Origin of the sequence: Pseudarthrobacter sp. O4 (assembly GCF_050157025.1) — a bacterium.
In the GTDB taxonomy this organism is placed as follows: domain Bacteria; phylum Actinomycetota; class Actinomycetes; order Actinomycetales; family Micrococcaceae; genus Arthrobacter.
Window position 1 is genome coordinate 2380304 of sequence record NZ_CP189591.1, and the last position, 115343, is coordinate 2495646.

At 65.4% G+C, this 115343-nt stretch carries 100 protein-coding genes, 3 tRNA genes and 3 pseudogenes (1 of these 106 cut by a window edge); 53 read left to right on the plus strand and 53 right to left on the minus strand.

Going from position 1 to position 115343, the window contains the following annotated elements; genetic code table 11:
• Nucleotides 1-114 precede the first annotated feature (114 nt).
• The 9 genes from ACQCSU_RS11015 to ACQCSU_RS11055 all read right to left on the minus strand — a co-directional run bounded on the left by ACQCSU_RS11015 (nt 115) and on the right by ACQCSU_RS11055 (nt 12608).
• Nucleotides 115-1611 carry a bifunctional phosphatase PAP2/diacylglycerol kinase family protein gene (locus ACQCSU_RS11015; protein WP_426975287.1) on the minus strand — a complete coding sequence of 499 codons (1497 nt, stop codon included), beginning with the start codon at nt 1609-1611 and terminating at the stop codon, nt 115-117.
• Nucleotides 1612-1627: 16 nt separating this feature from the next.
• Nucleotides 1628-2812: an MFS transporter gene (locus tag ACQCSU_RS11020; protein ID WP_426975288.1), complete on the minus strand. Its 1185-nt coding sequence runs from the start codon at nt 2810-2812 to the stop codon at nt 1628-1630.
• Nucleotides 2809-3579: a DeoR/GlpR family DNA-binding transcription regulator gene (locus ACQCSU_RS11025; protein WP_426975290.1), complete on the minus strand. Its 771-nt coding sequence runs from the start codon at nt 3577-3579 to the stop codon at nt 2809-2811. Before ACQCSU_RS11025 ends, ACQCSU_RS11020 begins: the two co-directional genes overlap by 4 nt.
• A gap of 146 nt (nt 3580-3725) precedes the next feature.
• The gene (locus ACQCSU_RS11030; RefSeq protein WP_426975291.1) at nt 3726-5408 is read right to left on the minus strand and encodes an ABC-F family ATP-binding cassette domain-containing protein; all 1683 of its coding nucleotides are present in this window, start codon (nt 5406-5408) and stop codon (nt 3726-3728) included.
• 46 nt (nt 5409-5454) lie between these two features.
• Nucleotides 5455-6894, minus strand: a complete 1440-nt coding sequence (locus ACQCSU_RS11035) for an amidase (protein WP_426975292.1) — start codon at nt 6892-6894, stop codon at nt 5455-5457.
• Nucleotides 6891-8156: a M20 family metallo-hydrolase gene (locus ACQCSU_RS11040; protein ID WP_426975293.1), complete on the minus strand. Its 1266-nt coding sequence runs from the start codon at nt 8154-8156 to the stop codon at nt 6891-6893. Before ACQCSU_RS11040 ends, ACQCSU_RS11035 begins: the two co-directional genes overlap by 4 nt.
• 45 nt (nt 8157-8201) lie before the next feature.
• Entirely contained in the window at nt 8202-9569 is a 1368-nt protein-coding gene (locus tag ACQCSU_RS11045; RefSeq protein ID WP_426975294.1) for an MFS transporter, read from the minus strand.
• A 379-nt stretch (nt 9570-9948) separates the two neighbouring features.
• A complete protein-coding gene (locus ACQCSU_RS11050; protein ID WP_426975295.1) occupies nt 9949-10866 on the minus strand; it encodes a LysR substrate-binding domain-containing protein in 918 nt (305 codons plus the stop codon).
• A gap of 35 nt (nt 10867-10901) precedes the next feature.
• Nucleotides 10902-12608 carry a PucR family transcriptional regulator gene (locus ACQCSU_RS11055; RefSeq protein ID WP_426975296.1) on the minus strand — a complete coding sequence of 569 codons (1707 nt, stop codon included), beginning with the start codon at nt 12606-12608 and terminating at the stop codon, nt 10902-10904.
• A gap of 124 nt (nt 12609-12732) precedes the next feature.
• On the opposite strand from ACQCSU_RS11055, the gene ACQCSU_RS11060 reads away from it, so the two are divergent.
• Nucleotides 12733-14220, plus strand: coding sequence for a CoA-acylating methylmalonate-semialdehyde dehydrogenase (locus tag ACQCSU_RS11060; RefSeq protein WP_426975298.1), 1488 nt, complete (start codon nt 12733-12735; stop codon nt 14218-14220).
• Between the two features lie 29 nt (nt 14221-14249).
• Nucleotides 14250-15626: an aspartate aminotransferase family protein gene (locus ACQCSU_RS11065; protein WP_426975299.1), complete on the plus strand. Its 1377-nt coding sequence runs from the start codon at nt 14250-14252 to the stop codon at nt 15624-15626.
• A gap of 85 nt (nt 15627-15711) precedes the next feature.
• Here the strand turns inward: ACQCSU_RS11065 and ACQCSU_RS11070 are convergent, their stop codons facing one another.
• Both ACQCSU_RS11070 and ACQCSU_RS11075 read right to left on the minus strand, forming a co-directional pair.
• Nucleotides 15712-17700 carry a penicillin-binding transpeptidase domain-containing protein gene (locus ACQCSU_RS11070; protein ID WP_426975300.1) on the minus strand — a complete coding sequence of 663 codons (1989 nt, stop codon included), beginning with the start codon at nt 17698-17700 and terminating at the stop codon, nt 15712-15714.
• Nucleotides 17701-17802: 102 nt separating this feature from the next.
• Nucleotides 17803-18489 (minus strand): FadR/GntR family transcriptional regulator, encoded by a 687-nt coding sequence (locus ACQCSU_RS11075; RefSeq protein ID WP_426975301.1) that lies wholly within the window; start codon nt 18487-18489, stop codon nt 17803-17805.
• 250 nt (nt 18490-18739) lie between these two features.
• Here ACQCSU_RS11075 and ACQCSU_RS11080 point away from each other — a divergent pair, with 250 nt between their 5' ends.
• From ACQCSU_RS11080 to ACQCSU_RS11095, 4 genes are all read left to right on the plus strand, one after another.
• Nucleotides 18740-19954, plus strand: coding sequence for an aminotransferase class V-fold PLP-dependent enzyme (locus tag ACQCSU_RS11080; RefSeq protein ID WP_426975302.1), 1215 nt, complete (start codon nt 18740-18742; stop codon nt 19952-19954).
• A gap of 73 nt (nt 19955-20027) precedes the next feature.
• Nucleotides 20028-21323 carry an ABC transporter substrate-binding protein gene (locus ACQCSU_RS11085; protein WP_426975303.1) on the plus strand — a complete coding sequence of 432 codons (1296 nt, stop codon included), beginning with the start codon at nt 20028-20030 and terminating at the stop codon, nt 21321-21323.
• A 6-nt stretch (nt 21324-21329) separates the two neighbouring features.
• Nucleotides 21330-22301 carry a carbohydrate ABC transporter permease gene (locus ACQCSU_RS11090; protein ID WP_426975304.1) on the plus strand — a complete coding sequence of 324 codons (972 nt, stop codon included), beginning with the start codon at nt 21330-21332 and terminating at the stop codon, nt 22299-22301.
• Nucleotides 22298-23134, plus strand: a complete 837-nt coding sequence (locus tag ACQCSU_RS11095) for a carbohydrate ABC transporter permease (RefSeq protein ID WP_426975306.1) — start codon at nt 22298-22300, stop codon at nt 23132-23134. Before ACQCSU_RS11090 ends, ACQCSU_RS11095 begins: the two co-directional genes overlap by 4 nt.
• A 41-nt stretch (nt 23135-23175) precedes the next feature.
• On the opposite strand, the gene ACQCSU_RS11100 is transcribed toward ACQCSU_RS11095, so the two are convergent.
• The 7 genes from ACQCSU_RS11100 to ACQCSU_RS11130 all read right to left on the minus strand — a co-directional run bounded on the left by ACQCSU_RS11100 (nt 23176) and on the right by ACQCSU_RS11130 (nt 31124).
• On the minus strand, nt 23176-23832 hold the full coding sequence (locus ACQCSU_RS11100; RefSeq protein WP_426975307.1) for a response regulator: 657 nt from the start codon (nt 23830-23832) through the stop codon (nt 23176-23178).
• Nucleotides 23829-25160, minus strand: a complete 1332-nt coding sequence (locus ACQCSU_RS11105; protein WP_426975308.1) for a histidine kinase — start codon at nt 25158-25160, stop codon at nt 23829-23831. The genes ACQCSU_RS11100 and ACQCSU_RS11105 overlap by 4 nt, the downstream gene beginning before the upstream one ends.
• 97 nt (nt 25161-25257) lie before the next feature.
• Nucleotides 25258-26697 carry a phytoene desaturase family protein gene (locus ACQCSU_RS11110; RefSeq protein WP_426975309.1) on the minus strand — a complete coding sequence of 480 codons (1440 nt, stop codon included), beginning with the start codon at nt 26695-26697 and terminating at the stop codon, nt 25258-25260.
• Nucleotides 26690-28159 (minus strand): glycosyltransferase family 87 protein, encoded by a 1470-nt coding sequence (locus ACQCSU_RS11115; protein WP_426975310.1) that lies wholly within the window; start codon nt 28157-28159, stop codon nt 26690-26692. Before ACQCSU_RS11115 ends, ACQCSU_RS11110 begins: the two co-directional genes overlap by 8 nt.
• Nucleotides 28160-28241: 82 nt before the next feature.
• A complete protein-coding gene (locus ACQCSU_RS11120; protein WP_426975311.1) occupies nt 28242-28382 on the minus strand; it encodes a hypothetical protein in 141 nt (46 codons plus the stop codon).
• Between the two features lie 660 nt (nt 28383-29042).
• Nucleotides 29043-29627, minus strand: coding sequence for a histidine phosphatase family protein (locus ACQCSU_RS11125; protein ID WP_426975312.1), 585 nt, complete (start codon nt 29625-29627; stop codon nt 29043-29045).
• The gene (locus ACQCSU_RS11130) at nt 29628-31124 is read right to left on the minus strand and encodes a CCA tRNA nucleotidyltransferase (RefSeq protein WP_426975313.1); all 1497 of its coding nucleotides are present in this window, start codon (nt 31122-31124) and stop codon (nt 29628-29630) included. It lies immediately after the preceding gene.
• A gap of 232 nt (nt 31125-31356) precedes the next feature.
• Between ACQCSU_RS11130 and ACQCSU_RS11135 the strand changes: the two genes are divergently transcribed.
• The 5 genes from ACQCSU_RS11135 (at nt 31357) to trxA (ending at nt 37289) form a co-directional block, all read left to right on the plus strand.
• A complete protein-coding gene (locus ACQCSU_RS11135; protein ID WP_426975314.1) occupies nt 31357-31857 on the plus strand; it encodes an NUDIX hydrolase in 501 nt (166 codons plus the stop codon).
• A 63-nt stretch (nt 31858-31920) separates the two neighbouring features.
• The gene (murJ, locus tag ACQCSU_RS11140; protein ID WP_426975315.1) at nt 31921-34008 is read left to right on the plus strand and encodes a murein biosynthesis integral membrane protein MurJ; all 2088 of its coding nucleotides are present in this window, start codon (nt 31921-31923) and stop codon (nt 34006-34008) included.
• A gap of 171 nt (nt 34009-34179) precedes the next feature.
• The gene (locus ACQCSU_RS11145; protein ID WP_426975316.1) at nt 34180-35790 is read left to right on the plus strand and encodes an ABC transporter substrate-binding protein; all 1611 of its coding nucleotides are present in this window, start codon (nt 34180-34182) and stop codon (nt 35788-35790) included.
• A 178-nt stretch (nt 35791-35968) separates the two neighbouring features.
• Entirely contained in the window at nt 35969-36925 is a 957-nt protein-coding gene (gene trxB / locus ACQCSU_RS11150; RefSeq protein ID WP_426975317.1) for a thioredoxin-disulfide reductase, read from the plus strand.
• Nucleotides 36926-36962: 37 nt separating this feature from the next.
• A complete protein-coding gene (trxA, locus tag ACQCSU_RS11155; RefSeq protein WP_426975318.1) occupies nt 36963-37289 on the plus strand; it encodes a thioredoxin in 327 nt (108 codons plus the stop codon).
• Nucleotides 37290-38149: 860 nt separating this feature from the next.
• On the opposite strand, the pseudogene ACQCSU_RS11160 reads toward trxA, so the two are convergent.
• Nucleotides 38150-39079 (minus strand): annotated as a pseudogene (locus tag ACQCSU_RS11160) (IS982 family transposase).
• A 2732-nt stretch (nt 39080-41811) separates the two neighbouring features.
• On the opposite strand from ACQCSU_RS11160, the gene ACQCSU_RS11165 reads away from it, so the two are divergent.
• Complete coding sequence (locus tag ACQCSU_RS11165; RefSeq protein ID WP_426975319.1) at nt 41812-42471, plus strand: transposase; 660 nt, start codon at nt 41812-41814, stop codon at nt 42469-42471.
• An 8-nt stretch (nt 42472-42479) separates the two neighbouring features.
• Entirely contained in the window at nt 42480-42575 is a 96-nt protein-coding gene (locus tag ACQCSU_RS11170) for a transposase (protein WP_426979764.1), read from the plus strand.
• A 985-nt stretch (nt 42576-43560) separates the two neighbouring features.
• Here ACQCSU_RS11170 and ACQCSU_RS11175 read toward each other — a convergent pair.
• The 8 genes from ACQCSU_RS11175 to rpmH all read right to left on the minus strand — a co-directional run bounded on the left by ACQCSU_RS11175 (nt 43561) and on the right by rpmH (nt 49242).
• Nucleotides 43561-44787 (minus strand): ParB/RepB/Spo0J family partition protein, encoded by a 1227-nt coding sequence (locus tag ACQCSU_RS11175; protein ID WP_426975320.1) that lies wholly within the window; start codon nt 44785-44787, stop codon nt 43561-43563.
• A gap of 68 nt (nt 44788-44855) precedes the next feature.
• Nucleotides 44856-45923 carry a ParA family protein gene (locus ACQCSU_RS11180; RefSeq protein WP_426975321.1) on the minus strand — a complete coding sequence of 356 codons (1068 nt, stop codon included), beginning with the start codon at nt 45921-45923 and terminating at the stop codon, nt 44856-44858.
• Nucleotides 45924-46009: 86 nt separating this feature from the next.
• On the minus strand, nt 46010-46660 hold the full coding sequence (rsmG, locus tag ACQCSU_RS11185) for a 16S rRNA (guanine(527)-N(7))-methyltransferase RsmG (protein ID WP_426975322.1): 651 nt from the start codon (nt 46658-46660) through the stop codon (nt 46010-46012).
• A 17-nt stretch (nt 46661-46677) separates the two neighbouring features.
• Nucleotides 46678-47256, minus strand: a complete 579-nt coding sequence (locus ACQCSU_RS11190) for a protein jag (RefSeq protein WP_426975323.1) — start codon at nt 47254-47256, stop codon at nt 46678-46680.
• A complete protein-coding gene (gene yidC, locus ACQCSU_RS11195) occupies nt 47256-48236 on the minus strand; it encodes a membrane protein insertase YidC (protein ID WP_426975324.1) in 981 nt (326 codons plus the stop codon). The genes ACQCSU_RS11190 and yidC overlap by 1 nt, the downstream gene beginning before the upstream one ends.
• A gap of 16 nt (nt 48237-48252) precedes the next feature.
• Nucleotides 48253-48660 carry a membrane protein insertion efficiency factor YidD gene (gene yidD / locus ACQCSU_RS11200; RefSeq protein WP_426975325.1) on the minus strand — a complete coding sequence of 136 codons (408 nt, stop codon included), beginning with the start codon at nt 48658-48660 and terminating at the stop codon, nt 48253-48255.
• Nucleotides 48653-49063: a ribonuclease P protein component gene (gene rnpA, locus ACQCSU_RS11205; protein ID WP_426975326.1), complete on the minus strand. Its 411-nt coding sequence runs from the start codon at nt 49061-49063 to the stop codon at nt 48653-48655. Before rnpA ends, yidD begins: the two co-directional genes overlap by 8 nt.
• A gap of 41 nt (nt 49064-49104) precedes the next feature.
• Nucleotides 49105-49242 (minus strand): 50S ribosomal protein L34, encoded by a 138-nt coding sequence (gene rpmH, locus ACQCSU_RS11210; protein WP_003800212.1) that lies wholly within the window; start codon nt 49240-49242, stop codon nt 49105-49107.
• Between the two features lie 466 nt (nt 49243-49708).
• Here rpmH and dnaA point away from each other — a divergent pair, with 466 nt between their 5' ends.
• The 11 genes from dnaA to ACQCSU_RS11265 all read left to right on the plus strand — a co-directional run bounded on the left by dnaA (nt 49709) and on the right by ACQCSU_RS11265 (nt 61988).
• Complete coding sequence (dnaA, locus tag ACQCSU_RS11215; protein WP_426975327.1) at nt 49709-51130, plus strand: chromosomal replication initiator protein DnaA; 1422 nt, start codon at nt 49709-49711, stop codon at nt 51128-51130.
• Between the two features lie 583 nt (nt 51131-51713).
• Nucleotides 51714-52838: a DNA polymerase III subunit beta gene (dnaN, locus tag ACQCSU_RS11220; RefSeq protein WP_426975328.1), complete on the plus strand. Its 1125-nt coding sequence runs from the start codon at nt 51714-51716 to the stop codon at nt 52836-52838.
• A 98-nt stretch (nt 52839-52936) separates the two neighbouring features.
• Nucleotides 52937-53821, plus strand: coding sequence for a phosphogluconate dehydrogenase (NAD(+)-dependent, decarboxylating) (gene gnd / locus ACQCSU_RS11225; protein ID WP_426975329.1), 885 nt, complete (start codon nt 52937-52939; stop codon nt 53819-53821).
• 26 nt (nt 53822-53847) lie between these two features.
• On the plus strand, nt 53848-55062 hold the full coding sequence (recF, locus tag ACQCSU_RS11230; protein WP_426975330.1) for a DNA replication/repair protein RecF: 1215 nt from the start codon (nt 53848-53850) through the stop codon (nt 55060-55062).
• Complete coding sequence (locus tag ACQCSU_RS11235; RefSeq protein WP_426975331.1) at nt 55059-55622, plus strand: DUF721 domain-containing protein; 564 nt, start codon at nt 55059-55061, stop codon at nt 55620-55622. Before recF ends, ACQCSU_RS11235 begins: the two co-directional genes overlap by 4 nt.
• Before the next feature lie 411 nt (nt 55623-56033).
• Complete coding sequence (gene gyrB / locus ACQCSU_RS11240; RefSeq protein WP_426975332.1) at nt 56034-58118, plus strand: DNA topoisomerase (ATP-hydrolyzing) subunit B; 2085 nt, start codon at nt 56034-56036, stop codon at nt 58116-58118.
• A 60-nt stretch (nt 58119-58178) separates the two neighbouring features.
• On the plus strand, nt 58179-60869 hold the full coding sequence (gene gyrA, locus ACQCSU_RS11245; protein WP_426975333.1) for a DNA gyrase subunit A: 2691 nt from the start codon (nt 58179-58181) through the stop codon (nt 60867-60869).
• Entirely contained in the window at nt 60866-61480 is a 615-nt protein-coding gene (locus ACQCSU_RS11250) for a DUF3566 domain-containing protein (RefSeq protein ID WP_426975334.1), read from the plus strand. The genes gyrA and ACQCSU_RS11250 overlap by 4 nt, the downstream gene beginning before the upstream one ends.
• 98 nt (nt 61481-61578) lie before the next feature.
• Nucleotides 61579-61652, plus strand: a tRNA-Ile gene (locus tag ACQCSU_RS11255).
• 128 nt (nt 61653-61780) lie between these two features.
• A complete protein-coding gene (locus tag ACQCSU_RS11260; RefSeq protein ID WP_426979765.1) occupies nt 61781-61840 on the plus strand; it encodes a hypothetical protein in 60 nt (19 codons plus the stop codon).
• Nucleotides 61841-61912: 72 nt separating this feature from the next.
• Nucleotides 61913-61988: transfer RNA gene (locus tag ACQCSU_RS11265), tRNA-Ala, on the plus strand.
• An 82-nt stretch (nt 61989-62070) separates the two neighbouring features.
• Here the strand turns inward: ACQCSU_RS11265 and ACQCSU_RS11270 are convergent.
• Complete coding sequence (locus ACQCSU_RS11270; RefSeq protein ID WP_426975335.1) at nt 62071-62439, minus strand: cupin domain-containing protein; 369 nt, start codon at nt 62437-62439, stop codon at nt 62071-62073.
• 115 nt (nt 62440-62554) lie between these two features.
• Here ACQCSU_RS11270 and ACQCSU_RS11275 point away from each other — a divergent pair, with 115 nt between their 5' ends.
• The gene (locus tag ACQCSU_RS11275; RefSeq protein WP_426975336.1) at nt 62555-63469 is read left to right on the plus strand and encodes a DMT family transporter; all 915 of its coding nucleotides are present in this window, start codon (nt 62555-62557) and stop codon (nt 63467-63469) included.
• A 19-nt stretch (nt 63470-63488) separates the two neighbouring features.
• Here the strand turns inward: ACQCSU_RS11275 and ACQCSU_RS11280 are convergent, their stop codons facing one another.
• Both ACQCSU_RS11280 and ACQCSU_RS11285 read right to left on the minus strand, forming a co-directional pair.
• Nucleotides 63489-64364 carry a glycosyltransferase gene (locus tag ACQCSU_RS11280; RefSeq protein WP_426975338.1) on the minus strand — a complete coding sequence of 292 codons (876 nt, stop codon included), beginning with the start codon at nt 64362-64364 and terminating at the stop codon, nt 63489-63491.
• Nucleotides 64365-64498: 134 nt separating this feature from the next.
• Entirely contained in the window at nt 64499-65479 is a 981-nt protein-coding gene (locus ACQCSU_RS11285) for a hypothetical protein (protein ID WP_426975340.1), read from the minus strand.
• 154 nt (nt 65480-65633) lie between these two features.
• Between ACQCSU_RS11285 and ACQCSU_RS11290 the strand changes: the two genes are divergently transcribed.
• From ACQCSU_RS11290 to ACQCSU_RS11300, 3 genes are all read left to right on the plus strand, one after another.
• On the plus strand, nt 65634-66179 hold the full coding sequence (locus ACQCSU_RS11290) for a peptidylprolyl isomerase (protein ID WP_426975341.1): 546 nt from the start codon (nt 65634-65636) through the stop codon (nt 66177-66179).
• Between the two features lie 9 nt (nt 66180-66188).
• The gene (locus ACQCSU_RS11295) at nt 66189-67070 is read left to right on the plus strand and encodes a rhomboid family intramembrane serine protease (RefSeq protein ID WP_426975342.1); all 882 of its coding nucleotides are present in this window, start codon (nt 66189-66191) and stop codon (nt 67068-67070) included.
• Nucleotides 67071-68147: 1077 nt separating this feature from the next.
• Entirely contained in the window at nt 68148-68312 is a 165-nt protein-coding gene (locus ACQCSU_RS11300; protein WP_426975343.1) for a type II toxin-antitoxin system RelE family toxin, read from the plus strand.
• A gap of 66 nt (nt 68313-68378) precedes the next feature.
• Here the strand turns inward: ACQCSU_RS11300 and ACQCSU_RS11305 are convergent, their stop codons facing one another.
• Nucleotides 68379-68984: a DNA-3-methyladenine glycosylase I gene (locus ACQCSU_RS11305; RefSeq protein ID WP_426975344.1), complete on the minus strand. Its 606-nt coding sequence runs from the start codon at nt 68982-68984 to the stop codon at nt 68379-68381.
• A gap of 128 nt (nt 68985-69112) precedes the next feature.
• A complete protein-coding gene (locus ACQCSU_RS11310; protein ID WP_426975345.1) occupies nt 69113-69367 on the minus strand; it encodes a cell division protein CrgA in 255 nt (84 codons plus the stop codon).
• 177 nt (nt 69368-69544) lie between these two features.
• Between ACQCSU_RS11310 and ACQCSU_RS11315 the strand changes: the two genes are divergently transcribed.
• Both ACQCSU_RS11315 and ACQCSU_RS11320 read left to right on the plus strand, forming a co-directional pair.
• The gene (locus ACQCSU_RS11315; RefSeq protein ID WP_426975346.1) at nt 69545-70348 is read left to right on the plus strand and encodes a class E sortase; all 804 of its coding nucleotides are present in this window, start codon (nt 69545-69547) and stop codon (nt 70346-70348) included.
• Between the two features lie 170 nt (nt 70349-70518).
• Nucleotides 70519-71160, plus strand: coding sequence for an aminodeoxychorismate/anthranilate synthase component II (locus ACQCSU_RS11320; RefSeq protein ID WP_426975347.1), 642 nt, complete (start codon nt 70519-70521; stop codon nt 71158-71160).
• A 27-nt stretch (nt 71161-71187) separates the two neighbouring features.
• On the opposite strand, the gene pknB is transcribed toward ACQCSU_RS11320, so the two are convergent.
• From pknB to ACQCSU_RS11355, 7 genes are read right to left on the minus strand one after another with little or no spacing between them, the layout of a single operon-like run.
• Nucleotides 71188-73167 (minus strand): Stk1 family PASTA domain-containing Ser/Thr kinase, encoded by a 1980-nt coding sequence (gene pknB, locus ACQCSU_RS11325; RefSeq protein ID WP_426975348.1) that lies wholly within the window; start codon nt 73165-73167, stop codon nt 71188-71190.
• Between the two features lie 6 nt (nt 73168-73173).
• Nucleotides 73174-74997, minus strand: a complete 1824-nt coding sequence (locus ACQCSU_RS11330) for a protein kinase domain-containing protein (RefSeq protein ID WP_426975349.1) — start codon at nt 74995-74997, stop codon at nt 73174-73176.
• On the minus strand, nt 74994-76451 hold the full coding sequence (locus ACQCSU_RS11335; RefSeq protein ID WP_426975350.1) for a peptidoglycan D,D-transpeptidase FtsI family protein: 1458 nt from the start codon (nt 76449-76451) through the stop codon (nt 74994-74996). Before ACQCSU_RS11335 ends, ACQCSU_RS11330 begins: the two co-directional genes overlap by 4 nt.
• Complete coding sequence (locus ACQCSU_RS11340; protein WP_426975351.1) at nt 76448-77899, minus strand: FtsW/RodA/SpoVE family cell cycle protein; 1452 nt, start codon at nt 77897-77899, stop codon at nt 76448-76450. The genes ACQCSU_RS11335 and ACQCSU_RS11340 overlap by 4 nt, the downstream gene beginning before the upstream one ends.
• Nucleotides 77896-79641, minus strand: coding sequence for a PP2C family protein-serine/threonine phosphatase (locus tag ACQCSU_RS11345; RefSeq protein ID WP_426975353.1), 1746 nt, complete (start codon nt 79639-79641; stop codon nt 77896-77898). Before ACQCSU_RS11345 ends, ACQCSU_RS11340 begins: the two co-directional genes overlap by 4 nt.
• Nucleotides 79642-79643: 2 nt before the next feature.
• Nucleotides 79644-80126 carry an FHA domain-containing protein FhaB/FipA gene (locus ACQCSU_RS11350; protein WP_426975354.1) on the minus strand — a complete coding sequence of 161 codons (483 nt, stop codon included), beginning with the start codon at nt 80124-80126 and terminating at the stop codon, nt 79644-79646.
• Nucleotides 80123-80872, minus strand: coding sequence for an FhaA domain-containing protein (locus ACQCSU_RS11355; protein ID WP_426975355.1), 750 nt, complete (start codon nt 80870-80872; stop codon nt 80123-80125). The genes ACQCSU_RS11350 and ACQCSU_RS11355 overlap by 4 nt, the downstream gene beginning before the upstream one ends.
• 410 nt (nt 80873-81282) lie before the next feature.
• Between ACQCSU_RS11355 and ACQCSU_RS11360 the strand changes: the two genes are divergently transcribed.
• The 3 genes from ACQCSU_RS11360 (at nt 81283) to ACQCSU_RS11370 (ending at nt 83841) form a co-directional block, all read left to right on the plus strand.
• Nucleotides 81283-81365 (plus strand) — tRNA-Leu (locus tag ACQCSU_RS11360).
• Between the two features lie 776 nt (nt 81366-82141).
• On the plus strand, nt 82142-83335 hold the full coding sequence (locus ACQCSU_RS11365) for a hypothetical protein (RefSeq protein WP_426975356.1): 1194 nt from the start codon (nt 82142-82144) through the stop codon (nt 83333-83335).
• Nucleotides 83336-83568: 233 nt separating this feature from the next.
• Complete coding sequence (locus ACQCSU_RS11370) at nt 83569-83841, plus strand: hypothetical protein (protein ID WP_426975357.1); 273 nt, start codon at nt 83569-83571, stop codon at nt 83839-83841.
• A 79-nt stretch (nt 83842-83920) separates the two neighbouring features.
• Here the strand turns inward: ACQCSU_RS11370 and ACQCSU_RS11375 are convergent, their stop codons facing one another.
• Nucleotides 83921-84265 carry a hypothetical protein gene (locus ACQCSU_RS11375; protein WP_426975358.1) on the minus strand — a complete coding sequence of 115 codons (345 nt, stop codon included), beginning with the start codon at nt 84263-84265 and terminating at the stop codon, nt 83921-83923.
• Nucleotides 84266-84324: 59 nt separating this feature from the next.
• Here ACQCSU_RS11375 and ACQCSU_RS11380 point away from each other — a divergent pair.
• The 3 genes and pseudogenes from ACQCSU_RS11380 to ACQCSU_RS11390 form a co-directional block, all read left to right on the plus strand.
• Nucleotides 84325-84741: pseudogene (locus ACQCSU_RS11380) on the plus strand (3-hydroxyacyl-CoA dehydrogenase family protein); the annotation flags it as partial.
• A gap of 154 nt (nt 84742-84895) precedes the next feature.
• Nucleotides 84896-86275, plus strand: a complete 1380-nt coding sequence (locus tag ACQCSU_RS11385; RefSeq protein WP_426975359.1) for an MFS transporter — start codon at nt 84896-84898, stop codon at nt 86273-86275.
• A gap of 26 nt (nt 86276-86301) precedes the next feature.
• Nucleotides 86302-87078 (plus strand): SDR family NAD(P)-dependent oxidoreductase, encoded by a 777-nt coding sequence (locus tag ACQCSU_RS11390; protein WP_426975361.1) that lies wholly within the window; start codon nt 86302-86304, stop codon nt 87076-87078.
• Between the two features lie 63 nt (nt 87079-87141).
• On the opposite strand, the gene ACQCSU_RS11395 is transcribed toward ACQCSU_RS11390, so the two are convergent.
• On the minus strand, nt 87142-87831 hold the full coding sequence (locus ACQCSU_RS11395; protein ID WP_426975363.1) for a TetR/AcrR family transcriptional regulator: 690 nt from the start codon (nt 87829-87831) through the stop codon (nt 87142-87144).
• A gap of 198 nt (nt 87832-88029) precedes the next feature.
• Between ACQCSU_RS11395 and ACQCSU_RS11400 the strand changes: the two genes are divergently transcribed.
• Entirely contained in the window at nt 88030-89478 is a 1449-nt protein-coding gene (locus tag ACQCSU_RS11400) for a flavin monoamine oxidase family protein (RefSeq protein WP_426975364.1), read from the plus strand.
• 120 nt (nt 89479-89598) lie between these two features.
• Nucleotides 89599-91125, plus strand: a complete 1527-nt coding sequence (locus tag ACQCSU_RS11405) for an APC family permease (protein WP_426975365.1) — start codon at nt 89599-89601, stop codon at nt 91123-91125.
• 26 nt (nt 91126-91151) lie between these two features.
• On the opposite strand, the gene ACQCSU_RS11410 is transcribed toward ACQCSU_RS11405, so the two are convergent.
• Both ACQCSU_RS11410 and ACQCSU_RS11415 read right to left on the minus strand, forming a co-directional pair.
• Nucleotides 91152-91790 (minus strand): NADPH-dependent F420 reductase, encoded by a 639-nt coding sequence (locus ACQCSU_RS11410; RefSeq protein ID WP_426975366.1) that lies wholly within the window; start codon nt 91788-91790, stop codon nt 91152-91154.
• Entirely contained in the window at nt 91787-92437 is a 651-nt protein-coding gene (locus ACQCSU_RS11415; RefSeq protein WP_426975367.1) for a hypothetical protein, read from the minus strand. The genes ACQCSU_RS11410 and ACQCSU_RS11415 overlap by 4 nt, the downstream gene beginning before the upstream one ends.
• Nucleotides 92438-92584: 147 nt before the next feature.
• Between ACQCSU_RS11415 and ACQCSU_RS11420 the strand changes: the two genes are divergently transcribed.
• From ACQCSU_RS11420 to ACQCSU_RS11430, 3 genes and pseudogenes are all read left to right on the plus strand, one after another.
• Nucleotides 92585-92965 (plus strand): VOC family protein, encoded by a 381-nt coding sequence (locus ACQCSU_RS11420; RefSeq protein WP_426975368.1) that lies wholly within the window; start codon nt 92585-92587, stop codon nt 92963-92965.
• A gap of 133 nt (nt 92966-93098) precedes the next feature.
• Nucleotides 93099-93203, plus strand: coding sequence for a type I restriction-modification system subunit M N-terminal domain-containing protein (locus ACQCSU_RS11425; RefSeq protein WP_426979766.1), 105 nt, complete (start codon nt 93099-93101; stop codon nt 93201-93203).
• 33 nt (nt 93204-93236) lie between these two features.
• Nucleotides 93237-93347: pseudogene (locus tag ACQCSU_RS11430) on the plus strand (ISAzo13-like element transposase-related protein); the annotation flags it as partial.
• Between the two features lie 168 nt (nt 93348-93515).
• Here ACQCSU_RS11430 and ACQCSU_RS11435 read toward each other — a convergent pair.
• The gene (locus ACQCSU_RS11435) at nt 93516-94817 is read right to left on the minus strand and encodes a type II toxin-antitoxin system HipA family toxin (RefSeq protein WP_426975369.1); all 1302 of its coding nucleotides are present in this window, start codon (nt 94815-94817) and stop codon (nt 93516-93518) included.
• Complete coding sequence (locus ACQCSU_RS11440; protein ID WP_426975370.1) at nt 94810-95037, minus strand: helix-turn-helix domain-containing protein; 228 nt, start codon at nt 95035-95037, stop codon at nt 94810-94812. The genes ACQCSU_RS11435 and ACQCSU_RS11440 overlap by 8 nt, the downstream gene beginning before the upstream one ends.
• Nucleotides 95038-95268: 231 nt before the next feature.
• Between ACQCSU_RS11440 and ACQCSU_RS11445 the strand changes: the two genes are divergently transcribed.
• Together ACQCSU_RS11445 and ACQCSU_RS11450 are read left to right on the plus strand one after the other, a co-directional pair.
• Nucleotides 95269-95493, plus strand: coding sequence for a helix-turn-helix domain-containing protein (locus tag ACQCSU_RS11445; protein ID WP_426975371.1), 225 nt, complete (start codon nt 95269-95271; stop codon nt 95491-95493).
• Between the two features lie 26 nt (nt 95494-95519).
• The gene (locus tag ACQCSU_RS11450; protein WP_426979767.1) at nt 95520-96296 is read left to right on the plus strand and encodes a HipA N-terminal domain-containing protein; all 777 of its coding nucleotides are present in this window, start codon (nt 95520-95522) and stop codon (nt 96294-96296) included.
• Here ACQCSU_RS11450 and ACQCSU_RS11455 read toward each other — a convergent pair.
• Nucleotides 96293-96901 carry an NADPH-dependent FMN reductase gene (locus ACQCSU_RS11455; RefSeq protein ID WP_426975372.1) on the minus strand — a complete coding sequence of 203 codons (609 nt, stop codon included), beginning with the start codon at nt 96899-96901 and terminating at the stop codon, nt 96293-96295. The two genes, ACQCSU_RS11450 and ACQCSU_RS11455, sit on opposite strands and share 4 nt — an antisense overlap.
• Before the next feature lie 144 nt (nt 96902-97045).
• Nucleotides 97046-97450 (minus strand): DUF5997 family protein, encoded by a 405-nt coding sequence (locus tag ACQCSU_RS11460; protein ID WP_426975374.1) that lies wholly within the window; start codon nt 97448-97450, stop codon nt 97046-97048.
• Between the two features lie 80 nt (nt 97451-97530).
• Here ACQCSU_RS11460 and ACQCSU_RS11465 point away from each other — a divergent pair, with 80 nt between their 5' ends.
• The gene (locus ACQCSU_RS11465; protein WP_426975375.1) at nt 97531-98292 is read left to right on the plus strand and encodes a LysR family substrate-binding domain-containing protein; all 762 of its coding nucleotides are present in this window, start codon (nt 97531-97533) and stop codon (nt 98290-98292) included.
• A gap of 29 nt (nt 98293-98321) precedes the next feature.
• Here the strand turns inward: ACQCSU_RS11465 and ACQCSU_RS11470 are convergent, their stop codons facing one another.
• Nucleotides 98322-98657: a hypothetical protein gene (locus ACQCSU_RS11470; protein ID WP_426975376.1), complete on the minus strand. Its 336-nt coding sequence runs from the start codon at nt 98655-98657 to the stop codon at nt 98322-98324.
• A gap of 990 nt (nt 98658-99647) precedes the next feature.
• Between ACQCSU_RS11470 and ACQCSU_RS11475 the strand changes: the two genes are divergently transcribed.
• From ACQCSU_RS11475 to mmsB, 8 genes are all read left to right on the plus strand, one after another.
• Nucleotides 99648-100670, plus strand: coding sequence for a LacI family DNA-binding transcriptional regulator (locus tag ACQCSU_RS11475; protein ID WP_426975378.1), 1023 nt, complete (start codon nt 99648-99650; stop codon nt 100668-100670).
• Between the two features lie 111 nt (nt 100671-100781).
• Nucleotides 100782-102497: a ribulokinase gene (gene araB, locus ACQCSU_RS11480; protein ID WP_426975379.1), complete on the plus strand. Its 1716-nt coding sequence runs from the start codon at nt 100782-100784 to the stop codon at nt 102495-102497.
• The gene (locus ACQCSU_RS11485; RefSeq protein ID WP_426975381.1) at nt 102494-103204 is read left to right on the plus strand and encodes an L-ribulose-5-phosphate 4-epimerase; all 711 of its coding nucleotides are present in this window, start codon (nt 102494-102496) and stop codon (nt 103202-103204) included. The genes araB and ACQCSU_RS11485 overlap by 4 nt, the downstream gene beginning before the upstream one ends.
• A gap of 44 nt (nt 103205-103248) precedes the next feature.
• Nucleotides 103249-104769, plus strand: coding sequence for an L-arabinose isomerase (gene araA / locus ACQCSU_RS11490; protein WP_426975382.1), 1521 nt, complete (start codon nt 103249-103251; stop codon nt 104767-104769).
• A complete protein-coding gene (locus tag ACQCSU_RS11495; RefSeq protein WP_426975384.1) occupies nt 104766-105698 on the plus strand; it encodes an aldose 1-epimerase family protein in 933 nt (310 codons plus the stop codon). Before araA ends, ACQCSU_RS11495 begins: the two co-directional genes overlap by 4 nt.
• Nucleotides 105699-105952: 254 nt before the next feature.
• The gene (gene chvE / locus ACQCSU_RS11500) at nt 105953-107077 is read left to right on the plus strand and encodes a multiple monosaccharide ABC transporter substrate-binding protein (protein ID WP_426975385.1); all 1125 of its coding nucleotides are present in this window, start codon (nt 105953-105955) and stop codon (nt 107075-107077) included.
• 107 nt (nt 107078-107184) lie between these two features.
• Nucleotides 107185-108714 carry a multiple monosaccharide ABC transporter ATP-binding protein gene (mmsA, locus tag ACQCSU_RS11505; RefSeq protein WP_426975386.1) on the plus strand — a complete coding sequence of 510 codons (1530 nt, stop codon included), beginning with the start codon at nt 107185-107187 and terminating at the stop codon, nt 108712-108714.
• A 5-nt stretch (nt 108715-108719) separates the two neighbouring features.
• The gene (mmsB, locus tag ACQCSU_RS11510) at nt 108720-110009 is read left to right on the plus strand and encodes a multiple monosaccharide ABC transporter permease (protein ID WP_426975387.1); all 1290 of its coding nucleotides are present in this window, start codon (nt 108720-108722) and stop codon (nt 110007-110009) included.
• A 48-nt stretch (nt 110010-110057) separates the two neighbouring features.
• Here mmsB and ACQCSU_RS11515 read toward each other — a convergent pair whose 3' ends face one another.
• The 5 genes from ACQCSU_RS11515 to ACQCSU_RS11535 all read right to left on the minus strand — a co-directional run bounded on the left by ACQCSU_RS11515 (nt 110058) and on the right by ACQCSU_RS11535 (nt 114769).
• The gene (locus ACQCSU_RS11515) at nt 110058-111179 is read right to left on the minus strand and encodes an NAD(P)/FAD-dependent oxidoreductase (protein ID WP_426975388.1); all 1122 of its coding nucleotides are present in this window, start codon (nt 111177-111179) and stop codon (nt 110058-110060) included.
• A gap of 44 nt (nt 111180-111223) precedes the next feature.
• Entirely contained in the window at nt 111224-112267 is a 1044-nt protein-coding gene (locus ACQCSU_RS11520; protein ID WP_426975389.1) for a Gfo/Idh/MocA family protein, read from the minus strand.
• Nucleotides 112267-113043 (minus strand): amino acid ABC transporter ATP-binding protein, encoded by a 777-nt coding sequence (locus ACQCSU_RS11525; protein WP_426975391.1) that lies wholly within the window; start codon nt 113041-113043, stop codon nt 112267-112269. Before ACQCSU_RS11525 ends, ACQCSU_RS11520 begins: the two co-directional genes overlap by 1 nt.
• Nucleotides 113040-113828 carry an amino acid ABC transporter permease gene (locus ACQCSU_RS11530; protein WP_426975393.1) on the minus strand — a complete coding sequence of 263 codons (789 nt, stop codon included), beginning with the start codon at nt 113826-113828 and terminating at the stop codon, nt 113040-113042. Before ACQCSU_RS11530 ends, ACQCSU_RS11525 begins: the two co-directional genes overlap by 4 nt.
• A gap of 80 nt (nt 113829-113908) precedes the next feature.
• Nucleotides 113909-114769 carry an ABC transporter substrate-binding protein gene (locus ACQCSU_RS11535; RefSeq protein ID WP_426979768.1) on the minus strand — a complete coding sequence of 287 codons (861 nt, stop codon included), beginning with the start codon at nt 114767-114769 and terminating at the stop codon, nt 113909-113911.
• A 184-nt stretch (nt 114770-114953) separates the two neighbouring features.
• Here ACQCSU_RS11535 and ACQCSU_RS11540 point away from each other — a divergent pair, with 184 nt between their 5' ends.
• On the plus strand, nt 114954-115343 hold the beginning of the coding sequence (locus ACQCSU_RS11540; protein ID WP_426975394.1) for a LacI family DNA-binding transcriptional regulator. The gene runs 678 nt beyond the window's last position; the window shows 390 of its 1068 coding nt (coding positions 1-390); it begins with the start codon at nt 114954-114956; the stop codon falls past the right edge of the window.

Here is a 115343-nt window from a genome sequence, read left to right on the forward strand (position 1 = left end):
GGGTGCACACACCACGCTACCGACGAGGACACGGGATTTCGCCGGTCTCAGGGATGATTCAGGGTCGAATCAGGGTAGTCCGGGAGGATGACGGCGGCTCAGGGGGCATGCCGCTCAGGGCGCGGGCGAGTAGTACGTCAGCACGGCCGGCTGCACCGAGAATTCGACGGCACGGACGGCCGGCATGACTTCGCCGTCGACCGCCATTACCAAGTTCGTGTCCGCTGCTTCGACCCGGATCCGGCTGCTTTCGCTCAGATGCGTGATCCGGGACGAGGCCACGGTTCCCGTCAGCACCGCCCACAGCAGGCGCAGCCGCGCGAACGACTCGTCGGCGGTGATCATCCGCAGGTCGAAGACGCCGTCGTCCAGCACTGGCCGCACGATCGGGGCGTGGTCGCGGGGGTAGTACCGGCCGCGGCCGATGTAGAGGATCCAGAGCTTGTGCCGCACCCCGTCCACGATCAGCGTGGTCGGGGTCCCCGCGGCGAAGGTCCGGAACATGGCGACGACACCGGCGAGGGGCTTCCCCAGCGCCGGCTGCAGATGTTCCCGGCGGCGGACCAGGTTGGGGTAGAGCCCGATGCTGGCCGTGTTCAGCATGCTGAGCTGCAGCCGCTCTGGGCTGTCGGAAAGCCCGCGCTCAACGGCCACCTGGCCGACGTCGGCCGCTGCGGCCTCGCCCCGGGTGGCTGCTTTGACGGCGTCCTCCAGTGCCGGCGTACCGGCGTCCCGGGCAAAGTGATTGAGAGTTCCGCCAGGCAGTACCAGCAGCGGGAGGGAACGTTCGACGGCGACCGCGGCCGCCGTGCCGATCGTTCCGTCGCCGCCCCAGATGCCCAGCGCCACGATCCCGGGGCGGCTGGCCACCGCTGTGATTTCTGCGGCGACGTCCTCGTTCTGGCCGATTTCCTTTATGTACGCCTCCGGGAATACATTCTGGAGGGCGGCGGCGGTCTCCGTGGAATAGGAGCCCCCGAGCGTGTTCACGGCGATCCCGAGGCCACGCCCCTGGGGCAGTTCCGCGGCTTTCACCGGTGTGCGACGGGTCTCCGGGAAGGGTGGCCGGACCGGCCACCACTTCCTCGCGGCCAGGGCTGCTCCAGCGCCGATGGCCGAGCCGAAGAGGACATCCGATGGCCAGTGCGCTCCCGTGTGGACCCGGGAGTAAGCCACTCCGGCCGCGACGGGGGCCAGTGCGGCGCCGAGCGCCGGGCGGACCAGTCCCACACCGAGTGCGAAGGCCACGGCCGAGGCGGAGTGGCCCGAGGGCATGGAGGAACTGGTGGGCTGGGGGTGGACAAACCGGAACGCCGGAAGATGCTCGGGAAGCGGCCGGGCCCGCGGCAGAAGGGTCTTGAAGCCCAGGTTGGTGATGCCGGACGCCACGCCCTGCGCCAGCACGCCGTGAAGGGCGGCGCGCCGGGTCCTTCCGGGAAACAGCGCCATCACGGCGGCGATGCCGAACCACAGCTTTCCCTTGTTCGCCGCGGCGGACAACTGCCGGAAGAACTCGTCATGGCCACCTCCCGGGAGGGCTGACACAGCCCGCACCAGTTTACGGTCGAACCTCGCCAGCCGCCCCGGCGCTTTCCTCAGCATGCTTCGCATCTGACCACCCTACTGCTCACCTGGCGCGCAGGGGCTTCGCGGCGCCGGCGAGCAGAAGCGCACCCAGAATCGGGATCCCGATCGCCAGCAGGGCCATCCTGATGCCGGTCACGTCGCCCAGGTAGCCCAGCAACGGAGGTCCGGCGAGGAAGGCGATGTAGCCCAGGGTGGACACCACCGAGACCCGGGCGGCGGCGTGCTTGGGATCATCCGCAGCCGCGGACATTCCGACCGGGAACGCGAGGGCCGCCCCGGTGCCCCACAGCGCGGCGCCGGCCGTGGCGAGCCAGATATCGCCGGCAAACACGAAGAGTCCCAGCCCCAGGGCCGCCGCGGCCATGCTGGCCCGGAGCACGGCCACCCGGCCGTATGCATCGATGGCCCGGCCGCCGAAGAAGCGCATGGCGGTCATGGCCAGGACAAACGCGGCAAACAGCAGGGCGCCGGTGGACTCGGTGGCGCCGAGCCCGTCCACCGCGGCCTTGGCGATCCAGTCGTTGCCCGCGCCTTCGGTGAGCGTGGCGCCGAGGACCACGACGCCGATCAGCAGGGTGCGGCCATCCCGCCAGGCACTCGCGGCCCGGGGCTTGGCTTCCCCGGCCAGCGGTTCGGCCGCCGGAACATGCTCGAGGAAGTACTTCGGCGCCAGCAGGGTTGCCGCCGCCACGACGGCAACGATCACCAGCAGGTGAGCCGGAAGCCCGACGCCGATGTTGGACAGCCCCGCGCCGATCAGGGCGCCGACGAAGGCGCCGCCACTGAAGGCGGCGTGGAACTGCGGCATGATCGTGCGGCCCAGCTTGTGCTCGACGTCGGCCCCTTCAATGTTCTGCGATACATCCCACAGCCCGATGCCGATGCCGAAGAAAAACAGCGAGATCGCGGTCCCCGGGACGGCTTCGGCTGCCAGCGACAGCGCGATGCCGACTCCGGCGGCCGCGGCCAGGAGCCCTGCGGCGCGGACGGTGTTCGCCGTCCCGATCCTGCCGACCACGTGGCCGGCGGTGGGCAGGGCGATCAGCGAACCGACCGCCACGCACAGCAGCAGTGTCCCCATCTGCCCGGAGGTGATGTGCAGGATCTCCGTGACCGCGGGAATGCGGGCGGCCCAGCTGGCGAACACGAGTCCGTTGATGCCGAAAATCAGGAATGTGGCGGCGGCCGCGGCCTTGAGCTGCGGGCGGGTTGCGGTTTGGGTCATACGATCACTGCTTCCACCGAGTGTTGGGCAAGTCGGGCGAGTTCTTCGGGGCTGAACGCCTTGTCCGTGACAATGGCGTCCACGGCATCGAGCGGCGCGACGAGGGCCACGGCACTGGCGTTCCATTTGGAGCCGGCACAGGCGACGATCACCCGGGCCGCGGATTCAAGTCCGGCGCGCTTCACGGCGGCGTCGTCGAGATCGTGGGCCAGCAGCCCGTCCTGGAAGTTCACCGCGCAGGGGGTGACCACGGCCGTGTCGAAGCGCAGCGAGCGGATATTGGCTTCCGCCATGGGTCCGCGGAAGGACTGCTCGCCGGGCACCAGGCTTCCGCCCGGCAGCAACAGCTCGGGGCGGCGTCCGGCCGGGGAATCCGCGGTCAGCGCGCTGACCGCGCGCAAGGACATCGGCATGATCGTCATCTCGCGCTGCTGCAGCTGGCGGGCGATTTCCGTGGCCGTGGTGCCGCTGTCCAGCCAGACGTGGCCGCGGTCCTTGAGCAGTGCCGCAACCCCCGCGGCAATCCGCACCTTGACGGTGTGATCTTCCAGCTCGCGTTGTCCGTATTCCGGGTTCTCGCCGCCGAACAGCAGGCTCCTGGCTCCGCCGTGGACCCTCCGCAGCACGCCGTGCAGGGCCAGGACGTCGAGGTCGCGCCGGATGGTGGCGCCGGAGGCGCCGCAGGCGGCCATCAGTTCGTCCACCGTCACTTGCTCCCGGCTGCGCAGCAGTTCGCCGATCAGGCGGTGCCGCTCATCAGTACTCATGCTCAAATGCTAACGCTTTGTGATCATTTAATCATCTTGTGCGCAGGTCAAGGCAGGCCGGCTGCCGGTGCGGGCATTTCGACGGCGAATGGGTCAGCAGCTACGCCCGGACGGCACCGAGACGAAGCGCAGGACCTTCAGGTGACCTAGCGGGCGCGCTCGACGCGTTTTTCGTCCCAGACCGGTTCGGCTGACTCGTAGACCTTTCCGTCGGAGCCGAAGACCAGGAAGCGGTCGAAGGTCCGGGCGAACCACCGGTCGTGGGTGACGGCGAGGACAGTGCCCTCGAAGTGGTCGATCGCCCGTTCCAGCGCCTCGGCGGAGTGCAGGTCGAGGTTGTCCGTGGGTTCATCGAGCAGCAGCAGGGTGGCGCCGGAGAGCTGCAGCAGCAGAATCTGGAACCGCGCCTGCTGGCCGCCGGAGAGGGACTCGTACTTCTGCTCCGACTGCGCCGCCAGTCCATAGCCGTCCAGCGCCCCGGCGGCGGCTTCGCGGCCCATCCCGGAGCGGTGTTCGTCGCCCCTGTGCAGGATTTCCAGCAGGGTCTTGCCCAGCAGGTCGGGGCGGACGTGGGTCTGCGCGAAGAAGCCGGGCCGGATCCGGGCGCCGAGTTTCACGGTGCCCTCGTGCGGGACTTCGGCGATCTCGACGTCAGACACCGGCAGGTGCTCGCGTTCCGGGTCGGTGCCGCCGGTGGCAAGCAGGCGCAGGAAGTGGCTCTTGCCGGATCCGTTGGAGCCCAGGACGCCGACGCGGTCGCCGAACCACACCTCGGTGGAGAACGGCTGCATGAGCCCGGTCAGTTCCAGTTTTTCGGCCACGATGGCCCGCTTGGCGGTCCGCCCGCCTTTAAGCCGCATCTGCACGTTCTGCTCGATCGGCAGGGCCTCGGGCGGGCCGGCCTCGAGGAACTTCGCCAGCCGGGTCTGCGCGGCGTGGTAGCGGTTGGCCATGTCGGAGCGGAACGCGGCCTTGTTCTTGTACATGTTGACGAGTTCCTTGAGCTTCACGTGCTCCTCATCCCAGCGCTTGCGGAGCTCCTCGAAGCGGGCGTTCCGGTCCGCGCGGGCGTCCACGTAGGAGCCGAAACCGCCGCCGTGGACCCAGGCGCCGGCGCCGTTGATGCCCGGTTCAAGCGTCACGATCCGGCCCGCGGCGTTGTTGAGCAGCTCGCGGTCGTGGCTGATGAAAAACACGGTCTTTTTCGACTCGTTGAGCTTGGCCTCGAGCCAGCGCTTGCCTGGGACGTCGAGGTAGTTGTCCGGTTCGTCGAGGAGCAGCAGTTCGTCCGGGCCGGCGAAGAGCGCCTCGAGCACCAGCCGCTTCTGCTCGCCGCCGGAGAGGCTCGACGCCGGGCGGTGCTGCGCGCGGTCGAACGGGAGTCCCAGCGCGGCCATGCAGACCTCGTCCCACACAGTCTCGACGTCGTAGCCGCCGGCGTCGCCCCAGTCCACGATCGCCTGGGCGTACTTCATCTGGGTGGGCTCGTCGTCGTGCTCCATCATCGCCAGCTCGGCCTCATCCACCGTGCGGGCAGCGGCTGCCAGCGCTGGCGGCGCGGCCGAGACCAGCAGCTCGCGGACCGTGGAGTCGTCCCGGACCTGGCCCACGAACTGGCGCATGATTCCCATGTTTCCCGAGCGGCCGATCACGCCTTCGTCCGGGACGAGGTCGCCGGAGATGATCCGGAACAGCGTCGTCTTGCCGGTTCCATTGGGCCCGATCAGCGCCGTCTTGGTGCCGTCCGGGACCTTGAAGGTCACGCCGTTGAGCAGTTGCGTGCCGTCGGAAAGGAAGTAATCGATGTTGGAAACGTCAATATGAGCCACACTTCAATCCTCCCACGGCCCGCCACGCGGGCCGTGGGACGGGCGGCTAGCTGTTCACCAGGAGGTCCGGGCGGCGCCCTGACCAGGGCCGCACCGCCTCCACGGCGGCGCCCACGGTGAAGACTGTGGCGTCATCGAAGGGATGGCCGACGATCTGCACGCCCGTGGGGATGCCGCAGTCGGCCATGCCGCTCGGCACGGCAAGGACGGGGCAGCGGTTGTTGATGTTGAAGGGTGCCGTCATGTGCCCCTGCCAGTAGTGCTCGAGCCGCACGCCGCCGGCGTCGATGCCGTCGAGGTACATGCCGTCCGCATCCAGGGCGGCGACTGCCGAGGCCGGGCAGACCAGGGCGTCGAAGCCGGACATCGCCGCGGCAAGCCCGGCCTGGATGCGGGTTTCCGCCCGGACGCCGTCGATGAACCGGTTTTCCGCGGCGGCTTTCCGCGCGTCCGCCATGAACCGCCGCGTGTACGGGGCCAGCAGCTCGGGAGACTCTGCGGTCTCGTCCTCCATGGCCGGGCCGAGGAGGTACCCGAAGTGGGTGAACATTGTCCGGCTGATGTCCTCGGTGGTCCAGGGCAGCTCGATCTCCTCCACCACCGCTCCGGCGTCACGCAGGGCGGAGGCCACGGCTTGCGTGTTGGCCTCAATGTCGGCGGCGACGGGATAGTTCCCCAGCCGGATGCACAGTGCGATGCGCATGCCAGCCACTGCCGAGGCGGCGTCGGCACCCGGCGGGACGGACAGCGCCGGACCCCCGGCCAGGGAGGTGTGGTCGCCCGGATGACGGCCCGCCATGACGTTCGCCAGCAGGGCCGCGTCCGCCACAGTCCGTGCCATCGGACCGTCGCCGCGGTAGTGGTCCGCGGAGAGCGGGGCCAGGCCGGGAATCCTTCCGTAGGGTGCCTTATAGCCGACGGTTCCGGTGAACGACGCCGGCAGCCTGGTGGAGCCGGCGATGTCGGAGGCGGTGACGAGCGGCGCCAGCCCGGCGGCCAGTGCCGCCCCGGAACCGCCGGAGGAGCCGCCCGGGGAATACTGCCGGTTCCAGGGGTTGCGCGTGACTCCCCACAGAGGGCTGTGGGTGACGGTGGCGCAGCTGTATTCGGGCGTGGTGGTGCGGGCATGGATGATGCCGCCGGCGCGGCGGATCCGGTCGACGACGGGATGGTCCGCCTGCGCCAGCTCCCCCTTGCGGGCCACGAGCCCCTGCGAGAGCGTGCGGCCTTTGAGCCCGTGTTTTTCCTTTGCGGCTACCGGCAGCCCCAGCAAGGGTGTGAGGTCCCTGCCCCGCGCATACCTGGCGGCGGCCTGCCGGGCTGCCGGCATCGCTTCCTCGAACAGGGTTTCCGTCAGGGCGTTGATTCCCCCGTTGACGGCCTCGGTCCGGGTGATCACCGCGTCCATGAGCTCCACAGGCGAGAGCTCGCGGGAGCGGAAGAGCCGCAGCGCCGTGCCGGCGTCGAGGTAGTGCAGCTCGGTCATGCCACGGCCGCTGCCGGCAGGGAAGGAGCTTCGGCCAGGGCCCCGGCTACGAGCTCCCGGGCCACACCGGTGAGCATGTCCACCCCGGTGACCATGTCGGCGTCGGTGCTGAATTCGCGTTCGCAGTGCGAGACGCCGTCCACGCTGGGGATGAACAGCATGACGGACGGCGCCACGGTGTTCATGGCAACGGAATCGTGGCCGGCCATGGTCTGGATCCGCCGCGCGGAGAGGCCCAGGTCTGCTGCCACCTTGTCCGCGAGTTCCAGGCCGGCTTCGGGGAAGCGGCGGATCGGCCGGATGTCGAAGTCCTTCACGTTGACTTTGATGTCGTGCTCACGCGCCAGCACGTCGATGTCCTCGATGAGTTTGGCGCGGGCCGCCTTGACGATGTCCGGATCGCCGGAGCGGAGGTCCGCGACGAGGTGGACCCTTCGGGCCACCACGATGGGCGAGTTCGGTTCGAGTGTCAGCTGCCCCACGGAGGAGACGAGGGCCTCCTCGGCGAATTCCCTCGTGACGTCGTGCACCATAAGAATGATCTTGGACGCTGCCACCAGGGCATCGTGCCGGTCGGCCATGGCCGTCGCTCCGGTATGCGACTGTTCGCCCAGCACCTCAATGTCCAGCTTCTGGGTGTACCAGCTGCTGTCCACCAGGCCGATGGAGATGCCCTCGCGTTCCAGGATCCGGCCCTGCTCGATGTGGATCTCGGCATAACCGGCGGCCTCGGGACCCGCGGACGTGCCGAGGTACCCGATGCCTTCCAAGGCCTCGCGGACCGTGATGCCCTGCAGGTCCGCTACATCCAGCATCTGTTCCCGCTGCAGGAGTCCCGCAAACACCGAACTTCCCATGATGCTCGGAGCGAACCGGCCGCCCTCCTCGTTGAACCAATTCACCACCGCCAGGTTGAACCGCGGCGCGGCCCCGCCCTCCGCAACCTCGGCGTCCAGCCGCCGCGCCGCGTGCAGCGCGGCGATGACACCGTAGGCGCCGTCGAACCGGCCGCCGAGCGGCTGGCTGTCCAGGTGGGATCCGATCAGCACATATGGCGCCCCCGGCGTCCACTCCAGCAGCCCGAACATGTTGCCGATCCCGTCAACCCGGAGTTCCCATCCGGCGTCGCGCACCCACCCGGCGAACCAGTGGCGTGTCTGCGCATCCTCCGGGGTGGCTGCCTGGCGGTCGACGCCGTTGTCGGGCGTGGCGCCGATGGTGGCCACGTGGTGGAAGTCTTCGAGGAAAGCTGCTGAGTTCATGGGAAGTCCTTTGTATATTGCGGTGGTGAGGGTGGGGCGGCGGGCTTAGCCCATGCGGCCGCGCGTCTCGGGAACCTTGGTGAACAGCACCAGGAGGAGCACGACGGCGGCAGCCGCGGCCATGTAGAAGCCGGGCGCGTGGGGAACCCCGGTGCCGCCGACGAGGGCGGTGCCGATGAACGGTGCCGTCCCGCCGAAGAGCGCGTAGGCGCCGTTGTAGCTGATTGCCGCCGAGGTGAAGCGGGTGCGGGTGGTGAATATTTCAACGAAGAAGGTGTAGCAGCCTCCGCCGTAGATGCAGAGCGCCACCACGAAGAGGGACTGGCCCAGGAGGGCGAGGGGGAGGCTTCCGCTGGTCACCAGCATGAAGCTCGGCACCGAAAGCAGGGCCAGGGCGGCTGAACCCGCAATAAGCATCGGTTTGCGGCCGAAGCGGTCGCCCAGCCGGCCACCGAGGGGAAGCAGGACGGCGTAGAGGGCGAGGGCGGCGGCGTTGACCAGGAGGGACTGCTCACGGCTCAGGTGGCCGGTGGTCTGGACATAGGAGACGAAATAGGCCGAGAGGAAGTAGAAGCCCATTGCGGTGAGGCCCATGACGAAGATGACCTGAACCATGCGGAGCCTGTTTTCGCGGAAGGCTTCGCGGACCGGGCTGAATTCCTTGGTCCGGGACGCCTTGGCCTCGTTGAACGCGTCGCTTTCCACCGTCCGGCTGCGGATCCAGACGCCGAACAGTGCGAGCGGCAGTGCCAGCAGGAACGGCAGGCGCCAGCCCCACGCCATGAAGGTTTCGTTGGGCATTGACTGGCTCAGGATGAGGATCATCGAGCCGGCGACGACGGAGGGCAGCGCGGTGGCGGCGATGGTGATGTTGAGCCAGAACCCGCGGCTTTTGACGGGGGCGTGCTCGAAGACGAACGATGGCGCCCCCACGGATTCGCCGCCGGCGGAGAAGCCCTGGATCAGCCGGCAGAGGACCAGCAACACGGGTGCCCAGGCGCCGATCTGGCCGTAGGTCGGGAGCAGCCCCATCAGCGCGGTGGCGCCGCCGATGGCGATGAGCGTGATGGTGAGCACCCGGCGTCGGCCGATCCGGTCGCCGAGAGCTCCGAAGAACAGGCCGCCGATGGGGCGGACCACGAAGGCGACGCCGAAGGTGGCGAAAGTGGCAAGCATGGCCGTGGCGGGGTTGCTGCCCGGGAAGAACAGCTGCGAGAAGATGACGGCGGTGAGGCCGTAAAGGGTGAAGTCGTAGAACTCGATGAACTGGCCGATGCTGCCGCCGGCCAGGACCCGCTTCTGCATTTTGGTGATGCGGGGGGTTCCGGACCGCGAAGTGTCCTTGTCCAGGGCCGTGGTCGTCGGGGTGGTGCCGGGGACCGGTGACTGGTCCTTGAGGTCGTTGATCGTCATGACAGCCACGCTAGTTTCGCGGTGTTTCCGAAGTTCCCTGCCGTGTTACGGGCCCGGGAAATGAAATCTGCTGATGTTGCCGCGGTGTTGCCGGCAAGCCACGGTCCGGACATAAGTCGGACACTTTGGACGTGAATCGGAACCATTGAATCTCCTTTGATCAACATGTTTGTCGCGCTTCGGGACTCGACCAGGGGCCGTCATTGCGCGGGATTTGCCGTTGGACTCCCGCCGGCACCACCGCACTGCACCAACTGTGTGTGATCCGGTTCACATCTGTCCAATTGATTGTTTTGGGCGGACCGATAGATTTTATCGATGCCAAATATTCCGAAATTGCGAGTCGCAGTCGTCGATGGGCCAGGGGAGTCCCCCGCGGTTACTGCCGGGCGGCACCGTAGAGACGGATGCAGGTCTCCTCAAAGGCGAGTGCCCTGCGGGTGGGCCGGACTCCCTCGGGCCGGACCAGCATCACCTCGATCGGCGGGAAGTCATCCGTCAGGGTCAGGGCCACCACCCTGCCGCCGGAATACGTCAGGTCACTGTGGAGTCTCTGGTTGAGCATGGCGTAGCCGTGGCCCTTCGCCACAAACGAGCGCACCGTTTCATAGCCGGCGAAGCGGTGCCGGACGTTGGGCACCACCCCGGCGATGGCATAGAGCTGCTCGTAGTATTCCCGGCTGTGCGGAAGGTCCAGCACCACCGAGGGTTCGCCGTCGAGATCCTTCAGGGCGATGCTCCGCTCGGGCCGGGACGCCGCGGGGTGTTCAGCATGGACCAGCACATGAGGGGGCACGCGCTCGAGTACCGTGTGGGTGAAGCCCCGGCCCAGGCCGAGACCGTACATCAACGCGACATCGCACTGCCCCTCGAGAAGGGCCGCCTGCAGGCTCGCCAGATCGGACTCAAGAAAGGAGACCTCGACCCCCGGATGCTGGACTTCGAAGGTCTGCAGGATTGCCGGCAGCCGGAACGGCGCCAAAGGGGAAAAGACGCCCACCTTGAGCTCTCCGACCAGGCTGGTCGCCAGCCCCCGCGCCGACTCGTACAGCGAATCTGCGTGTTCCAGGAGGACCTTGATGTCCTGGGCAAGCTGCCGGCCGGACGGTGTCAGCCGCAGGCCGCGTGTCCTGAGCCGGACAAACAGCTGGGTCGCCAAGCTTGCTTCAAGCTGGGCCATTGCGGTGGACAGGGTGGACTGTGTCACGAGCAGTCTTTCGGCTGCCGCTGTCATGTTTTCGAGCTCGGCCACCACCGCGAAATACCGCAGCTGGGTCAAGGTAAAGGGCTTCGCCATTCGTCAATGCTCGCATTCTGCGCGGATCCGCGCGGTTACAGGCCCCGGAGCCGATGCAGGAGAAGGGCGACGTGGAGCGAGGTCCGGGATTCCGCGTCGTCGAGGTCCACGCCGAGGAGCTCTTCAAGGCGGGCCAGCCGCGCGTACAGCGTCGGCCGGCTGAGATAGCCGGTGCGGGCCAGCGCCGCTTTGTTGCCACCGGACTCGAGGTACTGGCCCAGCAGCTCCAGGTGCCCGCCGCCGTCCCGGGCGTCGGTTTGCAGGACACCCTCCAGTTCTGATTCCGCGAACTGCTGCACGCGCGGATCCTTGCGGAGCAGGGCGAGCAGCCCGCGAAGCCGGACGTCCGTCGCCCGGTAGAACGGCTTCCGATCGCCCCGCAGCGTCGCCGCGGTTTCGGCGACGTGGGTGGCTTCGTCAATGCCAGCCGCCGCTTCGAGCAGGGAACCCCTCAGGTGCCCCACGCCGATGCTCCATGACGCCCCCGGCGACCCGCCGGACACACCTCCGCCGAAGGGTGGGCCGGACACACCTCCGCCGAAGGGTGGGCCGGGTGGCATGTCGCTGCCCGCGAGGGCATCGGCGAGACGCTGCAGCGTCGGATCCTCCAGTTGCTTCGCGGGGATGGCCAGGATCATGCCGACCGACCCGGACCGGATGCTCGCGGTCAAGGCACTGCCTGACACGGATTTGAGGACCCGGGCGAGCTGCTCCAGCAGCGCCCGTTCCTCCTGTTGCCCGGCCAGTGGATCAGCGCCCGCCCCCGTTGCCTCTGCTGGGTTGCCATATGCTGTTGCGCGGCTCCGGAACACGATCGGCAGGTAGTACGGCGCCCGCCTGAGCCCCAAGGCAGCGGCCCTGGCCTGCGCCTCGTCCTCTCCCAGACCCCGGGGCTGACGCAGGGCATTGAGGAGCCCGGCTTGCGCCTGGTGGCTCAGCTCGCGCCGGTCCCGTTCCGCCAGCCGGTTGATAGCCAGTGTCTGCGCGGCGCGTTCCAGCACCATGGCCGCCGCATCGTCGTCGTCAAGCGGCACCGGAACCACCAGCCGGCCCCAGAGGTTCCGCTGGACGCCGACCGGCGTCTGCAGCCAGGCCTCGGGCCCCGCGCGGCCCGTCTCGGACGGCGCAGGCGTGGTCCGCGATCGGCGCTCCCAGTCGTCCAGCAGTTCGGTGGTCCGGAGCTGCCGCGCCGAGTAGGCGAGCACGAGGTGCTGCAGGTCCTCCAGGACCACGGGCGCGCCGATCATCGTGGCCGCCTGCTCCACCACCTGCTGGGTCCCGGCGCATTCCAGGCTCAGCACGGTGAAGGCCTCGTGGACGTCGCGGGCGCGCTCCACCCGTTCCAGCTGTTCGGCCACAATCATCCGGTGCACGATCTCCGTGATTTGGACGAACCGGACCCGGTGTTCCAGCACGATGACCGGCAGCGCGGAAGTCCGGGCCGCTGCCCGCAAGGCGTCGAGGCTGCGTTCCCGCCGGCCGACGAGTTCCACGATGAGGCCCGCCGCGCCTGCCTGCTCCAGCGAGCGGATGAACGACGCCGTGAGGCCGGGTTCCTTTTCCAGCTCCATTCCAGTGGTCAGCACGAGTTCGCCACCCGAGAGCAGGCCTGTCAGGTCCAGGATTTCGCTCACGTGCACCCAGCGCACGGGCGTGTCCAGGGCGTCGGCGCCGCCCAGGATCTGCGGCGCGGCGTCGCGGAGCAGCGCGAGATCAAGGATGGCGCGAAGAGTTGGCAGCATTTACACAGTGTAAATGCTGAAGCTGATTCTTTTACATACCGCACCTTATGGTGCGGGAACCGGGCGGACAGACTGGATCCAACACATCAGCAACCAACCCGTTTCGGAAAAATCAGGAGAAACTTTGAACACCATCGAGCACTGGATCAACGGCAGCTACGTCCCGGCAGGGGAGCGCACCGCCCCCGTGACCAACCCCGCCACGGGCAAGGTCACCGCACAGGTCGCCCTGGCCAGCGTCGAGGACAGCAACGCCGCCGTCGCCGCCGCCAAGGCCGCGTTCCCGGCCTGGCGCGACACCTCCCTCGCCCGCCGCACCCAGATCCTGTTCTCCTTCCGCGAGCTGCTGAACTCCCGCAAGGACGAGCTCGCCGCCATCATCACCTCGGAGCACGGCAAGGTTCTGGATGACGCCCTGGGCGAAGTCACCCGCGGCCAGGAAGTCGTGGAATTCGCCTGCGGCATCCCGCACCTCATCAAGGGCAGCTACACGGAAAACGCCTCCACCAAGGTGGACGTCCACTCCATCCGCCAGGCCCTCGGTCCGGTTGCCATCATCAGCCCGTTCAACTTCCCCGCCATGGTGCCGATGTGGTTCTTCCCGCTGGCCATCGCCGCCGGCAACACCGTGATCATCAAGCCGAGCGAGAAGGTCCCCACGGCCGCCAACTGGATGGCCGAGCTGTGGAAGGAAGCCGGCCTGCCCGACGGCGTCTTTAACGTCCTCCAGGGCGACAAGGTTGCCGTTGACACCCTGCTGACCCACCCGGACATCAAGGCCGTCTCGTTCGTGGGCTCCACGCCGATCGCCAAGTACGTCTATGAGACCGCCACCGCCAACGGCAAGCGCGTCCAGGCCCTCGGCGGCGCCAAGAACCACATGATCGTGCTGCCCGACGCCGATCTGGACCTTGCCGCCGACGCCGCCATCAACGCCGGCTTCGGTTCCGCCGGTGAGCGCTGCATGGCCATCTCCGCGCTGCTGGCCGTGGGCGACATCGCCGACGAGCTCGTGGCCAAGATCGCCGAGCGGGCCCGGGGGCTCCGGACCGGCGACGGCCTGCGCGGCTGCGACATGGGTCCGCTGGTCACCTCCCAGCACCGTGACAAGGTTGCCGGCTACGTCGACGCCGGTGAAGCGGCAGGTGCCACGCTCGTCGTCGACGGCCGCAACATCGCGCCCGACGCCGAGGGTGACGGCTTCTTCGTGGGCCCCACCCTGTTCGACCACGTCACCACCGACATGTCCATCTACCAGGACGAGATCTTCGGCCCGGTCCTCTCCGTCGTCCGGGTGGACAGCTATGACCAGGCGCTCGCCACCATCAACACCAACCCGTACGGCAACGGCACCGCCATCTTCACCAACGACGGCGGTGCGGCCCGCCGCTTCGAGAACGAGGTCGAGGTGGGCATGGTGGGCATCAACGTTCCCGTCCCGGTTCCGATGGCCTACTACTCCTTCGGTGGCTGGAAGAACTCGCTCTTTGGCGACACCCACGCGCACGGATCCGAAGGCGTCAGCTTCTTCACCCGCGGCAAGGCCGTCACCACGCGCTGGCTGGACCCGAGCCACGGCGGCATCAACCTCGGCTTCCCGCAGAACGCCTGATCCACGCCATCCGAACAGGAGACAGTGACATGACTTCCACGATTGAAAGCGGCACCCAGCCGCAGGCCGGCGTCCACACGGCCGCCGCCAAGCGGGCGTACCAGCTCGACCGCAAGCACGTCTTCCACTCCTGGTCCGCCCAGGACCTCCTGGATCCGATGGTCATCACGGCGGCCGAGGGATCGCACGTCTGGGACGGAGACGGCAACAAGTACCTCGATTTCTCCTCCCAGCTGGTCAACACGAACATCGGCCACCAGCACCCCGCCGTCGTTTCCGCCATCGCAGCCCAGGCCACCAAGCTCTGCACCATCGCGCCGAGCTACGTCAACGACGCCCGCTCGGAGGCCGCGCGCCTGATTGCCGAACGAACACCGGGTGAACTGGACAAGATCTTCTTCACCAACGGGGGCGCCGACGCCAACGAGCACGCCGTCCGCATGGCGCGGCTGCACACCGGCCGGCACAAGGTCCTCTCGGCCTACCGCTCCTACCATGGCGGGACGCAGTTGGCCGTCAACCTCACAGGCGACCCCCGCCGCTGGGCCAGCGACAACGGCAGCGCCGGAGCCGTCCGCTTCTTCCCCCCGTACCTTTACCGCACAGCCTTCCACTCCGCGACGCAGGAGGAGGAAAGCCAGCGGGCGCTCGAGCACCTGGAGCAGCTGATCAGTTTCGAGGGTCCGTCCACCATCGCGGCACTGATCCTGGAATCGATTCCCGGGACGGCCGGCATATACATGCCACCCCCGGGATATCTGCAGGGCGTGCGTGAACTGTGCACCCGGCACGGCATCGTCCTCATCGCCGACGAGGTGATGGCGGGCTTCGGCCGGACCGGCAAGTGGTTCGCCGTCGAGCACTTCGGCGTCGTCCCGGACCTGCTGACCTTTGCCAAAGGCGTGAACTCCGGATACGTCCCGCTGGGGGGCGTGGCCATCAGCCCCGAGATCGCGGCAACCTTCGGACAACGGGTCTACCCGGGCGGACTGACCTACTCCGGCCATCCGCTCGCGACGGCGGCGGCCGTGGCCACGATCAACGCCATGGCGGATGAGCAGATCGTGGAACATGCTGCGTTCCTCGGCGAGAACGTGATCGGCCCGGCCCTTGCCGGCTTCGCCGAAAACCACATCTCGGTCGGCGAAGTGCGCGGCACGGGCGTCTTCTGGGCCATCGAACTGGTCAAGGACCGCGCAACGCGCGAACCGTTGGCTCCCTATGGAAGCTCGAGTCCGGAAATGAACCAGCTCGTGGCGGCCTGCAAGTCGCGCGGCCTCCTGCCGTTCGCCAACTTCAACCGCATCCATGTGGTCCCGCCCTGCAACACCAGCGTGCAGGACACAAAGTCCGGCCTCGCCATTCTCGACGAAGTCCTGGACATCGCGGACGGCTTCTCCGCCTGAGACCCGCCTTCCGCGTGAGGATGGCGGACGCTCCTTCAGATCGGGGGAAGAAGCGTCCGCCATCCTCGGCCGGCAGTGCCCGGGATCAGCCCGCGGCGGTGAGGAACTCCTTCAGCAGCGGGCCCGAGGTGGTGGCGCCGAGGCCACCGTCCTCCACGAACACGGCCACAGCGAGGTCGCCGTGCACGGCCACGATCCAGGCGTGGGTCTTGGGCGGGTCGTCCTTGCCGAATTCGGCCGTGCCGGTCTTGGCGCCTACCGGTGCGCCGGGCACGGAGGCCAGGAAGCCGGCATGGCCGGACGTCACGACGGCGCGCATCATGTCCGCGAGCGAGGCCGCCTCCGCTGCTGTCACCGGTGTTCCGGAGGTCTTCGCGGGGGGCTCGGCGGACACCGTCGGCGTGGCCCCTGCCGCCGCCGGGGACGGTGCGGACGTGGCAGCCGGGTCGGCGCCGCCGGCATTCGGGTTCAGGACGAGCTGCGGGGAGACGGGGGCGCCCTTGGCGACCGAGCCGGCCATGACGGCGGCGGACAGCGGCGACAGGAGCACCTTGCCCTGGCCGATCATCGAGGCGGCATGCTCGGTGCCTTCGGCCTCGCCGGGGACGGAGCCCAGGAACGCCGCGGCCCCCAGCGCAGGGGCTTCGACGGCGACACCCAGTGATGTGGCGGCGCTTTCCAGCTGGGCCTGGCTCACGCCGTCCCGCGCGTTGATGAAGGCGGTGTTGCAGGAGTGGGCGAAGGCGTCCCGGAGTGTTACCGAGCCCAGCGAGGAAGCGGGATAGCCCTCGGCGTTCTTGAAGGTCCGGCCGTCCACGGTGAGCGTCGCGGGGCAATCAACCTTGGATTCCGGGGTCATTCCGTTGCGGATCATGGCCAGGGAGTCCACGATCTTGAAGATCGAGCCGGGGGCGTACTGGCCCAGCATTGCGGTGTTGTAGCCGTTGCTGCCGGGACCGGAGGCGGCCGCGAGGACGGCTCCGGTGGACGGGCGCAGTGCCACGATCGCCGATGCCGGCCCCACCTTGGCCAGGACGTCCTCGGCAAGCTGCTGAAGGTTCAAATCCAGGGTGGTCTGCAACGGCGTTCCCGGTTTCCCCTGGACTTGAAACAGGATCCGGCGCGGATCGGGGGACGCCGCTTTGAGTTCCTCGGCTGTGAGCCCTGCTTTCTGGGCCCGGATCACGGTCGAATCCGTGCCCCGCAACTGGGCATCGTACTGCTGCTGGAGGCCGCCCGTACCGATGGTGTCTCCGGGTTTCAGCGCTCCATCGGATTTTTCGATCTGCTCCGCGCTGGCAGCGGCGGCCGTGCCCAGCAGGGCACGCGCAAACGTGCGGGTGGGTGCCAGCGGCAGCGAGTCCGGGATGGCCCGGCCGCCGGGAATCGCGGCAATCTGCTCATCGGTGACGGTGCGGCCGTCCGCGCGCAGGGTGATGGCGGCAACGAACGCCTGGGGTCCGGATGCCTCCACCTGCTGCGCATAAGCGGCGGGGTCCACCCCCACGAGCTGGGCCATCCTGGTGGCCGCATCCGCGGCGTCGGCCGCGCCGAGCAGAGGCTTGTCGATGCCGACGTTCACCACCGGCCGGTAGCTCACCAGGGGGACGTCCCCGGCGCCGAGGATCGCACCACGCTGCGGCGATTCGGCCGACATGCTGAGGATTTCTCCGTCAGCCAGTTCAGGCACCAGGGTTGCCGGATTCCACACCGTGGGCCACTTGTCGCCGGACTTCTTGAACTGGGCGAAGGTGGTGTACTTCCACTCTTCGGAGCCGATTTTCCAGCTGTAGTTGAGCGGGACGGTGGCCGTGCCGGAGTCGAGGGTCAGCTCGCCTGACTGCACAGCCGGTTTGGCAGGCTCCAGTGCCTTGAACACCGCGTTTAGTTGCTCATTGGCTGCGCCGGATTCCTTGCCGTCGAACGGGACGGAGCCGACGTCGAGCGCGGCAACGGCGGACGCCAGCTGTTTCGCGGCATCCTGCGCGCCGGCCCGGCCGTCGTCGCAGCCCACCAGGGAGGCGCCAAGAATGAGACCGATAAGGACAAGTGAAAGTTTAGGTAAGTTCCCCACCGCGCCATTATGCCCCGAGCCCCGGACAATTCCCCTGTCACACGGCGTTTGCCGGGGTTATTGCGCTGCCCAGGGTCCGCTGACCCACGGAACCGGGACTAGCTAGAGCCGCGGGGCCGGCCTGAGCTTCTTGAGCCAGGACTCCGTCTGGGCAATATGCGCAGCTGCTGCGGTGGCGGCCATCGTCGGGTCACGGCTGGCTATCGCCTCCACGATGGCGCGGTGGCCAGCAGTGCTGCCTGCCCTCACAGCCGGGCCCTCCTCACCGTCGAAGATATGGAAGTGGCCGCCGCGGGACCGGAAGAGATCGACCAACGCCGCGAGTGTTGAATTGCCGCTCGCATGGCAGATTTCCTCATGGAACCGTGAGTCAAGATCGGAATACTCGGATGGACTATCCGTGGCCGCCATGCTGGCCACCAGCCCCTCCAGCTTGGCCAAAACCTCAGGCGTGGCATTCGCGGCCGCAGCGGCGGATGCGTGGGATTCCATCAGCCTGCGGATCTCAAGGAGTTCCAGCAAGCCGTCCAGCGGAAGCAAGTCCACCAGCAGGGCGAAATTTTGCAGGATGACCGTCGGTTCAAGCGAGGAGACATAGGTTCCCGATCCGTGCCGGGATTCCATCACGCCAAGGGCCGACATGGCCCGTACTGCTTCCCGCAGTGAACTGCGCGACACGCCAAGCTGGGCGGAAAGCTCCGCCTCGGGTGGGCACTTCTGCCCTGCCGCGAGCTCGCCCGAGGCAATCTTGCTCCTTAGGCCCTGCATCGCCGTCTCGACTGCACCCAATTCGCTGCCTCCTTCAACTCCCAGTGACACGCTACCGCACTCTCAGTGCGCCGATGCCAGTGGATCATGCTGTCATACTTTGATTAAAAGTCATCATATCTCTTTGCTGGAATTTCGGGCGTATCACCGGTTATTGGGGTACATTTCCTGAAGTCATCTCATGACTTATCAAGATTGTCTGTTGTCTTGGTGTTGGTTGTGATGTAACTTACAGACAATTCAGTCCACTCCCCTAACGAGAAGGCCACCAGTGTTCTCAACACCCCTGACGGCACCGCACCTGATGATGACCCCTGAGGGCCTGCCCTCGATGTCCGACTGGACCCTCACTCCGTCGAAGGTCCACCTCAACCACGGTTCCTACGGCTCCGTTCCGCGCGCCGCCCAGGACATGCAGCACCGACTCAAGGCGCGCATGGACGACAACCCCTGCCCCTGGTTCATGGGGCAGTTCGCCTTGGTGGCCACGGCCAGGGCAGAGATCGCAGACTTCCTCGGCGTCCGGGCCCTTGACCTGGCTCTCGTGCACAACGCCAGCGCGGGCGTCAGTACCGTCTACAACTCGCTGGCTTTTGCTCCCGGCGCGGAAATCGTGACCACCAACCACACCTACGGTGCCGTGCTGGAGGGTGCGCAGCGCGTTGCACGAAAGTGCGGGGGCCTAGTCCGCACCGCCGACATCCCGCTCGACGCCGATGCAGAGACCGTCTGCACCCTTGTCATGGCGGAGGTCACCAGCAGGACGGCTCTGATAGTGGTTGACCAGATCACCTCCGCCACAGCCCGAGCCTTCCCCGTCGAGGCGATCGCCAAGGCGGCTGCCGCCCACGGCGTGCCCGTCCTGGTGGACGGAGCCCACGCACCCGGCGTCCTGGAGTCCCCCGTGCCGGAGTTCGACGGGTTCTGGGTGGGAAACCTCCACAAGTTCGCATGCGCACCGAGGGGAACCGCGGCACTCGTGGCGCGCGGCGCTCTGGCTAACACCCTGGAACCCCTGATCGATTCGTGGGGCTTCCCGCACGCCTTTCCCGAGAATTTCGACCACGTCGGCACCCAGGACGTGACGTCGTGGATGGCGGCACGGACCGCATTCGATACCATCGAGGATCGTTACGGCTGGGCGAGGTTCCGCAGCTACGCCAGGGAGCTCGGCGACTACGGCCAGTCCCTGATTGAAGGGGCCTTTGCCGATGCCACCGGCGAAGACGCCACGGCCGACGTCGGCATGCCAGTTGGCCCGCTGCGCCTGGTCCGACTGCCGAAGGGTCTTGCCACCACGCATGAGGCCTCCCATGCCATCCGCGGCTACATTTCGGACCGGCTCGACATTGAAACAGCCATCACCACCTTTGGCGGCCACGGCTTCCTCAGAATCTCCGCCCATCTGTACAACTCGCCGCGGGACTACGAAATCTTCGCCGAAAAGGCCGTCCCGGAGCTGGTCCGGCTCGCTCGCACCAGCTAAGCACCACCGTCGCCGCCGCCCTGCCGGCCCGATGACCACGCACCCCAACAAGTCAGTCAATGGAGGAACCCCCGTGAAATCCAGATTCACCACGTCCGCCGCCGTAGGCCTCGCAGTCGTTCTTGCACTCGCCGGCTGTGGCAGCGCCGAACCGGCGGCCAATGGCAACGTCACGCTGAAGATGGTGGAAAGCCTCACCAACCCGACGCGGACGGACACCATCAAGAAGCTGGTTGCCGGCTTCGAGAAGGAAAACCCGAACATCAAGGTGGAGCTGATCTCGCCGCCCACGGACCAGGCCGACCAGAAGATCCAGCAGATGCTCCAGTCGGGCAAGGGGATCGACGTCGTCGAGGCCCGCGACATCACGGTGGGGTCCTTCGGCGCCAACAAGTGGCTCTACGACATGACCGAGGACCTCAAGGGCTGGGACGGCTGGAACAACCTGACGGAGAACGCCGTCAACTATTCCAAGCAGGACGGCAAGACGTACTACATTCCCTACGGCTTCTACGGCCTGTCGCTGTTCTACCGCACGGATACGGTCAAGGACGCCGGCTTCTCCGGTCCGCCGGCCAGCTGGTCCGACATGCTCAAGCAGGCCACCGCGCTCAACAAGCCCGCGGAGAACAAGTTTGGCTACGCATTCCGCGGCGGCGCCAACGCCAACTCCAACGCCGTCGCCATCATCGAGGCCCATGTGGCCGAAGAGATCGACAAAGAGAACGCCTTCAAGCTGGCCAGCGGCAAGACCATCTTCTCCTCGCCCAAGGCCCAGGAGGCCATGGACCTCTACATCGACCTGTTCAAGAAGGGCTCCCCGCCCTCCTCCGTGGCCTGGGGCTACCCCGAAATGGTGCAGGGCTTCACCAACGGGTCGACGTCGTTCCTGCTGCAGGATCCCGAGGTCATCGCCACCGTCCGTGAGTCCAAGTCCATCACCTCCGACCAGTGGAACGTGGCACCGTTGCTGGTCGGCCCCACGGGCAAGGCCATCCAGCCCGTCGCCTCCGCCGGCTGGGGTATTGCGGCCAGCTCCAAGGCCAAGCCCGAGGCAGTGAAACTCATCAAGTACCTCTCCCAGGGCGATGCGGCCACCACCTTCGACAAGGAGAACAGCCTGGTGCCGATCCTGAAGTCCGCCGCGAAGGACAGCTTCTACAGCACCGGCCCCTGGGCCGCCTACGTCACCATGACGGATAACCCGCAGACGTACATCTCCGCCGTCCAGCCGCGCGGCGTGTCCTGGTGGACCGAGTGGATCAAGAAGTCCGACGGCGAACTCCAGCGCGTCCTGACCGGGCAGATGACCACCAGAGAGCTGCTCGCCAGCTGGGACACGTACTGGTCCCAAAAGATGGCAGGCTAGCCAACAGTGGCTCTCGACACCGAGCGCGCGGTGGTGCGTCCCTCCGTACGGAGGGACGCACCGTCCGGGTCGCGCAACAGGAATGAGTCCAAGAAGCGCTTCAATTCCAGGACAGCCCTCACCCTGCTGGCCTTCCTGGCACCGGCGGCGGTGTTCGTCGGCATCTTCACCTACTATCCGATGATCGCCGGCAGCCAGATGGCGTTCCGCAACTGGAATCTGAACGACCTCTCCGACACCTCGTGGGTCGGGTTTGGCAACTTCAAGTCTCTGCTGGATGCACCGGAATTCTGGGGCATCGTCCGCAACACCGTGGTGTGGGTTGTTGGTTCCATCGTCCCTCAGGTGGTCATCGGCTTTGCCGTGGCGCTGTTCCTGAAGCGGCGGTTCAGGATGCGCGGGGCCTACCAGGCCATGATCTTCTTCCCCTGGGCCGTCTCCGGCTTCCTGATCGGCATGCTCTTCCGCTGGATGTTCAACGCCGAGTTTGGCGTGGTCAACGATCTGCTCATGAAGGCCGGGCTGATCGGCTCGCCCATCCCGTGGCTCGCTCAACCCGGCTTCGCCATGACCGCCATCATCATCGCCAACATCTGGTACGGCGTCACCTTCTTCGCCATCATGATCCTCGCGGCCCTGCAGTCCGTCTCGGAGGAGATGTACGAGGCCGCGGCGCTGGATGGTGCCGGCAAGGTGCGGACGTTTTTCCACATCACGCTGCCCAGCATTGCCACCACCTTGGCCCTGACCATCCTGCTGCGGGTGATTTGGATCTTTAACTTCCCGGACATCATCTTCGCCATGACCGGCGGCGGTCCGGCCGACCAGACGCACATCATCACCACCTACATGATCAAAATTACGCAGGAGGGCGACTACGGCAAGGCCTCGGCACTGGGCCTGATCGTCGTCGTCACCCTCATGCTTTTCGCCGCCTTCTACCTCATGGCGGTCCGCCTTCGAAAGGGAGACAAATGATCAACCGACAGAGTCTCGCTGGGCGGGTCGCGAAGATCGTCTTTCTGGGGCTGTGCCTCGTCGCCACGGTCTTTCCGCTGTACTGGATCATCATCACCTCCTTGAAGGAACCGGGCGCCATCTACGCACTGCCCCTGGACTACTGGCCGCGGAAGCTGTCCCTGGAAAACTACATCGGGCTTTTCACGAAGTCGGACTTCGGCCAGTACATGGTCAACAGCCTGGTCGTGGCCCTGGTGGCATCGTCCGTGGCCACCCTGATCTCGCTGCTCTCGGCCTATGTCCTGGCCCGGTTCCAGTTCGCCGGACGCGGCGCGGTGCTGGGGGCCTTCCTCATCACCCAGATGATTCCGGGATTCATTGCCCTGGGGCCGCTGTACCTCATGATGAGCAACTTTGGGCTGGTGGATTCCAAGACCGGGCTGATCCTGATCTACATTGCGATCTGCATCCCGTTTTGCACCATCATGCTGCGCGGATTCTTCGAAAACGTCCCCGATGCACTTGAGGAAGCCGCCATGATCGATGGCTGTTCCCGGCTGGGTGCGCTCTTCAGGGTCCTGGTTCCGGTCATGCTGCCGGGCGTGGCCGCAAGCTTCATCTTCAATTTTGTGAACTGCTGGAATGAGCTGTTCCTGTCGGTGACATTGATGAACAGCGATTCCAACAAGACAATTCCGACGGCGCTGGCAGGGTTTATCTCAAGTTTCAACATTGATTGGGGATCGATGTCTGCAGCCGCGGTTTTGACGGTTGTGCCGACGCTGGCCATCTTTGCCTTTGCCAGCAAGTTCATCGTCCAGGGGCTGACTGCCGGCTCCGTCAAGGGCTGAGCCCGGGGATCAGAGAAATGCTCCGGTTGTGTCGCGCTTAGCTAGAAGCGCCTGATGATCCTGCACTGGGTGGCCACCGCGATCGCGGCGGTGCGGTTGTCCACGCCGAGCTTGCCGTAGATGTGCACCAGGTGCGTCTTGACCGTCGCTTCAGAAATGAACAGCTGCTTGGCGATGCCCCTGTTGCCCAGGCCGGTGGCGAGCAGTTCGAGGAGCTGGATTTCGCGGCCGGACAGGGCCGGTGCCGGGTTCCGGATCCGGCCCATCAGCCGGGCTGCGACCTCGGGGGCCAGCGCCGTCTGCCCTGCTGCCGCCGAGAGCACGGCCTGGCGGATCTGCTCCGGCGGCGCGTCCTTGAGGATGTACCCGCTGGCGCCGGCCTCGACTGCCGCCAGGATGTCGGCGTCGGAGTCATAGGTGGTGAGGATGAGCACCGGCGGCGCCGGCTGCCCCGCCTCGCCCGCCTTGATCCTGCCGGTCGCCGTGACGCCATCGATCCCCGCGCCCATCTGCAGGTCCATGAGCACGACGTCCACCGGCTCACCCAGGGTGTTGAGCCGGGCCAGCGCCGCCAGCGCGGCACCCCCGTCGGAAGCTTCGGCGGCGACCGTGATGCCGTCGAAATCGCCCAGCATGGCTCTCAGCCCGGCCCGGACCACCGGGTGGTCGTCAACGAGCAGCACCCGGATGTCGCTCACGGCTGTTCCTTGTCCGCGTGTTCCTGGGCCGGTTGTTCCTTGTCCGCGTTCGCGCCGGTTGCGAGGGGGAGCCTGATGGCCACCACGGTCCCTTCGCCCGGTGTGGACTCGATGTCCAGGCTGCCGGACAGCGCGGCCACCCGTTCGCGCAGGGATCTCAGCCCGTAGCCGGAGCCGTCAGGGCGCCCGGCCGGGTCGCCCGGAGCGGCCGGATCGAAACCGACGCCGTCGTCGTAGACGTCCATCGCGACTTCGCTGCCCAGGAAGGACAGGGTCACGACGGCGGTGCCCGCCTTCGCATGGACCCACACGTTCGCGAGACTGGCCTGCGCAGCGCGGAGCAGGGTGGTCTGGTACGGGCTGGGGAGTTGCACGGGAGTCCCTTCCAGGTCGAAGCGGCAGCGGATCCCGGTTCCGCGGGCGGCGGCCTCGGTTTCGGTTTTTTCGCAGAGCCGGCGCAGGCTGTTCACGAGCGAGTTCTCCGCCAGGGCGGGGGACTGCAGCCCCCGGACGAAGTTGCGGGCCTCGGCCAGGTTGGCCGATGCGGTCTCCTGGACGGTGCGGAGCCGGTCCCGGACGGTGGCTGTGTCGCCGTTCTCGAGGGCTTTCTCGGCCGCGCGGCCCATCAGCAGAATGCTGGAGAAACCCTGGGCGAGCGTGTCGTGGATTTCGCGGGCCAGCCGGGAGCGCTCGGCGAGGGTTCCGGCGTCGTGCTGGCTCCGGGCGAGTTCGGCGCGGGTACGGCGCAGCTCTTCGGCGGCCAGCCGCTGGTTTTCGGCCTCCTGGTACAGCGCCCGGTAGGCGAGTCCCGTGACCACGGCAAACGCCGCTCCGAACACCGGCCCCAGCACCATCGGCAGCTCGAGTGCGTTCCCTTCCGGTCCCCGGTTGTGGAACCACAGCGCAGCGACCAGCAGGCCCGTGCTGAGGGCGATGGCCGGCAGCGCGAGCCGCCGCGGCAGAATGTGCAGCTGCAGGAAGAAGAGCGGGAACGCCAGCCAGACGAAGTCAGCGCTGGCCCAGATCAGGAGCAGCCAAAGGAGGGACACGGCGCCCAGCCACCACACGGCATACGGCTTCGGATCGAAGCGGGACGGGTCGGCGGAGCGGCGTTTCTCCAGCACCGTCCCGAGCAGGTAGACGGCGGCGAGGACCAGGGCGAGGCCCAGTGTGAGCCAGCCCGGCCCCCGCAGACCCGCGGCCAGCAGCCGGACCAGCGCCACGAGGAGCAACACGGCGAAGCCGACGTGGAGGCTCACCCGCAGGATCCGCAGAATCACGGCGGCCCCGGTGGACTCCGCATCCGCGCCCGTAAGTTTGCCGTCCATAGATTCAGCGTAGTGCCGGGCCGGGCCGATTCCGGCTGGAACCGGGGCTGCGCAGCCAGGATCACCCTTTTGGTTGATGCTGCCTGACAATTGGCGGCTAGGGGCGGAGTCCGGGGACGGGCAGGCCGAATATTTCCTTCAGGGCATATCTTGCGGCGTGGAACCCCGGCATGCCGGTCACTCCGGGGCCCGGAGGGGTCGAGGAGGAACAGAGGTACACCCCGCGGAGCGGGGTCCGCCACGGCACGGGACCCAGCACCGGACGCCGCACCAGGCCCCGGAGGTCCATCAGGCCGGCGCCGAAGTCGCCGCCGACGTAGTTCTCGTTGTACGCCGCCAGCCCGGCCGCAGTGGTCACCCGGTATTGGACCACCACGTCCCGGAATCCCGGGGCGAAGCGCTCCAGTTGGGCAATCACGGCCTCGCCCATGTCCACGTGGGAGCCGGCGGGAACATGGCAATAGCTCCACAGGACGTGCCGGCCCTCCGGTGCGCGTCCCGCGTCGAAGCGTGACGGCTGGGAGACCAGTACGTAGGGCTGCTCGGGATGCCGTCCCGCTGCGACGAGGTTCTCTGCCTCGGCCATTTGGGCCCGAGTGCCGCCCACGTGCACCGTACCGGCGTCGGCGAGCCCCGGGGCGGCCCAGGGCACCGGGCCGGAGAGGATGAAGTCGACCTTGCAGGCCCCGTTCCCGAACCGGAACGACTCGAGGGCGCGCCGGTACCTGTCGGGGAGCCTTCCATCCGCCAGCCGGATCAACCCGGGAGGCGCCACGTCCAGCAGGGTGGCCCGCACCGGAGGAAGGTCCGCCAGGGAGCCGATCCGCGCCTCCGTTTCCACAACTCCGCCGTGGGCCTCGAGGTCCGCCATCATGGCCTGGGCGATCGCCGCTGATCCGCCGAGCGGAACCGGCCAGCCGTCGGCATGCGCCAAAGCCCCCAGCAGGAGTCCCGCGCCCGCCGCGGCCAGGGCGGGCAGCGGTGAGACGGCGTGGGCCGCGACCCCGGTCAACAGGGCGGGCGCCAGCTCTTCCCGGAACCTGGCGCCCCACAGCCGGGAGCCTTGTTCCAGCGTGCGGAGGCCGAACAGTCCGGCAGCGACGGGGTCCCGCGGCACCCGCAGCAGCTGGTTCAGGGTGAGATCCGCTATGCCCTCCACCCGGTCCACGAGCGGGGACATCAGGCGGCGGAATGCTGCGCCGTCCCGCCCCAGCCCGGCGGCGGTCCGTTCGAGCGAGCGGTACGCCAAGGCCGCCCGGCCGCCGTCGAGCGGTGAACCGTACGAAACCTCCGGCATCTCAAGACGGATCCGCAGGGACAGCCCGAACTCGCGGAAAAAGGGGGAAGCCAGGGCCATCGGGTGCACCGCCGAACAGATGTCATGGAAGTGGCCCGGTTCCATCAGTTCGGCGGTGCGCAGGCCGCCACCTGGGGTGGGGGCCGCCTCGTAGACATGGACCTTGAGCCCGGCCCGGGCCAGCGTCACTGCGGCGGCGAGTCCGTTGGGGCCGGAGCCGACGACGGCGACGTCAGGCATCTGCCGCGGCTTTCCGCCAGGGCAGCAGGGACGCCGACGGCCGGGCCGGGTCAAGCCGCAGCCAGTCCGGTGCGTGTTCGAAGGGTCCGCCGTGCGGGTCGTCCATGTCGTGGCGCCGGATGACGTCATAGCCGGGGTCCCAAATATCCCAGGCCACCCGTGCCATCAGGTACGCAGTGGCCAGCATGTGGAACACTACGGCCAGGACGTAGTAGGGCATGTCGATGTTGTGTTGGGCCACTCCGCCGCTCGTCACCTGCCCAAGATACATCCAGATGGCGGCCCAGTGCAGGCCCTCGATGGTCTGCCAGATCAGGAAGTCCCGCCAGCGGGGCCGGGCGAGGGCCAGCACCGGAATGAGCCACAGTACGAACTGGGGCGAGTAGACCTTGTTGGTCAGGATGAAGGCTGCCACGATCAGGAAGGCGAGCTGCGCGAGTCTGGGCCGCCGCGGTGCGGCCAGGGCGAGTGCCGCGATCAGGGCGCAGGCCAGGACGAAGAGGTTCAGGGCCAGGGTGTTGATGGTGTCGGCCTGCAGGGGTATCCAGCCGAGGCGTCCGGCCACGAGGTTATAGGCAAACCATGGCGAGCTGTACCCGGCGGGCCGATCCTGGGTGAACTGGTAGAAGTACTTCCAGCCGTCCGGGTTGAGGGCGGCCACCGGCAGGTTGACGGCCAGCCAGGCCGCGGCGCCGGATCCGGCAGTGACCAGCAGCGGCCGGAAGCGGCCCGTGCGGAGGGCAAGCAGCAGAATGGCACCGAGGATCAGTAGAGGGTAGAGCTTGGTGGCCGTGCCGAGGCCAATGAAGATCCCCGCGAGCACCAGCTTGTTCCGCGAGAAGAAGTACATGCCCAGGGCCAGCAGAGCGACCGCCCACATGTCCCAGTTAATGGTTCCGGCCAGGACAATGCCGGGGGCGACGGCCACCATGGCGGCGTCCCAGGGGCGCCGTCGGGTCATCCGGGCCGTGGCCAGCACCGTCACGATCCATACGGCGGCGATCAGGGCGGCATTGACGTCGAAGTAGGCCAGAATGCGGTCGCTGCTGACGCCCTCGCCAGGCACCAGGAGTGCGGTGACGCCGGCGATCAGTCCCATCAGCACGGGGTACTCGAAGAATGTTTCCCTGGTTACGAACGGGAAAGCACCCTCGCCAAGGCCGCGGTTCCTGAATAGTTCGGGGAAGTCCGAGTAGCACGTGGCATAGAACTGCCCCGGCGTTTCCCAGCCGTTGCCGCGGCAGTAGGACTTGAGGAGAATCCCCGCCAAGGCTGCCAGCACGGTGAGCATGATGAGAACGCGTTCCACGGTAAAGAATCCGGGGGAGACGACCCCAGGGGCCGCACGGTGGCCCATGGGGCCCCCAATGAGCTCCGTGAAGTTCCTCAGCAACGGGTCGCTGCGGCTCGGGATGACCAGTCGGACCCGCTTGCGGTGCTCCGGCGGCTTTGTCTCCTGCATGCCCTTGAGCTTACCGGGGCAGCTGGTGCCCAAGCAGTCTCTGCCAATCCGGGGACGGGCGGGGGACCGAAGGTCTCTGGCGTCAGCGGAGGAGGCCAATCTGGTGCAGGGCGATGAATACGTCGTCACGCTTCTGGTCGAGGAGTGCTTCGTTGAACAGCGTCGTGTGCCTCGGTGCCGGCTTCCGGATGAAGAGCAGGACGGCCCGGAGTTTGTGCATCATGGTGGTCACCTCCCTTCCATGCCTGGGGTTGCGGCGGTCAGTGCTGCGGGGCCGGACAGGTGTGCTGGCGATAGTCACGGTGAACCTTTCGTGTGTTTGCCGTGGAGATGGAAAGAAATTTGGCATGTCAATTAAGGCCCCGGTAAATTGGGGATGAAAAGGCCTCATAACGCATGGAAATGCCCGGGGCAATTGTTTGATTTCGCAAAGCGACGAATGGCCCCCTGAACGCAAGAGCGCCACAGCCCCCAACAGGAAGCTCGGTTCCGAACTATGGGGATGCTGCGCAACCGCGTGGTTCCGCCTGGTCAGCCGGCTATCAGAGGGCTTCCGAGGAACGGGAGTCCTCTGTCTCCGCTGGGTGCTAGGTCAGGGACACTAGGCCGCGAGCGGAGGGGTCAGGAGACAGTCAGGCCGAAATTCGGGCGCGGATCAGCACTGGAGGCCGGGGTGGCGGTGACGGAATACATCCATCCGCTAGTCAAAGTAATCATTTTCCCAACCTCCTTTTCTGTCCTGCCGTGGCTCCGGCTGAATGGCCGGGCGACGCGCGCCGTGACCCCGGCAAATCGCCCTGGGGTCAAAATAAAAATACACCATGAATGCAGCAGTTGACCACTGAATTCATAAACTTTCCTGAAGTTCTTTTCTAAAACGTATCTATAGGCCCCAACGGACCACTGCGGGTGTCTTCTTATCCCAGCCCAGGGTGCAGACTTTCGCCGTGCCCAGCACGAAGTGCCGCCCTTCGCGGGGATCGAGTCCAAGCCACCGGGCCGTCAGTATCCGGGAGAAGTGGCCGTGGGCCACGATCAGCACATTGTCCAGGCCGGATTCCAGCACCCGCGCCACAATCTTGTCCGCCCGGGCTGCCACGTCGTCGAGTGATTCACCGTTCGGTACGCCGTGGGTCCAGATCAAGTACTCCGGGTTGTCCTTGCGGATGAGGTCAGAGCTGATGCCTTCGTACTCGCCGTAGTCCCACTCTACGGCGAGCGGCTCCAGCTGGGCGTTCGGGTAGCCCGCCAGTTCCGCCGTCCGGCGCGCCCGCCGGAGCGGCGAGGTCAGCACGAGGTCAAAGTCGACGGCGTCGAGCACCTTGCGCGCCTCGACCGCCTGCTGCTCGCCTTCCACGGTGAGGGGAAGGTCCGTGAGGCCCGTGTACTGCCCGCTCTTTGACCACTCGGTTTCGCCGTGCCGCAGGATCCACAGCTGCGGACGGGGGCCGTTGGTAGGTGCAATCACTTAGGACTCCTCAGTAGTGGACAGTTCGACGGCGGATCCGGTTCCGGCCTCTTCTGGAGCAGACTCCGGCTGCGCAGCCCACCACTCGCGCAGTTTGGCCTCGGCGACTTCGGCATCCAGCGGGCCGTATTCCATCCGTTCTTCGAGCAGGTACTTGTAGGCGCGGCCCACGACGGGGCCCGGCTTGAGCCCCAGCAGCGCCATGATCTGTCCGCCGTCCAAGTCGGGGCGGACCGCCTCAAGGGATTCCTGCTCCCGCAGGGCTGCAATCCTGGCTTCCAGGTCGTCATAAGCGAAGGATAGCCGCTCCGCCTTGCGCTGGTTGCGGGTTGTCACGTCGGAGCGGGTGAGCCGGTGCAGCCGCTCCAGGAGCGGCCCCGCGTCGGTGACGTAGCGGCGGACGGCGGAGTCGCTCCAGCCGGCGTCGCCGTAGCCATAGAACCGCATGTGCAGCTCCACGAGGCGTGCCGCCGCCTTGATCGTGTCGTTGTCGAAGCGGAGCGCCTTCATGCGTTTTGACGTCAGCTTGGAGCCCACCATGTCGTGGTGCCGGAAGCTCACTGCGCCGCCAGGCTCGAAGCGGCGCGTGGCCGGCTTTCCGACGTCGTGCATCAGGGCAGCGAACCGCAGCACAAAATCGGGGCCGGGAACGGGGCCGTCGGCACCTGTCTCCAGCGCGGCAGCCTGCTCCAGGACCTGGAGCGAATGCTGGTAGACGTCCTTGTGACGGTGGTGCTCATCCGACTCCAGGCGGAGGGCCGAGACCTCCGGTAATACGAACTCAGCCAGCCCGGTGTCGACCAGCAGATCAATCCCGGCCCGGGGATGGGCGGCGCAAATGAGCTTGACCAGTTCCTCCCGCACGCGTTCGGCGGAGATCATGGTGATCCGTTCGGCCATCCGGGTCATGGCCGCGCGGACGTCCTCGTGGACCGTCACGCCCAGCTGGGCTGCGAACCGGGCGGCGCGCATCATGCGCAGCGGGTCGTCGGAGAACGAGGTTTCCGGGGTTCCCGGAGTGGTGAGGACTGAGGCATGAAGATCACGGACGCCCCCGAACGGGTCGACCAGCTCCAGCGCCGGCAAGCGCAGGGCCATGGCGTTGATCGTGAAGTCCCGGCGCAGCAAGTCGTCGGTCAGTGAATGCCCGAAGGCCACCATCGGCTTGCGTGAGTCGGGATCGTAGGCTTCGGCGCGGTAGGTGGTGATCTCAATCTGGAAACCGGCCTTGCGCATCCCGATGGTGCCGAACGCCCGCCCGATCTCCCAGAAGTTATCTGCCCACTTCTTGATCAATGCGACGGTCTGGTCCGGGGTGGCGTCCGTGGTGAAGTCCAGATCGGGTGAGACGCGGCCCAGGAACAGATCACGCACCGGCCCGCCCACGAGGGATAGTTCGTGGCCGGCGTCGACGAACCGCTGTCCAAGCTCCAGAACCACCGGGTCCACCTGGAAATCAACAGTGTGCGTGTCAGTCTTGTGATGTGCGTGCGCCATAGTTTCTTAAGCATAGTTTCTCAAGCCCGCTGGAAAACCGCGCCGGCACCACATCGAAACTGTCCCGAGGTCCCGCGCTTAACGGTAATCCCCTGGGCGGGGCGGCAATCTACTTTCCCGGCCGTCCACTTTCCCGTCATGTTGAGGTCATCAACAGCGGACAAGAGTCGTTAGAGTGGACTTCATGGCCCATCCCGTACCTAGCGCTCCCGGCAGGAGGACAAACGCACCGTTGCCATCGGCAATCGGTGCCAATGTCGCGCCTGTCCAGCACTCGGGACACGCCTCCCTGCCTACCGTGGAGGAAATCTCCGCCGGTGGCGTCGTCGTGGACACGTCCGACGCCGAACTGCGGGTTGCGATCATCGCGCGCCTCAACCGGGGCGGCCGGCTGGAATGGTGCCTGCCGAAGGGCCACCCGGAAGGCCAGGAAAGCAATGAGGAAGCCGCCGTGCGGGAGATCGCGGAGGAGACCGGGATCGAGGGCAAGATCCTCGCACCGCTGGGAAGCATCGACTACTGGTTTACCGTCAGCGGGCACCGGGTCCACAAGACCGTCCACCACTACCTCTTGCAGGCCACGGGCGGGGAGCTCACGATCGAAAACGATCCGGACAAGGAAGCCGTGGACGTCGCCTGGGTTCCCATCCAGGAGCTGGCACGCAAGCTCTCCTTCCCGAACGAGCGCCGCATCGCGGATCTCGCCAAGGAAGTCCTCCCGGAACACCGCTGAGGGCGCGCGGAAGAGGCTGGGATCGGGCTCGGATAGCGCACAAAGCCATGCCCGGGTGAGACGATGAAGACGATGTCATCAGCCGAACCCACTCCCTCGCCCTCCGGCCCCACCGATTCTAAAGCTGTCCAGCCCGGAGAGGCCCGTTCCAGCGCCATCATGGCCGCGGGAACCCTCGTCTCGCGATTCCTGGGGTTCGGCAAGACCTGGCTGCTGGGCGCCGCGCTTGGTCTTGGCTCCACCGTCAACGACACCTTCATCAATGCCAACAACCTGCCGAACCTGATCTTCCTGCTGGTGGCAGGCGGCGTCTTCAATGCGGTCCTGGTTCCCCAGATCATCAAGGCCAGCAGGGCGCCGGACCGGGGAGCGGACTACATCAGCCGGCTTCTGACCCTCGCCGTCCTGGTGCTGCTCACACTCACCCTCCTGGTGACCCTCCTGGCGCCCTGGGTCATTGAACTGACCACGCAGGGTTACTCCCCGGAGCAGAAGTCGCTGGCCGTAACGTTCGCCTTCTGGTGCCTTCCGCAGATCTTCTTCTACGGCCTGTACGCCCTGCTGACCCAGATCCTCAACGCCAACGGCGCGTTCGGTCCCGCCATGTGGGCTCCGATCCTGAACAATATCGTGGCGATCGCCGGACTCGGCATGTTCATCGGCATCATGGGCGCCAATGTGACAAACCCACACACCCTCGACAACTGGGGCTCTTTCCAAACCTTCCTGGTGGCCGGGTTCTCCACGATCGGCGTGATCGCGCAGACGGCCATCCTGATGATTCCGGTGTTCCGGCTCCGGCTCGGCCTGCGGCCGCGCTTCGGCTGGCGCGGAGTGGGACTGGGCCAGGCGGCACGCCTCAGCGTCTGGACGCTGGCGACTGCCGGCGTCGGGCAGCTCGCCTTCCTGTACGTCATGCGCATCGCCACTATCCCTGGCGCCGAACGCCTGCGCCTGGAACACGCCGGTGACCCCGCAGCGGACACGCTGCCGGGTAACGCCGTGCTCGAGGTGGCCAGCCAGCTGTACCTGCTGCCGCACTCGATCATTGCGCTTTCCCTGGCCACCGTCCTGTTCAACCGGATGACCCGGGCGTCCCAGGACAGGAACCACAGCGAACTGCGGAATGCGCTTTCGCACGGTCTGAGGACCATGGCCGTGGCCACGGTTTTCGGGGCACTGGCACTGTTCGCCCTCGCCGGCCCGCTGGGCATGTTCTTCTCCGGCGGCGAACAACAAGACGGCGTCATGCTGGCCCAGACGCTCACGATCCTGGCGCTGAGCACGCCGTTCATGAGTGCCAACTTCATGATGTCCCGGGTCTTCTACGCCAGCGAGGACGCCCGGACGCCGTTCTTCATCCAGCTGGTGCTCGCGCTCGTCAACGTGGTCGCCGCCTTCCTGATCCAGTTCCTGCCGTTCGACCAGATCATCTTCGCCATCGCCATGCTCTACACCGGCGGCAACATTCTGTCCGTCATTGTCAGTGCAGTCTTCCTGCGCCGGCTCCTGGGCCATCTGGACGGTCCGCGGATCGCGAACTCTTACATCCGCATGGGCTACGCGGCCTTGGGTTCGGCCCTCACCGCGGCCGTGGCGCTGTGGCTGCTGGGCAGCTACAGCCCGGACGGTTTCGCATGGAGCAGCCGCCCCGCCGCGCTGGTGACGATCGTCGTCGTCGGTCCCATCATGCTGGCCGTTTACCTCTTCCTGCTGAAGCTCTTCCGCGTGACCGAGCTTCGGGATCTGCTGCAGCCGCTGCTCGGCCGGCTCCGCCGGGGGCCAAACCCTGAGCCGGACGTCTCCGAGCGCCGTGACACCGGCGTGGGGGGCGGGGCTGCGGAGGGTTCGGGACCCGCGCGCCCCCGGCCGGAACGCGCCACCGTGTCGGTGGACACGGGCCTGATTCCCAGGATTTCGGGTGAATTCGACGCCGCGTCCTTCCGTGCCGGACCCGATATCCGGGAACCCGAGGAACGACGCGGCTGGCCCGCCGGACCGGAAGGCGGCTACCTGCCCGCCGAAGAGCTGCCCAGTTCGGCCGAGGGCGGCCTTGGCCGGGGCGACGTCCCGCTGCCCGGCCGCCGGACGTACCAGGGCCCGCCCGGCCACAATCCGTATTTCCCCTTCGGGCGCAAGAAGAAAAAATAAGGTCGGGACGGTGTCACAGCGCCGTGCTCCGCGGCGTGGACACGCGATCGGCTAGGATCGAAGACTAACAAGGGGAGTTGCAGACCAGGGGTCAACCGGCTTTACCGGGGGACTTGCGGTCACTGATGAAGTGGTCAGGCCGGCAGTTCCCGGACAGTCTAGGAGGAGCCCGTGTCCCACCCGATCGATGTCGGATCAGTACTCGGTGGCCGCTACAAGGTCACCGCCACCGTGCTGGCCTCGCATGACCAGGATCTGGTGCTGGACGGTGTCGACCAGGTGCTGAATCGTGCCGTGAGCATCCTTGTAGCCGGCCCGGACAACGCCGACCAGGTGGCCCGGAGCGCCCGCGAAGTGGCCACAGGTGAGCGGCCCGGCCACGTTCAGATCCTCGATTTGGGCGTCAGCGCGCACACGACGTACTTGATCACCAGCCACACCTCTGCGGCCGATTTGCTGGATCTTGTGGTCTCCTCCAACCCTCCCTACGTCGAACCGTTCTTCACGGACACGCTGGGCAGTGAGATCTTTGGACAGGCCCGCTCCCAGGAACCCGAAACGTACGACGGACTCTACGACGACGAGGAAGTAGACGCCGGGTACATCGACTACGGACAAAAGCAGCCGCCGGCTGCCGCTGAACCGGTGTCCGCGCCGGTTCGGGCCCCCCGCGGGCCGTCGCTGCCGGTGTCGGGCCCGGCCGCCGGTCCAGCCCCCGCCGCCGCTGCCGGGATGGCGGCGGGCGCTGCCGCCGGTGCCCCGCCGTCCCCGAAGACCGCGCCGCAGGAGGCGACCCCGCACACGACGGCACCCCAGCCCGTTCAGGAGGCGGGCGCCGCTCAGCCGACCACAATGCAGCCGGGCGTACCGGCCGGTCAAACTGACTCAACGCCGGCGTCTCCTGCCGAGCATCCCAAGGTGTCCCTGTGGTCGGAGGACGATTACGGCTACGCCGGTCCGGCTGAACAAGATCACGCCTCCCAGCAGGTTCACCCCGCCGCCGCTGCGACTGCTGCCGGGGCCGGCCAGCTTCCACCGGAGAAGGACCGCACTCCGCGCACTTTTCCCGCCGCGGCGCGGAACACCGACGCCGAGCCTGATGAGGACTACTACGCAGAGGATGAAGGGCCGCGTCGCGAACCCCGTTCCATGCGCTGGCTCGTAGGTGGCCTGCTGGCCGCCGTCCTGGTGGTCGGACTGATCTTTGCCGTGACAAACCTTGGAAGCCTCTTTAAGAGCAGCCCGCCGCCCGCCGCGGGTGGCAGCTCCTCGGCGAGCACTCCGGCCGCAAGTTCCGGAAAGCCTTCGTCGAGCACCAGTTCTGCGCCCGCGGGCGGGACGCCGGCAATCGAAGGCGTCACCCGGATCGGCAACTTCGACTTCGCAGGAACGTACGATGCGGATCTGTCCAAGACCTTTGACGGAAATGGCGCCAGCTTCTGGTCCGACATGGAGTTCGCCACGGACGACTGGGGCGGTCTTGCCAGTGAGGTCCCGCTGGCAGTCAAGCTCAAGGGGCCGTCCGAGGTTTCCTCGGTAACATTGAGCCAATTGGGAGCCTCCGGCGGAAACATTAGCGTGTTCACCAACGACCGCCCTTCCTTGGACGGAGCCAAGCAGGTCGGCAGTAACAGCTTCACGTCGCCGGACCTCACCATCCGCCTGCAGGAGACAGTCACCGCACAGTATGTGATCGTGTCCATCAAGACGCTTCCCAAGCTGGCGGCACCCAAGACCCGCTACGGTTTTGGTCTGCGCCTGGCCGAGATCAAGGTCCAGTAGCTCAGCCCGTAATCCGGCCGGCACGCCACCTGGCCTTCACTACCGGGACGGTACCCTGAATGGTGGCGACCTGCTGTGATGCCCGGTTCCATCGGAATATTCAGCACCAAGTAGTAGTTGTGCCATGTGGCCGGCCACCCAGGCGGGCGCATCGACAAAGGAAGAGGTTCACCGTTCAGTGAGCAACGCAGAAAACACCGCGTCCGAAGTACGTGATGTCATCATCGTCGGCTCGGGACCCGCGGGCTACACCGCCGCGGTGTACACGGCGCGCGCCAACCTCAAGCCGCTGATGCTGGCAGGTTCGGTGACCGCCGGCGGCGAACTCATGAACACGACCGACGTAGAGAACTACCCGGGATTCCCCGACGGCATCATGGGCCCGGACCTGATGGAAAACTTCGAGAAACAGGCTGCCCGATTCGGCACGGAAATCCAGTTCGAAGACGTCACCGAACTGGACCTCGACGGCGACATCAAGACCGTGACCATCGGAACGGGGGAGACCTTCCAGTCCCGGTCCATCATCCTTTCCACTGGTTCTGCCTACCGCGAGCTGGGGTTGCCGAATGAGAAGCGCCTTTCAGGCCACGGCGTCAGCTGGTGTGCAACCTGCGACGGTTTCTTTTTCAAGAATCAGGACATTGCCGTGATCGGTGGCGGCGACTCCGCAATGGAAGAGGCACTGTTCCTCACGAAGTTCGCGAAGTCCGTCACCGTGGTGCACCGCCGGGATACCCTCCGGGCTTCCAAGATCATGGCCGACCGTGCACTGGCCCACGAGAAAATCACTTTCGTCTGGAACACCGGAGTGGAAGACGTCCTCGGCCAGGACAAAGTCACCGGGCTGCGGTTGAGGAACCTCGTGGACGGCTCGGAAACTGAACTGGCCGTTACGGGCGCCTTCGTGGCGATCGGCAACGATCCCCGTACAGACCTCGTCAAGGGCAAGCTGGACCTCACCCCCGAGGGAACCATTGCCGTCGAGGGACGTACCTCGAAGACCAGCCTCAAAGGCGTCTTTGCCGCCGGCGACGTCATTGATCCCACCTACCGCCAGGCCATCACGGCGTCGGGCTCGGGCTGTGTGGCCGCCCTCGACGTCGAACATTATCTCGCCGATTTCCACGCCTAAACGCGCGCAGAAGCCAACCGAAGAGAGAGACAAGGTTATGAGCAACGCAAAAGACGTCACAGACGCCAGCTTCAGCACTGATGTACTGGCTGCTGACAAGCCCGTCATTGTGGATTTCTGGGCCGAATGGTGCGGACCCTGCCGCAAGCTGGGACCAATCCTCGACGAGATCTCCGTTGAGTACAGCGAAAAGGTAAATGTCGTCAAGGTCAATGTGGACGACAACCCGGGCATTGCTGCGGAGTACGGCATCACGTCCATCCCGGCGGTCTACCTGTTCCAGGGCGGCGAGGTCAAGAGCACTGTCATCGGTGCCCGGCCCAAGCAGTTTTTCGAAAAGGAATTCGCGGACGTTCTGTCCTAGTTCAGTCGGCTCCGTGAGCGATCACGGTAAGCCTCGGAGGCCCCACTTCCTGGAAGTGGGGCCTCCGTTTTCTGTGCACCCGGATTCCCGGTTAAGAGCCAGCGCGTAGGCGTATGGGGTCTCGGGGGGCCCGTGGGTGCCGCGGGTCCCGCGGGAGAGAATTTCTGCAGCTAATCTAGGTTGAAAGACGACGGGTAATTCCGCGGATGCTCCGTGCTTGCCTCAGGGTTTCCCTTGACCCCGGGGAGGGGAGAGTGCACACTCATGCCGCCTGCCCTTTGCAAAGACCTCTGTTTCACGTGAAACATCGAAGGCTAGCGCCAGCCCCCAGACCGGGTGTGCGGGGCCCTGGTTCAGCGGCGAACCCACGGCTGGGCCCAATGTGTAGGTTTGACGTGATTCATCGGCAGCAGCCGTCGGCCGGACCCGGCCGCGACGGATTTGCCCCTTCTCATGTCAGCCTTGCGGCTCGAACATACGCGGGTTTCACGTGAAACATGCGTTACAAATCCTGCGGACCTCTCGATTTCTCCCGGGAGACCACCCGGACGCAGAGTCGAAGGACATGCCTCGAAAGGCACCTCCGCCAGGTAGGACGGTGACAGATCGCTTTCCTAGTCGCCGTAACGCCGAGGACTGACAAGAATCAGTCTTGCCGTTGCTGCACCGTGGCAACACCGTTTCCAAACGAAAGCGGCCACAAAGAGCTCCGCCCAACCATTGCCGGGAAACGTTTCACGTGAAACATTGAAGCAGCTCAGGACTGGGACAGGAACCGTTGAATACAAGACACAGGAGCAATGATGAAAGCCGGAAAATCCCAGGTTCGGTTTCCACCAGATGAATAACTCCAAGGGCAGTCAGTGGTCGTAGGCGGTCAGTGAGCGGCGGACGGACTGTCCTGTGTGGTCGTTGTGCCAGATCGCGGCGGTCATGGCCAGCAAGCGTTGAACGATCCGGACCGTGACGCCCGCAAGGGTGCGTCCGAAGTGATGTTCGAGGTCCAGCTGGACTTTGAGGGTATCGTTGATCGATTCGATGACCTGCCGCAGGGGTTTGAAGAACCGTGATCCTGCCCGGGGTTTTTCGCCCTTGCGGCCAGGGCGCAGCAGCTCGATCCCGGGCTGGTCCACCGTCTCCTCGAACCCGGCACCGTAGTAGTTCTTGTCACCGATAAGGATCTGCGGTGCCCGTCGGCACGGACCCTGGCCATCGCCGGGGTCCCGGCGAGGATGTCCAGGAACGTCTGGCGTTCGTCAGCCTTGGCCCCGGTCAGGGCATACCCGATTGGCAGCCCCTGCAGGGTGCAGACCAGGTGCAGGCGCAGGCTCAGGGCCCAGAAATACCGTGAATGCGAGGCGCAGTACCCGTATTCGGCCCACCCGGCCAGGTCTGAGCGGCGGACCGTTTCCTTGGACCGGGCGCATTCGACCGGGGTCGAATCCACGACCCGCACATCGTCGCTGCCGATATCGCCTTGTTGGACGAGGATACCGATGAGCCAGTTCATGGTCGGCGCCGCCGGCGCAGCCGCTTGTTGTATCCGGCCTGGCCGGGCAGATACGGGAACATGGTGTGCAGGCTCTTGCGGGCATGGCGCAGCCAGCGGGCCTCGCTGGTAAAGCCGAGCAGCGCCTGTATCAGCGCCAACGTGATCACTTCGGCATCGGTGATCCGCGGACTGATGCCGACCCCGGGGCCGGGCCGGGACGCGTTCCGGATATGCCTATAGCAGATCATCGGCTTGCACATACAAATGCAGTAACAAGGCTGTGCAGATCGGCGTCCACGCGAGCCTCATCTATTCCCGCTATTTAGCTATGCGCGACGTCCTGTCCTGTTTCACGTGAAACATCACGCCGACACCCGGGGGACAGGACGTCTGTAGAACAGGGCCGCGGAAGGGCTACTTCAGCAGCCACGTTGACGAGCAACGCACCCTGGGAACCCGAGGAGGCATAACTGATATGGCACTCCCAGATTATCCGAGGGACCACGCCGATGGAGACATACGTGCCATCGACATCAGTGCGGATATTCCGATCTCAACTTCGCAGGTGACCAACAGGACTCCACAGGGGAATGCAGCAGACTCCACCATCGAGGGTCATCACCAGTACCAGGGGCGAGCAATCTCCCTCTTTTCATCCCTCCAATATTCCCCAAGCACCTACCTTCCGCATGGCCTGCAGGACACGCACCGGCCGGACGAGTGAAAGGAACCGGGAGGCACCGCGGTGCGGATCCGCACGGGAGTCACACTGAACACCAGAAACTGCCCCAGGCGGTTTCACGTGAAACATGTAGCGGACGCGGCGTCTGGCACCGGCAGCGCAACGGTAATGCAGGGATTTGATTCCGGCCCAATACCGCGGCGAATCCTTCCTGCCGCGGCCCGGGCTCGAACCCAACATCCTGCTGCTAGTGATTTGCCCCCACCGTCTGATTGCGGACACTGACGGACCGCCAGACGCTGCCTGCGCCTACCGGAGGCGACCACAGGCATCACCAGGAACGCCGTTGGACCACCGCCCGCCCAATTCGGGAGACACTGAAACCTGCAGTCCGATGCAGCGTGCACAGGGTTGGGCCGGCGGGATCCGTGAACGGCGGAACGGTTCCATTGACCCCAGTTTCCGAACACGCCTGGGAACCCGCGGAACACACGTCGCCGGTGCAAAGCTCCCAACAGGGGCCAGAGACCTGTTGGCAGAATGTCCGTCCGCACCGCAAGCCCAGTACGCACAATACGCACAAGGACCGTGGGGCCACGGCCCCGTTCGCCCACGGCGACTCCTGCCAGTCGCGGCGTCACAGTAGCGTTGGGTCGAAACCGTCCGCGTCACCTTGCCGGGAGGAACAGTTAAGCCAAAAGTGGGATCTGAGAACCGGACCATGGCCGGCTCCGCAGAAATATCTCCGCGGCATGCTCTCCCGCAGGCCCTGATCGGGCTCTGCAGAGGTGAGGATGACAGTCCCACTTTCTTGCTCCACCAGTCCCACTTTCTTGCTCCAGATGAGTAGTTAGTCCAGCAGGAGGCAAGCTTCCAGACCTGGTCACGGAGAGGGCAGAGCAGGGATCACTACGTGGGACGATGGTTTTTCCACTGCAACTCACCACGAGACGACAGACGGTGGTCTGGTAGCGGACGATGAAGAAAGCGACTACTGGGACAACACGGCCTTAGCGCCTGCACCGGGGAAGCCCGAAAGGAGGGTTTCCATTGCCAGGCATCAGCACAGCCGGAGCGGAAGACTACGTCTTCACCGTGACTGATATCTCGGCCGCCGGCGAGTTTTCCACAGAAGTTATACACACTGTTATCCACAGGCTATGAGTGATTGCTCACAGCTCAAAGCATGGCCGGCTACACTCCTCGTGGGAGAGTCGCTGGCAGCAGGGTGGGTGACGGCCATTCGGCGGATCGTGCCAGGTTGGCACCTGCGTCAGAAACTGACGAATTCCCTTGCTAGTTGACCCACCAGAGAGCGTCAGATTGCTCCAAAATTAACCGGTTTCTAGGGATTTTGTTGGCGCGCCCGGGTGTGCACTGACTCGTCTCTGGCAAACGCTGAGAATGTTTCACGTGAAACAGCGGAGGGCCAGAACGGCAGACCTGAGAATGGCAAGGGCCTGCTGCGACTGGTGGTCAGCGGGTACCACTGACCTTTCGCTTTCGTCCCGGCTAATCCACAAGGTTATCCACAGGAATATCCACCGCGATATCCACCGCTACGAGCCTGTTGATAATAGGTCCGCAGCTTCGAAAGTCGCCTGCATATTCCTTCGCGTTTCATGGTGCCGAGCCGATCGGGGAAACACTCACTCAGTGACGCGGCAAGAATGCGGTCCGGGGGAGCCCGCTTCTCAAGCGTTCAGGGCGGCCGCCAGACACCGCCGACTCGACGTCGACTTAGGAGCTGGGCGGCGGCGACAGTCTCGGAAGCCGGAGCAGTGCGCTAGGAAGTCATTGTATCCACATGCCATTCCGATGGTCTGTCCGAAAGGAGGTCGAACCCCTGAGCAGATACTCATCTCACAGCTACGGTCGGCCTAGCAGACTCGATCCGATGGGGGCCAGAAGTCTGTTTCCATAGCCGGTCTCGGCGAGTCATCCCACTGGCTGCACGCCCTCCATCGGGGGAGCGGTTACGCCCACCAGCTCTGGCACCAGCTAGCACCGGCCCACAGATCTGGGCCGCAGCGCGCCCACAATAGCTACTCGCTCCGTCACTGCATGACAATCCGTTTCCTTCATTGTTGGCATCGCACCACGGCGCTCATGTCCTGTCCCCACAATGATCTCCAAAACTACGCACCGCTGACTCCACGGGTTTCGTCCCGTGGGGTGGTGTAGTACTCCGCGGTTGCGCGTTTGCATGGGCAACGTAGTGAGCCATCGTGCGATGGTCAGTGAGTGCCGGTCAAAATCACTCCCAGGAAGACACAAACATACGATGGCTCTAGACCAGTCTGCCCTGCATGACCTGCTTGGCCTGCTTGGCCAACTAAAGCTCACCGATGGCTCCGACCGGATCCGTGCCGCGACCGAAACGCCGAACCAGCAGCTCATCGAAGGGGAGGCGACCGCGTTCATCGGCGCCGCCCCGTTCGAGCGGAGCGGGGGATCGCACCGCTCATCGCAACGGCAGCCGGCCAAGGACGCTGAATACCGCCGCGGGCGATCTGCATCTGAAGAGCCCGAAGCTGAGAAACGGATCGTGCTTCATGGCCCTGTTGGAACGGCGCCGCCGCGTGGTCCAGGCCCTCTCCACTCGGTCGTGTTGGAGGCTTACCTGCACGGGGTCTCCCACTCGCAAAGTCGACGATCTGGTGAAGGCGCCCGGAGCCGAAACCGGGATCACCAAAACCGAAATTTTCGGGATTTGCCAGGATCTGGACCACGAAGTCGGCGCGCTCCGGGACCGTGACATCTCGGCCATGGAGTACCCCTATGTGTTCTTGAACGCCGCCCGCTGCAGGGCCCTCGACGGGCACCACGTCGTGTCCCAGGCGATCGTAGTCACGTTCGGCGTCGCCGCCGACGGACGTCGGGAAGTCCTGGGCTTCGACGTCGGCGACAGCCAGAATGAAACGTTCTGGACCGCGTTCCTGCGGTCGCTGAAGAACCGCCGGCCAGCCGACGTGCAGCGTGTCATCTCCGATGCCCCACCGGGCTGAAGAAGTCCATCGGGACGGTATTCCAGTGCGCGGCCTGGCAGCCCTGCCGGGTTGATTTCATCCGCAACGCGCTCTCGTTCGTGCCGAAGGATCCAAACACATGATCGCCTCGATCACCCGCACCCTCTTCGTCCAGCCCGATGCCGGGCACGTGAACACCCAGTTCGACGAGGTCGACCGGATGCTGACCACATTCCATCCGAAGGTCGCCGCGATGCTCGGCGACGCACGGCTCAGGTACCCCCGTGGTCGCGGTGCTCGCCTGGCGGCGCCGACAACACCCCGGGTCGATCATTTGCGTCCTGGGCCCTCGGGGAGCCCCACCTACGGCCGACGACGCGATTCAACCGCGGGCGGGCAAGCCGACGGGCAGCGGGCGGCCACCACCTCTGTTTCACGTGAAACATGGGAGCATGTTTCAACGGCCACACGTTGGCGAGCGAAACAACCTATGGGCCAAGGCAACGATTCTGTTCCCCGCCTCCCCAGGGTCTATGACACAGTTAACATCGCACCGCCCTGGGGGCGACTCATGTCCAACCTGCAAAAGCCTACATTTGGGCATTCAGATCGTGGCCCTCCACTTCAACCGTCGCGTTCTCACCGCCCAAAGAGTCAGGGCAGACGCGGGGCTACAGAATCGGGCAGCACATTTCCGATCGGACCGCCGTCGCCGTCCGCGCGCTCGAAACCTGCTCCGGCATGGGGTACTACTGCCAAAAGACCACCGCGCGCGGTCTTGTTTCACGTGAAACTGTGCCCCGTCCTGCATGTCGCCTGAGTCTCCGGCGGGCCAGCTGGCCGCTTCATCGGATCCTTGCTTCCGCAGCCACCGTCTGAGTGCATACCTCCGACTCGGGGTGTCAGAGAGAACTGATCCACTATCGTCAGGGAGTATCGGCCCTCGAAAGTTTTCCCCCTGCTACCGCTAACCCGCCCTGGCCGGGTCAACGAAGGGAAAGCCCGCATCCTCAACCGAGCGTGGGAACAGCTGCTACCCAACCCGACGGCTGCATGCGCCGCCTACGACAAAGGGACCATGTTTCACGTGAAACATGGTCCCTTTGGAACGGTGAAGAAGATTCCAGACTAGCTGGATGCCCCCGGAGTCAGGACGTCCATGATCCGGTTAAGGTCCTCAACACTGGCGAATTCGATGCTGACACGGCCTTTTCGTGCACCCAAGGAGATCTTGACATTGGTGTCGAGGCGGTCCGATAAGGACGAAGCCAGATAGTCCAGGCGCTCGTGCCGGGCCCCCGGACGGGGGATGTTGTTCTTCGCGTTGGCTGCGGGACTCTGGTACAGCGTCACGGCCTCTTCAGTGGCTCGGACCGACATACCCTCGGACACGATCTTCTGCGCCAGGCGCTCCATCGCAGCCGCGTCGGGGAGTGCCAGCAGGGCCCGGGCGTGGCCTGCAGAGATAACACTTGCCGCCACGCGACGCTGGACAAGCGGCGGAAGCTTCAGCAACCGGAGCGTGTTAGACACCTGCGGACGTGAACGACCGATGCGGTCCGCCAACTGCTCATGGGTAGTGCCAAAGTCTTCCAGGAGCTGCTGGTAGGCGGCCGCTTCTTCGAGGGGGTTCAGCTGGCTGCGGTGGAGGTTCTCCAGCAGAGCGTCACGAAGCAGGTCATCGTCGGTGGTGTCGCGGACAATTGCGGGGATGGTTTCAAGTCCCGCGGCCTGTACTGCCCTCCAGCGGCGTTCGCCCATGACCAGTTCGTAGGGCTCACCACCCTTTTCGGTTGAAGTACGGACCACAATTGGCTGTAGGACGCCAATTTCCCGCACAGAGTGAACAAGCTCCGCCATGTCGTCCTCATCGAAGACAGAACGAGGCTGTTTGCGGTTGGGGTGGATGTCGGTGACCGGAATTTCAGCGAAGCGGACGCCAGGTACTTCGACCAGCTCAACGCCGGAGTCCGAGCCAGCGTCGTATCCATCGAGAGCGCCAGAAGCTTCAGCGGCAGAACCCTCGGCGGCAACCTTGGGCGCAGTCTTCCCGGCGGCACGTGCCGGCGCCTTCTTGGCCGGGACGTCACCAGTCGAGGCGGATGTTTCGCCTTCGGACCCAGCTGCCGACGCCGAGGGCAGGATTCGGGACGCTGCGGCGTCTTCCACCGCGATGTCGGCATCATTCTCTTCGGCTGCAACTGCCTCCGGAGCAGCATTCCGCTTCCGGGCTTCAGGGAAGAACAGATCCACAGGACGGGACGGCGCTGAACCGTTTCCGGAACCGTTAACCGAGGCGGAACTTGGAATGAGTGCCCCAAGTCCACGGCCAAGGCCGCGTCGCTTATCGCTCATGGCTACATCCCTCCATTGGAAGAGCCGGGCGTCGCCGGGCTCTAGTTAGTGCAATTCTTGAACAAATTCTAACGTTCAGCGATTTCCGCCGCGGCTTCCAGATACGATAGCGCGCCACTCGACGACGGATCATACGTCATCACTGTCTGCTGGTAGCTGGGTGCTTCAGAGATGCGCACGGAGCGGGGGACAACGGCTCCGAGGACCTGTTCCGGAAAGTGCTCGCGCACTTCGGCGGCCACCTGGGCGGCGAGATTTGTGCGGCCGTCGTACATGGTCAGAAGGATAGTGGAAACAACGAGGTCCGCGTTCAGGTGCTTCTGGATCATTTCGATGTTCTTCAGGAGCTGACTGAGACCTTCCAGCGCGTAGTACTCACACTGAATCGGGATGAGCACCTCGTTGGCTGCACAGAACGCGTTGACCGTCAGCAGTCCCAGGCTCGGCGGGCAGTCGATGAAGATGTAGTCGAGGCGTTCCTCGCCGTTCTTGGCGCGCGCCTTGGCGTAAACGTCGATGGCGCGGCGAAGCCGCTGCTCACGGGCCACGAGGCTGACCAGTTCGATTTCGGCGCCAGCCAGGTGGATTGTGGCCGGGGCACAGATCAAATTGGCGATATCCGGGCACGGAGCCACAACATCCTGCAGCGGGAGATCATTGATCAGCACGTCGTAGATGCTGTCGACGTCGGCGTGGTGTTCTATGCCAAGGGCTGTCGAGGCATTTCCCTGCGGATCGATGTCGATCACGAGCACATTCAGGCCTGCAGCGGCCAGGGCGGCTGCAATGTTGACCGTGGTGGTCGTCTTGCCCACGCCGCCCTTCTGGTTCGAGACGGTGAAGATTCTGGTCTTCTCCGGTTTCGGCAGTTCGCGGCCCAGCAGGCGTTCGCGGCGCCTGTTTTCGTGCGCGAGTTCGCGGGCGATCGGACTGGAATCATCGATGGAGTCCAGCAGGTTGCCGCTGGAGGAAACAGCGGTTTCACGTGAAACGCTCGCCATCCCAGCGTTCATGGCAACCGAAGCCATGTGATTTCCGGAGAAAACACGAGCGGCCGTGGGCGCAACAAAGGACCGTGCGGACCCCAGAGACACAAACGGGGGGATCCGCTGCGTGGAGGCTTCGCTACTTGTCACTGTGACACACTCACTCTCATTCGGCTTTTGCTGCCGGGTACTAGCCTAACCTCTTCGCCTTGAACTCTCAGGGCACCGGGCTGATGCTAGGCAATCTTTTGAGGCTTATTCACAACGATTCGGACGACGGTTGTGGGTTCCTCGAGGACGTCCTCACCCACCACCACCACTGAAGTCTGGGTACCGCCAAGTTTACGGATCACCTTGGCGGCCTTCTCAATTTCCTCGCCGGCGCTGCGTCCCTTGATGGCGACGACTTCGCCCTTGCCGGCCAGCAGCGGAATGGTCAGTCCTGCGAGATTGCTCAGCGCGGAAACGGCGCGGGCCGTGACGACGTCGGCATCCACCATGCCCACGGCGAGTTCCGCCCGGGTGCGCATGATCGTGACATTTTCCAGGCCCAGGTCATCGACGACTTCCTGAAGCCAGATGACGCGCCGCTCAAGCGGCTCGATCAGGGTCAGTTCGAGGTCCGGCCGGGCAATCGCCAGGCACAGGCCGGGCAGTCCTGCCCCACTTCCTACGTCGGCCACGTGGGCGCCCTGGGCAATCTGGCTCTCGATAACAGCACAGTTCAGCACGTGCCGGCTCCACAGCCGCGGCACTTCGCGCGGCCCGATCAAGCCGCGCTCAGTGCCGGAAGTGGCCAGGTGTTCCACATAGCGCTTCGCCAGGTCCAGACGGTCACCGAAGATGGACTGTGCGGCCTTGAGTTCGTCCGCGGTAATTTCAACCATCAAGCTATCCGGCGGATTCAGTCTGCGGAAACGACGATGTGCCGGTCGGCACCTTCGCCTTCGGACTCACTGACAAGTCCAAGGTCAGCGACGGCGTCGTGCACGATCTTGCGCTCGTAGGCGCTCATCGGTGCCAAGGCCACGGCCTCTCCGGACTCCTTGACAGATGCGACGGCGTCCTCTGCGATCTTCTGCAGTTCGCCGGCACGCTCAGAGCGGTAACCGTTGATGTCCAGCACCAGGCGCGAGCGGTTCTCCGTCGCCGACAGGACGGCCAGCCGGGTCAGTTCCTGAAGGGCTTCGAGGACTTCACCATCCCGACCCACCAGGTTCTCCAGACCCGCCGATTCTTCCTCGGCGACGATCGAGATATAGGTACGGCCGTTGCGGACCTCAATGTCAATGTCGCCGTCGATGTCGGCGATGTCCAGCAGTTCCTCGAGGTAGTCCGCTGCAACGTCGCCTTCTTCTTCCAGACGGCTGGCGGAAACGCCTTTCTCCGGGTTCCCCTCGGAGTCCAGGATTTCCTGCTGGGACTCGTCCTGGTCCTCGATACCCTCGGCGGAAATAGCGTGTTCGGTGCTCTCGGCGGACATTACTTCCTCTTCCTGTTTTTACGTTGCGGCTGGACACGCTGGGCCTTGGCCTCGATGACCGCGGCGGCAGCGGCCTCCGCTGCCGCCGCGTCAGCCTTCTTCGCACCCATCAGGGGCAGCGCCGGCAGGCCCTTGGCGGCACGGCGCTCGGCCAGGGCCTTGGCTGCGGGGGAACCCGGCGTCGGCATGCGGCGGATCACGAAGAACTGCTGCGCCATGGTCCAGAGGTTGGTGGTGGTCCAGTAGATGAGGACACCGATGGGGAAGTTGATGCCACCCACACCGAAGACGATCGGCAGGATGTAGAGCATCATCTTCTGCTGCTTCATGAACGGGCTGGCCATGGCCTCTTCGGACATGTTCTTGGCCATGATCTGCTTCTGCGTGATGAACTGTGAGGCCGTCATGGCCAGGATCATCACGATCGAGAGGGTCCATACGGCCACCACATTGCCGCCGGGAGGCGTGCCGTGAAGCAGGGTGGCGGACAGCGGAGCGCCGAAGATGCTCGACACGTCGAACTGCACCACCTGCTCGTGGCTCATCGCGCCGATGCTCTTCCCGCCGACGGCCGCCGTGGTAATCCCGGAAAGGACCTGGAACAGTGCGAAGAAGAACGGCATCTGGATCAGCATGGGAAGGCAGGCCGAGAACGGGTTGGTGCCGTGCTTCTTGTACATGGCCATCTGTTCCTGCGCCATGGCCTGGCGGGACAGCTGGTCGGTCTTGCCCTTGTACTTGTCCTGCAGCTTCTTCAGGTCCGGCTGCAGCAGCTGCATGCCGCGCTGGGCCTTGATCTGCTTGACGAACACGGGAATCAGGGCGGCGCGGATCACCAGCACCAGCCCGATGATGGACAGCGTCCACGTCCAGCCGTTGGCCGCCGGCATGCCGATGGCGCTCAGGCCATCGTGGAAGACCACCATGATGGCGGACACAAGCCACTTGAACGGAAACATGATTGTTTCAAAGAAGTCCATACGATATCCCTATTCGTTAGGCCGCACTGCGGCCTTCTCCATCAGACTGAGCACCCAGGTACTTGTCCGGATTGTTCAGCACAACAATTGTGGGGGTGCGGTCTGCGGGCCACTCGCATTTGCCGGCGGGGACATGGTCCACACCACCGGCATTCCAGGGATGGCAGCGCAACAGACGTTTGGCCGCAAGCCAGCTTCCTTTGACCGCGCCGTGCACCGTGATCGCCTCGAGGGCGTAGGCCGAGCAGCTGGGAAAGAAGCGGCAGACCTGGCCGTACAGCGGTGAGATCACCTTGCGGTAGGCCAGAAGCATCAGGATGAGGACAGTGCGGGGCAAGTTCCAGACTGCCCGGCCCAACCATCTTGCTGCTGATTTCAGGGCAGGTTCAGGATGCGGGACGACGGCGGCAGCGGAGTTACGCACGCGGTGTCCCTTCCTGTGTTGTCTCGTAAGAAACTGAAGAAGCAGCCTGTGGAAGGCGGCTGCCCAGCCGTTTCGTGGTTGTCTCCAAAGCGGCGTCATAGTCGGTGCATAATTGTTCCCAGCTGGCGTCGGCCGCGGCGGGCAGGGCCCGGACCACGATCGCGAACCCGCTGCCGTATTTCTGCAACGACAAGGCGCCGGCTTCTCTCAGTCTCCTCTTAACGAGGTTCCTGACGACAGCGTTCCCGACACTCTTGGAAACGATGAATCCGATCCGGCTTGGTTCATCGGCAGCGAGGGCTGCCGCATATAACACTACGTTCCGGCGTCCATTGCGGACACCGGAACGTACAGTTGTTGAAAAATCGGTCGATGTCCTGAGACGGTTGCGGGTGGCTAGCACCGTTCTACTCGCACAGGGAGGGGGACCGACGAGTCAGGTATTTAGGCCGACAGCTCGGTGCGACCCTTGCCACGACGGGCTGCCAGGATGGCACGGCCGGCACGGGTACGCATACGAAGGCGGAAGCCGTGCTTCTTGGCTCGACGGCGGTTATTCGGCTGAAAAGTCCGCTTGCTCACGTTAGTTACTCCAGTGGATCAAAGGTGCGCCCACCCGATCAAGGGGAAGAACTGGTCGACGCTAAGTTTTGTATGTGCCGCTTCTCCTCGGACTCGCAAGACGCGGAGCGTCGGGGAGAGATTCAACTGAGGGCAAAAAGCGTGCACATGGGACTTCACAACGTTAGGGCTTGACGGCACCCGGAGTCAAACCGAGGGACGGCCCGCAACCTTTCCCCAGCTGTGGCTAACTCACATCCACACCTGTGGATGAAGTGGGTCACGGCCCCGGTTTTCGAACTACAACCATGTGATTATCCACAGGACAGACCCTAGCTATCTTCTAGGTTTTTCATCCCCTAGAGTGTCCCAGTAGCCAATTATCCACGGACTGTGCATAACCCTGTGGATTAAGCCGGGACCAGCGCACTGGTTCGGGACTTGTGGCTGCAGCTAATGCAGGCAAGCAAGTTTGAGGAACTGATTGATGACAGTAGACGAAGCCAACCAAGCCAACACTGTCGGAAGTTCCTGGCGGAGGGTAGTGAGCCTTCTCGAGAACGACCACCGTGTAACACCCCGGCAGCGCGGCTTTGTCATCCTCGCCCAGGCGCAGGGCCTGATCGGTTCGACCCTCCTGGTGGCGGTGCCCAACGAGCTCACCCGCGAGGTCCTGCAGACCCAGGTCAAGGAAGCACTCGACGATGCCCTCCGCAACGTCTTCTCCGACGAAATCCGCTGCGCCATCGACGTCGACACCGATCTGGTCCCGCTGCACACCGAGCCGGAGCCCGTCGTCGAACTTGCCCTGGCAGCCGACGCGACCGTGGAGCTGAAGCCGCAGCCGATGCTGCCGAGCACTTCCCACGAATTTGGCCGCCTCAATCCGAAGTACGTCTTCGATACCTTCGTCATCGGCTCTTCCAACCGCTTCGCCCATGCCGCCGCCGTCGCCGTGGCTGAAGCCCCGGCCAAGGCCTACAACCCGCTGTTCATCTACGGCGACTCCGGACTGGGCAAGACCCACCTGCTGCACGCGATCGGCCACTACGCCCGCAGGCTCTACAGCGGCATCCGGGTCCGGTATGTGAATTCCGAGGAATTCACCAACGACTTCATCAACTCCATCCGCGACGATGAGGGCACCAGCTTCAAGACCACCTACCGCAACGTCGATGTGCTGCTCATCGATGACATCCAGTTCCTGGCCGGCAAGGACCGGACGCTGGAGGAGTTCTTCCACACGTTCAACGCGCTTCACAACAACAACAAACAGGTGGTCATCACCTCCGATCAGCCGCCCAAGCTGCTCGCGGGCTTCGAAGACCGAATGAAGTCACGTTTCGAGTGGGGCCTGCTGACCGACATCCAGCCGCCGGAACTCGAAACCCGTATCGCCATCCTCCGGAAGAAGGCCCTCAGCGAGGGTCTCTCCGCCCCGGACGATGCCCTGGAGTACATCGCGTCCAAGATCTCCAGCAACATCCGTGAACTCGAGGGTGCGCTGATCCGTGTCACCGCGTTCGCCAGCCTGAACCGCCAGCCGGTGGATGTGGCCTTGGCGGAGATGGTCCTCAAGGACCTCATCACCGACGACGGAGCCCAGGAAATTACCTCGGCGCAGATCCTCACGCAGACGGCCGACTACTTCAAGCTCAGCATGGAGGAGCTTTGCAGCAAGTCGCGCACCAGGACGCTCGTGACCGCCCGGCAGATCGCCATGTACCTGTGCCGCGAGCTCACGGACATGTCGCTGCCCAAGATCGGGCAGGAACTGGGAGGCCGCGACCACACCACGGTGATCCACGCTGACCGCAAGATCCGCGAACTCATGGCCGAGCGCCGAGTGATCTACAACCAGGTGACCGAGCTGACCAACCGGATCAAGCAGCAGCAGCGCAATTCCTGAACCGTCCGGCCGCTGACACCTACCTTATTAACAGGCACCTGTGGACAACCCTGTGGATAGTTAAGGGGACAACCGCCCTTAATGGGCTTAAAACCCTTAAGCCGCCTGTGGATCGGCACCAGGGCCAAAAATGTTATCCCCATCCACACCCTGTTTAAAACCTGCTCCACCCACAGTCCATGAACAGGGCTTAACCGCGGAATCGCACCGCGAAACGGGGTTATCCACAGTATCCACAGCAGTTATTAACACTACTAATCCCTAGAAAATGAAATTCCCTCAAATAACAGTCTCTTGTTCGCCGCCTCAGACCGCCAAGGCCCGTTCCGGCCCGGGGCCGGAAACCAGGCAAAAGGCCGCCGGGTCGAACCACACGGATGTAACCCATGGATGGGAGAACCGACTTGTTGGGGCTAAGCTGTCTGCAGTGCGTCCGTCCCGGACTTCATTTGTGGTTCCCAGCTGGGCCATGAACCCGGGAAGCAGGCACGTCCCTTCCTGACGGAGTTCAGTTGCCCGACCGAATTCCGCGGCAATCCGGCGATTTAGCGATGACAGCAGCAATGAAAGGCGGCACCCTTCCGTGAAGTTCAGAGTCGAACGGGACGTCCTGGCAGAAGCCGTGACATGGACCGCCCGGTCGTTGTCTCCGCGGCCGCCAGTACCCGTGCTTTCCGGGCTGCTCCTCAAGGCCGAAGCCGGTACCGTGAGCCTGTCGAGCTTCGATTACGAAACGTCCGCAAGGCTCGAAATCCCCGCGGACATCTCCACGGAAGGCACCATCCTGGTGTCGGGGCGCCTGCTGGCAGACATCTGCCGCAGCCTCCCCTCAGCCCCCGTCGACGTCGAGACTGAGGGCAACAAAGTCACGCTCACGTGCCGCCGAAGCAGCTTCCACCTCGCCACAATGCCGGAGGCCGAATACCCGCCGCTGCCTGCATTGCCCCCGATCAGCGGCACCGTCCCAGGGGATTCCTTCGCCCAGGCGGTTTCCCAGGTGATCATCGCCGCCAGCAAGGACGACACCCTGCCGATTCTCACCGGCGTGCGGATGGAGATCGAGGACGATCTCATCACCCTGCTGGCGACGGACCGCTACCGGCTGGCGATGCGTGAAGTTCCCTGGAAGCCGGTAACGCCCGGGATTTCCACGAGCGCCCTGGTCAAGGCCAAGACGCTCAATGAAGTAGCGAAGACCCTCGGCGGCAGTGGCGACATCCATCTTGCCCTCGCCGAGGATGATAGCCGGCTCATCGGGTTTGAGAGCGGCGGCCGCACCACAACCTCACTTCTCGTCGACGGCGACTACCCCAAGATCCGCTCGCTCTTTCCGGACTCCACACCGATCCACGCGACAGTGCAGACCCAGGAACTCGTCGAAGCCGTACGACGTGTCTCGCTCGTGGCCGAACGGAACACTCCGGTCCGCCTTGCCTTCACCCAGGGCCAACTGCACCTTGATGCCGGCACCGGCGAGGATGCCCAGGCTTCCGAAGAGCTCGAAGCCCAGCTCACCGGGGAAGACATCACGGTTGCCTTCAACCCGCACTATCTGGTCGAGGGACTGAGCGTGATCGAAACCAAATACGTGCGGTTCTCCTTCACGGCGGCACCCAAGCCGGCCATGATCACGGCCCAGCACGACGCCGACGGCGAAGACCAGGGCGACTACCGCTACCTGGTCATGCCCGTCCGTCTCCCCAACTAGCTGGCAGTTGTTGTCGTTTTGGACCGCCCAAACGACAACTAATGCGAGTCAGTTGGGTGCGTATCGCCCACACCCCAACGCAGAAAAGAGTTCATACCGTGCACATCGGACTGATCGGCCTTGGAAAAATGGGTTTCAACATGCGCGAACGGCTGCGCACAGGTGGAATCGAAGTCACAGGCTTTGACCGGAACCCGGACGTCTCGGACGTGGCGAGCGTGGACGAACTCCTGGCCGCCGTCCCGGGACCCCGCCTGATCTGGGTAATGGTCCCCTCCGGAGAAATCACCGACACCGTGATCACTGAACTCGCAACCAAGCTCGACGCCGGCGACCTCGTGATCGACGGCGGCAACTCCCGCTACACCGAAGACCAGAAGCACGGAGCTGCCCTGGCCGCTCAGGGCATCCGCTTTGCCGATTGTGGTGTCTCGGGCGGAGTCTGGGGTCTCCAGAACGGCTACGGGCTGATGGCCGGCGGTGACCCCGCCGACATCGAACGGGCACTGCCGGTCTTCGACGCGCTCCGCCCCGAAGGCGGCCGCGCCGACAGCTTCGTCCACGTGGGCGGCGTCGGCGCCGGGCACTACGCCAAGATGGTCCACAACGGCATCGAGTACGGCCTGATGCAGGCCTATGCCGAAGGCTACGAACTCCTCGCCGCCAAGGACATCGTCACAGATCTGCCCGGAACCTTCCGGGCCTGGCAGAAGGGCACGGTTGTCCGGTCCTGGCTGCTGGATCTCATGGTCAAGGCCCTGGACGAAGATCCAGGACTGGAATCGATCGACGACTACGTCGAGGATTCCGGCGAGGGACGCTGGACCGTGGAGGAAGCGATCGCCAACGCCGTGCCCGCGCCGGCCATTACGGCAGCGCTGTTTGCCCGGTTCTCCTCCCGCGAGGACAATTCACCGGCCATGAAGATGGTGTCCGCGCTGCGCCACCAGTTCGGCGGGCATGCCACCCGTCCGGCAAAATAGTCCTGCCCTGAAATCCTGAATCCGGCGTGTACCTAGAACAACTTTCGCTCACCGATTTCCGCAGTTACGCCCAGGTGGACCTCAGCCTGGCGCCCGGCGTCACGGTTCTCGTCGGGTCCAACGGCATTGGCAAGACCAACCTGATGGAAGCCATTGGCTACCTCGCCAGCCTCAGTTCCCACCGGGTCAGTTCGGATGCGCCCCTTCTGCGCTTCGGCACCGAACGGGCCCTGATCCGCGCCAGACTGGTCCGCGGCGAACAGTCGACGGTGCTCGAACTCGAAATCAACGCGAGCCGGGCCAACCGTGCCCGCATCAACCGCAGCAATCCGGTCCGCGCCCGGGACATCCTCGGTATCTGCCAGACCGTGCTCTTTGCACCGGAAGACCTGGCCCTGGTGAAGGGCGATCCGTCCAGCCGGCGTCGGTTCCTCGACGAACTGCTGGTCAGCCTCATTCCCCGCCATGCCGCGACTCGCAGTGATTACGACCGGGTCCTCAAGCAGCGCAATGCGCTGCTGAAATCCTCCCGGGCCGGCAAGTTCACCTCCGGCCATGAGGCAACGCTGGATGTCTGGGACCAGCACATGGCGCGGGCCGGGGCCGAGCTGCTGCACGCGCGGCTTGAACTCGTGGAACGGCTCCGGCCGCATCTCAAGAGTGCCTATGCCCAGCTCACGGACGGGTCCAAGGAAGCCGGTGCCATCTACCGTTCGACGCTGCAGGATGTACTGGAGGACGACGGCGCCGCGCCGTCGGCTGCCGTTCCGGCAACGGCAGATGAGGTGGAAGCAGCGGTGGAGGATCTGCGCGTGTTGTCCGTCGATGAACTCACTGACCGCTACGTCCAGGCCTTCGCAGCGTCACGCCGCAAGGAGCTGGAACGGGGGATCTCCCTTGTCGGGCCGCATCGCGACGAGCTCGAACTCGTGCTGGGACAGGCCCCGGCCAAGGGCTATGCCTCGCACGGTGAAACCTGGTCCATGTGCCTGTCCCTGAGGTTGGCCTCGTACTACGTGATGCTGGACGATGCCCGCACCGGTGGCTCGGCTCCCATCCTGATCCTGGATGACGTATTCGCCGAGCTGGATGTTGAGAGGCGGCGTAAACTGGCGGCAATAGTATCCGGCGCCGAGCAGGTGCTGGTGACGGCCGCCGTCGAGGATGACATTCCTGTGGAACTGGCCGGACGGCGGGTGAAGGTAGTCCTGGGAGGAATCGATGCGCCGGAATATCGATGAATAAGGATACCGACGGCGGCCTGCAGCCAGGCAGAGATCCCGACGACATCGACGCACCCCAGTCCGCGCTGAACAGAATGCGTGACGCTGCCGCGGCGCGGGGCGAAATCCGGCGCAAAGCCCCGCCGCGTCCCGGCACCGCCCCGCAGAAACCTGCCCGCAGGGCCGGAGGGACCCGGGGATTCGGGCAATTCCACAGCACGGGCCGCGACCCTCTCGGCTTGGGGAAGGTGGTGGGCCGTCTCGTCGCCGAACGCGGCTGGAATTCACCGGTGGCGGTCGGTTCGGTGATGGCACAGTGGGGAACCCTAGTGGGACCCGAAATCTCCGCACACTGCACTCCTGAGAGTTTCGAGAACACCACCCTGCACGTGCGGTGCGATTCCACCGCCTGGGCCACGCAGCTCCGGTTGCTCAGCATCAGCCTGCTGGACAAGTTCCGCACCGAGCTCGGTGAGGGCGTCGTGACCCAGATCCAGGTGCTGGGACCGGCGGCTCCGAGCTGGCGGAGGGGCGCCCGGACGGTCAACGGACGCGGCCCCCGCGACACCTACGGGTAATTGCAGCGGCACCTCAAGCGCGCTGGATATGAAGCACTCCTTGCAAAAGTCTTGAAAATTGCGGAAACGGCGTGTAGGGCGCTTGGACGCCCCGGGGGCGTATAGGAACCCTAGACCGGGACCCCTGGAGCCTTGCAGGTGGAGTCAATGGCCTCCCAGCGGCCCTTTCCTTGCCGTTTGGGGCTCTGGAATGCGGGTTTAGACTCTCCTGCACGGTAGAATTGTGGCAGATAACTGGGCGCCGGTGAAACGTTGACTGAGTCCGTTTCCGACGCAATACCAGCGTGCGGCGGACGGCTCCTCGAGTAGAACAGCCGGTGTAATCAGTGACGTGCCTGTTGGCAAAAGCCCTTTCCTCCGGAGAGTGGCAACGGCCGGCCTTCAACGAATACAGAGGAGTCGAGAGCGCCTGTGGCTAACGACAATGCAGATATCCCCGCCGTGGAACGCCAAGCGGAAGTTGTGATGGCAGACGCGCCGGAGACCGTGACACCCCATGGCTACGGCGCGAGCGACATTACGGTCCTCGAGGGCCTGGAAGCCGTCCGGAAACGTCCCGGCATGTACATCGGGTCCACCGGACCGCGCGGACTGCACCACCTGGTCTACGAAGTGGTGGACAACTCCGTCGACGAGGCGTTGGCAGGCTACTGCACCCACATTGAAATCGTTCTCCAGGCCGACGGCGGCGTGAAGGTGGTCGACAACGGCCGCGGGATCCCGGTCGACATGCACCCGACCGAGCACAAGCCCACGGTGGAAGTCGTCATGACCATCCTGCACGCGGGCGGCAAGTTCGGCGGCGGCGGCTACGCCGTGTCCGGTGGCCTGCACGGCGTCGGCATTTCCGTGGTCAACGCGCTGTCCAGCCGCGTCGACACCGAGGTCCGCCGCCAGGGCCACGTCTGGATGATGTCCTTCGCCGACGGTGGCAAACCTCAGGGCGGACTCGTCAAGGGAGAGAAAACCGACGAGACCGGTACCACCCAGACGTTCTACCCGGATGCCAGCATCTTTGAGAGCACGGAATTCGACTTCGAGACGCTGCGGGCCCGCTTCCAGCAGATGGCCTTCCTGAATAAGGGCCTGCGCATCACGCTGACCGACGAGCGTCGCGCTCAAGAGGATCCGTCCGAGGACGGCGACCTCGATCTGGATTCCGTCCCCACCGAAGGCGAAATCCCCGCGGAATTCCACACCGTCGTCTACCAGTACGACGACGGACTGCTGGATTACGTGAAGCACCTGAACTCCGGCAAGAAGGTGGACGTGGTGCACGAGGACGTCATCGCCTTCGAAACCGAGGACACGGAACGCCACATCGCCCTGGAAATGGCGATGCAGTGGACCAACGCGTACTCCGAGAGCGTCCACACCTACGCCAACACGATCAACACCCATGAGGGCGGTACCCACGAAGAGGGTTTCCGTGCCGCGATGACCTCGCTCATCAACCGCTATGCGCGGGAGAAGAGCATCATCAAGGAAAAGGACGACAACCTCACCGGTGACGACATCCGCGAGGGACTCACAGCAGTCATTTCGGTCAAGCTGGCCGAGCCGCAGTTCGAGGGCCAGACCAAAACCAAGCTCGGCAACTCGGAGGTCAAGGGCTTTGTCCAGCGCGTTGTTACCGACGGTCTTGGCGACTGGCTGGAACGCAACCCCGGTCCGGCCCGTGACGTGATTCGCAAGGCCATTTCCGCTGCCCAGGCCCGGATGGCCGCCCGCAAGGCCCGCGACAACGCCCGCCGCAAGAGCCCGCTGGAGTCCTTCGGTATGCCCGGAAAGCTGTCCGATTGCTCCTCGAAGGATCCGGCCAAATGCGAGGTCTACCTCGTGGAGGGCGACTCCGCCGGCGGTTCCGCCAAGCGGGGCCGGAACCCGGAAACCCAGGCCATCCTTCCGCTGCGCGGAAAGATCCTGAACGTGGAGCGCGCCCGGCTGGACAAGGCCCTCGGCAACGCCGAGGTCCAGTCAATGATCACAGCGTTCGGCACGGGCATCGGCGAGGATTTCGACCTCAGCAAGCTGCGCTATCACAAGATCGTCCTGATGGCCGATGCCGACGTCGACGGCCAGCACATCACCACGCTGCTGATGACGCTGCTGTTCCGCTACATGCGCCCGCTGATCGAAAACGGCTACGTCTACCTTGCCCAGCCGCCGCTGTACCGGATCAAGTGGTCCAACGCCCCGCACGATTACGTTTACAGCGACCGGGAACGGGACGCCAGGCTGGTCTCCGGCCAGGCCGCCGGCCGCCGTATTCCCAAGGACAACGGCATCCAGCGTTACAAGGGTCTCGGCGAAATGGACTACACCGAGCTCTGGGACACCACCATGGATCCGGACCACCGCACCCTGTTGCAGGTCACCATGGACGATGCCCTGGCCGCGGACCAGACCTTCTCCACCCTGATGGGCGAGGACGTCGAATCCCGCCGGAACTTCATTCAGCAGAACGCCAAGGACGTTCGGTTCCTCGATATCTAGGCGGATCACAACCCTAAATATTCCCGGACCGATATATACCTGAAACGGAAAATATAGACTATGAGTGACGAAACACCCGAGGTCCCAGCCGGCTCGGCCGCCGGCGAGCCCGCACTTGAAGGCACCGTTGTGGACAGCGACGTACTGACTGACCGAGTCGAACAGGTGGACCTGCAGACGGAAATGCAGCGTTCCTACCTCGACTACGCCATGGCCGTGATCGTGGGCCGTGCCCTCCCCGACGTCCGCGACGGCCTCAAGCCCGTCCACCGCCGTGTGCTGTACGCAATGTTCGACGGCGGCTACCGCCCGGACCGTTCCTTCAACAAGTGCGCCCGCGTGGTCGGCGAGGTCATGGGCCAGTACCACCCGCACGGCGACACGGCGATCTACGATGCGCTGGTCCGCCTCATCCAGGACTGGACCATGCGCTACCCGCTGGCCCTCGGCCAGGGAAACTTCGGCTCGCCCGGCAACGACGGGGCTGCGGCACCGCGGTACACGGAAACCAAGATGGCCCCGCTGGCCATGGAAATGGTCCGCGACATTGACGAGGAAACCGTCGATTTCCAGGACAACTATGACGGCAAGAACCAGGAACCGACGATCCTGCCGGCGCGGTTCCCCAACCTGCTGGTCAACGGCTCCTCGGGTATTGCCGTCGGCATGGCCACGAACATCCCGCCGCACAACCTCCGCGAAGTGGCCGACGGCGTGCAGTGGTACCTGGCCAACCCGACCGCCAGCCGGGAGGAACTGCTCGAGGAGCTGATCCTGCGCATCAAGGGTCCTGACTTCCCGACCGGCGCCACGATTCTGGGGCACAAGGGCATCGAAGATGCCTACCGGACGGGCCGCGGCTCCATCACCATGCGCGCCGTCGTCAACGTCGAGGAACTCCAGGGCCGCACCTGTCTCGTGGTCACCGAACTGCCCTACCAGGCCAACCCGGACAACCTGGCGATCAAGATTGCCGAGCTCGTCAAGGATGGCAAGATCTCGGGCATCGCGGACCTCCGCGATGAAACCTCCGGACGCACCGGCCAGCGCCTCGTGATCGTGCTCAAGCGCGACGCCGTCGCCAAGGTGGTGCTGAACAACCTCTACAAGCACACCCAGCTGCAGGACAACTTTGCGGCCAATATGCTGGCAATCGTCGACGGCGTGCCCCGCACACTGAGCCTCGATGCCTTCATCCGCCACTGGGTCACGCACCAGATGGACGTCATTGCGCGCCGGACCCGCTACCGCCTCCGCAAGGCCGAGGAAGAAGCGCACATCCTGCGTGCCCTGCTCAAGGCGCTCGACGCGCTGGATGAGGTCATCGCCTTGATCCGTGCGTCCAACACCACCGAGGCCGCCCGCGACGGCCTGATGCAGCTCCTGGCTATCGATGAACTCCAGGCCCGCGCCATCCTGGACATGCAGCTGCGCCGGCTCGCTGCCCTGGAACGCCAGAAGATCCAGGACCGCCACTCGGAACTCGAGGCCATGATCACCGAGTACAACTCGATCCTGGCTTCCGAGGAACGGCAACGGGGGATCATCAGCACCGAGCTGGCCGAAATCGTGGCCAAGCACGGTGACGACCGCCGCACCAAGGTTCTGCTCGGCTTCGACGGCGACATGTCCATGGAAGACCTCATCCCCGAAGAGGAAATGGTCGTCACGATCACCCGGGGTGGCTACGTCAAGCGCACCCGCAGCGACAACTACCGCTCCCAGCAGCGCGGCGGCAAGGGCATCAAGGGCGCCCAGTTGCGCGGCGACGACGTCGTGGAGCACTTCTTCGTCACCACAACGCACCACTGGCTGCTGTTCTTCACCAACCTGGGACGCGTCTACCGGGCCAAGGCCTACGAACTCGTCGAAGCGGGACGTGACGCCAAGGGCCAGCACGTGGCGAACCTGCTCGCCTTCCAGCCCGATGAGCACATCGCCCAGGTGCTGGATCTGCGGGACTACCAGCACTCGCCGTACCTGGTGCTTGCCACCAAGCGCGGCCTGGTCAAGAAGACCCGCCTGGAGGACTACGACACCAACCGTTCCGCCGGCGTCATCGCGATCAACCTCCGCGAGGGCGACGAGCTCGTCTCCGCCCAGCTGGTCTCGGAAACCGATGACCTGATGCTGGTGTCCCGCAAGGGCCAGTCCATCCGCTTCACCGCGACGGATGAAGCCCTGCGGCCGATGGGCCGGGCCACGTCCGGCGTTACCGGCATGAAATTCCGGGAGGATGACGAGCTGCTGGCGGCCGACGTCGTAACGGACGGCTCCTTCGTCTTCGTCGTCACCGAGGGCGGCTACGCCAAGCGCACCGCTGTGGAGGAGTACCGGCTCCAGGGCCGCGGCGGCCTCGGCATCAAGGTCGGCAAATACCAGGAGGAACGCGGACACCTCGTCGGCGCGTTGATCGTGCAGGAAGAAGATGAAGTCCTGGTGGTCATGGAAGGCGGCAAGGTGGTGCGATCTTCGGTGGCGGGTGTTCCCGCCAAGGGCCGCGACACGATGGGCGTGATCTTTGCCAAGCCGGACAAGAATGACCGCATCATCGAGGTTGCGCGCAACAGCGAACGCGGCCTGGATACGGACGAGGAAAGTCCGGCATCCGCGCCGGATGACGTAACGTTGGCTGAAGATACCGGATCGCATGACGGGTCCGCAGAGGCAGAATCAGTACCGGCCCCGGAATCAGATGAGTCATCGGGCAATGCCGAACTGGACGAAGACAACACCGGAGGTAACGAGTGAGTGATCCCGACTCATATCCCACGCAGAACAGCAGCGGTACAGGCGGAATGCGGCAGCCTGCGTCCGCACCGCGCGTCAGCGCGCCGTCACGCCCGCAGCAGCGCCCCGGCGTTCCCGGCGGAGCCGCAGGTTTAAAGCAGCGTCCCCCGGCGCCAGGTCAGCGCCCCGCGCAGGGCCGCCCGACGGCGCCCGGACAGCGTCCCGGCCAGAACGAGGCCGGCCTGATCAAGCCGGCCCCCAAGGCAAAGGTCCGCCGCGCCCGCCTGCTGGTCAGCAAGGTGGACCCCTGGTCCGTGCTGAAGATGGCTTTCCTGCTCTCGGTTGCCCTGGGCATCGTGACGGTGGTGGCTGCGATCGTGCTCTGGACGGTTCTTGACCTGACCGGCATCTTCGATCAGGTCGACAGCCTGCTGGGCACCCTGGCCGGCTCTGAGGGAGGCGGCTTCGAGCTGAAGAAGGTGGCCTCGCTGGGCCAGGTTGCGTCCTTCGCCACCATCATCGCCGTGATCAATGTGGTGCTGCTGACAGCCCTGTCCATGCTCTCGGCCGTGCTGTACAACATCTCCGCCACACTGGTGGGCGGCATCGGCGTCACGCTTACAGACGACTAAAACCCGCACTTTTCCCGGATATTTTCCCGGGAAATGCCTCGATTTGAGATCGGGCCGGGATGTGCTGTAAAGTCATATCTCGGCCCGATGAGGCATCGGGGCGTATAGCTCAGGCGGTTAGAGCGCTTCGCTGATAACGAAGAGGTCCCAGGTTCAAGTCCTGGTACGCCCACGGAACCTGTACAGGGTTCGGTAGGGGTTTGGTGATGGTCCGGGTTTTTCCGGGGCCGGAACGGGGTGCAGGTGAAGACGTTGCTGGTTGTTGCAGCTACGATCGCAGGCGTCCTGCTCTACAGAAAAGTGCAGGAGTCCGAAGCCCGGAAAACAGTCTGGAGCGAATCAACCGACACGGTTGACTAGCCCGGAATCCCGGAACGGGAGCTGGAAAGCAGCTTTCCGAACTAGGGGTATGATTGTCGGGTTGCTTCTTATGGGGGCATGGCGCAATTGGTAGCGCACCTGCTTTGCAAGCAGGGGGTTCGGGGTTCGAGTCCCCGTGCCTCCACCATAGGGAAGGCCCCGTACCGCGGAAACGCGGTACGGGGCCTTTTGCATGACCGGGAATCCGGGCAGCTGAAAGAGGGGCTGTCTCATTGCTTGGGCTTGGCGTAGTCGCCCATGCCCTGCCAGTCTATGAAGACGTATGGTTCGTCCCCGACTACCCAGGCGTCGTGCCCCGGCGGAATGACGCCGAAGTCGCCCGGGCCGAATTCGCTCTCCTCGCCGTCGTCCATGACCACCTTGAGGCGCCCGGAGACGGTGTAGCCGACGTGGGCAGCCATGCAGCTGTCCGTCTGGGCGATCGGCTTGACGTGCTGGGACCATTTCCATCCCGGCAGGAACGTCGCACGCCCTACGGCGCCGGCGTCGAGATTGACGAGTTCAACCTGTCCCATCCCGTCCTTGACGGGGCGGGTCTCCTCCGGGTTGTCAAAGCTCTTGCGGATGATTGAAGCCATCATGGTCTCCTTTGTGGATGGGGGTGAGACCGGATTTAAGACTGTCACTGCCGCCTGCCACGGTCAAGAATGCGTGTGTCAGGTGCCATCCTCCCGGCCCCACTACTGTTGGACCGTGAACCTCTTCCTTGCCGTTTTGGGAGTGCTGGGTGTGGCATCCTCCGGGCCCCTTATCGCCGCCACCCTGGGCGCCACCACCGTCAGCGCCCTTGCCATCGCGTTCTGGCGCAACGCGATCGGTGCTGCCGTGATGGCCGGGCCCGTGCTGGTCCGGCAACCCCGCCAGTTTGCCAGGATCACCGGAAAAGAGTTCCGCTGGTCCCTCGCCGCGGCCGTCGCCCTGGCGCTGCACTTCGCCTGCTTCATCACCTCCCTCCAGCTGACTTCCGTCGCCGCGGCAACAGCCCTGGTCTGCCTGCAATCGGGCTGGATCGCTATCTTGCAGCTGTTGCGGGGCGTGCGGCACCGCTGGCAGGTCCTGGCGGGCCTGGGCATCGCTTTCGGCGGCGTCGTGGCGATCACCGGGTTCGACATGGGCACTTCCCCGGACGCGCTCCTGGGCGACCTCCTCGCCGTCGCGGGAGGCGCCCTGGCCGGTATCTACACCCTGGCGGGCGGCAAGGCCCGCCAGACCATGGGGACCGGGGTCTACACGACGCTCTGCTACGGGATGTGCGCCGCCGTCGTCGCGGTGCTGGCGCTCGTATCCCGGCAGCCGCTGGCCGGATTCGACGCCGCCGGCTGGCTCGGCATCCTGGCCGTCACCGTGTGCGCCCAGCTGATCGGCCACACGGCGTTCAACCACCTGCTGGCCACCATGAGTCCGCTGCTGGTATCCATGATCATCCTGCTGGAGATCCCGGGCGCCGCCCTGCTCGCCGCGGCGTTCCTTTCCGAGACGCTGCCCGCAGGGACCTATGCCGGCCTGGGCATGATCCTGGTGGGGCTCGCCGTCGTTGTCCTGGGGCAGCGGGGCTCGCGGGCCGTGCGCCGCAATGCCGCCCTGCTCGCGGAGCTGGGGACCGACTGAGGCTGCCGGCTGTACGGGGCTACTGGCCGCCGCGGCGGGCCGGCTGGGCGGTGTTGACCGTGTGGATGGCACGGAGCAGCTTCGCCGGGAAATATACCGAGAAGAACACCACCATGGGCGCCTTGAGGGCCATCTTCTTGACGTTGTGCGCCTTGTACGTGCGGTCGAAGCGCGTCACGTAGTACCGGTAGTCGCGGGGCGAATCTTCAAGCCTGCGGGCGGACATCCCGGAAACCATCGCGGGCCAGTACTGGATCCGGAGCTCGTGGTCGGCGAGATGCAGCGAGAGGTCGATATCCTCATGCATCTCGTCCTTCTCATCCCGGCAGGTCTCGCCGCGGATGACTTCCCAGGCGGAACGGCGCAGGGCCATGTTTGAGCCGAACAGGAAGTGGTACTGGTGTTTGGCGAGCTTGAGCATAAGCTGGCGCATCTTGTCGTCTGCCTTGAGGCCGAAGCGGCGCATCGGCATGTCGTAGTAGACCACCGGACCCGTGGCGGCGTGCACCGACTGCTCAGCGAACGCCTTCTGGACCTGTTCCACCCAGTCCGGTTCGAGGACAGAATCAGCGTCGATCCGGCCTAGGATATCGCCGGTGGCATGGTCCAGACCGAAGTTGCGCGTGGGAATCAGGCCCTGGTCCCGGTCCTGGCTCAGCAGGATGATGGGGCTCTCCGGGTATTCCAGCTGCATCTGCCGCACGATCCCGGCGGTGCGGTCCTTGGACATGTTGTCCACCACGATGATCTCGTGGGCCGGGACGGACTGGTAGACCGCCGCGATCAGGCACTGCCTGATGACGCTTTCCTCGTTGTAGGCAGGGATGACAATGGATACGGCCGGTGGCGGCACAGCATCGTCTAAGGCATCCTGGGAGGATCTATCGGGTGACATCCCCTCAAATTTAGCACCCATGCCCGCTTATTCCGTCCGGCGCCGGGCACCCTCCGGCGAGGAAACAAAAGGAGGGATCCCGCCCGTGGCGGAATCCCTCCCTGAGCCGGCCTGCAGGCGGGCTACGGCTTCAACTACTTGCCCGTGGTCTTGTCCGCGCCGTTGTTGCGGCTGGCGGCAATGTTCCGCACAGCAGTCTTCGCATCGGTGGCTACCTTGGCGGCAGCATCCTGGCTATCCTCGGCCGCACCTGCCGCCACGTGCTTGGCAGTGTCCGCGGCGTCCTCAACGGCAGTCACCGCCGAGTCGGCGACTTCGCCGGAGGCCTCCGCGGCCTTGTCGGCCGCGGCGACAGTTGGCGCGCCGGCCGCGCCGGCGGTGTCCAAGACGCCGTTGACTGTGGTGGCCGGAACCGGCGCAGGGGTAACCGGCGCCGGGGTCTTCCACGGATCTTCGACCGGCTGGGAGGCCTTCCAGACGGCAACCCCCGCGGCGACGGCTGCGGCAATCACGCCGAAGATGAGCAGTCCGCGGTGCTTGGGCTTCTGCGGCTTGGCAAGCTCTCCGCTGACCGCCTTGCTGGCCTCGTTCGCAGCCACCTTGATGTGACTGCCGGCCGACTTCGCCTGCTCCTGGACGGCGTGGATGATCCCCACATCGCCAAGCTTCTGGGCCACAGCATCGACGTGCGCCGGGGCGCCTTCCAGCGTGCGGTGCACGGCCTCGGAAGCGTAACCGATCTGGTCCGAGAGTTTGGGCAGGTAGTCAACGACGACCCGGTCGCGTGCGTTCGCGATCACCGGCGTCGCCTTGTCCAGCGCCTCGTGGAGGCGCGGGGTGGCGCCTTCAACGGCGTCGTGGATCATCGGTGCGAGGTGTGCCAATCCGTCCTGGATGCGCGGAGTTACCGTGGCAACGCCGTCGGCCAGATTGTGGGCGGCCGACTTGAGCCCCTCCTGGATTTTGGGAGAAGCGGTATCCAGGCCGTGCTGCAGTCGCGGAACGGCCCAGTTGACTGCTGCTTCAACCCGCGGTGCTGCCCAGTCCTTGGCGTTCCCTACTCCGGTGCTGACTGACTGCTCCAGCTCACGGGCAATACGATCCGATTTCTTCACAACTGCCTCCCGATTAATGTGACGTATCTGCAGTTAGCCTACGTGTCCCAGACCTCACCGGCTATTCTTCAGTCCGATTTCGGGAGGATTTCACCCAGCGCGGAACTGGCTGACCGGCCCTATGCGGATTGGCCTGTCATGGAAGAATAGGGCCATGACTGCCATAGCAACTGCAAAAGCAACCATCCACACGAGCCTGGGCGACATCGTCGTCCACCTCTTCGGAAACCACGCCCCCAAGACCGTCGAAAACTTCGTCGGGCTGTCCACCGGTGAGAAGGCCTGGACCCACCCCGAATCGGGCGAGGACAAGACGGGCACGCCGCTGTACGACGGCACCATCTTCCACCGCATCATCAAAGACTTCATGATCCAGGCCGGCGACCCCTTGGGCCGCGGTGTCGGCGGACCGGGCTACAAATTCGATGACGAGATCCACCCGGAACTGACCTTCAACGAGCCGTACAAACTGGCCATGGCCAACGCCGGCATCCAGATGGGCCGCGGCACCAACGGTTCGCAGTTCTTCATCACCACCATCCCCACCGGCTGGCTGCAGGGCAAGCACAGCATCTTCGGTGAGGTCGCCGATGACGAATCCAAGAAGGTTGTTGACGCCATCGAGGGTGTGCGCACCGGCATGGGCGACCGCCCCGTCGAGGACGTCACCATCAACAGCATTGACGTAGAAAAGCTCTAAGCCCAAGCCATGAGCTACGGACTTCCGGCGGCCGAGCCGTCCGCCCAGATCCCGGTGTGCCCCCGGCACCCGGACCGGCCCGCCTATGTGCGCTGCCAGCGGTGCGGGCGCCCTGCGTGCCCCGACTGCCAGCGGGCGGCCGCCGTCGGATTCCAGTGTGTTGACTGTGTCAATGAAACACGACGTACGACGCCGGACGTCAAGACGGTCTACGGCGGCGCCGTGGCCGGCGGCCGGCCGCTCGTAACGTTTGCCATCATCGGGCTGTGCGCCCTGGTCTATGTTCTGCAATGGCTGGTCCCCAACGACGGGATCTATCAGAACCTGGCGTTTGCCACCGTTTATGCCAGCCCGGAGTTCGGGGTTTTCGAACCCTGGCGCATGGTGACTTCCGCCTTCCTCCATTCCCAGGGGTTCATCCTCCACATCGTGCTCAACATGTACATGTTGTGGATGTTTGGCCAAGCCCTGGAGCCACTCCTGGGCCGCATCCGCTTTCTGGCGGTCTATTTGCTCTCCGCCTTCGGCGGATCCGTCGGCTACCTCCTCCTGACGCCCGGTTACGTCCCAGGCCAGCCGCTGAGCGGCGTAGTGGGTGCTTCCGGCGCCATTTTCGGCCTCTTCGGCGCCATGCTGGTGGTCCAGCGACACCGCGGCGGCGATACCAGGCAACTCTGGGTATTGATCGCCATCAACGGCGTGATCGGATTCCTGGTCCCCCAGATCGCCTGGCAGGCCCACCTCGGCGGCGCCATCACGGGCGCCCTGTGCGCTGCCGTCATCGCGTACACGCCCCGGGGACCGCGGCAGGGGCTCCTGCAGGCCGGCGGCCTCGTGCTGGTGTTCGCCCTGCTGATCGCCGTGTCCGCCCTCAGGGTGGCCAGCGCCTAGGCGCGGCTTCTTAGCCTGTCTCAGGGCCGTCTCTTCCGCCCGACCTCCTCGCCCTCCCTGCGTGCGGCTCCCTGCCCTGCCTCCAGGCGCTCCCTGCGTGGACGCCTGCCTCTGGTGACTTATCCACACCCCTTCCGGGGCTTGTCCGCGCCCTTTTCTGCGGGGCGCTCGGGTCCGCCTGGCCGGGAACAGCCCTTCACCTGGTGCGGGCTGGAAGTTGTCCACAGGGGTTATCCACACTGTTGGTAACTTACATCGTTGTAGTTCAACGCGGTCCGCTCGATCTGTCCGCCCCAGCTGGCGATTACCCGCTAGGCTGTCCATCGATCTCCACAATTGTGGATAACTCCCGTTGGTTGCCCTGTGGTTAAGTGGACAACTCCGTGTCCTGGACTCCGGGCGCCAGGCCCGGATCGCGTCGCTCGTGGAAGCGGCCAGTGACTGGCCTGAATGGCTTGCCGGCAACCCACAGCGTCATGTCTGATTTCAACAGCTTTATGCACACTGTTAATAACTTGATGCTCTGAGTGTCCGTATCTCGGAGGCACGTGTCGGGCCGTGAGATCGCCCCTACGGTGCACTGACCGTTGATGTTATCCCCAGTTGTGGATAACTTGTGGGTACTCGCCTGTTGTTAAGTGGATAACGTTGCCGCGGGCTGTGTTTTGCTGGATCGTGGACCCCGAGCCCGGTAGGCAAGCCAACACCCGGCGACGGACGGCGCTTCCCGGACTTATCCACAGCAAATCCACAATGTTAATAACGCACACGACTGTTGTTCAGAGGGTGCTGTCCCTAGCGTTTCCCCCCGACGCGGCATCCGCGTCGCTCCCCTGGTCGATGCGGTGGAGTTTGAGCGCCTCCGCGAGGCGGCCGAGGAATTAGAGGACATCCGCGCCGTTGACGCGGCCTGGGAGGAAGTTGAACAAACCGGGCAGACTCCGATTCCGTGGGAGGGCGTCAAACGCGATCTCGGCCTGGCGTGAGCTACGGCATTGAGGTCTTGCCGGCAGCGGCCGGCAGCTACGAAAACTCCCGCCCGAGGGCCGCCGCCGGATCCAGGCAGCCATTGAACTCTTGGCTGAGACGCCCCGTCCACCCGGGGCGAAAAAGCTTACCGGCCGAGTTGAATGGCGCGTACGCACCGGGGACTACCGGGTGCTTTACCGCATCGACGACGGGCGCCTGGTCATCGTTGTGGTTCCGGCGGGACATCGCCGTGAGATCTACCGCGAAGCGTAGTGCGCCCCGCCTCCATGGCGCAGGAACGTGGAGACTACGTCTCAGGCGTGAGCTGTGCGCACTGCCTCAATGCGTCCAGACGCCCGAGCTGCCCCGCCGGTGGCTGTCGAGCAGATGGGTGTCCACCATGCCAATGGCCTCCATCAGGGCGTACATGGTGGTGGGACCGACGAAGGCGAAGCCCTTCTTCCGCAGCGCCTTGGATAGCGCAACGGACTCCGCGGAGATGGTGGGGATCTGCTCATGCGCGGTGGGCACCGGCGTCGATTCCGGCTGGAACTGCCAGACGAAGTCGACGAGTCCCCCCTCGTCCCGGAGGGCGAGGGTGGCCCGGGCATTAGTGATCGCCGCCTGGATCTTCAGCCGGTTCCGGACAATGCCGGCGTCCAGCATCAGGCGGTCAATGTCCGCCTGTCCGAACGTGGCGACAGTCTCGGGGTGGAAGTCATGGAACGCCGCCCGGAAGGCCGGCCGTTTCCGCAGGATCGTGGCCCAGGACAGACCCGCCTGGAATCCCTCAAGGCTGATCCGCTCGTACAGCCCCTGCTCATCACGCACCGGGAGCCCCCACTCCGTGTCGTAGTAGTCGCGCAGCACCGGGTCAACGGCCGCCCACGGGGGTCGCGCCAATCCGTCGTCGCCAATGATGGTGCCGGGGACAGCCGGGGTCATGAGGGGTCCTTTGTTGGGTGTGCCTTTTCCAGCATTATCCGTCAACGGGTGCTGCCCCGGGGATGGCAAAAGGCCGGCACACACAGTGTGTACCGGCCCTTCAGCGGTGGTGGCGGGGCAGTTCGGTATCAGGAACGCCAGCGGGTGGTCATGAGGAATCCCACAATGGCGATCCCAAAGCCTGCAACGATGTTCCATGAGCCCCACGCTCCGACCGGTAGGGTCGCTTCGCTGATGTAGAAGGTGATGATCCACAGCAGGCCGATGATCATCAGGCCGAACATCACCGGTTTGAACCAGATCGCGTTGGGCTTGTAGGCCTGCGCGGCAGAAGACTGCTGCGGCGCGCTGGCGGTCCTTTTTCGCGGCTTCGACTCGGGCACGGGTCCTCCTTGGCGGGCTGGAACAGGAGCGGCACCCCGGCTTGATATCCTGCAAGAAGGAAAACGCCAGCGGTCAACGCGCTCTTGGTCAAGTTTGAATTCTTACTAGCAGCCAATTCTAGCTGTAGTTCAGGCAACCCTGGTGTCCGCCGCGAACATCCAGGAGGAGAAGCCACGGTGCTGCAGCTTCGGGACAGAGCCGCCGCCGGGGCTGCCCGCGCCGCCGGCCTCGTCTCCCGCAGCATGGGCGTTCTCGGTGAACTGCTCGTCACCGCCGGCGTCATCCTCCTGCTATTCGTCGCATGGCAGCTGTGGTGGACCAACGTGGAGTCCGACGCGAACCAGCGGGAGGTCGTCAAGGACTTTGCCCGGCAGTTCAACGGTCCACTGGAGTCGAACAGCACGGTGGCGCAGGGAACCGGCGCGGCGCCGTCGTCCGCCCCTTCTGCGGACTACGGGCCGGCCGCAATCTCCGCAGAGCCGGCAGTCGGGGCGACGATCGGTCTTTTGCACGTCCCCAGGTTCAGCGCGGAGTACACCCGGCCCATCATCCAGGGGACCGGACCGGCGGTGCTGGATACCCTGGGGATCGGGCATTACGAGGGCACATCGATGCCCGGTGCGGCCGGCAATTTTGCGGTTGCCGGCCACCGGCAGACCCATGGCGCGGTACTGGACAACATTGATGCGCTGGTACCCGGCGACAGAATCTATGTCCAGACCCGGGACGGCTATTACGTCTACGTGTTCCGGAACAGCGAGATCGTCCTGCCCGCCCGCACGGATGTACTGCTGCCCGTCCCGACGCAGCCGGCGGCAGTACCCAAGGAGAGCTACCTCACCATGACCAGCTGCAACCCCCGCTTCGGCTCGCAGGAACGCTTCGTGGCCTACGCCCTGCTGGAACGGTGGCAGCCGGCCTCGGCGGGGCCGCCGGCCGAAATCGCGGCCCAGGTCCAGCGCGCCAGCCAGGAGGGCTGACCATTGTACGCATGGATTTTCCGTCATCTTCCGGGCCCCCTGTGGCTCCGGATTGCCGCCGCGCTGGTGCTTGTCGCCGGCGGGCTGGTATTGATGGTTCAGTTCCTTTTTCCCTGGATGGCACAATTCACCCAGTTCACTGATTCAACGATTGGTTCGGCAAGGCACCCATGAGCACAACCAAGATCCTCGTCGTCGACAACTACGACAGCTTTGTCTACACCCTGGTCGGGTACCTCCAGGAGCTCGGCGCGGAGACGACAGTCGTCCGCAATGACGATGTCACCCTCGCAGAGGCGATCGAGATGGCTGAAGCGCGCGACGGCGTCCTCATCTCTCCGGGACCGGGAACCCCTGCGGCTGCGGGCGTGTGCATCGAGCTGATCACGTGGTGCGGCAGCCACAACAAGCCGATGCTTGGGGTGTGCCTGGGACACCAGGCCTTGGCCGAGGCCTACGGCGGGACCGTCACGCACGCGCCGGAACTGATGCACGGCAAGACCTCCCTCGTGGAGCATCACGGGACCGGTGTATTTGCCGGAATCCCGTCCCCGTTCACCGCGACCCGCTACCATTCCCTGGCAGCGGTCCGTGAGAGCATCCCCGAGGTGCTGGAGATTACCGCGGAGACCGGAACCGGCGTCGTGATGGGGCTGCAGCACCGCGAGGCCCCGCTGTGTGGCGTCCAGTTCCACCCGGAGTCCGTGCTGACGGAAGGCGGATACCAGATGCTGGGAAACTGGCTGGAGTCACTCGGCATGGCAGGCGCGGCCCTGAAGGCTGCCACGCTGAGCCCGCTCATCAAGCACTGACCACCGCGGACGCGGCTCCCGGCCGGGCTACGGGAAGATTCCGCCCAGAGCCCCGGTCCCGCTTTCCTTGGAACCCTTCGTGGACGTCGGGGTGGGGGTGGGGGTGGGTTCCGGCGGGGGCGGCGGAGCCTTCGCCACGGTGACGGAGATGACTTTGCCCTGCTCCACCAGGGCTTCCGCCGCATCGCTCTGCGCCGTGACCTTGCCCGGTTCCACCTGGGAGTTCTCGACTTCGGTCACGCTGAGCGCCAGCCCGAGGGCCTTCAGGGCCGCCTCAGCCTCGGCCCGCGGGCGCCCGATGAGCTGGGGCACCGCGACCTTGCCGGTGGAGACGACGAGTTCGACCACACTGCCGACCGCCACCGGCTGGCCGGGAGCGGGTTTGGTGGTGATGACGAGGCCGGCCGGCACGGTGGGGCTGTTGTCCATGATGGTGGCCGGCGCGCCGGTCAGGCCCTTCTGCCGCAGGACGTCCCGGGCGGCTGCCTCGGTCCGGCCGGGCAGGTCCGCGGGGATGACGACGGCGCTGGGCCCCTCGGAGATATTGAGCGTGATCTCCGAATTCGGCTCCAGGGAATTGCCCGGCGCCGGGATGGTACCGATGGCGGTGCCCTTGGCGACCGTTTCGTGCTGGACCCGGCTGATCCGGGGCTTGAGGCCCGCGTTGTAGAGCCTCTGGAGCGCCTCGGATTCCGTCAGCGACGCCACCGGGGGAACATCGACCTTGACCACTGCGGGCGGTGCCTCGTTCATCATGTTGTAGAGCCACAGGCCACCGCCGGCCAGCACCAGCACGGTAAGGACCACCAGGGTGGCGATCCAGGTCCGACGGCGGAACTTCTGCCGGGTGGTGTGTTCGCGTTCGGCAGGGAACACCAGCGGAAGACTTCCCGTGTCCGAAGCTGCATAGGAGACGGCGGACTGGGCCGTCAGGGCGTCGTCGGGGCCGGGGATGTCCTGTGTGGGCCGCAGTCTGCCGCCGGGCACATCATCGAGGAACTTGGCGCCGGTCATCGGGAAGACCGCCGTCGGGGTGCCCTCAGACGTGGGCACGGTGTCGTTCGGATCGGTCGGGGCCTCACTGGCCGCCAGCGGGGCCACTCCCACCCCGCTCCGGGCCGCGCGGAGGGCACGGCGGAAAGCGGCGGCATCCTGGAACCGGTCTGCCCGGTTCTTCTGCAGGGCCTTCATCAGCACGCTGTCCAGGGCGTCGGAGATCTCCGGGTTGAGGCTGCTGGCCAGCTCCGGAATTTCCCGGACATGCTGGTAGGCAACGGAAACTGGGCTGTCGCCGACGAAGGGCGGCCGTCCGGTCAGCATTTCGTACAGCAGGCAGCCGGCGGAATAGAGGTCGCTGCGGGCGTCCACGGTTTCGCCCCGGGCCTGCTCGGGCGAGAGGTACTGGGCTGTGCCCACCACGGCCTGGGTCTGCGTCATGGTCGCGGAAGAGTCTGCCATGGCGCGGGCGATGCCGAAGTCCATGACCTTGATGCTGTTGGTATCGGGGCAGAACATCACGTTGGCCGGCTTGATGTCCCGGTGGACGATGCCGGCCTTATGGCTGTAATCGAGGGCCGAGAGGACGCCCAGGCTGTAGTCGATCGCCTGGTCGATGCTGACTTCCTTGGCCCGGACCAGGTCCCGGATTGTCTTTCCGGAAACGAACTCCATGACGATGTAGGGCACCCTGACGGTGTCCTCGTGGTCACCGGGAACGGCGTGGTCCCCGGTGTCGTAGACGGAAACGATAGAAGGGTGGTTCAGCGCGGCCACGGCCTGTGCCTCGCGCTTGAACCGGGCCTGGAACTGGGGGTCCCTGGCGAGGTCGGGTCGCAGCAACTTGACGGCAACGGTGCGCCCCAGCCTGGTGTCCGTTCCGCGGAACACGTCGGCCATGCCGCCGCGCCCGATCAGCTCACCCAGCTCGTAGCGCCCGCTGAGGACGCGCTGCGTGTTCACGGGGCGGCGGTCCTCCCTGTGCGACGGTGTGCGGGGTGAATTAGACACGGAGTCCTACGGTCCCTTGGTAGCGCTGGATGACGGGGTGGCCTTGGCTGCTGCCAGGTGGTAGGTCACGAGGGAGCCCGCTGCCACCTTCTGGCCCTGGGCAGGTTCCGAACTGACGAACGTTCCCGGATCCTCTTTCTTGTTGCTCGGTCCGACGTCGGCACCCTTGGCCCAGCGGAGACCGGCTCCCTCGATGGCCTTCTGTACTGCTGCTTCCGAGGCCCCGGAGGGGATCGCGGGAACCGAGACCATTTCGGGCCCCTTGGAGTAGCTCACGGTGATGGTATCGCCCGGCTGGACCGGCCCGGAGGGGTCGATGTTGGTGACCGTTCCCGGCGTCGCGTCGTCGAAGACCTCGACGCCGGTGACGGCCAGGTTCTTGCCGATCAGTTCATTGCGGACCTCGTTGAACGGCCGCCCCAGATAGGCGTCCGGAAAGAGGTTGATGGCGGCCGGCGTGGACACGGTGGGGGTCGCGGAGCTGCTCGTGGGGCTTGGGCTCTGGGACGTGGGCGAGGTGGTGGGGCTCGAGCTGATGGGGCCCGCGCTGGTGGTACCGGCGTTGCTGCTGGCCGGGGACTGCGGCGGGAACAGGATGCCGGCCTGGGTAAGGATGACGCCCACGAGGGAGAAGAGCACCAGCAGGATCAGGGCAATCAGCGGCCACGTCCATGGGCTCCGGCCGCGGCGTTGCGGTTCATCAACGGGTTCGTCGTAGTCATCGTCCTCCTGCACCCATTGGCGCTCGGCCGCAAGGGCGTCTGCACGGGAGAGGGTGTTGCGCGCGCCGTAGGCGCTGGCTGCGGCTGCGCCGGCTGCCAGGCCCGCAGCGGCTCCGGCTCCGGCGCCGATCACCGGCAACGCGGAGGTCGCCGACGTCGTCCGGTCCTCAGCGGCGCTGGCGCCGATCACGCCGGTCGCCGCGGTCGGGACGTCCACCGGCGCTGTGATGGGTCCGGTAGTTGCCTCGAACAGGAGCATGCCGGGGACAGCGGCGTGGGCCGCGGTGATGTCGCCGTTGCGGATGGCCTCGGCGGCCGCGGAGAGCTTGATCGCGTCGGCCGGCCGGTTCTTCGGGTCCTTGGCCAGCATCGACATCAGCAGGGCCCGGACCGGCTTGGGGAGCGTCTCGGGCAGGGGCGGCGGCGCGTCGTTGACCTGCGCCAGCGCGATGGCGATCTGGGATTCGCCGGAGAAAGGGCGATGCCCGGTGAGGCACTCATAGCCGATCACGCCGAGCGAGTAGATGTCCGAGGCGCCGGTCGCCGTCTGGCCGGTGGCCTGCTCGGGCGCCAGGTACTGGGCGGTGCCCATCACCTGTCCGGTCTGGGTCAGCGGAACCTGGTCAGCCAGGCGGGCGATGCCGAAGTCGGTGACCTTGACCCGTCCATCGGGAGTGATCAGCAGGTTGCCGGGCTTGATGTCGCGGTGCACAAGACCCTGGGCATGGGCGACCGAGAGGGCCCGGGCCGTCTGGGCGATCATGGAAAGGGTGCGGTCCGGGGAGAGCACCTGCTCGTGTTCGATGATGCTGCTCAGGGGCTGGCCGGGCACCAGTTCCATCACGAGGTAGGCGGATCCCTCTTCCTCGCCGTAGTCGAAGACATTGGCGATGCCTACGTGGTTCAGGAGCGCGGTGTGGCGGGCCTCGGCGCGGAACCGCTGGAGGAAGCCCGGATCGCCGGTGTACTCCTCTTTGAGCACCTTGATGGCGATGATGCGGCCAAGGATCAGGTCTTTGGCTTTCCAGACCTCTCCCATGCCACCGATCGCAATACGCGTGGTCAGCTGGAATCTGCCGCCGAGGGTGATTCCTGATGTAGGCCTCACTTATTCAACACCGCCTCAAAAATCTTCTTCGCGTTCGGACTGGTTAGCTTCGCGCCGGTGGTGATGTCCACGTCTTGCATGACGATGGTGACAGCCACTTGCGGGTCATTCGCCGGGGCAAACCCGGTAAACCATGAGTTGTTCAGGCCGGTGCCGAGTTCGGCGGTACCGGTCTTGCCGGCCACCTGGACCCCGGGCACGGCCGCCCCCCGGGCGATGCCGTCGCTGACCACGCTGGCCATCCACTCGGTGATCTGCCGTGAGATCTCCGGCGTGGTGGAGGTCCGCAGGGCCTGGGGTTTCGGCTCGCTGATCGGCCGCAAGTCCGGCGAGCGTACGGCCTTGATCAGGTTCGGCTGCATCTGCACTCCGCCGTTGGCGATCGCGGCCGTCATCGTGTTGATCTGGAGCGGGGTGGCCCGGACGTCGCGCTGGCCGATCGCGGACTGCGCCAGCCCGGAGTCGTCCAGCGGCCCTCTCGGGAAGACACTCGGGGCGTAGTCCAGCTTCAGCTGGTCGCCAAAGTCCTGCCCGAAGCCGAACTTCTCCGCCTGGTCCGCAATCGCCTTCTGCCCCAGATCGATGGCGATGCTGGCGAACGGCGTGTTGCAGGACTGCTGCAGGGCGAACGCGAACGACGCCGTCGTGCGGGTGTAGCAGTTTCCGCCCGCGTAGTTCGGCAGTTTGTACTGGATGCCGGGGAAGGTCATCTCCGCCGGGTTGGGCAGAGTGCTGTCCTTGTTGTACTTTCCCGAGTTGAGGGCAGCGGCGGTGTCTATCAGCTTGAAGACAGAGCCTGGCGCCAGCGCTGCGCCGGTGGGTCCGCTGACGTTCTGGTTCAGGTTGATCCCGGGGATCTTGTTCAGCTCGCTGAAGGTGGCGGCCTCGGCCGCCGGGTCCTGGGTGGCGATCAGATTGGGGTCGTAGGAAGGCTTGGACACCATGGCCAGGATGGCTCCGGTCTTCGGGTTGGTCACCACGATCGAGCCGCGCTGTCCATCCGGGATGAGGTCGTAGGCGAGCTTCTGGATTTTGGGGTCGAGCGTCAGTTCCACCGAGGCGCCCTTGGGCTGGTTGCCCAGGAAGAGCTGGCCGATCCGGTCCAGGAACTGCTGGTCTGAGCTGCCCTCGAGCTCTTTGTTCATCGCCTTCTCCAGTCCGGTCACGCCGAAGCTCCTGGAGAAATAGCCGGTGATCCCGGCGTATGGCTCCGGCTGGGTGTAGGTGCGCTGGAACTTGCAGCTCTCCGCGGCGGGCTCAGATTCTGCCACCGGGCTGCCGCCGACGATGATGGCGCCGCGGTCGTTGCAGTAGTTCTGCAGGAGGGTGCGCTTGTTCCAGGCGTTGGCTTTGAGCTCGTCGGCGCCAACCACCTGCACGTAGCTGAGCGCGCCGAAGATCAGCGCGAACATCGCGATGGCGGCTATCCATGAATTGCGAATGGCCTGGTTCATAGCTGTTTCACCGCCTCGGTGGGTGCGTCGGGACTGGTACGGACGCCGGGGGCGGAGGCCGGCTTCGAGGGCATTGCGGGGACGTCTTTCCGGGCGTCGGGGACCTGTCCGGGCGCCATCGGTGTGGTGTCCACTGGGCTTCGTGCCGTGTGCGAAATCATCAGCAGCAGTCCGACGATGATCCAGTTGGCCAGCAGCGAGGAGCCGCCCGCGGCGAGGAAGGGGGTGGTGAGGCCGGTCAATGGAATCAACCGGGTGACGCCACCGATCACCACGAAGCACTGCAGCGCGATGGCGAAGGAAAGCCCGCAGGCGAGCAGCTTGCCGAACGCATCCCGGGTGCCGAGCGCGGCGCGGAAGCCCCGGGTGAACAACAGCAGGTACATCAGGACGATGGCGAAGAGCCCGATCAGTCCGAGTTCCTCCCCGAAGGAGGCAATGATCATATCGCTGTTCGCGAAGGGGACCAGGTTGGGGCGGCCCTGGCCCAGGCCGGTGCCGACGAGCCCGCCGTTGGCCATGCCAAACAGTCCCTCGACGATCTGCAGGCTGCTGCCGAATTCCCTGCCGTAGACCTCATCGGTGAAGGCATTGAGCCAGCCGTCGATCCGGAGTGCCACGTGGGAGAAGACCTGCGAGGCGACGAAGCTGCCGGCGGAGATGAGGACTACGCCGATTATCACCCAGCTGATGCGGCTCGTCGCCACATAGATCATGACGAGGAACAGGCCGAAGAACAGGATCGAGGTACCCAGATCCCGCTGGAAGATCAGCACGCCGATGGACACGAGCCAGGCCGCGATCATGGGTCCCATATCCTTGACCCGCGGGAACTGCACTGGCCCGACCTTGCGGCCGGCCAGGAGGATAAGGTCCCGGTTCGAGGAAAGATACCCGGCGAAGAATATGGCCAGCGTGATCTTGGCAATCTCACCGGGCTGGAACGTCATGGGGCCGAGCTTGATCCACACCTTCGCGCCCAGGATTTCACCGGCGGAGACGCCGGGAACCAGGGGCAGGATCAGCAATACTGCGCTCACGGCGAGTGAGATGTAGGTGAAACGGCGGAGGATCCGGTGGTCCTTGAGGAACCAGATGACCGCTATGGCCACAGCCATGGCCACGAGCGTCCAGCGCAACTGGTTGTTGCCGGTATCTTCGCCCACCCGGTCCAGGCGGTGGATCATCGCCAGGCCCAGTCCGTTCAGGGCCACGACCAGCGGAAGTATTACCGGATCAGCATATTTTGCGCGGATGCGCACCACGAGGTGGAAAGCCAGCGCCGCCGCCGTCAGAAGGCCGGACTGGAACCAGAAGTCCGTGTCGAATGCCTTTTCTCGGTCCACGCCGACGAGGGCATTGGCTCCGATGCCCACGGCAAGGGCGAGGATGAGCAGCACCAGTTCCACGTTTCGCCGTGGCTTGGGCCTCGAGTCGATCTGCGTCATTTGCCCCCCTCACATATAGGAGCTGTCTGCGTGGGTGTGGCAGACGGCAGGGCTGTGTCGCTGGCCGCGGGGCTGGGTGTGGCGGCCGCGGGGCTTGGTGTGGGCGCCGCGGCGCTGGCCGTTGCCGGCGGGGAGGGCGTGAGGCATTCGTCCGCCGGGGCCGTGGTGCCGGTGCGCTCCAGGTTCTTTACAATCCGCTGGGCATCGTAGAGGTCCCGTGCGGGCACCGTCTGACGCACGCGCTGCTGAGAGTATTCGGGCAGGTCTGACATCCGGATTTCGGTCACCGTCTCGAGGGTGGAGAGCTGGATGGGCCCCAGGCGCTGGGAGACCCCGTTGAAGATGGCGACGTGCTGATCGTGCTCGCCGATGTAGTAGCGGGTCTGGGTCCACGCGTAGCCGAGCCAGAGACCGATAGTCAGGACCGCGACGATGGCCGCTGCGATGGAGATGGTCAACCAGCGCCGGGGGCGGGCCACCGGCTTGTACTCCTCTGCGTCCTCGCGGGCCTGCTCTGACTTGTGGGTCAGGACTGTCGCTGCCCGGCGGGCCACGGAGCGCCCGGCAATAGAGGGGATGGACCCGGATTCCGCGGCTGTCGCGGCAGCGCCGACGAGCTCGTGGGGACGGGTAGAGAGCTCCTCCCGGAGCACTTCGGCCGAGAGGTGCTCGCCGAGATGTGGGTCGGTTGCGGCCTCTGGCTCCTTCTTGTCCGGGGCTGCGCCGCTGCCGCCGGCTGCGGGAACCCCGGCTGCGCCATCCCTGGCAGGGAGGGCGGGCTTCTCATCGCCGGGGGACGTCGCACTGTCTCCGGACTTGCCGGGGTCGTCCTTCTGCTGCGATCCCGCGAGACCGGCGGCGCCGTAGGTGCTCCCGCTGTGCGGCCCGGCAGCGGCGGCAACTGTCGCGGCGACGGCGGCCGCAGCGATCGGCGTCGGGACAATTTCGACGGCTGCGGTCCGCACGTCGTCCGGCGTCTGTTGGGCGATATCCACCATCACGACCGTGACGTTGTCCGGCGAGCCGGCCTCGAGCGTGAGGTCAATGAGCCGTTCGGCGCATTCGCGCAGATCCTTGGTTTCCCGCACCGTGCGTTCCACGACGTGACCGGCGACGTAGTTCAGGCCGTCGGAACACAGCAGCCAACGTTCACCCGGCTGGACGTCGAGAGTGGCGAGGTCAAGTTCCGGGCTCGCGTCAACGTCGCCCAGGACGCGCATCAGGACGTTTTTGTGCGGATGTGTTTCCGCCTCTTCAGGCCGCAGTCGGCCTTCGTCGATGAGGCGCTGGACAAACGTGTGGTCGACGCTGACCTGTTCGAATTCGCCCTTGCGCAAACGGTAGGCACGGGAATCGCCGATGTGGGCGAAATGAAGCTTGCCCTCGGCCAGCAGCAGCGCCGTAACCGTGGTCCCCATGCCGGCAAGCTTCGGATTGATGTGGACGAGCTCGGACAGCAGCGAGTTGGCGGTCTGGATCTCGTCGGCGAGGACCGTGCCGGCATCGCCTTCGTAGCTGTCGTGATCGAGGTGGATCATGTCCAGCACGGTGGCCGCGGATGCGACGTCACCGCCGGCATGGCCGCCCATGCCGTCCGCGACAACGGCAAGGTGCCGCCCGGCATAGGCGGAGTCGTCATTTTTGGCCCGCACGCGGCCGACGTCGGAACGCGCGGCGTAACGCATAATGAGCGACCGCTTCGGGGCAGGTGCCTGGTCTGCGGGAATGTCGGGGGCAGCCACGGCTACGGCCTCAATTCGATGACCGTCTTGCCGATTCTCACGGGGACACCAAGCTCGACCGGCAGGGCCCGGGTCAGCTGCTGGTCTGCCAGGTATGTGCCGTTTGTCGAGCCCAGGTCTTCGATGAACCAGCGGCTGCCTTGCGGGAACAGGCGGGCGTGCCGCCCGGAGGCGTAGTCATCCTCCAGGACGAGCGTGGCTTCCTGGGCGCGGCCGAGCAGGATGGGACTCGCCGCCAGGGCGATGGTGGTGCCCTTGAGCGGGCCTTCCGTCACCACGAGCTGGTGGGCCTGCTGCTTCACGGGGGCGGGGGCAGGCTCCGCCAGTGCGGGGTTCTTGCGGACCTGCCGGGCGCTGGGCGCGCCGGCTGCTGCCTTGCGTCCGATCATCAGGTCGCGGCGCATGGCCGAGACGATGCTGAAGATCAAGACCCACAGGAGCAGCAGGAACCCGAAGCGCAGGGCGGTGATGGTCAGTTCACTCACGGGCGGCCGCCTGGGTTGGCGGGCAGAAGGCGGAAAACAATCTTGGTCCGTCCCATCGTGATGGTGGAGCCGTCAGTGAGCTCCGAGCTCCCGACGATCTTGTGGCCGTTGACGTAGCTGCCGTTCGTGGAACCCAGATCGATGGCTTGGGCTGTGCCCGGACCGGTGCGGATCTCAAGGTGCCGGCGCGAAACGCCGGTGTCGTCAATCAGGATGTCTGCCTCAGACGACCGTCCGAGTACAACGGAAGGAGCGTTAAGCGAGTACCTCTGACCGTCAATGTCAAGTACCGGCAGGAGCCGGGACGGCTGGCGCGTCGGCGCGGCAGGCATGGCGGCGTGGGTTCCGGGCTGTGCCGGAGCGGAAGGGGCGGAGGCCTTCTCGGTCCGGGACTTGATTTCAAAATCCCCGGCCCGGCGCTCTTCGTCGCGACGGAAACTGATCCGGACCGGTCCCTGCAGGGTGTAGCCCTGGCTGCGCACGTGGTTGATGACAACATCACAGAGCTCTTCCGCGAGCGGGGTGCCCCATTCCTGGGCCCGCTGGAAATCGTCGTCGCTGAGCAGGACGTCGAAAACGTTGGGAGCTAAAGTGCGTCCCGCGGCGATTGTGAGAGCCTTGTTGTCCACTTCGCGGCGGAGGTGGCTGGCGATCTCGACGGGCTCCACCTGGGCGCGAGAACCGGTGGAGAAGACCCCGCGGACGGCCTTTTCGATGCCGCGCTCGACTTTGTCCAGCAATCCCATGGTCCTTCTCCTTTCCTGACGGCTGCCGGGCAGCATTTCATTCCGGAACTCGGTTTCCAACATTTGCGGGAGCGGGCCGTAGACGGGCACTCCTACATCAGATACTACTGGGCGACGCTGGGAATGGCCTTAATGACCATTGCCACTCCGTACCGGAAAGTCGCCGCTGACCGGCGCTGACATGGGGTGATGCCGCCGGTTCGGGGGTGGCGGCGGCGCGTTCGGTATGGCCCTGCGGGAGCCGGGCCGGAGCCCTCCGGGCCGGCCGCGGGGGGCCCAATATCCGGGGCCGGACCGAACTTGTGCGGCCCGATTGGTGTTTTCCCGCGGTTGTCCGTTATGCTTGATCTCGCTGCTTTTACGAGGTTGGCGGTCCGGAAATCGGGCCACTGCCGGATAGAAGAAGTTGCGCGCGAGTGGCGGAACGGCAGACGCGCTGGCTTCAGGTGCCAGTGTCCGAAAGGGCGTGGGGGTTCAAATCCCCCCTCGCGCACGCACTAGAACCCCGGGAAATCAATGATTTCCCGGGGTTCTTTTTGTGTTTCACCCACGCGTAACCAGTTTTCGCCCACGCGACTCTCGATATGCGACCGCCGTGGGCCTTAGGGCCAGCGCGATCAGATCCGGGATAACGCGCAGTATGGTGCCACGATCGAGGTGGAATTGAAACCGCGGAAACAGATCTCGCCCTCGTGTATAACCCAAGAGCTTCCCGGCCGACCGCGGCACGGACACCGAGTCCCCACCACCTAAGCTCCCAGGGCTTGCACGCAGGGGGCGTCCGCCTCGCCGCCAACTCCAAACGCCGTAAATAGCGGCAAGAGCGGCAAATAAGGTCCATGGTCCCTGTCAATACTTATCAGTGGCCCCCATAGTCGAAACTGCAGGATTCCACCACCTTGGGGAGGAAAGCTATGCCTGACGAAGGTGACATAAGAAGAAACCACGCTTCGGGAAAGCCCGAGATCTACCGTAACGGGGTGTGGGAGCCTTATAGCCCTTATGATGTGCCACCCATCGAAGAAGCGGGCCGCCCGCCCCGCCGAGAAGACGGGGAGCGCGGCGGAGCCTCAAGATACGACTAGGCACGAAGAGCCATTCGGAAGGAGACGGATGGAGAACGCAGGGGACAGGCGGAGATCCGTCCGCATGCCTGGGGGCTAGGTCATTGGGTGGGCTAGGACGAATACGTGGAAAATATCGGACCGCGAAATACACCCGTTCCGTGACGTGCCGCCCTGAGCCTAAGAGGAAGCGGGAAAGAGAGCCATGGCGGACAGCTTTTCTGACATATCTGAGTGGATTAGGAAGGCGGCCGGATGGTTTCGGGCCGAGGCGAAAGCCCGGACCGGTGCCGGTTCTCCGACCGGATCCGGGGATGAGTGGCAACTGACACTGAAGCTCGCGCCGGGGCAGGCAGACGAAGCTCGGGCAGAGCCGGTGATTAACCTTAGTGTCGAATCCCCGGCATGGCGAGACGCCGCTGAAGCCGTTCGCACGACGGTCAAATGGCTTGTCGCCGCGTTCGCAGTGGTCGGCGCCTTGATGTTCGCGAAGGGTTTTATCACCACCCCGAAGCTGAGCTGGAACGAGAACGGACCGCAACTGATCTCGGCCGGGTTCCTAGGCCTGCTGGGGCTTGTCGGCATCGGAGTATTCCTTTACAAGGCAGTGCGCATGCTCCGCCCGACGGTGTACGACCTCAACGACCTGGACCCACAGTTCGCAGCACTGGTGGACGTTCCGGGAAACGGCTACCTTCCCGAGGGCATTACGAATCTCGAAAATTTCAAGGAGGAGTTCACCAGAGCCAGACATAGCGTCATCAGTGCTAGAGCACAGCGCGACACAGCCCGCAGCCAGCTCAAGGAAGCAGAAGAAAGCAGCCCGCCCAATTCAGATGCAGTGAAGAAGGCAAAGGAAGAACTGGAATGGTGGCAGGAGGTTCTCGCCCAGGTACTCAGGAGCTTCAACACGTTGAAGACGGTGCGCGCAAGGCTCCTGAACAAGGCCGAGTATTGGAAAGCAGGCACAGCTTTCGACAACGAGGGGAAAGTTTTGGTCGTAGCGGCTCTTGTGGCGGCGTTCGGCGGCATCGGCTACCAGCTCGCCCTCGCCACACCTGATGAGCCGGCCAAGACGGCCAACTCTTCGCCCGCTGCTCCAACAGTCGGTGAACTCATACGTTCCGACTCTGCCTCAGGCAGGGAACTGTGGGAGCAATTGGGCCTAAGCCGGTGCCAGGCAGCTCAAGACGCTGCAAGGATCGCCGTCATCGTCTCGTCCGGAGACGGATCATCTCAGAAACCATACGTCGTTTCGACGATTCCAACCGTCACGTGCCCAGGCCAAACGTTCACAGTAATTGACCCAGTTGCCCGCGTCAGCCTCCCCGTCAAACGGGACATCGTCTATACCCCGGATGCGACGACGAGTCCGTCGACGGCCGGCACAGCCCGATAACGAACATCCCTCCCTGCCAGGCTTCCCAGGCGGCAGGGAGGCGCAGCTCTTCCATGTAGCCAGTATCTGGTCCAGCGGAACCTGTTGGTGGGAATGCTCGTGATCGGGTCACCCGCCGGCATCAAAGCGCTAAGGCGGAAGGCACCCATGGGCCTGATCAACCGTGCCGAAGTGCTTCACGTCTGAGGCTGGTTGTTACGGGCGTAAGCCTCGAGTATCTGAAGGAGCCGATCGTGCCGCGCCCTGAGATCCACGGGCCGCCGGCCGCCGGCGCCGGGCAGTGGAGTGACCATCCATGCGGCAAAGGAGTTGTGGGGGACTCGCAGTTCCAGAGCACAGTCGAAGAGCTTCAACACGACAAGGTGCAGGCTTCCGTCGGGGCGGAACTGGAAACCGGGGCAGTGAATACCGTCCCGAATGAAGACCCGGACCAGCTGCCGCATCACCGGCTCGGGGTCATTGTGGAGCCTTGCCATCCTCGCCTGCACATCTTCCAGGGACGGTAGCGTGAACTCAACCTCCAAACACCCCCAGAGTGTTTCGTCTACAAGCACCGAAATTCCGTGCGGCTGCAGGCGCCGCGGGTCAGGAGTAGGTCGGCGGGTCTACCGCCTGCTGCTGCGTCGACGGGCTGAACTGTGGCTGCTGCTGCGGTGCCTTAGCTTGGCCTGGCCAGTATCCGGGGAGAAAACCGCCGGGGACAGCGATCGGGAGGGCATCAATTTTGACTAGAGCACGGTAGATGCTGACGCTGACCATGATGGACCCGGCAAATGCTATTGCGAAGCCCGCGAGTGCCAAGAGCATGGATTCACTGGAGGCCGATGACCTGCCCATTGTGCCGATAAACATAAACCCGGCGAGGCCGGATCCGCCGATGGCCATGAAAGTACCGGCGAAAAAGATTCCGGCTGACCGCTGAAACGGCATGTGCTGTCCTTTGAACGCGTGAATGTGCCGACGCAACAGTACAGCGGCGCGGGCGACGCGCCGTGGTCAAGGACGTCACCGGCTTCGTGCTGAACCGGCTCCAGTACGCGCTCTTCCACGAGGCCGCCCAGCTCGTGGAGCAGGGCATCGCGACGGCGGAAGACGTGGACACCCTGGTCCGCACCACCTTCGGCTTCCGGCTGCCGTTCTTCGGACCGTTCGCCATCGCGGACATGGCCGGGCTCGATGTTTACAACTTCTGCTACAAGTCCCTCCAGACGGACTTCCCGGAGCGCTTCGCCACCCCGAAAATCCTCACCGACCTGGTGGAGGCCGGCAAGCTGGGCACCAAGACCGGCGGCGGCTTCCTCAACGTCCCGGCCGAGCGCACCCCCGAGCTGGTCGCCTACCGCAATAAGGCCTACGTGGCCATGCAGAAGCTCCTCGAAGAGCTCGGTCCGGCGCCCATTAACTGAGCCGGCCACCGGGCCGTCGGCAAGGTGCTGGACGAAGCCGCGGCTGGGCACCACTGCTTCCCAAGTGTGGTGACTATCACGTTGCAGAGTGGTAAACCTTAAGTGTTCCGCTGCGGAACCCCGGCGGGGCTCGTTTCTCACCCCGAGGTGCACGATGACTTCCATGAATCCTGCGAATCATCTCGACGAGCTGGGCCAGCGGACACTGCGCAGGGTGCGCAACCGCCTCATGCCGCTGATCGTTCTGCTCTACTTTGTTGCGTACCTGGACCGGAACAATGTCGGTTTCGCGAAGCTGACCATGAGTCAGGACATCGGCCTGAGTGCATCGGCATATGGCCTCGGCGCAGGCATCTTCTTCCTCGGCTACGCGCTGCTGGAAATCCCGAGCAACGCCGGGATGTACAGGTTCGGCGCCCGCAAATGGATCGCCCGCATTCTCATCTCATGGGGCATTTTCGCCACGGCCATGGCGCTGGTGAACGGCGAGACCACCTTCTACATCGTCCGGTTCCTGCTGGGCGCTGCCGAGGCTGGGTTCTTCCCGGCCATCCTGTTCTTCCTGACGTTGTGGTTCCCGGCCGCTCAGCGCGTCACGGTGCTGGGCATCTTCATCCTCGCCCAGCCCGTCTCCAACGCCCTCGGCGCCCCGGTTTCAGGCCTGCTGCTGCAGATGGAAGGCGTCATGGGCCTGCACGGCTGGCAGTGGCTCTACATCATTGAAGGCATCCCGGCCATTCTCCTCGGGCTACTGACCCCGATCCTGATGACCGACCGCCCCAGCCATGCGCGTTGGCTGGCCGACGATGAGCGCGAATGGCTGACCAGGACCATGGACGCGGAGCTTGCCCATAAGCAGAAGGGCCAGCCGCACCACTTCCTGGCCGGCCTCAAGGACCCGCGGACCATCGCCTACTCAGCGCTGTACTTCGGGCTGGTCTGCGGTATCTATGGCCTCGGCCTGTGGATGCCGACCATCGTTTCCGCACTCGGCAAATTCAGTACCACGCAAGTCGGGTTCATCGTTGCCATCCCTTACACGATCGCGGCTGTTTTCGTGTACTTCTGGGGCCGGCGCTCGGACCGTACCGGTAACCGGGTCAAGCATGCGAGCATCAGCATGGTCATGGCCGCCATCGGCCTCCTGGCCGCCGGCTTCCTGGTACAGGTCAACGCGATCCTGGCACTGTTGGCCCTGACGCTGGCGGCCATGGGTATCTACTCCGCCATTGCCCCGTTCCTGGCCATGCCCTCGACGGCCCTGGTGGGCGCTGCGGCGGCAGCCGGGCTGGCCATGGTGAATTCGCTCGGTAACCTGGGCGGCTTCGTGGCTCCCTACGCCGTGGGGCTGCTCAATGACGCCACGGGAGACAATCGTACCGGCCTCGTGTTCCTGGCAGCCTGCCTCGGAATCACGGCCGTCGCCACGTATCTCTACGCACGCAAGCGCCCGGAGGGGCATGTGAAGCCGGGTACGCGAGCCGCGGTGGGTGAGGAAGCTGTAGCTGCCGACGACTTCGACATCAAGAACTGATCACGAGGCGACGGGGGCTAAGGGACATGACCCAGCAAGAAGCTTTCCCGGCTGAGCGAACCGCGGTGCTGACCGGCGCCGCCTCTCCGCGCGGCATCGGCCGGGCGACGGCCGAAATGCTCGCCAGCGGAGGCTGGGCGGTTGCGATTCTGGATATCGACGGCGACGCGGCACGGAAGGCGGCGGAGGAAATCACCGCCATCTACGGCGTCCGGGCGATCGGGGTGGGAGCGGACGTCTCCGACCCGGCAGCCGTCAACGCCGCCATCGACGATGTCGAATCCACACTGCCGGCGATCGTTGGCCTGGCCAACCTGGCAGGCATCAGCTCACCCACGGAGTTCATGGACGAGACGCTCGAGGCATGGGAGCGGGTGTTCAAGATCAACATGACCGGCACGTTCCTGGTCACCCAGCGGGTGCTCAGGGGGATGATCGAGCGCAAGCTCGGCAGGATCGTGAGCGTCTCGTCCATCTCCGCCCAGCGCGGCGGCGGCACCTACTCCAAGGTGGCTTACAGCGCCTCCAAGGCTGCCATCATCGGCTTCACACGGGCTCTGGCCCGGGAAATGGGCCAGCACGGAATCACCGTCAACTGTGTGGCTCCCGGCCCCGTGGACACCGACATCATGGGTGGAACGCTGACGGATGAGCGCAAGGCCGCCATGTCAGCCGACATCCTTGTGGGCCGGGTGGGAACCGTGCGGGACATCGCCGCGCTGATGGTGTTCCTGATGAACGGGGACGCCGGCTTCATCACGGGCGCGACCTATGACATCAACGGAGGACTGCAGATTTCCTGACCGCTGTGAATCCGGCGCCGAACAGATGGATCTCCCGCTACGCCCCCCGTGCCCCGACGGCCGCTACGCCCGCATCGCCCCGAATCCGGCGATCAGCGCCTCGAGTCCCAGGCTGAAGGCGACATCGGCCGGCCTTTCATCGCCCTGCTCCGCCAACCGGTCGACGGCGGAAGTGAAGTATGGCGTCGACTCGGCCATGCTGCCGGAATCGAAGATGTCCGCCGGCGCCGTGACGTCATAGGCGGATCCGAAGATGAAGGACTCCAGTGCCACAATCGCCGAGACGATGCGCTCCTCCGGGAAACCCGCACGGTTGAAACCGGCGCTGACGGCCTCGTACATGGCCAGCGTTTTCGGCGCATCGGTCACGGGCAGCACGGCAATGACGGGGATCAGCGGCGTGTGTTTGGAGAACACCTCGCGGTAACTCCAGGCCCAGTCCCGCACGGCCTGGTCCCAGGGCTCAGCCTCGAAGGCCGAGACATCCACGAACGAGGTCAGGTGGTCCTGGACGAGGACCAGCACGTCCCGTTTGGAGGAGACGTGGTTATAGAGCGCCGACGGCGCCACGTTCAGCGTCCGCGCGAGGGCGGCCATGGTGAAGCCGTCGTAGCCGCTTTTTCCGATCAGCTGGAGGGCTGCCGAGGTGATGCCGGCCTGGTCAAGGACGGCAGCGGCAGGCCGGCCCGCCCGGCGGCGCGGTTTGGCGTCGGGACGGTGGGGGTCTGCGGGGGCGCTGGTGGCTGCCGGCATTCCGGGCCTTTCTGCTGGCGGTGTGCGGGTGATGTTCAGGGCGTGACTCCATTGTGCCCTCACTGCGGGCTCGTTTCCGCCAGCGTAATTATTTCCCTGAACTCTTCCCCGGCACGGAAGAAGGGTCTATAGTCGACACTAAATGAACGGCATTCATTTAGTGGGCCGCATCACTGTAGCGGCCGCAGAGAGGACATCATGCTGGAACTTGACCGCGACGTCATCATCGTCGGAGCCGGCCCCGCGGGGCTCACGGCCGCCCGCGAACTGAAGAAAGCCGGCCTGAGTGTGGCCGTACTGGAGGCGCGGGACCGTGTCGGCGGCCGGACCTGGACTGACACCATTGACGGCGCCATGCTCGAAATCGGCGGCCAGTGGGTTTCCCCGGACCAGACTGAGCTGCTCGCGCTGCTTGAGGAGCTCGGCCTGAAGACCTACTCCCGCTACCGCGAAGGCCAGTCCGTCTACATCGGCGCTGACGGCAAGCGCACCAAGTACACGGGGGACACCTTCCCGGTCAGCGGGACCACCGCCGCGGAAATGGACAAGCTCACCAGGCTGCTGGACACGCTCGCGGCGGAAATCGGCCCCACCGAACCCTGGGCCCACCCCAAGGCCCGTCAGCTGGACACCATCTCCTTCCACCACTGGCTGCGGCAAAACTCCTCCGACGAGGAAGCCTGCAACAACATCGGCCTCTTCATCGCCGGCGGCATGCTGACCAAGCCCGCCCACGCCTTCTCCGCGCTGCAGGCCGTGCTGATGGCGGCTTCCGCCGGATCGTTCACGCACCTCACCGACGAGGACTTCATCCTCGACAAGCGGGTCATCGGCGGCATGCAGCAGGTGTCCCTGCTGCAGGCAGCCGAACTGGGCGACGACGTCGTCCTCGGCAGTCCGGTGCGCACGATCACCTGGGAGCCATCCTCCACAGGAGGAAACGGTGGAGGAGACGGCGCCGGCGGAAACGGTACCGGCGGGAGCGGTGCCGGAAACAGCTACCGGGTGACCGCCGTTTCCGAACGGGCCACGGTGAACGCGCGCTTCGTGATCATGGCCGTGCCGCCGAACCTGTACTCCCGAGTTTCCTTCAACCCGCCGCTGCCGCGCCGCCAGCACCAGATGCACCAGCACCAGTCGCTCGGGCTGGTCATCAAGGTCCACGCCGTCTACAGCACGCCGTTCTGGCGGGAGGACGGCCTCTCCGGAACCTGCTTCGGCGCGGACGCGCTGGTCCAGGAGGTCTACGACAACACCAACCATGAGGACCCGCGCGGCACCCTGGTCGGCTTCATCTCGGATGAAAAAGCCGACGCCGTGTTCGAGCTCACCGCGGAGGACCGCCGCCGCGCCGTCCTTGAATCGATCGCCGGATTCCTCGGCCCGAAGGCCCTCGAGCCCGAGGTCTACTACGAGTCGGACTGGGGATCCGAGGAGTGGACGCGCGGAGCCTACGCCTCCAGCTACGACCTGGGCGGCCTGCACCGCTACGGCAAGGACCAGCACGCACCCGTGGGGCCGATCTACTGGTCCTCCTCCGATCTCGCCGCCGAGGGCTACCAGCATGTCGACGGCGCGGTGCGGATGGGACGCCGGACCGCGGCACGGATCGTCACCGCCGCGGACCGTGCGTCCGTCACGCCCTAGAAATCCGGCCGCCCGAATCCGGCGCGCCCTGCCGGAGCCGATGATCGTTGTCCCCAGCGACCATCGGCTCCGGCACCCGACCCATTCAACGTCGAATGACACCTCCGGAGAGGCACAGAAATGACCACCGAACACGCGGCGTCCCAGACCTCGCAGCACGAACAGCACAAAGGGCTGAGCGCCAAGGGACTCAAGGCCGGATCGGTGGGGCTGATCGGCGCCGTCGTCATCGGCGTATCCTGCATCGCTCCCGCCTACACCCTGACGGCGGCGCTGGGCCCCACCGTGTCCGAAGTCGGGGTCCAGCTCCCGGCGATCTTCCTCGTGGGTTTCGTCCCCATGCTGCTTGTGGCCTTCGGCTACCGCGAGCTGAACAATGCAATGCCCGACGCCGGAACCTCCTTCACCTGGGCGTCCCGGGCCTTCGGTCCGTGGATCGGCTGGATGGGCGGCTGGGGCCTGATCGCGGCAACCATCATCGTGCTGTCCAACCTGGCAGCCGTGGCGGTGGACTTCTTCTACCTCATGCTGGCGCAGCTGTTCGGGAACCCGGAACTGGCTGATCTCACCATCAACCTGCCGCTGAACATCGCCACGACGCTGGTGTTCATAGCGCTGGCCTGCTGGATCTCCTACCGCGGCATGGAAACCACCAAGGGCGTGCAGTACGTCCTGGTCGCCTTCCAGCTCCTGGTGCTGGGCTGGTTCGCCGTCGCCGCCTTCAGCCACGTCGCCAACGGCACGGCCTTCGACGCCACCGCCATCTCCCCGGACTGGTTCAACCCGTTCGCGGTCGGATCCTTCTCCTCCTTCGCCGCCGGCGTCTCGCTGTCCATCTTCATTTACTGGGGCTGGGACGTCACCCTGACCATGAACGAGGAAACCCGGAACCCGGAGAAGACGCCGGGCCGCGCCGCCACCGTCACCGTGCTGGTCATCGTGGTCATCTACATGACCGTCGCGCTCTCCACCCTGGCCTTCGCGGGCATCGGTGAAGAAGGGCTCGGGGCCGGAAACCCGGAGAACCAGGGCAGCATCTTCGCCGTCCTCGCCGGCCCGGTCATGGGGCCGTTCGCCATCCTGATGTCCCTGGCCATCCTCAGCAGCTCGGCCGCGTCCCTGCAGTCCACCTTTGTTTCTCCGGCCCGGACGCTGCTCGCCATGGGCCACTACAAGGCGCTGCCGCACAAGTTCGGCAAGGTCAGCCCGCGCTACAAGTCCCCGAGCTACGCCACGGTTGCGGCTGCCGTTGCCGCCGCAGCCTTTTACGTCATCACCCGGACCACCTCCGAGAACGCACTCTGGGACACCATCACCGCCCTGGGCATGATGATCTGCTTCTACTACGGCATCACCGCCCTGGCCTGCGTCTGGTTCTTCCGGGCCGAGGCGTTCAGCGGCGCGCGGGCGTTCTTCTTCAAGTTCCTCTCGCCCCTCGTGGGCGGCATCATCCTGCTGGTGATGTTCTTCAAGACCGCCTACGACTCGATGGATCCGGAGTACGGTTCCGGTTCATCCGTCGGCGGCCTGGGCCTCGTCTTCATCCTCGGTATGGGGGTGATCCTGCTGGGCGTAGTGCTCATGCTGGTCATGTACAAGATCCGGCCCGAGTTCTTCAAGGGGCAGGTCCTCGCCAAGGGAAACTGACCCGGAAGTCCGCCCGCGCGGACGGCTCAGTCGATGATCTTCAATCCGGTGCCCCAGTTGAAGCTCTCATAGGCGGGGTTGAGTTGCAGTCCCATTACTAGCAGCTCGAAGCCTTCCAGCTCCCGGGCGTGGTGCAGTCCGCCGACCTGGAGCGGCCGCAAACCCGCCGCAGCGGCGAACGCCGCGACCTCATTGCGGGCTTCCTCGGAGTCGGAAGCGATGAAGACGTCCAGCTGCTGGCCACTGGTGCTGCCCGCCGCCAGGGGCCCGGCGAACGTGGTGTTGAACGCCTTCACCACGGTGGCACCGGGCAGCAGGGCGGCGATTTCCTCGGCAGCGGAGGAGCCCGGGGCGACGACCAGCGAGTCAAAGGTGTCCGTGTTAATGGGATTGCTGATTTCGATCACAATCTTGCCGCTCAGGGTGTCGCCGTAGTGGGTGGCGACTTCCTTGGCCGGACCGAAGTAAAGGGCAAGCACCACAAGGTCTCCGTCCGGCATTTCGTTCAGCCCGCCGGAGGTAGTGCCGCCGCCAAGTTCAGCAGCGAGCTTGGCGGCGTTCTCCGGCGTGCGGTCCAGGATCTGGACCGCACGTCCGGCGGCCACGGCGCGTGTTCCGATGGCGCTTGCCATGTTGCCGCTGCCGATGATGGTCATGTCTGTCATCGTGTTCCCTCCGCTGAAAAGTGCCGGGTGTTGGGGAAGAAGCCGGGGTTGGAGAAGGAGGGGGCGGAGTAGGCGGGTGCGCCGGCCGCGCGCTCCGCTTCGGCCAAGGCACGCTCAAGCCGGTCGACGGCCGGGCCGTAACGGGCATCGTTTCCGCCGCGCAGCTGCTCGGCCGCCTTCATCGCCCGGATGAGGGCTGCCGTCTCCGGCCGGGCCGGGTCGCTCATGCCGGGGTAGTCGATGCAGTAACCGGGGTCCAGTTCGTAGCGCTGCCAGCGGGCGAGGGCGCTGCGGTGCCGGGCGGCGGCTGCTTCGTTGGCCTCAAGGGTTTCCCGGGCGGACCGCCGGGCTTCCTGCCAGCTGAACAGCCGCGGCGTCCACCGGTAGGCGGCCCCGGCGGTGCCCGCGGCAAGAAGTCCGAGCATCAGCCCGGCCCACGGCGAGGCAAGGGACGGAACAATCACGGCTGGTGCCACCACGGCGAGCCCGGCGAAGCCGTCCCAGAACACCGCATCCGGCAGCCCGGCGTCGGAGGCCAGATGCTTTCGGGCCAGATAAACAGAGCCTGCCACCGCAGCGACGACGACGGCGGCCAGCGCAAGCAGTTGCCAGGCCGGGAGCAGGTTGGTTTCGAAGAGAGCCGGCATTCCAAACACCTCCAGGGAAGCTGCCCGGGGCGGGCGCAGTTCCGCTGATTCAATTGGAGTCCCTGGCGGGCGGAGCGTCAATGGTCCGTGGCGGTCCGGTGCTCGGCAGGTTCACACACGGGGGTGTCCCGGCGTAGCCTAGGGCCCATGCGACTGAAAATGTGCAGTATTCACGTCAAGGATCCCGCCGCGGCGCACGAGTTCTACACCGGGATCCTGGGTTTCGAGAGCCTCATGGCCATGCCGGAGCAGAACCTCTACATCGTCAAGGACCCCGGGACCGACGGCGGCACGGTCGGACTGCTGCTGGAACCCAGCGACAATCCGATCGGAGCGGCATACATGAACGGGCTGCACGACGCCGGGATGCCCGCGATAGTGCTGGGCGTTCCGGACGTCCGGGCCGAATACCAGCGGCTCACGGCCAAGGGCGTGATGTTCCAGGGCGAACCGAGCGATGGCCCCGGTGGCACGTCCGCTGTGATGGACGACGGCTGCGGCAACTTCGTCCAGCTGCACCAGGACTGACTGGTTCATCAGCTGGGGACCCGGCGCGCGACGTCGGCCCTGCCCACTAAGCTCGATCTGTGATTACCGGTGAATAAAGTCCCAAGTCGACAAGGTCTGGAATGCGTTCTGGAGCGGCGGCATCTCCAACCCGCTGGAGATCATCGAGCAGATCACGTATCTGCTCTTCCTCAAGAGGCTTGACGAGCGCCACACGCGGCAGGAGAAGAAGGCCAACATGCTGGGCCAGCCACTCTGATGTCCGAGGAAACCCAGCCGGACGGAATCCCTCCCACCGGGGACCAGCAAGTGGAACAAGATTGAACACCGTCTGTTCTCCCACATCTCCATGAACTTGCGCGGTCGCCCCTTGACCGGCCAAGAAGTCATCGTCGAGACCATCCAAAACGACCCGCCCGAGCCACGCTGAGTAAAATCATCACAGGCTCTTAGAGCCCGAGGTCTTTTTCAACGGTGACCCAGTTGTGGGCGATCGCCTTCTGCGTGGCTGAGAGGGTCACGTTTTGCGAGCAGACGGCCTTGTTCAGGCGGGCCCGATGGCGGTCTCCGGTCAGCGCGGAGGCATGGGTGGGACCTGCGCCAGCACGGCCAGCGACGGCGATTCAGCACTGACCGCGGCCCGGCGCCCGTCGAGCAGGTTCCGTGCCTGGTTGGCTATGTAGAGCGGCAGCCGGCTGCTGGCCTGCCCCTGGTCGGCATCTTCGACGGCGTAGCGCAGCTGCTCGAGCGTGTCGTTGACGACCCGGAGAGCGATGCCGGGCTCCACGCCCCAGGACGTGCCCTCGGCAAGGAGATCATCCCGGGTGATGTCGGGCTGGTAGGCCTTCCCCGCGATCCGCATGGACACGTTCAGATTCCCGCCGACGGCCAGGGTGTGGGCGGAGACGTCGTACAGCGGGGCCAAAGTGATTCCGCCGCCGGGGTGGTGGAGGGTGGAGAAATTCTTCGCGTGCGCGTCGGTGTTGCCGATGGCGGTGTTGAAGGCCGTGTATGCGAGCAGCGCCTCCCTGTCATCGGTCCCGGTGCCGAGGATGCTGCGGCGGCGGGGCAGCAGGGCGGCGACGTTGCGCAGGTTCGCGGCCGGGTTGACGCCTTCGAACTTGCTGTCGGTGCGCCAGGGCAGGCCGAGGGCCTGAGCGGCGTCTTCCTGGTGGATCCGTTCCACCGTGCCGTCGGGCCGGACCGTTCGGTCGTAGCGTTCGATGACGAGGACGAGCCGCTCCCCGAAGCGCCGGGTAGTGGAGGCATAGCTGGTCAGCCCGCAGCGCCGGGAAAGATCCAGGCAGTACGCCTCGGCGTACAGGGCCGGCTCGGCCCCGGCACCGACCGGCTTGATGATGTGGGTGGACGCCGCGCCGTCGATGCCGGCGTGCCAGGTCCCGTCAAGGAGCGCGAGGGTTGTCTTGGGCTGGTAGCCGGCCAGGGAGCCGCCGCCACCGATGACGCCGAGGTTGTAGTCGTTGATGCGGTCCAGCCGCTCGGCGACCTGGGCATCGGTGAGCGGCTCATAGCGTTCCACGGGTTCGTCGGCTCCGCCGATACGGATGGCACCTGCGACGTCGCGACCGGCGTAGCCGACCAGGGCGAAGACGTCATTGGCGGCGGCGCCGGCCTGTTTGGCCAGGTTGGTCAGCCCGGTGCCTTCGGGCAGGAGCCCGCCGAAGAAGGCGGTCGCCGCCGCCGGGGAGGAGGGGCGGGGCCCAAGCGGCAGGTTCCTGGACAGGATCCGGGAGCCGACGCCGAAACGGTCCATGGCCGCGGCGGAGGTCTCGAAGGTGACGGCGTCCGGGCCGGAGCGGACCATCTGCCCGATGACGGTGCCGTAGAGGTGGACGTCCAGGGCCTCAGCCACGGTCGGTGCCCTCACGGAAGGCCAGCTCGATGCCGAGCTTATCCATGACAGCGAAGAACTTGTCGTTGAGGACTTTGGGCTTGCCGGTCTCCAGCTCGGACAGGTATCGCTGGCTGACGTCGAGCCGTTTGGCCAGATCCGTCTGGGAGAGCCCGTTGCGGGTCCGGATGCCGTAGACCATCAGACCCAGGTCGGACATTGACTTCATAACGCCGTGCACAGTGCCTCCTTGATGAGCTAGAGGTAATAAGCCTCCGGCTATTACCTATTCGTAATCGTACCATTGCCATTACGAATAGGTAATGACCGCCCAGCTGTGAAGGACCGGGTTTGCTGCTCTGAAGCACCCACGTCAATGATTCCGGCTGAGCCTGTCGCCGTACGCCAACAAATGCCAAAGTAGGCGTACGGCAACATTTTGAAATGTCGCCGTACGCCGACAGGAGGCGAAATGTATACAGTCCGTGAGGCTGGACCCTGGGTCCGCGAACTCCGTGAGGAGCGAGGCTGGTCACAGGCAGAACTGGGCCGCCGTGCAAACGTTTCGCGGACCTTCGTCATCGATCTCGAGTCCGGTAAGGCCACCGTGGAGACGTCCAAATTCATGGACGTCTCCCACGCCCTGGGGTTCGAGCTGGCCATAGGCAACCGTGAGACCGGCAACGTCCGGTGGTAAGTAGTACCCGCGCACTCGACGTCTTCATGGACGGGACGGTGTGTGGTCGCGTAGAGCAGACGCAAGCAGGCAATCGGACGTTCCGGTACCGTCCCGAGTATCAGGTCATGCAGGATGCCACTTCGCTGTCGCTGTCCATGCCGCTGGCCGCTGCCTCGCACAAGAAGCGGGCGGTGCTGCCGTGCCTGCAGGGTTTACTACCGGACAGCGACGGAGCCATGCGCACCATCGCGCGGCGCTTCGGAGTGCCGGCGTCGAACCCGGTTGCCATTCTTGAGCACATTGGCGCAGATGTTGCCGGTGCCCTCCAGTTCATGCCACCGGATACCGGGGCTTCCGATGGAGTCCTTGCCCGGGATGTGGTCCGTCCAGTCACCACGTCCGAGGTTGCCGACATGTTGGATCATGTAGTCGCCGAATACGCGGACGGAACGCCCTACGACGACGCAGCAGGGCGGTTCAGCCTGGCGGGCGCGCCGGCCAAAATTGCCCTTCACCGGTTTCCCGACGGCGGTTGGGGAGTCCCGGCGGATGCCACCCCGACAACCCACATCCTGAAACCATCGACAGGGAACTTCAGCCGGCTCGACGTCGTCGAGCAGCTCACCATGGGAGCTGCCGCTTTTCTGGGACTGGAGGTGGCGGCTTCCGAACTCTTGCGGATCGGGGCATGGGACGTATTTGTCACGCAACGCCATGACCGTGAGCTCGCAGGCGGAATGTGGCGGCGCATCCAGTCCCGCTCATCCGCACCCTCCGGGCGATCGAAAGCCATGCACGCGTGGGTTAGGCTGGGCCCCTAGCGGTTCACTTTGTCCTTGTCCGGGTGCTCGTCGCCGATATGGCCGGGCGCATTGGCGGCCAGGACCCGCTCTATGAAGGAGCTGTACTCCTCCATGTAGTGGCGCAGCAACTGAGCCGTGGTTTCGTCCTTGACGTCGCCGTCCTCGCCGTAGACCTCCGGGACGAAGCGGATGTAAGCCTCCGGCGCATTGAGTTGCGGCGCATCGAGGAAGCTCAGTACGCTGCGGAACGAGGACTGCATCACGGCCGTGCCGATGCCGCCAGGGGAGGCGCCGATGATCCCGGTGGGCTTGCGGGCGAACGAGTTGGTGCCCCAGGGCCGGGATCCCCAGTCGATGGCGTTCTTGAGCGCTCCTGGGATGGACCGGTTGTACTCGGGAGAGACGAACAGGATGCCGTCGGAACCGGCGACCGCATCCTTGAGGGCCTGCCCTTCGGCAGGAAAGTCCGCGTCATAATCCGGGTTGTACAACGGGAGGTCCTTGATGGGAATTTCCGTGAACTCCAGCTCCGCGGGTGCAAGCCGGATCAGGGCCTTGGACAGGGTCCGGTTGATGGAATTGCTCGAAAGGCTCCCGACAAAATATCCGATCTTGAAGGCCACGGCCTGATTCCTTCCCGATGCTCCGCCGGTCGCTGGTGGATTGAGAAATGAAGATGGGGATCGGGCCAGCGGTCCCGACTCATTCCGCGAGCATAGTCCTGCGTCCGCGGGATGAAAATAGGGGCCGGATCAGATAGCCCGCCGCTACTCGGCTGCGGCGCGGGCCTTCTTGGCGTCCTTCTTCGCGGCCTCGTCCTTGACCCGCTGGGCCTCGGCACGGACGGCGGCGTGGGTGGAGCGCTCGGCCACCAGCCATGCGGGGGGAGCCTGCAGCAGCGCGGTGATCTCCGCCGTCGTGAGCGCTTCCTCGACGCCACCGCGGGCCAGGCCGGCGATGGACACGTTCAGCTTCTGCGCGACCACCGGGCGGGGGTGCGGGCCATTGCGGCGCAGTTCGGCCAGCCACTCCGGCGGGTTCGCCTGGAGCTCGGCGAAATCGGCGCGGGTGATAACCGAATCCTGGAACTCCTGGGGTGTTGCGGGCAGGTAGATGCCAAGTTTCTTGGCAACGGTGGCCGGCTTCATGGACTGGGAGTTTGCAGAGGTCATACTTCAAGAGTATCCGGCGCGGCGGTGGCGCGGCACCAGACGGCGGAACCCGACGCCGGCTCTGGCGGTACTGTGAACTTGTGTCCGCAGACGATGAATCCCCCCCAGCCCCTGAAGAATCCGCCGCCGAAACCGCCGCCCCGGCCGAAGCAGCGCCACGGGAGCTGCGCTTCGCCTACGTCCCGGGCGTGACTCCCGGCAAGTGGATCCGGCGCTGGGAAGAGCGGATGCCGGATGTTCCGCTGCACTCCTTTATGTCCGACGACGGCGCCCAGCTTGCGGTGCTGCGCGACGGTTCCGCGGACCTGAGCTTCGTGCGCCTTCCCGTGGAACGCGAGGGCCTGAGCGTCATCCCGCTGTATGAGGAACAGCCCGTGGTGGTGGCGCCGAAGGGCCACGAAATTTCGGTGTTTGAGGAAGTTGCGCTGGCGGACCTGGCCGCGGAGACCCTGCTGGATGTGCAGGAACTCGGCGGACCGGAGATGGCCCTGCACGTGGTGGCATCCGGCGCCGGCCTGGCCATCCTGCCGATGTCCGTGGCGCGCCACTTCAACGTCAAGGACACCGTGGCCCGGAAGCTCACGGGGGCGCCCACCACGGAGATTGCCGTGGCGTGGCCCAGCGACTCCACGGACGAGGTGATCGAGGAGTTCATCGGGATTGTCCGCGGCCGCACCGCGGCGAGCTCCCGGCAGCCCTCGGCCCAGCAGGAAAAGCCCAAGCGCGAACCGAAGCCGGACCGGCGCGGGACCGGGGTCAAGAAACCGAAGGTGGCGCAGCGGTACGCGCCGAATCCGGACAAGGGCCGCGGCAAGGGGTCACGTAAGAAGGGCAAGCGCTGACCGCGGATTCCTGGACGTTGCTGCCGCTCCTATGCTGCGCAGGCGTCCCGGAGGGCACTCACGGACTCGGCCGGCACCTGGTCGCCGGATTCGGCAATCTGCCGCAGCGGCGTGGTGATGTCCGAGGGCACGCCGGCGGTCTCCGCCCCGGCGACGAGTCCGCCGAGGAGTTCCTTGTCCTTGACGCTGACGAGGCCGTCCTCCACAAGGGTGCAGACCTGCTTCTTAACTTCGCCGCCGGCTGCGGTGGCAACCTGGGAAGCGCCGTCGCTGACTGCCTTGTTGGCGGCGTCCTGCGCCTGGCCGCAGCCGGTCAGGGCGATCACGAGCGAGGCGGCGGACAGGGCGGCAAGGCGAAGTTTCATTCATCCAGCCTAACAAGCGGTTTCCGGAAGACCTGCACGGAGCAGGCGGGCGCCGGTCGCGGAGCCGCCTGCTCGGTCGGTGCCGGCGGGCCTAGGGTGAAACCATGTGAACGGACTTCACCCCGATGAACTGCCATCCCGCGATGATTATGGCAGTTTGAGTTGGGTCCGGTTCTGCAGTCACCGACTCCTACCGCCTCGCCCAGACCCTCCAACAAACCACATAGTCCGCACAAACGAAGACCTCTTCAGCGCCAATTGGCGCCGCTCGTTCTCTTTTTCGTGACTGCACCCACCCAAACAAACGGCCCGGTCGATTCCTCGCTGGGATTCGATCCGGACCGTTCGGTGTTTGCTAGAGGGCCAGCCTAATGGCTGATCTCGCCTTCCGTCCGGCCTGTTCGCTCATCACACGCCCTTGGTATGCGTCACCGTGTTGTTCCCGTACAGCCTTCGGATTCGTCAGATTCCGGGTCCCGGGTCGAGATGCATCACTGTCCGACACAACTATTGGCGGCGTCCCAGCCACTCCTGGTTGCGATTCCAGCCTCGTCGTGACATGGGTCCCGATGAGACTGCGATTTACCTCCATCGTGGGCTCAAATCAGATTGACACTCTCACGAGGGGGTGGACAACCTTGCCCCGCAGTCATTCTTCACCGTGGCCTCGGTGAATCCGCCCATCATCCAGTTCACGTCGGTGGGCAGGAAGGACTCTCTGCGGAACGTCGTCGCCACGGGTGAGTTCATTGTGAACCCGGCCCCAGAGACCGCCGGCCCGGACCCACGACGGTCCGGGCCGGCATTCCACGTCACGGCGGACGAAGATGACCGGAGGACGGCAGGAATGCCCCCGTTCCGGACCCCGGAAATGCGCTACCGTTAGCGCTAACAGAACGGCAGCCGGCCGCGGGGGGCCATGGCCGGTCCGGCGCCCTCCTGTAGCTTGATTTCACGCGGATCGGCCGCATACGGAGGAAGGTGCCTCGCATGGGGAACAACAGTGACCGGCGGCTGCCGCGCCTCGAGGACGTTGCAGCGCGGGCCAAGGTTTCCCACCAGACGGTGTCGCGGGTGATCAACAACCACCCGAATGTCAGCGCGGCAACCAGGGCGCGGGTCGAGGCGGCGATTGCCGAACTCGGCTACCGGCGCAACACGGCCGCCAGGAGCCTCGTGACCCGGCGCACCCAGACCATCGGCGTCCTCGCCTCCGAACTCGGGCAGTATGGCCCGGCGAATACGCTGCTGGGAGTCCAGCAGGCCGCCCGGGAGGCAGGGTATTTCGTGAGCATTGCCGCGATCAAGGGGGCCGGTCCTGAGGTCATTTCCGATGCGGTGCGCCACCTCACGGACCAGGGCGCGGATGGGTTGATTGTCATAGTGCCGCACGACGGGACGCTTCAGGCGCTCGAACGCCTGAACCTGGATGTCCCGGTGATCGTAGTCGGCGGAGCCGGGGAAGGGCGGTTGAGCGGTGCGATGGTCGACCAGAAGCTGGGGGCGCGGCTGGCCGTCGCCCATCTGATCAGGCTTGGCCACCAGCGGATCGGCCATGTCTCGGGTCCGCTCGGCTGGATCGATGGCCAAGGCCGTGTTGACGGGTGGCGCGAGGAGCTGGCGGAAGCCGGCCTCAGCGACGACCTTCTGGTGGAGGGTGACTGGAGCGCGGGCAGCGGGTACCGGATCGGGCAGCAGCTGGCAGAACAGCGCAGCGCCACGGCGGTGTTCGTCAGCAACGACCAGATGGCGCTGGGCGTGCTGCGGGCGTTCGGCGAGAAGGGCATCCGCGTGCCGGAAGATGTCTCGCTGGTCGGCTTCGACGACCAGCCCGAATCCGCCTACTTCATGCCGCCGCTGACCACCGTGCGCCAGGACTTCGAGGAACTCGGAAAACGCTGCATGGACCTGATGCGCGCCCAGATCGAGGACGGTGCGGCCGGCGGCGCCCTGGTGGTCAAACCTGAGCTCGTCGTGCGCGCCAGCACCGCGGCCGGGCCGCGGCTCCCCTAAGGGCCGGAGCCGTAGTTCGAGCAACGCGTATGCCGGAGCTTCTTGACAGCAGGTTTGTTAGCGCTAACAATAAAGGGGTTCGCAACGCTGCGGAACCTATTGGAGGATTTGATGGACGTCTCAGTGGACGGAACCGAAAACTTTGTCATCGGCGTGGACTACGGCACGCTCTCCGGGCGGGCCGTCGTCGTCCGGGTCCGGGACGGCAAGGAACTGGGCAGCGGCGTCTTCGACTACCCGCATGCCGTGGTCACCGGCGAGCTTCCGGAGGACACGGCGGGCGCCGCCGGCATCCGGCTTCCCGGCGAATGGGCCCTCCAGGTTCCCAACGACTACCGGGAGGTCCTGCGCCACGCCGTCCCCGCCGCGATCGCCGACGCCGGAATCGACCCGGCCGCGGTCGTCGGAATCGCCACCGACTTCACCGCCTGCACCATGGTTCCGGTCAAGGCGGACGGAACCCCGCTGAACGAACTCGCCAGGCTCGCCAGCCGGCCGCACGCCTACGTGAAGCTGTGGCGGCACCACGCCGCGCAGCCGCAGGCGGACCGGATCAACGCCCTGGCGGCCGAACGCGGCGAAAGCTGGCTCCCGCGCTATGGCGGGCTGATCTCCTCCGAATGGGAATTCGCCAAAGGACTGCAGCTGCTTGAAGAAGACCCGGAAACCTACGCCGCGATGGACCGCTGGGTGGAAGCCGCCGACTGGATCGTCTGGCAGCTCTGCGGCAACTACGTCCGCAACGCCTGCACGGCCGGCTACAAGGGGATCTACCAGGACGGCCGCTACCCCTCGGAGGACTTCCTTGCCGCCCTGAACCCGCAGTTCAAGGACTTCGTCAGCACCAAGCTGGAGCACACCATCGGCCGGCTGGGCGACGCCGCGGGCCGGCTGACCGCCGAAGCCGCCGCCTGGACCGGACTGCCTGAGGGGATCGCCGTCGCGGTGGGAAACGTGGACGCCCACGTCACCGCCCCGGCGGCCAGGGCCGTGGAGCCAGGACAGCTCGTGGCCATCATGGGTACCTCCACCTGCCACGTTCTGAACGGAACCGAGCTGCGCGAAGTGCCGGGCATGTGCGGCGTGGTGGACGGCGGGATTGTGGAGGGGATGTGGGGGTACGAGGCGGGGCAGAGCGGCGTGGGCGACATCTTCGGCTGGTTCACCAGGTACGGCGTCCCGCCGGAATACCATCAGGCCGCCGCCGCCCGCGGGCTCGGCATCCACGAATACCTGACCGGACTCGCCGCAGGCCAGGCCATCGGCGGGCACGGCCTCATTGCCCTCGACTGGCACTCCGGGAACCGTTCGGTGCTGGTGGACCACGAACTGTCCGGCCTCGTGCTCGGACAGACCCTCGCCACCCGGCCCGAGGACACCTACCGGGCCCTGCTGGAGGCCACGGCCTTCGGCACCCGGACCATCGTGGACGCCTTCCGCGACTCGGGAGTGCCGGTGAAGGAGTTCATCGTCGCCGGCGGGCTGTTGAAAAACGAGCTCCTGATGCAGATCTACGCCGACGTCACGGGACTGCAGCTCTCCACCATCGGCTCCAGCCAGGGCCCGGCCCTCGGCTCGGCCATCCACGCCGCCGTGGCGGCCGGCCGGTACCAAGACATCCGGGCCGCCGCCGCCGCCATGGGCTCCGAACCCGGAGCCGTGTTCACCCCCATCCCGGAGAACGTTGCCGCCTACGAGGAACTGTTCCAGGAGTACCGCACGCTCCACGACCACTTCGGCAGGGGAGCGAACGAGGTCATGCACCGGCTCAAGGCCATCCAGCGCAATGCGGTCCGGCCCCTAGTCGCCACGGGGGTAACCGCGTGAGCGCGCTGCTGGAATCCATCGCACGGCTCCGCCGCGAGGTCTGTGCACTGCATGCCGAGCTCACGCACTACCAGCTGGTGGTCTGGACCGCGGGAAACGTATCCGCGCGCGTGCCCGGCTACGACCTGATGGTCATCAAACCGTCCGGGGTTTCCTACGCCGGGCTGAGCCCCGAGCTCATGGTGGTCACGGACCTCTACGGCACGCCGGTCAGCGGGCTTTCCGCCGAGGCCGACGGCGGCGCCGCGGATTGGGGAAACCCTGATCTCACGCCGTCCTCGGACACCGCGGCGCATGCCTACGTCTACCGCAACATGCCCGAGGTCGGCGGAGTGGTCCACACCCATTCCACGTACGCCACCGCCTGGGCCGCCCGGGGCGAGCCCATCCCGTGCGTGCTCACCATGATGGGCGACGAGTTCGGCGGCCCCATCCCGGTGGGTCCCTTCGCGCTGATCGGGGACGACTCGATCGGCCGCGGCATCGTGGACACCCTGGCCCACTCCACCTCGCCGGCCGTGCTGATGCAGAACCACGGACCCTTCACCGTGGGCAAGGATGCCCGCTCGGCGGTGAAAGCCGCGGTCATGTGCGAGGAAGTGGCCCGGACCGTCCATATTTCCCGCCAGCTCGGCGAGCCCCTGCCGATCGACCCCGCCCAGATCGACTCTCTCTACGCCCGCTACCAGAACGTCTACGGCCGCTAGGCCCACCACCGCCAGCCCTCCCCACCACGTCCGCAGGAGAAAACATGTCCAACGCCAACAACACGTCCCTTGAGCAGTACGAGGTCTGGTTCCTCACCGGCAGCCAGCACCTCTACGGCGAGGACGTCCTCAAGCAGGTGGCCGCGCAGTCACAGGAGATTGCCCGGCAGCTCAACGGCTCGTCCGACGTCCCGGTGAAAATCGTCTGGAAACCCGTGCTCACGGACTCGGACGCCATCCGCCGCACCGCCCTGGAAGCGAATTCCGACGACGCCGTGATCGGCGTGACCGCCTGGATGCACACCTTCTCCCCGGCCAAGATGTGGATCCAGGGCCTGGACCTGCTCCGCAAACCGCTCCTGCACCTGCACACCCAGGCCAACGTCGAACTGCCGTGGGCGGACATCGACTTCGACTTCATGAACCTGAACCAGGCCGCGCACGGCGACCGCGAGTTCGGCTACATCCAGTCGCGCCTCGGCATTCCGCGCAAGACCGTCGTCGGGCACGTGTCCAACCCCGAGGTGTCCCGCCAGGTCGGATCCTGGCAGCGCGCGTCCGCCGGCTGGGCTGCCGTCCGGACCCTGAAGCTCACCCGTTTCGGCGACAACATGCGCAACGTCGCCGTCACCGAAGGGGACAAGACCGAAGCGGAACTGCGCTTCGGCGTCTCGGTGAACACCTGGTCCGTCAACGAACTCGCCGACGCCGTGCACGGCGCGCCGGAGACCGACGTCGACGTCCTCGTCGCCGAATATGAGCGGCTCTACGACGTGGCCCCGGAACTCCGGGCCGGCGGAGCGCGCCATGAGTCGCTGCGCTACAGCGCACGGATCGAACTGGGCCTGCGCAGCTTCCTGGAGGCCAACGGCTCCGCGGCATTCACCACCTCCTTCGAGGACCTCGGCGCACTCCGCCAGCTGCCGGGCATGGCCGTCCAGCGGCTCATGGCCGACGGCTACGGCTTCGGCGCCGAGGGCGACTGGAAGACCGCCATCCTGGTCCGGGCCGCCAAGGTCATGGGCGCCGGGCTCCCCGGCGGCGCCTCCCTCATGGAGGACTACACGTACCACCTCGTCCCGGGCCAGGAGAAAATCCTGGGCGCCCATATGCTCGAGGTCTGCCCGTCCCTGACCGCCACAAAGCCCCGCGTGGAAATCCACCCGCTCGGCATCGGCGGCAAGGAAGACCCGGTCCGTATGGTCTTCGACACCGACGCCGGCCCCGGCGTCGTGGTGGCGCTGTCCGACATGCGCGACCGCTTCCGCCTCGTGGCGAACGCCGTCGACGTCGTGGACCTTGACGAGCCGTTGCCCTACCTGCCGGTGGCCCGCGCGCTCTGGTCGCCCAAGCCGGACTTCACCACCTCCGCGGCCGCCTGGCTGACGGCCGGGGCCGCCCACCACACCGTCCTGACCACCGCCGTCGGCATGGACGTCTTCGAGGACTTCGCCGAGATCGCCCGCACGGAGCTGCTGACCATTGACGTAGGCACCACGATCCGGGGGTTCAAGAAGGAACTGGCCTGGAACGCCGCCTACTACAAGCTGGCAAGCGGGCTGTGACCGGGGCCGAATACGGGCTCCGGCACGGGGAGTACACCGCGGTCATCGCCGCCCGGGGAGCGGCGGTGCGGGAACTGCGGCACCGGGGCCGGGACCTCGTCGTCCCGTTCCCCGCCGGCGGGCCCAACCCGGACCACCGCGGCGTCGTCGTCGCGCCCTGGCCGAACCGGATTCCCGACGGGAAGTACACCTTTGGCGGGGTGGACTACCAGGTGCCGGTCAACGAGCCCGGCCGGCAGTGCGCCCTGCACGGCTTCACCCCGGAGCTGGACTGGAGGCTGGAGTCCCGGACGGAATCCGCCGTGGCGCTCTCCTGCGCCATCGAGCCGACGCCGGGCTACCCCTTCGCATTGTCGATCACCGCCTGCTACCGGCTGGACGGCGACGGACTGCACACGACCGTCACGGCAGCCAATGTGGGGGAGCGGACCGCGCCCTACGGGGTCTGCCCGCACCCCTACCTGCTGGCAGGACCTGCGCCGCTGGACGAATGGAGCCTGGAGATACCGGCGGACTCCTTCCTCGAGGTCACGCCGGACCGGCTGCTGCCGGTCGCCGTCCGGCCCGTTGAAGGACACGAATACGACTTCCGCGCCGCCCGCGTCATCGGTTCCACGGAGATCGACCATGCCTTCACCGACATTGTTTTCGACGACGACGACGACGGCGACGGCGACGGCGACGGCGACGGGCAGGCACGCGTCGTGGTCCGGGACCCGGGCGGGACCGGCGTCGGCATGGCCTGGGACCGCAGCTGCGCCTGGCTGCAGCTCTACACCGGGGACACGGAACCGCCGCTGCCCACCCGGCCGGGGCTCGCCGTCGAACCGATGAGCTGCCCGCCGGACGCCTTCAACACCGGCACGGACCTCGTGCGGCTCGAACCCGGAGCCTCGCACGGCGCGTCCTGGTGCATCTTCGCCGCCTGACCTCCAGACGGCCCGCCGCCGGCCCGAAGGAGAATAAACGCCGAATGTGCGTTGACTCACATGTTTCTAGAAGCTATCTTTGACCATATTGTTAGCGATAACAATCAGCCGCAGTTCCCTTGCCGGCTGAACCCCCGTTCCATTCAGACCTCCGCAATCCTCCCGCTGTTACCGCCCCGCAGGGGGCACAATGACGTGCAGGGCTGCGATCAGGAGCAACTTCGCGGCCCACGGGTCCGCGGAAGGAGAAAATTGTGAAGATCAGGAAACTCCTGGGCGCCGTTGCGGTTGTCCTCGCTGTGACCGTCGGGGCCACCGGCTGCGGCAGCCGGCCCGGTACGGCCGCCCCGTCCGCCAGCGCCGATGCTGCCGGCTCCCTCGTCGGGATCTCGATGCCGACGCAGACCTCGGAACGGTGGATCGCCGACGGCAAGAACGTCTCGGACTCCGTGACGAAGCTCGGCTACAAGACCGACCTGCAGTACGCCAATGACGACATCCCCACGCAGGTGGCGCAGATCGAGAACATGCTCACCAAGGGCGCCAAGGCCCTCATCGTCGCGGCCATCGACGGCACCACGCTGACCGACGTCCTCGCCAAGGCGAAGGAACAGAACGTCAAGGTCATTGCCTACGACCGGCTCATCAACGGCACGCCGAATGTCGACTTCTACACCACCTTCGACAACTACACGGTGGGCGTGCAGCAGGCCACTTCGCTGCTGACCGGCCTGGGCCTCGTTGACGCCAGCGGCAACAAGGTCGCAGGCAAGGGCCCCTTCAATGTGGAGCTCTTCGCCGGCAGCCCGGATGACAACAACGCCAACTTCTTCTGGACCGGCGCCATGGACACCCTCAAGCCGTACCTGGACGCCGGAACCCTGAAGGTGCCCAGCGGCCAGACCAAGTTCGAGCAGGCCGCCATCCTGCGCTGGCAGGCCCCCGTGGCCCAGAAGCGCATGGAGGACATCCTCACCGCCGCCTACAGCTCCGGCACCAAGCTCGACGGCGTTCTCTCCCCGTATGACGGCCTGTCCATCGGCATCATCTCGGCCCTGACCAGCACCGGCGGCTACGCCAAGGGAAGCCTGCCGATCGTTACCGGCCAGGACGCCGAAAAGGGTTCGGTGAAGTCCATCATCGCCGGCGAGCAGTACTCCACGATCTTCAAGGACACCCGGCAGCTGGGAGCCCAGGCAGTGAAGATGGTCGACGCCCTCCTGAAGGGCCAGGAGCCCGAGGTCAACGACACCAAGACCTACAACAACAAGGTCAAGGTGGTCCCCGCGTACCTGCTCAAGTCCGTCATCATCACGAATGAGAACTACAAGAAGGAACTCATCGACTCCGGTTACTACACCGAGGCCGACGTCAAGTAGTCACGTCGAAGGGTGGCGGTCCGCCGTCTAGCCCGGGCCGCCACCCTTCCCGTAGACCCCTGCAGCCGCAGGACGTCTCAGGTACTACCAGTCAGTGAGAATTGGCGATGAACACACCCATTCTTCAAATGCGAGGAATCACCAAGACCTTCCCGGGCGTGAAGGCCCTCCAGGACGTCACCCTGCAGGTGAACCGCGGCGAAGTCCACGCGATCTGTGGTGAAAACGGCGCCGGGAAATCCACCCTGATGAAGGTGCTGTCCGGCGTCTACCCGCACAGCTCCTTCGACGGCGAGATCCTCTTCGAAAACGAACCCTGCAACTTCTCCAGCATCAGCGACAGCGAGAGGCGCGGAATCGTGATCATCCACCAGGAGCTGGCACTGAGCCCGTATCTCTCCATCGCCGAGAACATCTACCTCGGCAACGAACAGGCCAAGCGCGGCTGGGTGGACTGGCGCAAGACCAACCTGGAGGCCGCGAAACTCCTGGCCCGGGTGGGCCTGAGCGAAAACCCGGTCACCCCCGTCCAGCACATCAGCGTGGGCAAGCAGCAGCTCGTGGAAATCGCCAAGGCGCTCTCGAAGCAAGTCAAGCTCCTCATCCTCGACGAACCGACGGCGGCCCTCAACGACGAGGACTCGGGCCACCTGCTGGACCTGATCCTGCACCTCAAGGGCCAGGGCGTCACCTGCATCATCATCAGCCACAAGCTCAACGAAATCCGCAAGGTCGCGGATGCCGTCACCATCATCCGCGACGGCAAGACCATCGAAACCCTCCGCCTGGGCGACGGCGAGATCACCCAGGAACGCATTATCCGCGGAATGGTGGGCCGGGACCTGGAAAGCCTGTACCCGGACCGGGACCCCCAGATCGGCGAGGAAGTCCTGCGGATCGAGGACTGGTCCGTCCGGCACCCGCAGGACCACAGCAGGATGGTGGTCAACAACGCCAGCCTCAACGTCCGCAAGGGGGAAGTGGTGGGGCTGGCCGGACTGATGGGCGCCGGCAGGACGGAGCTGGCCATGAGCGTCTTCGGGCGCAGCTACGGCACGGCAACCTCCGGCAGGGTCTTCAAGTACGGCACGGAAATCAACACCGGCACCGTCTCCGCCGCCATCAAGCATGGCATCGCCTACGCCACCGAGGACCGCAAGCTCTATGGCCTGAACCTCATCGAGGACATCAAGCGGAACATCTCCATGGCCGCGCTCCGCAAGCTGGTCAAGGGCGGCTGGGTGGACAAGAACCAGGAAACCGTCGTGGCCAACGACTACCGGAAGAACATGAACATCAAGGCCCCGTCGGTCGCCGCCATCACGGGCAAGTTGTCCGGCGGCAACCAGCAGAAGGTGGTGCTGAGCAAGTGGATGTTCTCCGACCCGGACGTGCTGATCCTCGACGAACCCACCCGCGGGATCGACGTCGGCGCGAAGTTTGAGATCTACACGATCATCGCGAAGCTGGCCGCGGAAGGAAAGGCGGTCATTGTGATCTCCTCCGAACTGCCCGAGCTGCTGGGCATCTGCGACAGGATCTACACCCTGTCCGCCGGGCACATCACCGGCGAGGTCCCGATCGCCGAAGCATCGCAGGAAACCCTCATGCATTACATGACCAAAGAGAAGGAATAGCGAACATGTCCGCCCTCCGAGAATCCCTGGGCTTCCTGACAAGCCGCCTCCGCCAGGTTGGCATCTTTGTCGCCCTGATCCTGATCGTCCTGCTGTTCCAGATCCTGACGGACGGGATCCTGCTGGAGCCGCAGAATGTCACCAACCTGGTGGTCCAGAACAGCTACATCCTGATCCTGGCCATCGGCATGGTCATGGTGATCATCGCCGGCCACATCGACCTGTCCGTCGGATCGATCGCCGGCTTCATCGGCGCAGTCGCCGGTGTCATGATCGTGCACTGGGGATGGGCCTGGTGGCTCGCCATCCCCGCCTGCCTGCTGGTCGGCGCGCTCGTGGGTGCCTGGCAGGGCTACTGGATCGCATACGTCGGCATTCCCGCCTTCATCGTCACCCTCGCCGGGATGCTGATTTTCCGCGGCCTGACGCTGATCACCCTCAAGAATCAGCAGATCACGCCCTTCCCGGCCGAACTCCGGGCGCTGGGCGGCGGCTTCCTGCCGGACATTTCCGGCGGCACCTCGGTGCTGGAGTGGCTGACGGTCATCCTGGGGGTCGGCGCCACCCTGGCGCTGGTGATCCAGGCGGTCAAGGAACGCCGGATCCGGAAGAAGTTCGAACTCGAGAATGAGCCGATGGCCTGGTTCGCCACCAAGACCGCGTTCATTGCCCTGCTCATGCTGACCATCACCTTCCTCCTCGCCAGCTACCGGGGCACCCCGATCGTCCTGATTGTGCTCGCGGTCCTGGTGATCGTCTACACGGCGCTGATGAACAACAGCGTCTTCGGCCGGCACACCTACGCGATCGGCGGCAACCTGCACGCGGCGGAGCTGTCCGGCATCAAGACCAAGGCCGTCACGTTCCGGCTGTTCGTGAACATGGGCGTCCTCGCCGCACTTGCCGGCCTCGTGTTCACGGCCCGGCTCAACTCCGCCCAGCCGGCCGGCGGCACCGGGTTCGAACTGGACTCCATCGCTGCGGCGTTCATCGGCGGCGCGGCGGTCCAGGGCGGCGTCGGCACCGTGGCCGGGGCCATGATCGGCGGCCTGATCATGGGTGTGCTCAACAACGGCATGTCCATCCTGGGCCTAGGCACCGACTACCAGCAGCTCATCAAGGGCCTCGTGCTGCTCCTCGCCGTCGGTTTCGACATCTTCAACAAGAACCGCAGCGGCAAGGGCGGCGGGGCCACGTTCGGCAAGCGCCTCAAGCTGAGAACCCCTCCCGCGGCCGGTGCCGACGCCGGGAAGCCGGCGGATGAGCGCGCGGTCCCGGTAGCGGCCGGGAAGTAACAAAGCTGCGGGAGTGGCGGCTTCGGCCGCCGCTCCCGCAGTCGTCTGTCAGAGGAACCGTTCCGGCCGGAACGTGGCCAGCATCGGGTGCCGGGACCCGCTCAGGATCTCGGCGGCCAGGAGCTCTCCCGCAATAAGTCCGAGCGTGGCGCCGGAGTGCGTGAAGGCGACGAAGCAGCCGGGAACCTTCGGCAATTCGCCGAAGACGGGCTCGCCGTCACCCGGGATCGGCTTGTAGCCGATCTTCCAGGAAGCCGGCTTGAGCTCCGGGTTGCCCGCGATGAGTTTGGCGGCCTCGTCCGCCAGTTCCTGGACGGTTTCATCGGGAATGCCGAACGTGCCGTCCCCGTGATCGGTGATGCGTTCCTCGTACCAGTCGTGATCCAGAGCCAGAGTGCTTCCCGGGTTGGGCCGGACGGCCGCCCGGGGGGTGTTCATGACGGCTGTGACCGCGGGCTCGACGGGCTTCGTGATGACCAGCATGGACACCGGCGAGGCATTGGGGATCTCGACCCCCAGGGGTGCCACCACAGCCGGTGTCGCGGCGCCGCAGGCGACCAGGACCACGTCGGCGTCGTACACGGTCCCGGAGGCTACTTCGACCCCGGCTGCCCGTCCGTCCCTGACCACCACGGAGGCTCGTCCTGCATTGAGGATCAGTTCGCCGCCGAGCTCGTGGAACTCGGCCATCAGGAAGTCCACGAGATCCGGGAGGCTCACCCAGCCCTCGCCCGGGTTGAAGATCGCGTTTTCCGGGACGGCCGTGGCATCGACACCCGGCGTGAATGCTGCGATTTCTTCCGGTGCGAGGAGCTTGGAGTCATAGCCCTTGTTCTGCTCGTAGGCGTGGCGGGTTTCTGTGGCGCCGGCTTGCCCTGCGGCGTTCCACATGAGGCCGCCGTCGAACCGCAGCCACTCCCTCGCGGGATCCGAGGCGAACAGCGTCCGGTACCGGTCCATTCCTGCAACGCGGAGCTGGTGGTAGGGCGTGGACCGTTCGCCGGCGGAATTCAACCAGGACAGGGAACGGCCGGTGGCCCCGCTGGCGAGGCCGGCTTCACTCAGAAGCAGCACCGAGGCGCCGCCGCGGAGCAGGTGGACGGCTGTGGAAACGCCAAGGATTCCGCCGCCAATAACGGCAACACGCTTGGCGGAGACTGCGGAGTTCATGGGGACTCTCTTTCATAGAGTGCGGCCCGCGGGGACGGCTTAGGTCAGGCGAGGGCGTGGACTTCTTCAATGATTTTCAGGACTTCAATGGACTGGACCGGGTCCACAGGCAGCGGCCCGTCACCGCGGAGGGCTGCAGAAAGGAGCCCATAAAACAGCGGATAGCAGCCCCGCTCGGCCGGGACCGGCGTGGTCCCGCCGTCGATGCCCAAAGCGCCCCAGGCGCTTTCGGGTTCGACCCCGTAACGGGGATCGGCGGGCAGCACGCCGGCGTCGAGGGCCGGCTCCTGGCCGTCCAGTCCCCATTTGGTGTAGCCGGCTGCAGAGCCCAGGACGTGGAACCGGTGCCCCACCTGGGCGGCTGCGCCGTTCATCCAGAGCCGGGACCGGACCCCGGACTCGTGCAGCAGGGAAACGAACGCCTCCTGGTCTGCCGCCGAACCGTCAGGACCGCGCTGCGTGGTTTCCCCGTAGCTTCGGGCCACGGGTCCGAACAGCTGAAGGGCCTGATCGATCAGGTGGGCGCCGAGGTCGTGAAGGATTCCCCCTCCCTCGGCGAGGGTGGCGGAGTCCCGCCAGTTGCCGAAGCCTTCCGGGCGCCACCATTCGAACCGGGGTTCAAAGCTCCGGACCTCGCCCAGCACGCCGGTTTCGAGGAGCTTTCTCAGGGTCAGGAAATCGGCGTCCCAGCGGCGGTTCTGGAAGACCGTCAGCCCGACGCCGGCGTCGGCGGCCCTCGAGACAAGCTCCTCACCGTCGGCCGACGTGGTGACGAATGGCTTGTCCACCACCACATGCAGGCCGTGGGCGATTGCCGTCGAGGCGAGGTCGAAGTGCGTAGACGGCGGGGTACCCAGGACCACAAGGTCGAGATCGCCGGCCAGCGTGAACAGGGCCTCCGGCGTCGGGACAATCCGTGACCGCGGGTACCGTGATGCCGCCGCGGCGGCGCGTTCCGGATCCGCCGTCACGATCACATCGAGCGAATAGGCCGGGTCCGCGGCGAGCAGGGGGGCGTGGAAGACGCGGCCGGAGATGCCGAAGCCGACGACAGCGGTGCGGATGGGTCCGGGCGCAACGGTCCGCATCAGAGCACCTCGGAGAGGAAGCGCTGGAGCCGTTCACTCTGCGGGTTGTCAAAGAGATCGGCCGGCGATCCTGATTCGACGACTTCACCTTCGTCCATGAAGACCACCTGGTCTGCCACCCTGCGGGCGAAGCCCATCTCATGGGTGACCACCACCATGGTCATGCCGCGCTTGGCGAGCGATGCCATCAGTTTCAGTACACCCTTGACCAGTTCCGGGTCCAGGGCACTGGTGGCTTCGTCGAAGAGCATCACTTCCGGTTCCATAGCCAGCGCCCGCGCGATGGCGACGCGCTGCTGCTGCCCGCCGGAGAGATCACGCGGCCGGTGGTCTGCCCGTTCCGCGAGGCCCACCTCGGCGAGCCGGCGCCGGGCGCGTTCCATCGCCTCGGACTTGGGCATGCCTTTGACGCTCCACAGGGCCAGCGCCACGTTCTCCAGCGCTGTGTGGTCCGGAAAGAGGTTGAAGTGCTGGAACACCATGCCGATCCGCCGACGCAGGGTGTCCGGCTTCACGTCCAAAGCGCTTTCCCCGGCCAGGAGCACGTCGCCGCTCTTGGGTTCGTGGAGACGGTTGACGCCGCGCAGCAAGGTGGACTTGCCGGAACCGGACGGCCCGATCACGCAGCTGGTGGTGCCCGGTGCGACGGCGAGGCTGACGTTGCGCAGCACTTCGATCTCCCCAAAGGCCATGGTGAGGTTCTTGAGCTCAAGGCTGGAGCCTTGAAACGTCTCGATGTCTGCGAGGGTGCTGTTGATGCTGGCGCTGGCGCTCATGTGTTGCTCCCGGTGGTCAGCGGCGAGGCCGCGTCGAGTTCCTTGATTTCGTTCAGGCCGCTGCTGGGGGCCGACGGGCGCCGCTTCCCAGTACGGAAGCGGTTGTCGAAATAATTCACCAGATGGGTGAGCGGCACGGTGATGACGAGATAGAAGATTCCGGCCATGACCAGCGGGGAGAGGTTGCCCGAGAGTACTGCGGCGTCCTGGCCGACGCGGAACAGCTCGCGTTCGGAGACCAGCAGCCCCAGGAAGTAGACCAGCGAGGAATCCTTGACGATGGCGATGAACTGGTTGACCAGGGCGGGCAGGACCCGCCGGATGCCCTGCGGAACCACCACCAGGGCCATGGACTTGGCATAGCTCATGCCCAGGGCGCGGCAGGCCTCGCCCTGACCCTTGTCCACGCTGAGGATGCCGGCCCGGAAGATTTCGCCGATGTAGGCGCTGGCGATCAGGCTGAGGGCGATGATCCCCAAGGGGTAGGGGGACGGTCCAAAGATCGACTGGCTCAGGCGGGCGAACCCCTGGCCGATCAGCAGGATGGTGAGGATGGCGGGGAGCCCGCGGAACAAGTCCGTGTAGACCCGGGCCGGGACGCGCAGCCACCGGGAGGGGGAGATCCCCATGACGGCGACAATCATGCCAAGCACCACGCCGATCACTGTGGCGGCAATGGAGATGATCAGGGTGTTCAGAAGACCGACACCCAGAAGTTGGGGGAGGACTTCGGCCATTGCGCCGAAGTCGAAGAAGGTGCGGATGATGGTGGTGAACCAGTCCATGGTTGCTCTCAGACGTAGTTAGCTGGTGGAACGCCGGGCGGACCGCCGGTTGTGGTCCGCCCGGCCGCAAGCCGGGAGGCTTACTTGCTGGGTGCCGGGGTAGCCGTCTGTTCGGCCTTCGGCAGGTACTGTTCGGGCATCGGGGAACCGGGGAACCACTTCTGGTAGAGCTTCTTCCATGTACCGTCTTCCATGGCGGCGGCCAGGCCCTTGTTGAGGGCGTCCGTAAAGGCGGTCTTCCCCTTGGCTACGGCGAATCCGGCGGGAGCGTCGAACGAGGGGATGTCGGCGGCGCTGACCAGGCCGAACTGCTCCTGGTAGGCCTTGGCGGCCTCGTAGTCCAGGAAGTGCGCGTCCACGGAGCCGCTGTTGACCGCGGAGATCGCGGTGTTGTTGTCCGGGAAGCGCACCAGGCTCGCGGACGTGAAGTTCATGACCGCGTAGGCCTCCTGCAGTGTTCCCTGCACGACGCCGAGACGCTTCCCGCCAAGCCCTTCGGCGTTGCTGATGCCTGAGGTCTTTGTGGTGATGACCGTCAAATAGCCGGCAAGGTACCCATCGGAGAAGTCGACCGTCTGTTTGCGCTTGTCCGTGATGCCGATGGCGGCGACGCCGGCATCAAACTGGCCGTTGGCGACGGCGGCAAGCAACCCGGAGAAGTCCTGTCCCGTGAAGACCACCTTGTCGACGCCAGCGCGGTGGGCGACGTCTTTGAAGAGTTCGACGTCGAAGCCGGTGAAGTTTCCCTGGGCGTCTGCGAACGCGTAGGGCTTGGAATCGCCCAGGCTGGCGACGCGGATGGAGCCGGGCTCTATCAGGCCGTACGGGTTTTCCGCCGGCGAGGAGGAAGCGGAGGTGGACCCCCCGCAGCCGGAAAGGGCCAGGACCGCGGCAACGGCAGCGGCGATGAGCACCCCTGGGCGCAGGTTCGTTCGTGTGATCACAGCGTTTTCCAATCGTGGGGGAGTGGGGCAGGCGGCCGGTGGAACCGCCTCACGGGGATTGTCGATGCGACTCTTGCTGAGTCCGGTCTCAGTCCCTAGGATTGAGACCGGACTCACATCGATTGATAGAAATGTAATCGAAGCCACATGGGGCGTCAAGAGTCCGCCAGGAAAGGTCGTAATGAGTAGTGATGCTTCCCGTCGCCGTGACGTCACAGTCGCCGACGTCGCCAAAGCCGCCCAGGTTTCGAAGGCCCAGGCGGCCCGCGCCCTGGGCAACTATGGCGCGGTCAGCGAGGATGTGCGCGAACGTGTCCTGGCCGCCGCCGAGGAGCTGGAGTACCGGCCCAACGAGCTCGCCCGCAGCATGAACACGGGGAAATCGAACACCATCGGGGTGGTGGTCGGCGACATTGAAAACCCCCATTTCGGCCTGGCCACCAGGGGCATCACCGACACCGCAAAGAAGAGCGGCTTCAACGTCATCCTGATCAACACGGACGAGGATACGGCCGCGGAAGTGGATGCCGTCCGGGTCCTCCTGGACAAGCGCGTGGACGGCTTGATCGTG

Bases quoted from the DNA above. Each gene is read 5' to 3' on its own strand.
- ACQCSU_RS11015 (WP_426975287.1), bottom strand. From the start codon at position 1,611: ATGCGAAGCATGCTGAGGAAAGCGCCGGGGCGGCTGGCGAGGTTCGAC.
- ACQCSU_RS11020 (WP_426975288.1), bottom strand. From the start codon at position 2,812: ATGACCCAAACCGCAACCCGCCCGCAGCTCAAGGCCGCGGCCGCCGCC.
- ACQCSU_RS11025 (WP_426975290.1), bottom strand. From the start codon at position 3,579: ATGAGTACTGATGAGCGGCACCGCCTGATCGGCGAACTGCTGCGCAGC.
- ACQCSU_RS11035 (WP_426975292.1), bottom strand. From the start codon at position 6,894: ATGACCGAGCTGCACTACCTCGACGCCGGCACGGCGCTGCGGCTCTTC.
- ACQCSU_RS11040 (WP_426975293.1), bottom strand. From the start codon at position 8,156: ATGAACTCAGCAGCTTTCCTCGAAGACTTCCACCACGTGGCCACCATC.
- ACQCSU_RS11045 (WP_426975294.1), bottom strand. From the start codon at position 9,569: ATGACGATCAACGACCTCAAGGACCAGTCACCGGTCCCCGGCACCACC.
- ACQCSU_RS11050 (WP_426975295.1), bottom strand. From the start codon at position 10,866: ATGGCGAAGCCCTTTACCTTGACCCAGCTGCGGTATTTCGCGGTGGTG.
- ACQCSU_RS11055 (WP_426975296.1), bottom strand. From the start codon at position 12,608: ATGCTGCCAACTCTTCGCGCCATCCTTGATCTCGCGCTGCTCCGCGAC.
- ACQCSU_RS11065 (WP_426975299.1), top strand. From the start codon at position 14,250: ATGACTTCCACGATTGAAAGCGGCACCCAGCCGCAGGCCGGCGTCCAC.
- ACQCSU_RS11095 (WP_426975306.1), top strand. From the start codon at position 22,298: ATGATCAACCGACAGAGTCTCGCTGGGCGGGTCGCGAAGATCGTCTTT.
- ACQCSU_RS11105 (WP_426975308.1), bottom strand. From the start codon at position 25,160: ATGGACGGCAAACTTACGGGCGCGGATGCGGAGTCCACCGGGGCCGCC.
- ACQCSU_RS11110 (WP_426975309.1), bottom strand. From the start codon at position 26,697: ATGCCTGACGTCGCCGTCGTCGGCTCCGGCCCCAACGGACTCGCCGCC.
- ACQCSU_RS11115 (WP_426975310.1), bottom strand. From the start codon at position 28,159: ATGCAGGAGACAAAGCCGCCGGAGCACCGCAAGCGGGTCCGACTGGTC.
- ACQCSU_RS11120 (WP_426975311.1), bottom strand. From the start codon at position 28,382: ATGATGCACAAACTCCGGGCCGTCCTGCTCTTCATCCGGAAGCCGGCA.
- ACQCSU_RS11130 (WP_426975313.1), bottom strand. From the start codon at position 31,124: ATGGCGCACGCACATCACAAGACTGACACGCACACTGTTGATTTCCAG.
- murJ (WP_426975315.1), top strand. From the start codon at position 31,921: ATGAAGACGATGTCATCAGCCGAACCCACTCCCTCGCCCTCCGGCCCC.
- trxA (WP_426975318.1), top strand. From the start codon at position 36,963: ATGAGCAACGCAAAAGACGTCACAGACGCCAGCTTCAGCACTGATGTA.
- ACQCSU_RS11165 (WP_426975319.1), top strand. From the start codon at position 41,812: ATGGCTCCGACCGGATCCGTGCCGCGACCGAAACGCCGAACCAGCAGC.
- ACQCSU_RS11175 (WP_426975320.1), bottom strand. From the start codon at position 44,787: ATGAGCGATAAGCGACGCGGCCTTGGCCGTGGACTTGGGGCACTCATT.
- rsmG (WP_426975322.1), bottom strand. From the start codon at position 46,660: ATGGTTGAAATTACCGCGGACGAACTCAAGGCCGCACAGTCCATCTTC.
- ACQCSU_RS11190 (WP_426975323.1), bottom strand. From the start codon at position 47,256: ATGTCCGCCGAGAGCACCGAACACGCTATTTCCGCCGAGGGTATCGAG.
- yidC (WP_426975324.1), bottom strand. From the start codon at position 48,236: ATGGACTTCTTTGAAACAATCATGTTTCCGTTCAAGTGGCTTGTGTCC.
- dnaA (WP_426975327.1), top strand. From the start codon at position 49,709: ATGACAGTAGACGAAGCCAACCAAGCCAACACTGTCGGAAGTTCCTGG.
- ACQCSU_RS11235 (WP_426975331.1), top strand. From the start codon at position 55,059: ATGAATAAGGATACCGACGGCGGCCTGCAGCCAGGCAGAGATCCCGAC.
- gyrA (WP_426975333.1), top strand. From the start codon at position 58,179: ATGAGTGACGAAACACCCGAGGTCCCAGCCGGCTCGGCCGCCGGCGAG.
- ACQCSU_RS11270 (WP_426975335.1), bottom strand. From the start codon at position 62,439: ATGGCTTCAATCATCCGCAAGAGCTTTGACAACCCGGAGGAGACCCGC.
- ACQCSU_RS11280 (WP_426975338.1), bottom strand. From the start codon at position 64,364: ATGTCACCCGATAGATCCTCCCAGGATGCCTTAGACGATGCTGTGCCG.
- ACQCSU_RS11290 (WP_426975341.1), top strand. From the start codon at position 65,634: ATGACTGCCATAGCAACTGCAAAAGCAACCATCCACACGAGCCTGGGC.
- ACQCSU_RS11295 (WP_426975342.1), top strand. From the start codon at position 66,189: ATGAGCTACGGACTTCCGGCGGCCGAGCCGTCCGCCCAGATCCCGGTG.
- ACQCSU_RS11305 (WP_426975344.1), bottom strand. From the start codon at position 68,984: ATGACCCCGGCTGTCCCCGGCACCATCATTGGCGACGACGGATTGGCG.
- ACQCSU_RS11320 (WP_426975347.1), top strand. From the start codon at position 70,519: ATGAGCACAACCAAGATCCTCGTCGTCGACAACTACGACAGCTTTGTC.
- ACQCSU_RS11335 (WP_426975350.1), bottom strand. From the start codon at position 76,451: ATGAACCAGGCCATTCGCAATTCATGGATAGCCGCCATCGCGATGTTC.
- ACQCSU_RS11340 (WP_426975351.1), bottom strand. From the start codon at position 77,899: ATGACGCAGATCGACTCGAGGCCCAAGCCACGGCGAAACGTGGAACTG.
- ACQCSU_RS11355 (WP_426975355.1), bottom strand. From the start codon at position 80,872: ATGGGATTGCTGGACAAAGTCGAGCGCGGCATCGAAAAGGCCGTCCGC.
- ACQCSU_RS11365 (WP_426975356.1), top strand. From the start codon at position 82,142: ATGGCGGACAGCTTTTCTGACATATCTGAGTGGATTAGGAAGGCGGCC.
- ACQCSU_RS11375 (WP_426975358.1), bottom strand. From the start codon at position 84,265: ATGCCGTTTCAGCGGTCAGCCGGAATCTTTTTCGCCGGTACTTTCATG.
- ACQCSU_RS11385 (WP_426975359.1), top strand. From the start codon at position 84,896: ATGACTTCCATGAATCCTGCGAATCATCTCGACGAGCTGGGCCAGCGG.
- ACQCSU_RS11390 (WP_426975361.1), top strand. From the start codon at position 86,302: ATGACCCAGCAAGAAGCTTTCCCGGCTGAGCGAACCGCGGTGCTGACC.
- ACQCSU_RS11395 (WP_426975363.1), bottom strand. From the start codon at position 87,831: ATGCCGGCAGCCACCAGCGCCCCCGCAGACCCCCACCGTCCCGACGCC.
- ACQCSU_RS11400 (WP_426975364.1), top strand. From the start codon at position 88,030: ATGCTGGAACTTGACCGCGACGTCATCATCGTCGGAGCCGGCCCCGCG.
- ACQCSU_RS11405 (WP_426975365.1), top strand. From the start codon at position 89,599: ATGACCACCGAACACGCGGCGTCCCAGACCTCGCAGCACGAACAGCAC.
- ACQCSU_RS11410 (WP_426975366.1), bottom strand. From the start codon at position 91,790: ATGACAGACATGACCATCATCGGCAGCGGCAACATGGCAAGCGCCATC.
- ACQCSU_RS11415 (WP_426975367.1), bottom strand. From the start codon at position 92,437: ATGCCGGCTCTCTTCGAAACCAACCTGCTCCCGGCCTGGCAACTGCTT.
- ACQCSU_RS11420 (WP_426975368.1), top strand. From the start codon at position 92,585: ATGCGACTGAAAATGTGCAGTATTCACGTCAAGGATCCCGCCGCGGCG.
- ACQCSU_RS11445 (WP_426975371.1), top strand. From the start codon at position 95,269: ATGTATACAGTCCGTGAGGCTGGACCCTGGGTCCGCGAACTCCGTGAG.
- ACQCSU_RS11450 (WP_426979767.1), top strand. From the start codon at position 95,520: ATGGACGGGACGGTGTGTGGTCGCGTAGAGCAGACGCAAGCAGGCAAT.
- ACQCSU_RS11460 (WP_426975374.1), bottom strand. From the start codon at position 97,450: ATGACCTCTGCAAACTCCCAGTCCATGAAGCCGGCCACCGTTGCCAAG.
- ACQCSU_RS11470 (WP_426975376.1), bottom strand. From the start codon at position 98,657: ATGAAACTTCGCCTTGCCGCCCTGTCCGCCGCCTCGCTCGTGATCGCC.
- ACQCSU_RS11475 (WP_426975378.1), top strand. From the start codon at position 99,648: ATGGGGAACAACAGTGACCGGCGGCTGCCGCGCCTCGAGGACGTTGCA.
- araB (WP_426975379.1), top strand. From the start codon at position 100,782: ATGGACGTCTCAGTGGACGGAACCGAAAACTTTGTCATCGGCGTGGAC.
- araA (WP_426975382.1), top strand. From the start codon at position 103,249: ATGTCCAACGCCAACAACACGTCCCTTGAGCAGTACGAGGTCTGGTTC.
- mmsA (WP_426975386.1), top strand. From the start codon at position 107,185: ATGAACACACCCATTCTTCAAATGCGAGGAATCACCAAGACCTTCCCG.
- mmsB (WP_426975387.1), top strand. From the start codon at position 108,720: ATGTCCGCCCTCCGAGAATCCCTGGGCTTCCTGACAAGCCGCCTCCGC.
- ACQCSU_RS11515 (WP_426975388.1), bottom strand. From the start codon at position 111,179: ATGAACTCCGCAGTCTCCGCCAAGCGTGTTGCCGTTATTGGCGGCGGA.
- ACQCSU_RS11520 (WP_426975389.1), bottom strand. From the start codon at position 112,267: ATGCGGACCGTTGCGCCCGGACCCATCCGCACCGCTGTCGTCGGCTTC.
- ACQCSU_RS11525 (WP_426975391.1), bottom strand. From the start codon at position 113,043: ATGAGCGCCAGCGCCAGCATCAACAGCACCCTCGCAGACATCGAGACG.
- ACQCSU_RS11530 (WP_426975393.1), bottom strand. From the start codon at position 113,828: ATGGACTGGTTCACCACCATCATCCGCACCTTCTTCGACTTCGGCGCA.